Origin of the sequence: Rivibacter subsaxonicus, assembly GCF_004217215.1 — a bacterium.
GTDB classification, from domain to species: Bacteria; Pseudomonadota; Gammaproteobacteria; order Burkholderiales; family Burkholderiaceae_C; genus Rivibacter; species Rivibacter subsaxonicus.
The window spans coordinates 169,101-282,788 of record NZ_SHKP01000006.1 but is presented as its reverse complement, the minus strand read 5'-3'; the positions used below and the strand labels follow the sequence as shown (position 1 = coordinate 282,788).

General features: G+C 69.2%; 95 protein-coding genes, 1 tRNA gene and 1 other RNA gene (2 of these 97 running past the window's edge). 61 read left to right on the top strand and 36 right to left on the bottom strand.

The window, feature by feature from the left end:
- On the bottom strand, window positions 1-313 hold the 5' portion of the coding sequence (locus EV670_RS11220) for a hypothetical protein (RefSeq protein WP_130432064.1). 38 nt of this gene lie to the left of the window's left edge; 313 of the gene's 351 nt are visible here — the first part of the coding sequence; the start codon lies at window positions 311-313; its stop codon lies off the left edge, out of view.
- A gap of 269 nt (window positions 314-582) precedes the next feature.
- On the opposite strand from EV670_RS11220, the gene EV670_RS11215 reads away from it, so the two are divergent.
- The 6 genes from EV670_RS11215 to EV670_RS11190 all read left to right on the top strand — a co-directional run bounded on the left by EV670_RS11215 (window position 583) and on the right by EV670_RS11190 (window position 5,974).
- Complete coding sequence (locus EV670_RS11215) at window positions 583-1,221, top strand: LysE family transporter (protein ID WP_130432062.1); 639 nt, start codon at window positions 583-585, stop codon at window positions 1,219-1,221.
- Between the two features lie 314 nt (window positions 1,222-1,535).
- Window positions 1,536-2,291, top strand: coding sequence for a hypothetical protein (locus tag EV670_RS11210; RefSeq protein ID WP_130432060.1), 756 nt, complete (start codon window positions 1,536-1,538; stop codon window positions 2,289-2,291).
- Between the two features lie 207 nt (window positions 2,292-2,498).
- Window positions 2,499-3,074 carry a GbsR/MarR family transcriptional regulator gene (locus tag EV670_RS11205; RefSeq protein ID WP_207225055.1) on the top strand — a complete coding sequence of 192 codons (576 nt, stop codon included), beginning with the start codon at window positions 2,499-2,501 and terminating at the stop codon, window positions 3,072-3,074.
- 24 nt (window positions 3,075-3,098) lie between these two features.
- Window positions 3,099-4,490 (top strand): cytochrome ubiquinol oxidase subunit I, encoded by a 1,392-nt coding sequence (locus tag EV670_RS11200; protein WP_130432058.1) that lies wholly within the window; start codon window positions 3,099-3,101, stop codon window positions 4,488-4,490.
- The gene (locus EV670_RS11195) at window positions 4,487-5,500 is read left to right on the top strand and encodes a cytochrome d ubiquinol oxidase subunit II (RefSeq protein ID WP_130432056.1); all 1,014 of its coding nucleotides are present in this window, start codon (window positions 4,487-4,489) and stop codon (window positions 5,498-5,500) included. The genes EV670_RS11200 and EV670_RS11195 overlap by 4 nt, the downstream gene beginning before the upstream one ends.
- A 198-nt stretch (window positions 5,501-5,698) precedes the next feature.
- The gene (locus tag EV670_RS11190) at window positions 5,699-5,974 is read left to right on the top strand and encodes a hypothetical protein (RefSeq protein WP_423213578.1); all 276 of its coding nucleotides are present in this window, start codon (window positions 5,699-5,701) and stop codon (window positions 5,972-5,974) included.
- Between the two features lie 123 nt (window positions 5,975-6,097).
- On the opposite strand, the gene EV670_RS11185 is transcribed toward EV670_RS11190, so the two are convergent.
- The 3 genes from EV670_RS11185 to EV670_RS11175 are packed head-to-tail and all read right to left on the bottom strand — an operon-like array spanning window position 6,098 to window position 9,227.
- Window positions 6,098-7,123, bottom strand: coding sequence for a Cj0069 family protein (locus EV670_RS11185; protein WP_130432054.1), 1,026 nt, complete (start codon window positions 7,121-7,123; stop codon window positions 6,098-6,100).
- 54 nt (window positions 7,124-7,177) lie between these two features.
- Window positions 7,178-8,131: a LysR family transcriptional regulator gene (locus EV670_RS11180; protein WP_130432052.1), complete on the bottom strand. Its 954-nt coding sequence runs from the start codon at window positions 8,129-8,131 to the stop codon at window positions 7,178-7,180.
- 22 nt (window positions 8,132-8,153) lie between these two features.
- Window positions 8,154-9,227: a class I SAM-dependent methyltransferase gene (locus tag EV670_RS11175; RefSeq protein ID WP_130432050.1), complete on the bottom strand. Its 1,074-nt coding sequence runs from the start codon at window positions 9,225-9,227 to the stop codon at window positions 8,154-8,156.
- 116 nt (window positions 9,228-9,343) lie between these two features.
- On the opposite strand from EV670_RS11175, the gene EV670_RS11170 reads away from it, so the two are divergent.
- Both EV670_RS11170 and EV670_RS11165 read left to right on the top strand, forming a co-directional pair.
- The gene (locus EV670_RS11170) at window positions 9,344-10,378 is read left to right on the top strand and encodes a GlxA family transcriptional regulator (RefSeq protein ID WP_130432048.1); all 1,035 of its coding nucleotides are present in this window, start codon (window positions 9,344-9,346) and stop codon (window positions 10,376-10,378) included.
- Window positions 10,379-10,428: 50 nt separating this feature from the next.
- Window positions 10,429-11,952, top strand: coding sequence for an NAD(P)-binding protein (locus tag EV670_RS11165; RefSeq protein WP_130432046.1), 1,524 nt, complete (start codon window positions 10,429-10,431; stop codon window positions 11,950-11,952).
- Between the two features lie 238 nt (window positions 11,953-12,190).
- On the opposite strand, the gene EV670_RS11160 is transcribed toward EV670_RS11165, so the two are convergent.
- The gene (locus tag EV670_RS11160) at window positions 12,191-14,095 is read right to left on the bottom strand and encodes a propionate--CoA ligase (RefSeq protein ID WP_130432044.1); all 1,905 of its coding nucleotides are present in this window, start codon (window positions 14,093-14,095) and stop codon (window positions 12,191-12,193) included.
- A 121-nt stretch (window positions 14,096-14,216) separates the two neighbouring features.
- Here EV670_RS11160 and EV670_RS11155 point away from each other — a divergent pair, with 121 nt between their 5' ends.
- On the top strand, window positions 14,217-14,399 hold the full coding sequence (locus EV670_RS11155) for a hypothetical protein (protein ID WP_130432042.1): 183 nt from the start codon (window positions 14,217-14,219) through the stop codon (window positions 14,397-14,399).
- On the opposite strand, the gene acuI is transcribed toward EV670_RS11155, so the two are convergent.
- Entirely contained in the window at window positions 14,396-15,379 is a 984-nt protein-coding gene (acuI, locus tag EV670_RS11150) for an acrylyl-CoA reductase (NADPH) (protein WP_130432040.1), read from the bottom strand. The two genes, EV670_RS11155 and acuI, sit on opposite strands and share 4 nt — an antisense overlap.
- 143 nt (window positions 15,380-15,522) lie before the next feature.
- Here acuI and EV670_RS11145 point away from each other — a divergent pair, with 143 nt between their 5' ends.
- From EV670_RS11145 to EV670_RS11115, 7 genes are all read left to right on the top strand, one after another.
- Window positions 15,523-16,284, top strand: a complete 762-nt coding sequence (locus tag EV670_RS11145) for a C40 family peptidase (protein ID WP_130432038.1) — start codon at window positions 15,523-15,525, stop codon at window positions 16,282-16,284.
- Window positions 16,285-16,374: 90 nt separating this feature from the next.
- On the top strand, window positions 16,375-17,499 hold the full coding sequence (gene moaA / locus EV670_RS11140; RefSeq protein WP_130432036.1) for a GTP 3',8-cyclase MoaA: 1,125 nt from the start codon (window positions 16,375-16,377) through the stop codon (window positions 17,497-17,499).
- A 6-nt stretch (window positions 17,500-17,505) separates the two neighbouring features.
- Entirely contained in the window at window positions 17,506-17,817 is a 312-nt protein-coding gene (locus tag EV670_RS11135; RefSeq protein ID WP_130432034.1) for a hypothetical protein, read from the top strand.
- A 16-nt stretch (window positions 17,818-17,833) separates the two neighbouring features.
- A complete protein-coding gene (gene mobA / locus EV670_RS11130; protein WP_130432032.1) occupies window positions 17,834-18,445 on the top strand; it encodes a molybdenum cofactor guanylyltransferase MobA in 612 nt (203 codons plus the stop codon).
- Window positions 18,446-18,470: 25 nt separating this feature from the next.
- On the top strand, window positions 18,471-19,040 hold the full coding sequence (locus tag EV670_RS11125) for a GNAT family N-acetyltransferase (protein WP_165393300.1): 570 nt from the start codon (window positions 18,471-18,473) through the stop codon (window positions 19,038-19,040).
- 5 nt (window positions 19,041-19,045) lie between these two features.
- On the top strand, window positions 19,046-20,344 hold the full coding sequence (gene moeA, locus EV670_RS11120) for a molybdopterin molybdotransferase MoeA (RefSeq protein ID WP_130432028.1): 1,299 nt from the start codon (window positions 19,046-19,048) through the stop codon (window positions 20,342-20,344).
- 28 nt (window positions 20,345-20,372) lie between these two features.
- Window positions 20,373-21,833, top strand: coding sequence for a dihydrolipoyl dehydrogenase (locus EV670_RS11115; protein ID WP_130432026.1), 1,461 nt, complete (start codon window positions 20,373-20,375; stop codon window positions 21,831-21,833).
- 13 nt (window positions 21,834-21,846) lie between these two features.
- Here the strand turns inward: EV670_RS11115 and EV670_RS11110 are convergent, their stop codons facing one another.
- The gene (locus EV670_RS11110; protein ID WP_130432024.1) at window positions 21,847-23,250 is read right to left on the bottom strand and encodes a DASS family sodium-coupled anion symporter; all 1,404 of its coding nucleotides are present in this window, start codon (window positions 23,248-23,250) and stop codon (window positions 21,847-21,849) included.
- The gene (locus EV670_RS11105; RefSeq protein WP_130432022.1) at window positions 23,247-23,705 is read right to left on the bottom strand and encodes a hypothetical protein; all 459 of its coding nucleotides are present in this window, start codon (window positions 23,703-23,705) and stop codon (window positions 23,247-23,249) included. The genes EV670_RS11110 and EV670_RS11105 overlap by 4 nt, the downstream gene beginning before the upstream one ends.
- A gap of 310 nt (window positions 23,706-24,015) precedes the next feature.
- On the opposite strand from EV670_RS11105, the gene EV670_RS11100 reads away from it, so the two are divergent.
- Both EV670_RS11100 and EV670_RS11095 read left to right on the top strand, forming a co-directional pair.
- The gene (locus tag EV670_RS11100; protein ID WP_130432020.1) at window positions 24,016-24,486 is read left to right on the top strand and encodes a GNAT family N-acetyltransferase; all 471 of its coding nucleotides are present in this window, start codon (window positions 24,016-24,018) and stop codon (window positions 24,484-24,486) included.
- A gap of 449 nt (window positions 24,487-24,935) precedes the next feature.
- The gene (locus tag EV670_RS11095) at window positions 24,936-25,592 is read left to right on the top strand and encodes a PEP-CTERM sorting domain-containing protein (RefSeq protein ID WP_130432018.1); all 657 of its coding nucleotides are present in this window, start codon (window positions 24,936-24,938) and stop codon (window positions 25,590-25,592) included.
- 114 nt (window positions 25,593-25,706) lie between these two features.
- On the opposite strand, the gene EV670_RS11090 is transcribed toward EV670_RS11095, so the two are convergent.
- The 4 genes from EV670_RS11090 to EV670_RS11075 all read right to left on the bottom strand — a co-directional run bounded on the left by EV670_RS11090 (window position 25,707) and on the right by EV670_RS11075 (window position 31,438).
- Window positions 25,707-28,784: an efflux RND transporter permease subunit gene (locus tag EV670_RS11090; RefSeq protein WP_130432016.1), complete on the bottom strand. Its 3,078-nt coding sequence runs from the start codon at window positions 28,782-28,784 to the stop codon at window positions 25,707-25,709.
- 19 nt (window positions 28,785-28,803) lie between these two features.
- Entirely contained in the window at window positions 28,804-29,958 is a 1,155-nt protein-coding gene (locus EV670_RS11085; protein ID WP_130432014.1) for an efflux RND transporter periplasmic adaptor subunit, read from the bottom strand.
- 122 nt (window positions 29,959-30,080) lie between these two features.
- On the bottom strand, window positions 30,081-30,539 hold the full coding sequence (rnhA, locus tag EV670_RS11080; protein WP_130432012.1) for a ribonuclease HI: 459 nt from the start codon (window positions 30,537-30,539) through the stop codon (window positions 30,081-30,083).
- Entirely contained in the window at window positions 30,536-31,438 is a 903-nt protein-coding gene (locus EV670_RS11075) for a class I SAM-dependent methyltransferase (protein WP_130432010.1), read from the bottom strand. Before EV670_RS11075 ends, rnhA begins: the two co-directional genes overlap by 4 nt.
- Between EV670_RS11075 and gloB the strand changes: the two genes are divergently transcribed.
- The 5 genes from gloB (at window position 31,437) to aspT (ending at window position 40,385) form a co-directional block, all read left to right on the top strand.
- On the top strand, window positions 31,437-32,219 hold the full coding sequence (gene gloB, locus EV670_RS11070) for a hydroxyacylglutathione hydrolase (RefSeq protein ID WP_130432008.1): 783 nt from the start codon (window positions 31,437-31,439) through the stop codon (window positions 32,217-32,219). The genes EV670_RS11075 and gloB overlap by 2 nt on opposite strands.
- A complete protein-coding gene (locus EV670_RS11065; RefSeq protein WP_130432006.1) occupies window positions 32,216-33,832 on the top strand; it encodes a transglycosylase SLT domain-containing protein in 1,617 nt (538 codons plus the stop codon). Before gloB ends, EV670_RS11065 begins: the two co-directional genes overlap by 4 nt.
- Before the next feature lie 284 nt (window positions 33,833-34,116).
- A complete protein-coding gene (locus tag EV670_RS11060; RefSeq protein WP_130432004.1) occupies window positions 34,117-36,876 on the top strand; it encodes an aminotransferase class I/II-fold pyridoxal phosphate-dependent enzyme in 2,760 nt (919 codons plus the stop codon).
- Between the two features lie 72 nt (window positions 36,877-36,948).
- Window positions 36,949-38,649 (top strand): aspartate:alanine exchanger family transporter, encoded by a 1,701-nt coding sequence (locus EV670_RS11055; RefSeq protein WP_130432002.1) that lies wholly within the window; start codon window positions 36,949-36,951, stop codon window positions 38,647-38,649.
- Window positions 38,650-38,693: 44 nt separating this feature from the next.
- Complete coding sequence (aspT, locus tag EV670_RS11050; RefSeq protein WP_130432000.1) at window positions 38,694-40,385, top strand: aspartate-alanine antiporter; 1,692 nt, start codon at window positions 38,694-38,696, stop codon at window positions 40,383-40,385.
- A 3-nt stretch (window positions 40,386-40,388) separates the two neighbouring features.
- Here aspT and EV670_RS11045 read toward each other — a convergent pair whose 3' ends face one another.
- The 4 genes from EV670_RS11045 to dnaX are packed head-to-tail and all read right to left on the bottom strand — an operon-like array spanning window position 40,389 to window position 43,644.
- On the bottom strand, window positions 40,389-40,787 hold the full coding sequence (locus tag EV670_RS11045) for an MAPEG family protein (RefSeq protein WP_130431998.1): 399 nt from the start codon (window positions 40,785-40,787) through the stop codon (window positions 40,389-40,391).
- 34 nt (window positions 40,788-40,821) lie between these two features.
- Entirely contained in the window at window positions 40,822-41,412 is a 591-nt protein-coding gene (recR, locus tag EV670_RS11040; protein ID WP_130431996.1) for a recombination mediator RecR, read from the bottom strand.
- Between the two features lie 13 nt (window positions 41,413-41,425).
- Complete coding sequence (locus tag EV670_RS11035) at window positions 41,426-41,749, bottom strand: YbaB/EbfC family nucleoid-associated protein (RefSeq protein WP_130431994.1); 324 nt, start codon at window positions 41,747-41,749, stop codon at window positions 41,426-41,428.
- Window positions 41,750-41,781: 32 nt separating this feature from the next.
- A complete protein-coding gene (gene dnaX, locus EV670_RS11030) occupies window positions 41,782-43,644 on the bottom strand; it encodes a DNA polymerase III subunit gamma/tau (RefSeq protein WP_130431992.1) in 1,863 nt (620 codons plus the stop codon).
- A gap of 66 nt (window positions 43,645-43,710) precedes the next feature.
- Here dnaX and EV670_RS11025 point away from each other — a divergent pair, with 66 nt between their 5' ends.
- The 3 genes from EV670_RS11025 (at window position 43,711) to EV670_RS11015 (ending at window position 45,989) form a co-directional block, all read left to right on the top strand.
- Window positions 43,711-44,835 carry an AIR synthase related protein gene (locus EV670_RS11025; RefSeq protein WP_130431990.1) on the top strand — a complete coding sequence of 375 codons (1,125 nt, stop codon included), beginning with the start codon at window positions 43,711-43,713 and terminating at the stop codon, window positions 44,833-44,835.
- A gap of 115 nt (window positions 44,836-44,950) precedes the next feature.
- Window positions 44,951-45,048: signal recognition particle sRNA small type (ffs, locus tag EV670_RS11020), an RNA gene on the top strand.
- 44 nt (window positions 45,049-45,092) lie between these two features.
- Window positions 45,093-45,989 (top strand): NAD(P)-dependent oxidoreductase, encoded by an 897-nt coding sequence (locus EV670_RS11015; RefSeq protein ID WP_130431988.1) that lies wholly within the window; start codon window positions 45,093-45,095, stop codon window positions 45,987-45,989.
- 4 nt (window positions 45,990-45,993) lie between these two features.
- On the opposite strand, the gene EV670_RS11010 is transcribed toward EV670_RS11015, so the two are convergent.
- On the bottom strand, window positions 45,994-47,664 hold the full coding sequence (locus tag EV670_RS11010; protein WP_130431986.1) for a mechanosensitive ion channel family protein: 1,671 nt from the start codon (window positions 47,662-47,664) through the stop codon (window positions 45,994-45,996).
- A gap of 116 nt (window positions 47,665-47,780) precedes the next feature.
- On the opposite strand from EV670_RS11010, the gene EV670_RS11005 reads away from it, so the two are divergent.
- A tRNA-Ala gene (locus tag EV670_RS11005) sits at window positions 47,781-47,856 on the top strand.
- 185 nt (window positions 47,857-48,041) lie between these two features.
- On the opposite strand, the gene EV670_RS11000 is transcribed toward EV670_RS11005, so the two are convergent.
- Window positions 48,042-49,364 carry a TniQ family protein gene (locus EV670_RS11000; RefSeq protein WP_278044423.1) on the bottom strand — a complete coding sequence of 441 codons (1,323 nt, stop codon included), beginning with the start codon at window positions 49,362-49,364 and terminating at the stop codon, window positions 48,042-48,044.
- Between the two features lie 407 nt (window positions 49,365-49,771).
- On the opposite strand from EV670_RS11000, the gene EV670_RS10995 reads away from it, so the two are divergent.
- On the top strand, window positions 49,772-50,332 hold the full coding sequence (locus tag EV670_RS10995; protein ID WP_130431982.1) for a YSC84-related protein: 561 nt from the start codon (window positions 49,772-49,774) through the stop codon (window positions 50,330-50,332).
- A gap of 587 nt (window positions 50,333-50,919) precedes the next feature.
- Here the strand turns inward: EV670_RS10995 and EV670_RS10990 are convergent.
- From EV670_RS10990 to ligD, 3 genes are all read right to left on the bottom strand, one after another.
- A complete protein-coding gene (locus EV670_RS10990; RefSeq protein ID WP_242616926.1) occupies window positions 50,920-51,759 on the bottom strand; it encodes a tetratricopeptide repeat protein in 840 nt (279 codons plus the stop codon).
- Window positions 51,756-52,676 carry a non-homologous end joining protein Ku gene (ku, locus tag EV670_RS10985; RefSeq protein WP_130431980.1) on the bottom strand — a complete coding sequence of 307 codons (921 nt, stop codon included), beginning with the start codon at window positions 52,674-52,676 and terminating at the stop codon, window positions 51,756-51,758. The genes EV670_RS10990 and ku overlap by 4 nt, the downstream gene beginning before the upstream one ends.
- A 101-nt stretch (window positions 52,677-52,777) precedes the next feature.
- On the bottom strand, window positions 52,778-55,330 hold the full coding sequence (gene ligD, locus EV670_RS10980) for a DNA ligase D (RefSeq protein ID WP_130431978.1): 2,553 nt from the start codon (window positions 55,328-55,330) through the stop codon (window positions 52,778-52,780).
- A 381-nt stretch (window positions 55,331-55,711) separates the two neighbouring features.
- On the opposite strand from ligD, the gene EV670_RS10975 reads away from it, so the two are divergent.
- Window positions 55,712-56,185, top strand: coding sequence for a GNAT family N-acetyltransferase (locus EV670_RS10975; RefSeq protein ID WP_130431976.1), 474 nt, complete (start codon window positions 55,712-55,714; stop codon window positions 56,183-56,185).
- A 419-nt stretch (window positions 56,186-56,604) separates the two neighbouring features.
- Here the strand turns inward: EV670_RS10975 and EV670_RS10965 are convergent, their stop codons facing one another.
- Window positions 56,605-57,510, bottom strand: coding sequence for a LysR family transcriptional regulator (locus EV670_RS10965; RefSeq protein ID WP_130431974.1), 906 nt, complete (start codon window positions 57,508-57,510; stop codon window positions 56,605-56,607).
- Window positions 57,511-57,636: 126 nt separating this feature from the next.
- Here EV670_RS10965 and EV670_RS10960 point away from each other — a divergent pair, with 126 nt between their 5' ends.
- Entirely contained in the window at window positions 57,637-57,852 is a 216-nt protein-coding gene (locus EV670_RS10960) for a hypothetical protein (RefSeq protein ID WP_130431972.1), read from the top strand.
- A gap of 248 nt (window positions 57,853-58,100) precedes the next feature.
- Here EV670_RS10960 and EV670_RS10955 read toward each other — a convergent pair whose 3' ends face one another.
- From EV670_RS10955 to EV670_RS10930, 6 genes are read right to left on the bottom strand one after another with little or no spacing between them, the layout of a single operon-like run.
- Window positions 58,101-60,014: an acyl-CoA synthetase gene (locus EV670_RS10955; RefSeq protein WP_130431970.1), complete on the bottom strand. Its 1,914-nt coding sequence runs from the start codon at window positions 60,012-60,014 to the stop codon at window positions 58,101-58,103.
- 24 nt (window positions 60,015-60,038) lie between these two features.
- The gene (locus EV670_RS10950; protein WP_165393299.1) at window positions 60,039-61,064 is read right to left on the bottom strand and encodes an alcohol dehydrogenase catalytic domain-containing protein; all 1,026 of its coding nucleotides are present in this window, start codon (window positions 61,062-61,064) and stop codon (window positions 60,039-60,041) included.
- Window positions 61,054-62,742, bottom strand: a complete 1,689-nt coding sequence (locus EV670_RS10945; RefSeq protein WP_130431966.1) for a bifunctional 3-(3-hydroxy-phenyl)propionate/3-hydroxycinnamic acid hydroxylase — start codon at window positions 62,740-62,742, stop codon at window positions 61,054-61,056. The genes EV670_RS10950 and EV670_RS10945 overlap by 11 nt, the downstream gene beginning before the upstream one ends.
- Window positions 62,739-63,695 carry a fumarylacetoacetate hydrolase family protein gene (locus EV670_RS10940; protein ID WP_130431964.1) on the bottom strand — a complete coding sequence of 319 codons (957 nt, stop codon included), beginning with the start codon at window positions 63,693-63,695 and terminating at the stop codon, window positions 62,739-62,741. The genes EV670_RS10945 and EV670_RS10940 overlap by 4 nt, the downstream gene beginning before the upstream one ends.
- A 21-nt stretch (window positions 63,696-63,716) precedes the next feature.
- Window positions 63,717-64,859 carry a VOC family protein gene (locus EV670_RS10935; RefSeq protein ID WP_130431962.1) on the bottom strand — a complete coding sequence of 381 codons (1,143 nt, stop codon included), beginning with the start codon at window positions 64,857-64,859 and terminating at the stop codon, window positions 63,717-63,719.
- A gap of 14 nt (window positions 64,860-64,873) precedes the next feature.
- Complete coding sequence (locus EV670_RS10930; protein WP_130431960.1) at window positions 64,874-66,124, bottom strand: OmpP1/FadL family transporter; 1,251 nt, start codon at window positions 66,122-66,124, stop codon at window positions 64,874-64,876.
- Here EV670_RS10930 and EV670_RS10925 point away from each other — a divergent pair.
- From EV670_RS10925 to EV670_RS10915, 3 genes are all read left to right on the top strand, one after another.
- The gene (locus EV670_RS10925) at window positions 66,116-66,892 is read left to right on the top strand and encodes a TetR/AcrR family transcriptional regulator (RefSeq protein ID WP_242616925.1); all 777 of its coding nucleotides are present in this window, start codon (window positions 66,116-66,118) and stop codon (window positions 66,890-66,892) included. The two genes, EV670_RS10930 and EV670_RS10925, sit on opposite strands and share 9 nt — an antisense overlap.
- A gap of 83 nt (window positions 66,893-66,975) precedes the next feature.
- The gene (locus EV670_RS10920) at window positions 66,976-69,873 is read left to right on the top strand and encodes an AAA family ATPase (RefSeq protein ID WP_130431958.1); all 2,898 of its coding nucleotides are present in this window, start codon (window positions 66,976-66,978) and stop codon (window positions 69,871-69,873) included.
- A 211-nt stretch (window positions 69,874-70,084) separates the two neighbouring features.
- Entirely contained in the window at window positions 70,085-70,297 is a 213-nt protein-coding gene (locus EV670_RS10915; protein ID WP_130431956.1) for a hypothetical protein, read from the top strand.
- Between the two features lie 25 nt (window positions 70,298-70,322).
- On the opposite strand, the gene EV670_RS10910 is transcribed toward EV670_RS10915, so the two are convergent.
- From EV670_RS10910 to EV670_RS10900, 3 genes are all read right to left on the bottom strand, one after another.
- The gene (locus tag EV670_RS10910) at window positions 70,323-70,862 is read right to left on the bottom strand and encodes a DUF4136 domain-containing protein (RefSeq protein WP_165393298.1); all 540 of its coding nucleotides are present in this window, start codon (window positions 70,860-70,862) and stop codon (window positions 70,323-70,325) included.
- A gap of 114 nt (window positions 70,863-70,976) precedes the next feature.
- Window positions 70,977-71,627 (bottom strand): 3-oxoacid CoA-transferase subunit B, encoded by a 651-nt coding sequence (locus EV670_RS10905; RefSeq protein ID WP_130431952.1) that lies wholly within the window; start codon window positions 71,625-71,627, stop codon window positions 70,977-70,979.
- A 4-nt stretch (window positions 71,628-71,631) separates the two neighbouring features.
- Window positions 71,632-72,279, bottom strand: coding sequence for a CoA transferase subunit A (locus EV670_RS10900; protein WP_130431950.1), 648 nt, complete (start codon window positions 72,277-72,279; stop codon window positions 71,632-71,634).
- Between the two features lie 178 nt (window positions 72,280-72,457).
- Between EV670_RS10900 and EV670_RS10895 the strand changes: the two genes are divergently transcribed.
- The 6 genes from EV670_RS10895 to EV670_RS10870 all read left to right on the top strand — a co-directional run bounded on the left by EV670_RS10895 (window position 72,458) and on the right by EV670_RS10870 (window position 79,191).
- Window positions 72,458-74,821: a DUF3141 domain-containing protein gene (locus tag EV670_RS10895; RefSeq protein ID WP_130431948.1), complete on the top strand. Its 2,364-nt coding sequence runs from the start codon at window positions 72,458-72,460 to the stop codon at window positions 74,819-74,821.
- A 12-nt stretch (window positions 74,822-74,833) separates the two neighbouring features.
- Entirely contained in the window at window positions 74,834-75,613 is a 780-nt protein-coding gene (gene fabI / locus EV670_RS10890) for an enoyl-ACP reductase FabI (RefSeq protein ID WP_130431946.1), read from the top strand.
- A gap of 22 nt (window positions 75,614-75,635) precedes the next feature.
- Window positions 75,636-77,090: a bifunctional enoyl-CoA hydratase/phosphate acetyltransferase gene (locus EV670_RS10885; protein ID WP_130431944.1), complete on the top strand. Its 1,455-nt coding sequence runs from the start codon at window positions 75,636-75,638 to the stop codon at window positions 77,088-77,090.
- Window positions 77,087-78,271 (top strand): acetate/propionate family kinase, encoded by a 1,185-nt coding sequence (locus EV670_RS10880; protein ID WP_130431942.1) that lies wholly within the window; start codon window positions 77,087-77,089, stop codon window positions 78,269-78,271. Before EV670_RS10885 ends, EV670_RS10880 begins: the two co-directional genes overlap by 4 nt.
- Before the next feature lie 27 nt (window positions 78,272-78,298).
- Window positions 78,299-78,634, top strand: coding sequence for a hypothetical protein (locus tag EV670_RS10875; protein ID WP_130431940.1), 336 nt, complete (start codon window positions 78,299-78,301; stop codon window positions 78,632-78,634).
- Between the two features lie 173 nt (window positions 78,635-78,807).
- Window positions 78,808-79,191, top strand: a complete 384-nt coding sequence (locus EV670_RS10870; RefSeq protein WP_130431938.1) for a hypothetical protein — start codon at window positions 78,808-78,810, stop codon at window positions 79,189-79,191.
- Between the two features lie 249 nt (window positions 79,192-79,440).
- On the opposite strand, the gene EV670_RS10865 is transcribed toward EV670_RS10870, so the two are convergent.
- Complete coding sequence (locus tag EV670_RS10865; RefSeq protein ID WP_130431936.1) at window positions 79,441-80,478, bottom strand: AI-2E family transporter; 1,038 nt, start codon at window positions 80,476-80,478, stop codon at window positions 79,441-79,443.
- A gap of 222 nt (window positions 80,479-80,700) precedes the next feature.
- On the opposite strand from EV670_RS10865, the gene EV670_RS10860 reads away from it, so the two are divergent.
- The 8 genes from EV670_RS10860 to EV670_RS10825 all read left to right on the top strand — a co-directional run bounded on the left by EV670_RS10860 (window position 80,701) and on the right by EV670_RS10825 (window position 90,862).
- The gene (locus tag EV670_RS10860) at window positions 80,701-80,916 is read left to right on the top strand and encodes a hypothetical protein (protein WP_130431934.1); all 216 of its coding nucleotides are present in this window, start codon (window positions 80,701-80,703) and stop codon (window positions 80,914-80,916) included.
- 9 nt (window positions 80,917-80,925) lie between these two features.
- Complete coding sequence (locus EV670_RS10855; RefSeq protein WP_242616924.1) at window positions 80,926-82,545, top strand: efflux transporter outer membrane subunit; 1,620 nt, start codon at window positions 80,926-80,928, stop codon at window positions 82,543-82,545.
- Between the two features lie 28 nt (window positions 82,546-82,573).
- Window positions 82,574-83,698: an efflux RND transporter periplasmic adaptor subunit gene (locus tag EV670_RS10850; protein WP_130431932.1), complete on the top strand. Its 1,125-nt coding sequence runs from the start codon at window positions 82,574-82,576 to the stop codon at window positions 83,696-83,698.
- Window positions 83,695-86,793 carry an efflux RND transporter permease subunit gene (locus EV670_RS10845; protein WP_130431930.1) on the top strand — a complete coding sequence of 1,033 codons (3,099 nt, stop codon included), beginning with the start codon at window positions 83,695-83,697 and terminating at the stop codon, window positions 86,791-86,793. Before EV670_RS10850 ends, EV670_RS10845 begins: the two co-directional genes overlap by 4 nt.
- Window positions 86,794-86,798: 5 nt before the next feature.
- On the top strand, window positions 86,799-88,283 hold the full coding sequence (locus EV670_RS10840) for a patatin-like phospholipase family protein (protein WP_242616923.1): 1,485 nt from the start codon (window positions 86,799-86,801) through the stop codon (window positions 88,281-88,283).
- Window positions 88,280-88,945, top strand: coding sequence for a TetR/AcrR family transcriptional regulator (locus EV670_RS10835; RefSeq protein WP_130431928.1), 666 nt, complete (start codon window positions 88,280-88,282; stop codon window positions 88,943-88,945). Before EV670_RS10840 ends, EV670_RS10835 begins: the two co-directional genes overlap by 4 nt.
- A gap of 9 nt (window positions 88,946-88,954) precedes the next feature.
- Window positions 88,955-89,689: an MgtC/SapB family protein gene (locus EV670_RS10830; protein WP_130431926.1), complete on the top strand. Its 735-nt coding sequence runs from the start codon at window positions 88,955-88,957 to the stop codon at window positions 89,687-89,689.
- A gap of 105 nt (window positions 89,690-89,794) precedes the next feature.
- A complete protein-coding gene (locus EV670_RS10825) occupies window positions 89,795-90,862 on the top strand; it encodes a lipid A deacylase LpxR family protein (protein ID WP_130431924.1) in 1,068 nt (355 codons plus the stop codon).
- Window positions 90,863-91,174: 312 nt separating this feature from the next.
- Here the strand turns inward: EV670_RS10825 and EV670_RS10820 are convergent, their stop codons facing one another.
- Window positions 91,175-92,194, bottom strand: a complete 1,020-nt coding sequence (locus EV670_RS10820; protein WP_130431922.1) for a GlxA family transcriptional regulator — start codon at window positions 92,192-92,194, stop codon at window positions 91,175-91,177.
- A gap of 162 nt (window positions 92,195-92,356) precedes the next feature.
- On the opposite strand from EV670_RS10820, the gene EV670_RS10815 reads away from it, so the two are divergent.
- Window positions 92,357-92,950, top strand: coding sequence for an OsmC family protein (locus tag EV670_RS10815; protein ID WP_207225053.1), 594 nt, complete (start codon window positions 92,357-92,359; stop codon window positions 92,948-92,950).
- 421 nt (window positions 92,951-93,371) lie between these two features.
- Window positions 93,372-94,190 carry a YihY family inner membrane protein gene (locus tag EV670_RS10810; protein WP_130431920.1) on the top strand — a complete coding sequence of 273 codons (819 nt, stop codon included), beginning with the start codon at window positions 93,372-93,374 and terminating at the stop codon, window positions 94,188-94,190.
- 23 nt (window positions 94,191-94,213) lie between these two features.
- On the opposite strand, the gene EV670_RS10805 is transcribed toward EV670_RS10810, so the two are convergent.
- Entirely contained in the window at window positions 94,214-95,728 is a 1,515-nt protein-coding gene (locus EV670_RS10805; RefSeq protein ID WP_130431918.1) for a serine/threonine protein kinase, read from the bottom strand.
- A 125-nt stretch (window positions 95,729-95,853) separates the two neighbouring features.
- Window positions 95,854-96,882, bottom strand: a complete 1,029-nt coding sequence (gene gntR / locus EV670_RS10800; RefSeq protein WP_130431916.1) for an HTH-type transcriptional regulator GntR — start codon at window positions 96,880-96,882, stop codon at window positions 95,854-95,856.
- 172 nt (window positions 96,883-97,054) lie between these two features.
- Between gntR and EV670_RS10795 the strand changes: the two genes are divergently transcribed.
- The 5 genes from EV670_RS10795 to EV670_RS10775 all read left to right on the top strand — a co-directional run bounded on the left by EV670_RS10795 (window position 97,055) and on the right by EV670_RS10775 (window position 101,006).
- A complete protein-coding gene (locus EV670_RS10795; protein WP_242616922.1) occupies window positions 97,055-97,555 on the top strand; it encodes a gluconokinase in 501 nt (166 codons plus the stop codon).
- Entirely contained in the window at window positions 97,552-98,058 is a 507-nt protein-coding gene (locus tag EV670_RS10790) for a TRAP transporter small permease subunit (RefSeq protein WP_130431914.1), read from the top strand. Before EV670_RS10795 ends, EV670_RS10790 begins: the two co-directional genes overlap by 4 nt.
- Before the next feature lie 5 nt (window positions 98,059-98,063).
- Window positions 98,064-99,356, top strand: a complete 1,293-nt coding sequence (locus EV670_RS10785) for a TRAP transporter large permease (protein ID WP_130431912.1) — start codon at window positions 98,064-98,066, stop codon at window positions 99,354-99,356.
- Window positions 99,357-99,389: 33 nt separating this feature from the next.
- A complete protein-coding gene (locus EV670_RS10780) occupies window positions 99,390-100,412 on the top strand; it encodes a TRAP transporter substrate-binding protein (RefSeq protein WP_130431910.1) in 1,023 nt (340 codons plus the stop codon).
- Window positions 100,413-100,583: 171 nt separating this feature from the next.
- On the top strand, window positions 100,584-101,006 hold the full coding sequence (locus EV670_RS10775) for a response regulator (protein WP_130431908.1): 423 nt from the start codon (window positions 100,584-100,586) through the stop codon (window positions 101,004-101,006).
- Between the two features lie 13 nt (window positions 101,007-101,019).
- Here EV670_RS10775 and EV670_RS10770 read toward each other — a convergent pair whose 3' ends face one another.
- On the bottom strand, window positions 101,020-101,652 hold the full coding sequence (locus tag EV670_RS10770) for a response regulator (RefSeq protein WP_130431906.1): 633 nt from the start codon (window positions 101,650-101,652) through the stop codon (window positions 101,020-101,022).
- Window positions 101,653-101,681: 29 nt separating this feature from the next.
- Here EV670_RS10770 and EV670_RS10765 point away from each other — a divergent pair, with 29 nt between their 5' ends.
- From EV670_RS10765 to EV670_RS10735, 7 genes are all read left to right on the top strand, one after another.
- Window positions 101,682-103,031 (top strand): CHASE3 domain-containing protein, encoded by a 1,350-nt coding sequence (locus EV670_RS10765; protein ID WP_130431904.1) that lies wholly within the window; start codon window positions 101,682-101,684, stop codon window positions 103,029-103,031.
- A 172-nt stretch (window positions 103,032-103,203) separates the two neighbouring features.
- Complete coding sequence (locus tag EV670_RS10760) at window positions 103,204-103,368, top strand: DUF1328 domain-containing protein (RefSeq protein WP_130431902.1); 165 nt, start codon at window positions 103,204-103,206, stop codon at window positions 103,366-103,368.
- Between the two features lie 38 nt (window positions 103,369-103,406).
- Window positions 103,407-103,775, top strand: a complete 369-nt coding sequence (locus EV670_RS10755) for a hypothetical protein (protein ID WP_130431900.1) — start codon at window positions 103,407-103,409, stop codon at window positions 103,773-103,775.
- Window positions 103,776-103,925: 150 nt separating this feature from the next.
- The gene (locus EV670_RS10750; protein ID WP_130431898.1) at window positions 103,926-104,129 is read left to right on the top strand and encodes a hypothetical protein; all 204 of its coding nucleotides are present in this window, start codon (window positions 103,926-103,928) and stop codon (window positions 104,127-104,129) included.
- Window positions 104,130-104,132: 3 nt separating this feature from the next.
- A complete protein-coding gene (locus EV670_RS18845; protein WP_242616921.1) occupies window positions 104,133-112,796 on the top strand; it encodes a glycoside hydrolase family 94 protein in 8,664 nt (2,887 codons plus the stop codon).
- Window positions 112,797-112,913: 117 nt separating this feature from the next.
- The gene (locus EV670_RS10740; protein ID WP_130431896.1) at window positions 112,914-113,483 is read left to right on the top strand and encodes a ferritin-like domain-containing protein; all 570 of its coding nucleotides are present in this window, start codon (window positions 112,914-112,916) and stop codon (window positions 113,481-113,483) included.
- A gap of 62 nt (window positions 113,484-113,545) precedes the next feature.
- Window positions 113,546-113,688, top strand: partial view of a BON domain-containing protein gene (locus EV670_RS10735; protein WP_130431894.1) — the beginning only. The gene runs 172 nt beyond the window's last position; 143 of the gene's 315 nt are visible here — the first part of the coding sequence; the start codon lies at window positions 113,546-113,548; its stop codon lies off the right edge, out of view.

Genomic DNA, 113,688 nt, shown 5'->3' with positions numbered 1-113,688 from the left:
GCCTCCACACCACCCATGGCTCGCGATCGCGATAGCCTTGCAGTTCGAGCGTTCCGTCATGCTCGCTCCACACCTCTACCAGATTGAGCGGCGGCAACGACGACCCAACGTCAAGCGGGACCTCGCCGCCTCCGGCAACGTGCAGAACCGCGGACTCTGCCGTCACCCCGAGGAGTTCCAGCGTTAGGCTCGCAGTCGGTCGAGCTTCAACGGTAGCGCTGGAAACGTAGATTGAGACTTGTGAAGCCGACCTCTCGACCTGCACGATCCGTGCATTCTCAAGATCGACTTCGCCGGCCGCGGACAGGATCATGTTGGGTCAAACGTCAAGTGGGCGACATTGGCCGGTATGGCAGTCTCAGCCCGATCCGCTGGCGGGTATCGGTTCGGCCACGTCCGACACCCCGGGTTCATCCACGCCTCCAAGGTCACCTGCAGCGGATCAGACTGACTAAGTCGCTCGGTATGCCGCCCGACTCTTGCCGCATGCTATCCGCCACCCAGCGCCTCTCCCGCTCCCTGTCGGCGGCCGACAACGCCGCCGCTACCATCGGCGCTTCGCTGTACCCGCCCCGCCGCACCATGGAACTCTCGACCTGGCTCACCTTCTTCCTCGCCTCCTGGGCGATCAGCATCTCGCCCGGCGCCGGCGCGGTGGCGGCGATGAGCGCGGGGCTCAACCATGGTTTCTCGCGCGGGCTCTACACGACCTTCGGCCTGATCCTCGGCATCTGGACGCAGGTGCTGCTGGTCGGCGCCGGCCTCGGCGCGCTGATCGCCACCTCGTCCACCGCCTTCGCGCTGGTCAAGTGGCTGGGCGTGGCCTACCTGGTCTGGCTCGGCATCAAGCAGTGGCGTGCGCCGGCCACGCCGCTGGTGGCCGCCGACGACGATGCCGCCGCCGCGCTCGGCGCGCCGAGCGCGCGCTCGCTGGTGCTGCGAGGCTGGGGCGTCAACGCGGTGAACCCGAAGGGCACGGTGTTCCTGCTGGCGGTGGTGCCGCAGTTCCTCGACCTCGGCCGCGCGCTCGCGCCGCAGTACCTGGTGATCGCCGCCACGCTCGGCTTCACCGACCTGGTGGTGATGAGCTGCTACACGGCGCTGGCCGCGCGGGTGCTGCGCGCGCTGCGCGAGCCGCACCACATCCGCCTGCTGAACCGCATCTTCGGGAGCCTGTTCGTGCTGGCCGGCACGCTCCTGGCCACGGTGCGCCGCGCCTAGGGCCTGTTCGCACTGCGCAGACCCGGGTCGCCCTCCGCCATTGCCCCTGCGCGGCAGTCGATCGCTCGAAGCGTCGGCATCTCGGGCCGCTGTTCTGGGGCCCTCGGTTCATGGTCGGCGTCGGCGCGGCAGGGACGGCGCCGCACTGCCGCGACCGCCGCCATCGGGCCCCTAGCCGGCATGAGCTTCTCGGGCCCCCCATCCACTATTCTCTGTTCACCGTGGGTATGCCCGGACCCACAAGAGCGAGGTCTCGAAGTCGGGACAACGCGCACGGGCTTGGAACATCGAAATCCAACCAGAGGAGAACGAAGATGAGAACGAAAGCAAGCTTGCTGCGAGCAGTCGTGATGGCCTTCGGTCTAGGGCTGCTCGCCACGGGGGGATTGCTCGCGCAGACGCAAACGGCAGTCGATGTGCGCGACTTCGAAGTGCTCGCGGTCGATGGCAACAGGGTGATCTTCCGCGACCAGAAGGGGACTCACGACCTGACGGTGCCGGACGCCTTTCGCTTCAAGGTCGATGGCCGGCAGATGTCCGCAAAGGAACTGAAGCCGGGAATGAAGGGCCAGGCGACCGTTACGACCACCACGACCACGATCACGCCCGTCACCGTCTCCGAGGTTCGCGAGGCCACGGTGGTGAGCACGACCTCGCATTCCGTGACAGTCCGGGGAACCGACGGTGTGCGGCGCCGCTTTGCCCAAAGCGAACTCGACAAGCGCGGTATCGAGATGATCAAGGATGGGCGCGTCATCGGTATTAGCAAACTGGAGCCCGGCGACGTGGTCACTGCTACGTTCATCTCGAACGAGCCGCCAACCGTCGTGACCGAGACCGAGGTCGACATGAAGCTCGCCCAAGCCAAGGTGGAGCCCGCTGCGGACAAGAGTCCTTCGGCGGCCCCTGTTGCGGCGGCTCCTGCGTCGGTGGCGCCGGCACAGGCCACTCCCGAGGCACCGAGTACCTCGGCCCCGCCACAACAGTCGACATCCTGGCTGCTGTGGGTCGCGGTATTGATCGCACTCGCGGCTCTCGTTGCGTACTTCGTCAGACGCAAGAAGGGCTGAGCGCTCGACCTCTCGGCGCGCTGTTGGCGCTGGCTGGCACGCTGCTAGCCAGCGTGCGCCGCGCCCAGGGCCTGTTCGCACTACGCAGACCCGGTTCTGCGGAGCAGGCCCACCGCCATTGCCCCTGCACGGCAGTCGATCTCTAGCACCACGGCATCGCGAGTTTTCAGGAATTACTGAAAATACAGGCCTCCACTCGGAAGCCTCATGTCTCTGCCACCCCTGGTCCAGCACTTCGTCTCGCACTTTGGCGAGATGGGCAGCCGCTGGGGCATCAACCGCACGGTCGGCCAGATCTACGCGCTGATCTTCGTCTCGCCGCGGCCGATCAACGCCGACGAGATCGCCGAGTCGCTGGCCTTCTCGCGCTCCAACGTGAGCATGGGGCTCAAGGAGCTGCAGGCCTGGCGCCTGGTGCGGCTCAAGCACCTGGCCGGCGACCGGCGCGAGTACTTCGAGGCGCCGGCCGACGTGTGGGAGATCTTTCGCACCCTGGCCGAGGAGCGCCGCCGGCGCGAGATCGAGCCCACGCTGAGCATGCTGCGCGAGGCGCTGCTGGCCAGCCCCGGCAACGACGACGAGCGCCACGCGCAGGAGCGCATGCGCGCGATGCACGAGTTCATCGAGCTCAGCAGCACCTGGTTCGACGACGTCCAGCGCCTGGACGCCAAGACGCTGGCGCGCCTGATGAAGATGGGCGCCAAGGTGCAGAAGGTGCTCGAGCTCGGCAGCCGGCTCAAGCCGGCGGGCGCCGGCCCGCGGTCCGCCAGCACCTCCCGCTGATTCTCAACATCGAGGTCCCGCCGCATGGATGTCAGCGCCGCCGCCACCGAAACCGCGCTGATGCTCGCGCGCGTGCAGTTCGCCGCCAACATCAGCTTCCACATCCTGTTCCCCACCATCACGATCGCACTGGCCTGGGTGCTGCTGTTCATGCGCTGGCGCTGGCTGCGCACCCAGCAATCGGCCTGGCTCGACGCCTACCGCTTCTGGACCAAGGTCTTCGCGCTCAGCTTCGCAATGGGCGTGGTCTCGGGCATCACGATGAGCTTCCAGTTCGGCACCAACTGGCCGGGCTACATGGAGCGCGTGGGCAACATCGCCGGCCCGCTGCTCGGCTACGAGGTGATGACGGCCTTCTTCCTCGAGGCCACCTTCCTCGGCGTGATGCTCTTCGGCCATGGCCGGGTCTCGGAGCGGGTGCACCTGCTGGCGACCTTCCTGGTCGCCTTCGGCACCACGATGAGCGCGTTCTGGATCCTCGCGCTCAACTCCTGGATGCAGACGCCGGCCGGCCATGAAGTCGTGGGCGGCCAGTTCCATGTGCAGAGCTGGGCCGCGGTGATCTTCAACCCATCGTTCCCCTACCGCTTCGCGCACATGCTGCTGGCCTCGTTCCTGACGGTGGCCTTTCTGCTGGCCGGGCTCTCGGCCTGGCAACTGCTGCGCAACTGCGCCAACGGCGCCACCCACAAGACGCTGCGCCTGGGGCTGACATTCGGCGCGCTGCTGATCCCGGTGCAGATCTTCGTCGGCGACCTGCACGGCCTCAACACGCTCGAGCACCAGCCGCAGAAGATCGCCGCGATGGAGGGCCTGTGGCACACCGAGCGCGGGGCGCCGCTGCTGCTGTTTGCCTGGCCCGACGAGGCGGCGCGCGCGAACCGCTTCGAGATCGGCGTGCCCAACGGCGCCGCCCTGATCCTGACCCACCGCGCCGACGGCGAGCTCAAGGGCCTCGACGACTTCAAGGGCGCACACCCGCCGGTGGCGCCGGTGTTCTGGGCCTTCCGCGTCATGGTCGGCGTCGGCCTGCTGATGCTGGCGGCGAGCTGGGCCGGCCTGTGGCTGCTGCGCCGTCGCGGCTGGAACGGCGCGGCGCTGCCGCGGCTGGTGCTCTGGGGCCTGGCCGCGATGACCTTCTCCGGCTGGCTCGCCACGCTGGCCGGCTGGTACGTCACCGAGATCGGGCGCCAGCCCTTCATCGTCTTCGGCCTGGTGCGCACTGCCGAGGTGGCCTCCACCGTGCCAGGCCAGATGATCGCGCTCTCGCTGGCGCTCTACCTCACGCTCTACGCCGCGCTGATCGTGGCCTACGTCGCGGTGCTGCGCTACATGGCGGAGCACGCGAAGGAAGCCGCGAAGCCGTCGGTCGAGGTATCGCCGCGAAGCTTGCCCAACGCGGAGGCCACGTCATGAACACGCTCGACACCGTGCTACCCGTGGTCTTTCTCGCCGTGATGGGCCTGGCGATGCTGGCCTACGTGGTGCTCGACGGCTACGACCTCGGCGTCGGCATGCTGCTGCCGCGCGCCAGCACCGAAGAGAAGAACACCATGGTCGCGTCGATCGGGCCGTTCTGGGACGCCAACGAGACCTGGCTGGTGCTCGGCGTGGGCATCCTGCTGATCGCCTTTCCGGTCGCGCACGGCCGCATCCTCGGTGCGCTCTACCTACCGGCGACGCTGATGCTGATCGGCCTGATCCTGCGCGGCGTGGCCTTCGACTTCCGCGTCAAGGCGCGCGACGAACACCAGCCGCTGTGGAACCGCATCTTCTTTGCCGGCTCGATGCTGGCCGCGCTCGCGCAGGGCTACATGCTGGGCCGCTACATCACCGGCTTCGCGCCCGGCTGGGGCTTTGCCGCCTTTGCCGTCGCGATCGCGCTGACGCTGCCGGCGGCCTACGTGCTGATGGGCGCGGCCTGGCTGATCCTCAAGACCGAAGGCGCGCTGCAACTCAAGGCCATCGCCTGGGCGCGGCAGGCCTGGTGGCCGATGGTCGGCGGCATCGCGCTGATCTCGCTGGCAACGCCCTTTGCCAGCCCGACGGTGTTTGCGCGCTGGTTCACGATGCCGGAGCTGATCGCGCTGCTGCCGATCCCGGTCATCAGCGCTGCGTTGCTGCTGTGGCTGCGCTGGCTGCTGGTCCAGCCCGATCACCGGCGCACCGGCCTCACCGGCCGCTTCTGCTGGGCACCGCTGGCGATCGTGGTGGCGGTGTTCGTGCTGGCCTTCATCGGCCTGGCCTACAGCCTCTATCCCTACGTGATCATCGACCAGCTCACCGTGTGGGATGCCGCCAGCTCGACCGCCTCGCTGATCGTGATCGGCATCGGCGCCGCCATCAGCGTGCCGGCGATCGTGGTCTACACGATCTTTTCGTACCGGGTGTTCGGCGGCAAGGTGCGCGAGCTGAAGTACGCCTGAGTCCTGATGGCGCGCAAGGGCCGGGGCCACTCGCGGCGGTGAACGGTGTGCCGATGCCGGACCTGAGCACGGCGGCACTGGTGGCGATCGTGCAGCACGTAGTGAGCGACAGAGGGACGCCTACCTGGCCAGAGGGTTGAAGGTCGGGGGTAGTAGTAGTATTTCTGGGCCGGTGATCTCCACCGCGGAAAGAGGAGCATGCAAATGAGTGCTTCGAGAAACGGATCTTGGGGTCGGGCCGTCGGCCTGCTGGCCGCGACCGCTTTTTTTGCCCTGTCGGGCGCTGCTCTGGCAACCGAGCAGTCGAAGCAGCGTCAGCAGGGCAGGGACGCGAATCAGGAGGCCAAGAAGGACGCGCGCTCGACCAAGGTCGACTGCCGGCAGGAGAACCAGAAGAGCAACCCCGAGTGCCGCCAGGACAAGCGCGAGACCAAGCAAGACGGTCGACAGGAAAAGCGGGACATCAAGTACTGAGCTCCGGTCGCGGGCGCCAATGGTCCGCACTGCAGCCATCCATCGAGGACGGCCCGCACTTCGGAGCGGGAGCGCAGACGCTACGTCGGTCTCCGAGCCTGGCCGGCGATAGCGGATGCGCGTCTAGCTTGCCGCCAGTACCGACTTGATCGCCTTCACGATCTCGGCGTTCGCAGTTTCGGGGTACGGGGCGACGCTGCTGACGTTGATCTCGCAGAGCACGTAGCGCCCCTGCGCCGGATCCGAGGACTCCCCGAGCAGGAAGTCTGCGTCCCACAGCACGGGCAGGCGATCGCTCGCGATGCCGAGTCGGCCCGCCAGCATGTCCACCCATTCGCCCTCCAGCAGACGCCGCAGCGGCTGAAATCGTCCATCTTCCGGGCCGCTGTAGAGCCGTGGACCGGGCTGGGGAGCGGGCTCGCCCGGTGCGGCGGGATACAGCGCGTTGACTGCCTGGTGGCCGAAGCCGGCCACGCGATCCCGAACCAGATAGGCCCGCACCATGCCCTCCGGCAGTCGGCGCTGCCAGGCCTGATCCACCATGTGACCGCCGGCTGCGAAGTACGGCGCGAGTCGTTCCAGCACCAGGGACAAGGGACCGTGCTCTTCGGTGGATCCGCGCTGCGCATGTTGGAGTGCAAAGGAGTCGGCGCCCTCCTGCGCGATGCGCCAGACGCCGATGCCGCTGTGGCCTCGATGCTGCTTGAGGACGCGTGGCCCTTGTGCCAATCGCCGCGGCAGATCGACGATGAGCTGGTCGATCGAATCCACGCGGTGCGTGTCGCAGCCGAACGGCAGGTCCCTCGTCGCGACGAGCACGTCCTTCGTGCCCATCCGGATGATCGTCTGCGGGTGCGCGCTGACGAAGACTCCAGCCGAGGCGACGCGCTGCAGCATGGCGTCCAGCATGCGTCGGCTGCGGCCGCCTTCGACCGGGTTGTGCCAGACCAGCACGCCGCGCAGTCGCAGCAGCTGCGCTTCGACTTCGTCGCAGAAGTCGTCGTGGTACACGGCCGGCTCGACCTGCACGCCGGCAAGCGCAAAGGCGTCGAACAGCGCAGCGAAGCGACTCGCCGCCGGATCCGAGCGATCGCGGGCCGTCCGGTCACCCGGATAGAGGATGGCGAACACGGGGACCGGCGAGCCCATGCCGAGCTTCTACATCGTCCGGATCTCCATCGCGCGGCGTCGGGCTGGCCCCGTTCAGGCAGCGAGCCGCAGCCGCGATTGCATCGGCGCCGAGTGCGGGAGCCAGGGGTCGTGATCGGCGCCCGGGAACTCGGCGCGCAGAAAGTCCAGCATGGCACGCACGACCGCGGGAACCTGCCGGCGGCTCGGCAGGCACGCATGCACGGCCACGTCGAACAGGCGCCAGTCTCCGATCACGCGCTCGAGCCGACCCTGCTCGAGGTCGGCCTGCACCGCAAAGGTCGGCAGCGCCGCGATACCCATGCCGGCCAGCGCGCCCGAGTGGCAGAGCTCGGCGTTGGACGTGCTGAGCAGCGGATGGGCGAGCGCGATCTCGGCGGTCGTACCGGCGGAATCCGTCATCACGAGGCTGCGCGGAGTGCGCGTCGATGCCGCGACCAGCAGCGCGTGGTCCGCGAGCTCATGCGGGTGCTGCGGTCGGCCGCGCTGCCGCAGGTAGCCGGGCGCCGCACACAACAGCACCTGCGAAAGCGCCAGACGATAGGCAACGAAGTCGCCATCGAGCTGGTCGGCGCGCACGACGACGCTGATGTCATGCGACTCGTGAACGCTGTCCACCGGGCCGTCGGCGGTGAGGTCGATGGCCATCCCCGGATGCAGCTTGTGCAGGCGCGCCAGCCGCGGCATCAGTTGCCGGGTGGTGAAGAGCGGCGGCGCGATGAGGCGCACGCGGCCGCGCAGATCGCGCTGGCCTTGCGACGCCACGGCGGCGGCCTCGTCGACGTCGCGCAGGATGCCCTGCGCCCGTCGCAGGTACTGCTGGCCGATCGGCGTCAGCGCCACGCGCCGCGTGGTGCGGGTCAGCAGCCGGGCGCCGAGCTGGTCTTCCAGGTCGGCCACCAGGCGCGTGACGACCGATGGCGCGAGGTCGAGCGCACGCGCCGCCGCGGCAAAGCCGCCTCGCCCGGCAACCTCGGCGAAGGTGCGCATCGCGCGCAATTGGTCCATCGTGCAGCCCTCGTGGATGGCGTCAGCGCCGGATCTCGAAGATCAGGTTGAACGGCGTCTCCGCCGCGCGCCGAAAGTGCGCGAAGCCGGCCTTGCGGAACACGTCGGCCAGGCGCTTGGGCCCGGCCTGCGCACCCAGCACGAGCTTGCCGCCCTCGGCGATCGCATGCGCACAGCAGATCAGCGACGAGCCGCTGTAGTACAGCTGGCCGACCGCCGAGTGGTTGTCCTCGACGCGGTCGTGCGCGAACGGCTCCACCAGCAGCACCGTGCCGCCCGGCGCCAGCGTCGCGGCGGCGTGCTCGGCAGCGGCCACCGGATCGCCCAGGTCGTGCAGCGTGTCGAAGAAGCAGATCAGGCCGTAGCGCTGGTCCGGGTAGTCGGTGGCGCGCGCCGTCGCGAACGAGGCGCGCTCGGCCAGCCCGGCGGCGGCCGCGTGCCTGCGGGCTTCCTCGACCGACGCGGCATGGGTGTCGAAGCCGTGGAAGCGCGAGTTCGGGAAGGCCTCGGCCATCAGCAGCGTGGCGTGGCCGTGCCCGCAGCCGATGTCGGCCACGCAGATGCCCGACTCGAGCTGCGCGACCACGCCGTCCAATGCCGGCAGCCACTGCGGCACCAGGCTCGCGCGGTAGCCGTTGCGGTAGAACGCGGCCACGCCGCAGGCCATGCGCTCATCGTGCTCGCCCCAGGCCACGCCGCGACCGGTGCGAAACGCCTCGAGCGCCTTCGGTTCGTCGAACCACATCGCGGCCGGCACGTTCCAGGCATGCGGGATGAACACGGGGCTGTCCTCGTCGGCCAGCACCAGCGCGTGTTCGGGCGAGAGCTCGTAGGTGTCGCTGACAGCGTGGAAGCCGAGGTAGCCACCGGCGGCCTGCGCGTTGAGCCATTCGCGCACATAGCGTTCGGCGCAGCCGGCGCGCCGGGCGAGTTCCTTCGCGCTGAGCGGGCCGACGGCGGCCAGCGCCTTGTACAGGCCGAGCTTGTGGCCGAGGCTGACCATCACGCCGGTGTAGCCGGCGGTGACGTCGCCGATGGAGCGCATCGCGAAGGCCTCGACCTTGGCCATGTCGAGGGCGGTGGTGGGGTGGTCCATGGGATTTCCTGCGGGTGAGGTTGAACAGGCGCCCATCGTCGCGAGGCGGCACCATTCACGGCAGAGCGGAAATCGCCCAAGATCGGTCCGTTTGTGCCAACGCCCAGGACATCGCGATGCCCCGAGCTTCGAACCCGCCTGCCCCGTCCGCCGCCCGCCACGTCTCGCTGGTCGCGTTGCCCGATGCCGGCTTCGCCACGCTGGCCGGCATCTATGACGTGTTCAACGCCTCTGCGCTGATGGGGCTGCCGCAGACGCCGGCGCAGGCGCCGTTCCAGGTCGAGATCGTCGGCGAGGCGGTCGGGGCGCTGGACATTGCCAGCGGCGTGCCGGTGCTCGTGCAACGCTCGATCGACGACATCAGCGCCACCGACATCGTGATCGTGCCTTCGCTGCTGGTGCGCGGCACGGGCTGGGAGGCCGGCCGCTATCCGCGGCTGGTGGCCTGGCTCAAGCGCATGCACGAGCGCGGCGCGGTGCTCTGTTCGGCCTGCTCGGGCATCTTCCTGCTCGCCGAGACGGGGCTGTTCGACGGCAAGGACGCGACGGTGCACTTTGCCTACGCAAGCCAGTTCTCGGCCGCGCACCCCCTGGTGCCGATCCACCCCGAGCGGGTGCTGGTGATCTCGGGCCAGCGCGAGGATCTCGTGAGCTCGGGGGCGTCGACCACCTGGCACGACATGGTGCTGTACCTGATTGCGCGCTACGCCGGCGCCACCGACGCGCAGGCGCTGGCCCGACTGTTTGCGCTGCAGTGGCACCAGGACGGCCTGGCGCCGTACATCACCTTCGAGGGGCGGAGCGACCATGGCGACGCCGAAATCGAGGCCGCGCAGCGCTGGCTCGCCACGCACTTCTCGGTGGCCAGCCCGGTGGACGAGATGATCCAGCGGTCCAAGCTGGCCGAGCGCACCTTCAAGCGCCGCTTCACCGCGGCCACTGGCCTGGCGCCGATCGCCTACGTGCAGCGGCTGCGCATTGAGGACGCCAAGCGCCGGCTGGAGCGCACCGATGCGCCGGTGGATGAGATCGGCTGGCGCGTGGGCTACGAAGACGGGGCCTTCTTCCGCCGCCTGTTCAAGCGCACCACCGGCATGGCGCCGGGCGCGTACCGCAAGCGCTTTCGCATCCCGGAGTTCGCGCGGCCATAGCGCGGTGCGGGCCGCGGAGGCGCCGGGGAAAGGCACGGTTTGGAAGTTCAATGCTCGCGCGGACTCGACATCGCACCCTGGTACAGCGCCACACGCCAAGCCACCGGAAACCGGGTCCAATGCGGCGCAGCCGTGGCGCTATCCTGCGCCTTGGCGCACCCAGGGCAGCGGCAATGAGCGACCTGACTGAGACGGACTACCTCGTGGTGGGGGCCGGCGCGGCCGGCATGGCCTTCACCGATGCATTGCTCACACACTCGGATGCCACCGTCACGATCGTCGACCGGCGTCACGCGCCCGGCGGACACTGGATCGACGCCTACCCCTTCGTTCGTCTGCACCAGCCCTCGGCCTTCTACGGCGTGGACTCGGTGCCGCTGGGGCAGGACGCGATCGACCGGTCCGGTCTGAACGCCGGGTTCTACGAACTCGCCACGGCCGACGAACTGCGCGCCTACTTCGCCCGGGTGATGCAGCAGCACTTCCTGGCCAGCGGGCGCGTGCGCTACTTTCCCGGCAGCGACTACGGCCGGGACCCGACCGGCCGGCACCACTTCACCCCTGCCCTCACCGGTGTCACCCGCGAAGTGCGCGTACGGCGCAAGCTGGTGGACACCACCTATCTCGAAGGCTCCATTCCGGCCACCAGCGCACCCCCGTTCGCCGTGGCCGATGGCGTACGGTGCATCGCCGCCGGCGAGCTCACGCGCATCGGCGACCGGCCCGAGCGATTCGTCATCGTCGGGGCGGGCAAGACCGCACTGGACACCTGCGTGTGGCTGCTGGCCCAGGGCGTGCCGGCGCCGGCCATCAGGTGGATCAAGCCCCGCGAAGGCTGGTGGTTGAACCGCCGCTACCACCAGCCGCACACCTACCTGCCCGACTTCTACGCCGGCGTCGGCTTGCAGTTGCAGGCCATGGCCGAGGCCGCTTCGGTCGAGGATGTTCTTCTCCGACTGGAGTCGGACGGGTTCCTGCTGCGGGTCGACACCGCAGTGATGCCCACGATGTGCCACGGCGCGATCATCAGCGAGGCCGAACTGGGCCTGCTGCGCAAGATCGAAGACGTGGTGCGGATGGGCCGCGTGCGGCGCATCGAACGCGACCGTATCGTCCTTGACGGCGGGACGGTGCCCACGGACGCACACACGCTGCACGTGCACTGCGCCGCGCAGGGCTTGGCGCGCCCCGCGCTGCGGCCGATCTTCGAGGCGGATCGGGTCACCGTGCAGCCCTGCCTCTGGGGCTTCGCCTGCTACCAGTTCGCGCTGCTGGGCGTCGTCGAGGCCACCATCGAGCGCGACGACGACAAGAACCGCCTGTGCCCGCCGATCGCCTACTGGGACCAGCCGGCCGACTACCTGTCGGCCTATCTGGCGGCCATGGCCGGCGAGCAGGCGCGCGCCGCGTTTCCGGCGCTGGCGACCTGGGCCAGGGACACGCGGCTCAACCCGCTGAGCGGCATCGGGCAGCAGCGCGACCACCCCACGGTGGTCGAGACGCGCGAGCGCATCAAGCGATTCGGCGGGGCGGCCGCAGGCAAGCTCGTGAAGTTGCTCGCGGCAACTGCCTGAGGCAAGAGACGGCACTTCGTGTCGAGGTGGCTAGCCAAGTCTTTGGTCGCTGCCTTGCCAGCGCGCGGTCGGCAGCGTGCTGTGCTGCGCCGCGCTGCTCAATCGCGACGCCGCTTGTCGGTCGATCCTTTGACCGCGATCGGGCAACTCGTTCGCTGGCGGGAACCTCCGCGACGAGTTGCAAGCAGCCTGCGCCACCTGCGAGTCCGCGCGACCGACCGCAAGGCGCATCGACGCTTCAGCGCGTCGCCACCAGATCCCGCACCTGCTGCAGCGCCGACGGATCCTCGATCGTCGTCAGGTCGCCCGGATCGCGGCCCTCGCACACGGCCTGGATCGCGCGCCGCAGCAGCTTGCCCGAGCGGGTCTTGGGCAGCAGCGTCACGAAGCGCACCCGCGCCGGGCGCGCCACCGCGCCGAGCGTCTCGTCGACGCGCTTCATGATCTCGCCCTCGAGCTTCAACGCGCCGGCGGCGTCGGCCGCGAGCGAGGAATCCTTGAGCACCACGAAAGCCATCGCGACCTGGCCCTTGAGTTCGTCGGCGACGCCGACCACAGCGACCTCGGCGACCGCGGCATGGCCGGAGACGGCCTCCTCGATCTCGCGCGTGCCCAGCCGGTGGCCGGCGACGTTGATCACGTCGTCGGTGCGGCCGAGGATGAAGTAGTAGCCGTCGGCGTCGCGGATGCCCCAGTCGAAGGTGCTGTAGACGCTCTTGCCCGGCACCGTCTTCCAGTAGGTGTTGACGTAGCGCGCGTCGTCGCCCCAGACGGTCTGCATGAAGCCGGGCGGCGTCGGCCCGGCAACCACCAGCACGCCCTTGCGATTGGGCTCGGTCAGCTCCTCGCCGCTGGCGTCGTCGATCAGCCTGACGTCGAAGCCGGGCATCGGCAGGCCGGGGCTGCCGAACTTCGGTGTCTTCGGCGCCACGCCGTCGATGCCGTTGGCCAGCGTCAGGATCGGCCAGCCGGATTCGGTCTGCCAGTAGTTGTCGATGATCGGGCGGCCGATACCGTCGGCAATCCACTGCGCGGTCGGCTCGTCGAGCGGCTCGCCGGCGAGGTAGAGGCCGCGCAGCGAGCTCAGGTCGTGCTGCTTGAGCAGCGCCGGGTCATGCTTCTTGAGCACGCGCACCGCGGTCGGCGAGCTGAACATCGCCGTGACCTTGTACTTCTCGACCAGACGCCACCAGATCGCGGCATCGGGCCGGATCGGCAGGCCTTCGTAGAGGATCGTCGTCATGCCGTGGATCAGCGGCCCATAGACGATGTAGCAATGGCCGACGACCCAGCCGATGTCGCTGGTGCAGAAGTAGGTCTCGCCCGGCTCGCAGCGGAAGATGCTCCTCATGCTCGCGGCCAGCGCCACGCAGTAGCCGCCGGTGTCGCGCTGCACGCCCTTCGGTCTACCGGTGGTCCCACTGGTGTAGATCGTGTAGCTCGGCGTCGTCGATTCGAGCCAGGTCACAGGCACCTCGGCATCGAGGTGCTGTTCGCGCAGCGGCGCGTAGTCCACGTCGCGCCCCGGCACGCGCTCCATGGCGCTGAGGCCGCGATCGACCAGCAGCACGCGCTCGGGCTTGTGCTGCGCGAAATCGATGGCCGCGTCGAGCAGCGGCTTGTAGGCCACCACCTTGCCGCCGCGCGATCCGGCGTCGGCGCTGACCACGAGCTTCGGCCGCGCGTCGTCGATGCGGTTGGCCAGGCTCTGGCTGGCGAAGCCGCCGAACACCACCGAGTGGATCGCGCCGATGCGCGCGCAGGCCAGCATCGCGAACACCGCCTGCGGAATCATCGGCATGTAGATCAGCACGCGGTCGCCCGGCTGCACGCCGAGCGCGAGCAGGATGGCCGCCATGCGCTGCACCTCGGCATGCAGGTCGCGGTAGCTGTAGGTGACTTCGCGATCGACCTCGGTCGAGACCCAGACCAGCGCGTTCTGCCCGCCGCGCGTGGCGAGGTGGCGGTCGACCGCGTTGTGGCAGAGGTTGGTGGTGCCGCCGACGAACCACTTCGCGAACGGCGGGTTCGAGTGATCGAGTACCTGCTCGAAGGGACGCTGCCAGTCCACGAGCGCGGCCTGCTCGCGCCAGTGGGCCTCGGGCTCGGCAATCGAGCGGCGGTGGTAGGCCTCGTAGTCCATCGTGCTGTCTCCTCGTTATGCCTGCGGCGGCCATTGAAACCGCGAGCGCTGACGATGCACTGACGCCGGGCGCCCGGCAAGGCGGTGTTTTCCGCCTGCCGGCGCCTACACGGCATTGGGGATGCTGGTCCGCCCGCCAAGGCGCCACCTTGCAGCCCCGATCACACAGGGGCACGACGGCCCGGCCCAGCCCTACGGCACCCAGTTCGAGCTCGGGCACCACGACGAGGGCGTCCACCTCACGGCGCCGGTCGACGACGACGTGGCGCGGCAGGAGGCCTACCCCTTTGGCCTGGCCGCCTAGTCGGCGACACGGACCACGATCCGTCCCCGCACCTGGCCGTCCATCAGCCGCCGCGCGGCGTCGAGCGCGCCAGCTAGCGTCACCTCGCTCACCATGCTCTCCAGCAGCGCCGGGTCCAGGTCGCGCGCGAGCCGGGCCCAGGCTTGCTCGCGCAGCACGCGCGGCGCCATCACGCTGTCGACGCCGAGCAGCGCCACGTTGCGCAGGATGAAGGGCATCACCGTGCCCGGCAGGTCGGCGCCCTGGGCCAGCCCGCAGGCCGCGACCGCGCCGCCGTAGCGGGTCTGCGCGAGCGCGTTGACCAAGGTCTGGCTGCCGACCGCGTCGACCACCGCGGCCCAGCGCTCCTTCTGCAGCGGCTTGCCGGGGCTGCCCAACTCGGCACGGTCGATCACGCCGTTTGCGCCCAGTCGGCGCAGATAGTCGGCCTCGGCCGCCTTGCCGGTAGCGGCCACGACCTTGTGGCCGAGCCTGGCGAGCAAGGCCACGGCCACCGAGCCGACGCCACCGGTGGCACCGGTCACGAGCACCTCGCCGTCGCCGGCCACGAGGCCGTGGCGCTCCAGGGCCATCACGCACAGCATCGCGGTGTAGCCGGCGGTGCCGATGGCCATCGCCTGGCGCGGCGTGAAAGCGGCCGGCAGCCTGACCAGCCAGTCGCCGTCGAGGCGCGCGCGTTCGGCGAGGCAACCCCAATGCGTCTCGCCGACGCCGAAGCCGTTGTGGATGAAGGCGTCGCCCGGCTGCCAGCCAGGGTGGCTGCTCTCGCGCACGCGGCCGGCGCCGTCGATGCCCGGCACCATCGGCCACTGGCGCACCACCGGCGCCTTGTTGGTAAGCGCGAGGCCGTCCTTGTAGTTCAGCGTCGAGTACGCCGGCGCCACTAGCACCGCGGCCGGCGGCAGACGCGCCTCTTCGATCATCTGGACGCCGGCGCGGAAGCCGGCCTCGTCCTTCTCCAGCAGCAGGGCTCGGAACATCGTGCCTCTCCTCGGTGAGCTTGGGTGCGCAAGCGCGCGGCCCCAAGTGTGCCGAGACCTGAACGTAAGTGCTTGTTAGATCAGCGGATTTCCGGGCTTTCTGGGTTGACGCCCCGGCGCCGGCGCCGCTACGCTGCGCGTCGATGTCCGGCCACGCCCCTCGCCCCACCCTGCCCCGCGCCCTGCTGCGCGCGGCCGCGGCGTGCGCGCTGGCGCTGTCGTTCGGTGTTCACGCTGCGCCGGACGAGTTGCCCGGCGCGCATGCCCCGGCAACGGCGGCCAGTGCCACGGCCGGCGCCGACCCGGTGCTGAGGCTGCTGCACGAGCGCGGCTTCCTCGACGGCGAAGCGGTCGATCGCACGAGCACCGCCTCGGGCCTGGCCGCCGAGGCCTCGGACTGGGCCACCGGCCTGATCGGCTCGGCCATGAACTTCCTCGGTGTGCGCTATCGCCGCGGCGGCCAGAGTGTCGAGCAGGGTTTCGACTGCAGCGGCTTCACGCGCCATGTCTTCGAGGCCAGCGTCGGCCTGATGCTGCCGCGCCGCTCCAAGGAGCAGGCCAGCACGCCGGGCTGGCTCAAGGTCGAGCGGGCCGAACTCAAGCCGGGTGACCTGGTGTTCTTCAACACCTTGCGCAGCACCTTCTCGCACGTCGGCATCTACGTCGGCGACGGCAAGTTCATCCACGCGCCGCGCACCGGCGGCAAGGTGCGCGTCGAGGACATGCGGGTGGCCTACTGGAGCAAGCGCTTCAACGGTGCGCGACGCGCGCCCGAGGGCGGCCCCGCGTCCACCGTTGCCGGCACCAGCGCCAGCGCGGTCGAGATGGCGCCTGCCGCGCCGGGCCCGGCCGTGCGCGGCGCGGGCGCGCGACTCCTTCCCACCAGCGCGCCGGTACGCAACTAGAGCCTGCGCGAGCCGGGCGCGAGCCCTCCGGTAGCGTGGACAGGCCCTAACCGGGTCACCCCCGGTCGCGGCCGAGGGCACAATGCCCGGATGGCCGAGCGCAGCATCCCCCTCGTCGACTTGCGCGCGCGCGCATTGCCGATGCGCGTGCCGCCGCAGGCCCTGCCCGCCAACGGCCTGCTGGCCGACCGCCGCGGCCGTCCGCTGCACGACCTGCGGATCTCGGTCACCGACCGCTGCAACTTTCGCTGCAGCTACTGCATGCCGAAGGAAGTCTTCGACAAGCACCACGAGTTCCTGCCGCACGGCGAACTGCTGAGCTTCGAGGAGATCACGCGCACCGCGCGGCTGTTCGTGGCGCAGGGCGTGCGCAAGCTGCGCCTCACCGGCGGCGAGCCGCTGCTGCGCAAGAACCTCGAGGTCCTGGTCGGGATGCTGGCCGCGCTGCGCACGGCCGACGGCGAGCCGCTCGACATCACGCTCACGACCAACGCCTCGCTGCTGGCGCGCAAGGCCGCGGCACTGCAGGCGGCCGGCCTGCGGCGCGTGACGGTCAGCCTCGACGCGCTCGACGACGCGGTGTTCAAGCGCATGAACGACGTCGACTTTCCGGTCGCCGAGGTGCTGCGCGGCATCGACGCGGCGCTGGCCGCGGGCCTGGCGCCGCTCAAGGTCAACATGGTCGTGAAGCGCGGCACCAACGACCACCAGGTGCTGCCGATGGCGCGCCATTTCCGTGAGCACTACGACGGCCAAGTCGCGCTGCGCTTCATCGAGTACATGGATGTCGGCGCCACCAACGGCTGGCGCATGGACGAGGTGCTGCCCTCGCAGGAGTTGCGCGCGCTGATCGAGCGCGAGTTGCCGCTGGTGCCGCTGGCCGCCAGCGCCCCCGGCGAGACCGCGCAGCGCTTCGGCTACCGCGACGGGCGCGGCGAGATCGGTTTCATCTCCAGCGTCACCCAGGCCTTCTGCGGCGACTGCAACCGCGCCCGGCTGTCGACCGAGGGCCGGCTCTACCTGTGCCTGTTCGCCTCGCACGGCCACGACCTGCGCGCGCTGCTGCGCGGGGGCGCCAGCGACGCCGAGATCGAGGCCGCGATCGGCGCCGTCTGGAGCGGACGCGACGACCGCTACTCCGAGCTGCGCGGCAGCGGGCAAGCGGCGCCGGCGGCCTCGGGGCGCCGCGTCGAGATGAGCTACATCGGAGGATGAGCGCCCATGTCGCCCCGCCCCTGGTGGCTGCCACCGCCGCTGTCGATCGCGCCGCAGGTGCGGCGACGGATCGGCTGGGCCGGCGTGGCCTCGCTGCTGTTGCCTTGGCTGGCCGGTGCCTGGTTCAAGCTCGGCATGCAGCCCGGCCTGCACCCCGACCCGGAGCGCGCGGCGCTGATGGTCGACATCCTCGTCATCGCCACCATCGTTTTCCTGCTGACGATGGTGTTCACGGTTGCGATCGGCTGCTGGGTGGTGGCCGTGATGAAGGGGCCACGCTACAGCTCCGATCCTTTCCCCGATCCCGAGATCCGTTGACCACGAGCTTGCATCGATGATCGAGCCTTCCAGCATCACCGGCCTGATCCTGGCCGGCGGCCGCGGCAGCCGCATGGGCGGTGTCGACAAGGGCCTGCAGCCCTACCACGGCCTGCCGCTGGCGCTGCACACGCAGCTGCGCCTGGCGCCGCAGGTCGGGTCCATCATGCTCAACGCCAACCGCAACCTCGGCGCCTACGAAAGCTTCGGCGTGCCTGTGTGGCCCGACCCGCCCGGACTCTCCGACTTTGCCGGGCCGCTGGCCGGATTCCTGGCCGGCATCGAGCGCTGCGAGACGCCCTGGCTGATGACGGTGCCCTGCGACACGCCGGACTTCCCGCTCGACCTGGTCGCTCGCCTGGCCGCGGCAGCCGAGCGCGAAGACGCCGAGATCGCGATGCCGCGCAGCCCGTCCGAGGACGGCTCGCTGCAGGCCCAGCCGGTGTTCTGCCTGCTGCGTTGCGATCTGCTCGAGAGCCTGGTCCGCTTCACGCACGAGGGCGGCCGCAAGATCGACCGCTGGACCGCGCAGCACCGGGTGGCGCTGGTCGACTTCGACGACGCGGCGGCCTTTGCCAACGCCAACACCGCCGACGAGTTGCGCCGCCTCGAGGCGCAGCAGGGCTGATGCAGCGATGAAGGCGGGTGACAGCATGGTTGCATTCGAGGCCCCGGTCGGCTACCGCGTCAGGCGCCTGGCGCCGGCCGACCTCGGCGCCTACAAGGCGCTGCGCGACGAGGCGCTGCGCCTGCATCCCGACGCCTTCACCTCGGACCACGAGACCGAGGTCCGGCGCGGCCCGGAGAGCTACCTCGGCCGGCTCGGCAGCAGCGACCCGCTCGGCGGCACCTTCCTGCTCGGTGCCTACGACGCCGAGGATCGACTGGTCGCCGCGGTCGGGCTCGAGCGCGAGATGCGCGCCAAGGTGCGCCACATCAGCTGGCTCATCGGCCTGATGGTGCGGCCCGAGCATGGCGGCCGCGGGCTGGCTCAGGCGCTGGTGCAGGCCTGCATCGCATCGGCGCGTTCGGCGCCGGGGCTGGAGCTGATCACGCTGTCGGTGACGGCCTCGAACGAGGTGGCCAGCCAGCGCGCGCTGCGCGTCTACGAGCGCGCCGGCTTCGAGCGCTACGGCCTGCTGCCGCGCGCGATCCGCCTCGTCGACGGCAGCGGCCGCGTCGAGTACCGCGACAAGGCGCAGATGATGCTGAGGCTGCGTTGACGGCGATGGACCAAGCCACGCTTCCCTCGCTCGACAGCGTCGCCTCCTGCATCGGCGGCTACGACCCGAACGCGCTGCCGGTGACGGCGGCGCAGGACTTCGTTGCGCGCTATGTGACGCGGGTTGGCGAGGTCGAAGCGGTCGGCCTGCGCGAAGCGCTCGGCCGTGTGCTGGCGCAGGACCTGGTTTCGCCGATCAATGTGCCGGCCCAGGACAACTCGGCCATGGATGGCTACGCACTGGCCAGCAGCGATCTGGCGCCCGACGCGCCGACGACGCTGCGCGTGGTGGGCGGCAGCGCCTTCGCTGGCGGCGCGCCGCCCGCCGCGCCCGGCCGCGGCGAATGCGTGCGCATCATGACCGGCGCGGTGATGCCGGCCGGCTGCGACACGGTGCTGCCGCAGGAGTTCTGTCGCGTCGACGGCGAGTACATCAGCTTTGCAGCCGGCATCCTCAAGCCGGGCGACAACCGTCGCCTGGCCGGCGAAGACCTGGCCCGTGGCGAGGCCGCGCTGCAAGCCGGCCGCGTGCTGCGCCCGGCCGACATCGGCATCGCGGCCTCGCTCGGGCAGGCCACGCTGCCGCTGTTCCGCAAGCTGCGCGTGGCCTTCTTCTCGACCGGCGACGAGTTGCGCTCGGTCGGCCAGCCGCTCGATCCGGGCTGCGTCTACGACAGCAACCGCTACACGCTGCACGCGATGCTGACGCGGCTCGGCGTCGAGGTGCTCGACCTCGGCGTGGTGCGCGACGACCCGGTGGCGCTGGAGGCGGCCTTCCTCGACGCCGCGTCGCGCGCCGACGCGATCATCACCTCGGGTGGCGTCAGCGTCGGCGAGGCCGACCACACCAAGCAGGTCATGGCGCGGCTGGGCGAGGTCGCGTTCTGGACCATCGCGATGCGACCCGGGCGGCCGATGGCCTTTGGCTCGATCCGCAACGGCGCTGCGCGCGCGGTGCTGTTCGGCCTGCCGGGCAACCCGGTCGCGGTGATGGTGACCTTCTACGCCTTCGTGCGCGCGGCGCTGCTGCAGATGGCGGGTGCGACGCCGGCGCCGCTGCCGCTGCTGCGCGCGCGCGCCGCGGCGCCGATCCGCAAGAAGCCGGGCCGCACCGAGTACCAGCGCGGCATCGTCGAGCGCGACGCCGACGGCGGCGACTGGCGCGTGCGCCTCACCGGCGGCCAGGGCTCGGGCATCCTGCGCTCGATGTCGCAGGCCAATGGCCTGGTGCTGCTGCATCACGCGCAGGGCGCGGTCGCGGCCGGCGACTGGCTCGACGTGGTGCCCTTCGATTCACTGATCTGAGGCCTCTGCGGGCCAGGGGAGTCGCTCCATGGCCGAACGCGAAGTCGACATCGCCATCCTCGGCGCCGGCTCGGCCGGGCTGAGCGCCTTCAGGGCCGCGAGCCGGCACACCGACAGCGTCGCGTTGATCGACCCCGGCCCGCTCGGCACCACCTGCGCCCGCGTGGGCTGCATGCCGAGCAAGCTGCTGATCGCCGCCGCCGAGGCCGCGCATGCGGTGCACGAAGCGCCGCTGTTCGGCGTGCATCCAGGCCCGCTGCGCATCGACGGTCGCGAAGTGATGGCGCGAGTACGCAGCGAGCGCGACCGCTTCGTCGGCTTCGTGCTCGACGACATCGCCGCGATCGAGGCGCGGCACCGCATCGAGGGTCGTGCCCGCTTCACCGGGCCGCAGCGCTTGCGGGTCGATCTCAACGATGGCGGCACGCTCGATCTGCACGCGCGGCGCGTCGTGATCGCGACCGGCTCGCATCCGGCACTGCCGGCCGAATGGCGCGCGGCGCTCGGCGAGCGCCTGATCGTCAACGACGATGTCTTCGACTGGCAGGACCTGCCGGCCTCGATCGCCGTGGTCGGCGCCGGCACCATCGGCCTCGAACTGGCACAGGCGCTGCACCGGCTCGGCGTGCGGGTGCGCCTGCTGGGTCGCGGCACCAAGGTCGGTCCGCTCAGCGACCCCGAACTGCAGGCGCTGGGCGCGACGGTGTTCGAGGCCGCGTTGCCGCTGCAGCGCGAGGCGGCGGTCACGAGCGTCGAGCGCGAAGGCGGCGGCGTTCGCGTGCGCTGGCACACGCCGCAAGGCGAGCATGAAGAGAGCTTCGATCTGCTGCTGGCCGCCACCGGGCGCACGCCCAATATCGAAGCGCTGGCCCCGGCGGCCGCGGGCCTGACGCTCGACGAGCACGGCGTGCCGGCCTTCGATCCGCACACGCTGCAGATCGGCCGCGGCCCGGTCTTCATCGCCGGCGACGTCAACGTCGATCGGCCGCTGCTGCACGAGGCCGCCGACGAAGGACTGATCGCCGGCGACAGCGCCGGCCGCTCGCTCACCGCCGGCCTCGACGCGTTGCCGCCGCAGCCGCGCCGCACGCCGCTGGCGATCGTCTTCAGCGACCCGCAGATCGCGCTGGCCGGCCTGAGCCATCGCCAGCTCTGCGCGGCCGGCACACGGTTCGGCACCGGCCGCGTCAGCTTTGCCAACCAGGGCCGCAGCCGCGTGATCGCGCGCAACGTGGGTGCACTGCATGTCTACGGCGAGCTGGGCACGCGACGCCTGCTCGGCGCCGAACTGCTCGGCCCGGCCGCCGAACACCTGGCACACCTGCTGGCCTGGAGCATCCAGCGCGGCGAGACGGTCGACGCCGCACTGGCCCAGCCTTTCTACCACCCGGTCATCGAAGAGGGGCTGCGCACCGCGCTGCGCGAACTGCGCAAGGCGCTCGATGCGCGGGCGACGCAGCCCTGCGAGGGCTGCGAGCCGGGCGAGTAGGCGCCGGCCGGCCTCAGCCGGTCACGAAGAGGATCCAGGGCGTCCCGATCAGCAGGTACACCGCCATGAACGCGAGTGTCGTGAACAGCCCCAGCTTGTAGAGCTCGCGCTGCGTCAGGTAGCCGCTGGCAACGAAGATGATGTTCTGGCTGCCGGCCTGCGGCGTGATCACCGAGAAGTAGCAAGTCGCCAGAAGCAGGCCGTAAGCCATCAGCGGCGCAGGGACGCCGCCGCGCATGCCCACGTCGAGAAAGACACCGAGCAGCGCCAGCGCCTGCGAGGACTGGCTGACGAACAGGTAGTGGATCGCCACGTAGAGCGCGATCAGCGTCACGTAGGTGGCGGGCCAGGACAGCCCGCCGAGTTGCGAGGCCAGGCGCTCGCCGACGTAGGCCATGAATCCGAGTTCGTTCAACTGCCCGCTCAACGCAAACAGGACCGCGAGCCAGAGGAAGGTGGCCAGCGTGTCGCCCTGCTTGGAGATGTCGTCGAGGGTCAGCACGCCCACCACCAGCAGTGCAGCAAGGCCCATGAAGGCGATGCTGGTGACATTCAGGTTGAGTCTTTCGGCAAAGACCCAGCAGCCAACCATCACGGCGAAGATCACGGCCGTGAAGCGCTCGTCGCGCGACATCGGGCCCATCGCGGCCATCTCGGCGCGGGCCGCCGCCGGCGCCTCGGGCGTGGCGGCGACACCGGGTGGGTAGAGCTTCGCGACGAGCAGCGGCAGCATCGCGATCGCGATCAACGACGGCACCGAGGACGCCAGGAACCAGCTGCCGAAACCGATCTCCAGGCCGACCTCCTGCACGATCTGCACGCCGATCGGGTTGGTCGACGAGGCCGTCAACCACAGGGCGGACGACACGGCGAGGCTCGCCATCGCACAGAACATCAGGTAGCCGCCGAGCCGGCGTCCTTCGGGGTCCTCGGGGTCGGAGCCTGCGCCCTTGGCGACCGAGAGCACGATCGGAAACAGCACGCCGCCGCGCGCGGTATTGCTCGGAAAGGCCGGCGCGATGGCGGCGTCGGTCAACACGATGCTGTAGGCCAGGCCGAGCGACGAACCACCGAAGCGGCTCACCATGAACAGGCTGATTCGCCGACCCAGGCCCGACTTGACGACGGCCTGCGCGACGATGAACGCCACGACCACCAGCAGCACGCTCGCGTTCGCAAAGCCCGAGAAGGCCTTCGCCGGCGTGATCGTGCCGGTGAGGACCACGGTCCCGACGGCGAACATCGCCGCCGTGAGCAGCGGGAAGGCCCCCAGCAGCACCGAGGCGATGGCCGCGACGAACACGGCGAAGAGGTGCCATGCCTGCGCCGTGAGCCCGGCCGGCACCGGCGAGAACCAGATCCCGATCGCGATGACGAAGGGGATCGCGCGCTTCAGGTGGTAGCCGAGGTTCTTCATTGGGGCGTGCCTCCCGGGCCCGGATTCGTGCCCGGCTTCACTCGACCCCTCAACCCGACGGCACGGCCCTGGATCGAGCCGTCCTCGGCTTCGAGCACGTACTGCCAGGCGAATTCGTAGCTGCCCGAGGCACCGGCATAGCGCCCCGTTCCGCCGAGGATCGAGCCCGTGATCCGGTTCTGCGCCACGGTGCCCTCGCCCTGCAGTTCGCTGAAGACCTGATGTCCGGCCTCGTCGGTCCAGACACTTCGGCCGACAAGGCCGGTGGCGCTGTCGGTCAGTGCGATCAGCTCCACCCGGAAGCCCACACCGGGGCGCCCCGGCCCAGCCAGCAGCATCGTTCCGCCAAGGTGGATGACCGAGCCACGGCGATCCGCTCCGAGCGGGATCGACTGACGGGTGCCGGCGGCGTTCCAGCTTCCCTCGAACTCCCGCCACTCGGTGGAGGGCGACACGGTCGCCGCCGGCCCTGTCGCGGGGCCGCAGGCCGCCGCCGACATCGCCAGCGCGACCGCCGCGAGTCGCCCCGACAAGCGGCCTGCGGTGCTTGCCGGCGTGACGGTGCGCGCCCCCGCACCCGACCGCCCGGCGACGGTACAGGCCCGTTCAAAGTGCCATCTCGCGCCCATCTGCTGCCTCCGTCTCCAGGTCCGACCATAGCAAGGTGCGCTCGGCAACGGCAGCAGCGCATTTGTGGGGGTCGCGGCGGCGCGCCCCGCATCGGCGGCTCGGCCCCAGGGCCGGGCGACGAATATCCTTCGAGCCATGGAAGTCACCCTGCGCGAGATCACCGCGGACACCGTCGACGCCGTCATCGCCCTGGCCGTCGGGCCGGACCAGCAAGGGTTCGTCGCGTCGAACGCCGTGTCGCTGGCCCAGGCGCTGTTCAGCGAGGAAGCGTGGTACCGCGCGATCCATGCCGACGAAGAGCTGGTCGGCTTCGTGATGCTCGACGACGAGACGTTGCGCAAGTCGCCACCGGCCGAGCCGGACATCGGCCTGTGGCGCCTGATGATCGATGCCCGCCACCAGCGCCGGGGCATCGGCAGGGAGGTGATCCGGCTGATCGTCCGGCATGTCGCGAGCAAGCCTGGGGTTCGCACGCTCTACACCTCGTACGTGCCCGGGCCTGGCGGCCCGGAGCCGTTCTACCTGTCCCTCGGGTTCGTGCCGACCGGCGAGATCGACGAGGGAGAGGTGGTGGTCGAGTACCCGCGAAGCAGCATCAGCGCCTGAATCACGCCGCCTGCTCGTGTCCCTCGTGCAGCGCGGGCGTCCCGATCGGCCCCGGTGCGGCCTTGCGCGCCAGCCGCCCGTAGACGGTCGGCACGAAGAAGATCGTCGGCAGCGTGCCCGGCGTGGCCAGGCCCTGCTGGCGCAGTTGGTGGGCGAACTCGACGACCAGGATCCCAGCTTGGTGATCAGGCCGATCTGCGAGTACACGTTGAGGGTGCCGCCGCTGAGCTTGAGCGCGAGCAACGCAAGGCGCTCGATGCGCGGGCGACGCAGCCTTGCGAGGGCTGCGAGCCTGGCGGGTAGCAGCCCGGGCCTGCGTCCCACCCCGCACTGGCGAGCGCCCGTTGCCCCCCAATCCGAAAAGCAACGGCGCTCGCCCGGCCTGGCGTCATCGACTAGGGTTGAGCAGTGCGGACGCACGTCCGTCAACGATGGGCAAGGAGCGATCCATGCGGTACATCAAGGCATTGCTGGGTGGGGCCGCGCTGGCCGCGATGCTGCCGACCCAGGCGGCCATCGTCGTGCTCGATTTCGAGGGCGTCGGCGACCTAGCCTCCCTCGACGATTTCTACAACGGCGGCACCGACAGCGCTGGCAATTCGGGCACCAACTTCGGCGTCATCTTCACCGACACCTCGATCGGCTACGTCGATGCCGACGCGGGCGGCAGTGGTGACCAGGCCAACGAGCCCACGCCCAACACCGTGCTGACTTTCGAGTTCAGCAGCAACGACATCATGAACGTGCCCGCCGGCTTTGACACTGGCGTCTCGTTCTTCTACTCGGCCACCGAAGCGGTCTTCATCGGCGTGTACGACGGATTGAATGCCACCGGCAACCTGCTGGCGACGATCCCGCTGGTCAAGCAATTCAACATCGGCTGCGTCGGCGACCCCACTGGCGACACCTGCAACTGGTCCCCCGCTGGAGCCGCCTTTGCCGGCGTGGCCAAGTCGGTCGACTTCAGTGGTGCGGGCCTCTACGTCCGCTTCGACAACGTCACGCTTGGCAGCGCCCGGCCGGTGCCCGAGCCGAGCAGCTACCTGCTGATGGCGCTGGGGCTCACGGCTGTCGGGCTGGTCTCGCGGCGCCGCATGAGGCGCTGAGCCGCAACTTCAGGCGGCGACACGCCGCGGCCGGGCGCCCGTAGCCGCCCGGATCTGTCGGCGGATACCCGGCCGCGGTGGCTTCGATGGAACCTGCACCAGCCGCCGCAGCCCTCACACCGCCTGCTCGCTCGGCTTCTCCGCCGAGGGGGTCTCGATCGGCCCCGGCGTCGAGCGGCGCGCCAGCAGCGTGTAGACCGTGGGCACGACGAAGATCGTCAGCAGCGTGCCGAGCGACATGCCGCCGACGATGACCCAGCCGATCTGCTGGCGGCTTTCGGCGCCGGCGCCCTCGGCCAGCGCCAGCGGCACCGCGCCGAGCACCATCGCGCCGGTGGTCATCAGGATCGGGCGCAGGCGCAGCGTCGCCGCCTCGGCCACCGCATCGACCGTGGCCATGCCCTGCTGGCGCAGTTGGTTGGCGAACTCGACGATCAGGATGCCGTGCTTGCTGATCAAGCCGACCAGCGTGATCAGCCCGATCTGCGAATAGACGTTGAGGGTGCCGCCCGAGAGCTGCAGCGCCAGCAGCGCGCCGACCATCGACAGCGGTACCGACAGCAGGATCACCAGCGGGTCGACGAAGCTCTCGAACTGCGCCGCCAGCACCAGGAAGATGAAGGCCAGCGCCAGCACGAAGACCAGCGCCAGCGAACCGCTGCTGGCGCGGAACTCGCGCGAGACGCCGTTGAGCTCGTAGGAGTAGCCGGCCGGCAGCACCTTGGCCGCGGTCGCCTCCATGAACGGCAGCGCCTCGCCGAGCGAGAAGCCGGGCGCCAGGCTGGAGGTGAGGCTCACCGAACGGCGCTGGTTGAAGTGGTTGAGTTCGCGCGGCGCCACGCTGGTCTCGAGCTTGACGAGCGAGGCCAGCGGCAGGATCTGGTCGCCGCGGCCGCGCACGAACAGGCGCTCGATGTCGTCGGGCGCGGTGCGGCCGCTGGGCTCGGTCTGAACGATCACGTCGTACTGCTCGGCATCGCGCTGGTAGCGCGTGACCTGGCGACCGCCGAGCATGGTCTCGATGGTGCGCGCGACGGAGTCGACCGCGACACCGGCATCGGCCACCCGCTCGCGGTCGACGCTGATGAAGATCTCCGGCTTGTTCAGGCGCAGGTCGCTGTCGGGCTGCACCAGCCCCGGGTTCTTGGCCATCTCGGCCAGGAAGGCCTGGCTCACCTGGGCCAGGTTGGCATAGCTGTCGGAGGTGGTGATCACGAAGTTCACCGGCCGCTCGCGAAAGCCCTGGCCGAGCGAGGGCGGCGTGACCGGGAAGGCCTGCACCCCGGGCAGGTTCATGAACGAGGGCAGCAGCTTGCCGGCGAGTTGCTGCGTGCTGCGCGTGCGCTCGTCCCAGTCGACGGTGCGCAGCACCGAGAAGCCCTGCGCCACGGTCGGCTGGCCGGAGACCGCGAACACGCGGTCAAACTCGGGCTCGGCGCGCGCGATGCGGTCGATCTCGTCGAGGTAGCGCTGGGTGAAGGCGAGCGTCGAGCCGTCGGGCGCGCTGACGCTGGTGAAGATCACGCCGCGGTCCTCCATCGGCGCCAGTTCGCTCTTGAGGTGGGTGAACAACCACCAGGCCGCGGTGGCGGCGACCGCCATCACGACCACCACGATCCAGCGCCGCGTCAGCGTCCAGCGCAGCACGCCCGCGTAGCCCTCGGTGAGCGCGACCAGCACGCGTTCCATGCCGCGGTCGAAGCGGCCCGGGTTCGGGTTGTGGCGCAGCAGCTTGCTGCACATCATCGGCGTCAGCGTCAGCGCGACGAAGCCCGAGACCACCACCGCGCCGGCCAGCGTCAGCGCGAACTCGGTGAACAGGCGGCCGGTGCGCCCCGGCGTGAAGGCCAGCGGCGCATAGACCGCGGCCAGCGTCAGCGTCATCGCGACCACCGCGAAGGCGATCTCGCGCGCGCCCTTGAGGGCGGCCTGGAAGGGCTCCATGCCCTCCTCGATGTGGCGATAGATGTTCTCGAGCACGACGATCGAGTCGTCGACCACGAGGCCGATCGCCAGCACCAGCGCCAGCAGCGTCAGCGTGTTGATCGTGAAGCCGGCCAGCGACATCAGGGCGAAGGCGCCGATCAGGCTGACCGGAATGGTGACCAGCGGAATGATCGAGGCACGCAGCGTGCGCAGGAAGACGAACACCACCAGCGCCACCAGCACCACGGCCTCGAGGATGGTCTCGAAGACCGACTTCACCGACTCCTTGATGAAGACCGAGAGGTCGTTGGCAATCTGGACCTTGAGCCCCGCCGGCAGGTCGCGCTCGATCTGCGGCATCACCGCACGCACGCCGGCCGAAACCTCGAGCGGGTTGGCGGTGGCGTTGCGGATCACGCCCATCGAGACCGCCGGCACGCCGTTCAGGCGCACGCCGGAGCGCTCGCTGGCCGCGGCCTCCTCGATGCGCGCGACATCGCGCAGCCGCACCGTGTAGCCACCCACCTGGCGCAGTGCGATGTCGGCGAACTGGTCGACGCGCTGCAGGTCGGTACGCGCGGTCACGGTGAACTCGCGCTGCTGGCTCTCGATGCGGCCGGCCGGCACCTGCAGGTTCTGCGCGCGCAGCGCGTTCTCGACATCCTGCACCGTCAGCCGGTGCGCGGTCAGGCGGTCGGGGTCGAGCCAGATCCGCATTGCGAAGCGGCGGTCGCCGTTGATCTGCACGTCGGCCACGCCGGGCACGGTCTGCAGCCGCGGCTTGACGATGCGGTTGAGCACGTCGGTGATGTCGAGCGGGCTCAGCGTCTCGCCCGAGAAGGCGATCCAGATGGTCGGCGTGGCGTCGGCCTCGACCTTGGCGATGACCGGTTCGTCGACCGTGTCGGGCAGGCGCCCGCGCACCCGCGAGGCGCGGTCGCGCACGTCGGCGGCGGCGTTGTCCGGGTCCTTCGTGAGCTTGAAGCGCACGGTGATCTGGCTCTGCTCGGCGCGCGAGATCGAGGTCAGGATGTCGACCCCCTCGATGCCGGCGATCGAGTCCTCGAGGATCTTGGTGACCTGCGACTCGATCACCTCCGACGAGGCGCCGGTGAGCCGGGTCGAGACGGTGACCACCGGCTCGTCGATGCGCGGGTACTCGCGCACCGACAGCTGGTTGAACGCGACCATGCCGACCAGCAGCAGCAGCAGCGACAGCACGGTCGCGAAGACCGGGCGACGAATGGAGACTTCGGCGAGTTGCATGTCGGGACCTTGCCTCGCCTCAGCCGGCGCTGACGCCGCGGGCCAGCTTGGTGCCCGGCCCCGAGGCCGGCGCCGAGGCCGCGCGCGGTGGCGCGGCGCCGACCTCGACCACCTTGACCGGCATGCCGTCGGCGCGCATCAGGCGCGACTGGCCGGCCGTGACCACGGTATCGCCGGCCTGCAGGCCCTGCGTGACCTCGACCGCGCCCTCGCGGCGCAGCCCGGTCGCCACTTCGACCCGCTGCGTCGACGCGCCCTTGTCGCCCTTGACCACCTTGACCACGTACTGCTTGCTGCCCTGCGGCACGATAGCCTCTTCCGGCACCAGCACCGCGTTGCGCTGCTCGAGCACCAGGCGCACCCGCGCGAACATGCCGGGCTTGAGCTGGTTCTGCGGCTTCGGCAGCAGCGCCCGCACCGCCAGCGAGCGGCCGTCGTTGTCGACCAGCGACTCGAGCGCGGTCACCTGCGCCTCGAGCCGGCTGCCGGGCAGTGCGTCGACCGTCACCGTCACCGGCTGCCCCGGCGCCAGGCGCGCGATGTAGCGCTCGGGCAGGCGGAAGTCCACGTAGAGCGCGGAGATGTCCTCGAGCGTCACGATGTCGGCGCTTTCCTTCACCACGTCGCCGACGTTGACCTTGCGGATACCGGCGGTGCCGTCGAACGGCGCCTCGATGCGCATGCGCGCCAGCTGCGCCTGGGCCAGCGCGACCTGGGCCTCGGCCACGTCGAGGTTGGCCTGGGCCTGGTCGACCACGCTGCGGGTGACGAAGTTCTGGGCCACCAGCTCCTCGTTGCGCTTGAGCGTGGTGCGCGAGATCGCCGCCTGCGCCTTGGCCTGCTCGAGCTGGGCGCGCTGCAGGCTGTCGTCGAGCTGCATCAGCACCTGGCCGCGGCGCACCCGCGCCCCGTCGGCAAAGCCCAGCCGGACCACCCGGCCACCCACCTCGGGGCGCAGCACCACGCCCTGGCGCGAGCGCAGGGTGCCGACCGCGGTGGCCTCGTCGGCCATCGTGCCGCGCTCGGCGCGCGCCACCTCGACCGCGGTCGGGCCGCCGGCGGGCGCGGCGGCCGGCGTCGCGGCCGGGCGGTGCTGCCACCACCACGCGAGCGCCGACAGCGCGATCAGGCCGACGACGGCCACCAGCAGGTGAAGCTTGCGATTCTGGTTCATGTCCCTGGATGCTGATTTCTTCGGAGCAGGTGCTGCGCCCCCGATGTTCGCCGTTTTCGCGTCAGCGTGCCGTCAGGCACCCGGCAAGACCCGCAATCGGGCCGAATTTTCCCGCTTCTTCATTAGGCGGTCGCGGCCAGCGCGACCCCGCGATTGGCCAGCGCGTCGGCGCGTTCGTTGCCCGGGTCGCCGGCATGGCCCTTGACCCAGCGCCAGTCGACCTTGTGCCGGGCCGCGGCCTGCTCCAGCTTCTGCCACAGCTCGATGTTCTTGACCGGCTTGCCGTCGGCGGTGCGCCAGCCGCGCGCCTTCCAGCCGCTCATCCATTCGGTGATGCCCTTGCGCACGTACTGGCTGTCGGTGTAGAGCACCACGTCGCAGGGGCGCTTGAGCGAGCCCAGCGCCTCGATCACCGCGGTCAGCTCCATGCGGTTGTTGGTGGTGCCCGGCTCCCCGCCGCAGAGTTCCTTCTCGTGGCCCTCGCTCTGCAGCCAGGCGCCCCAGCCGCCCGGACCCGGGTTGCCCTTGCAGGCGCCGTCGGTGTAGATGGTCACGCGCTGGCGCGCGATGGTGTCGCTCATCGTGTCTCTTCCGTGATCCTGTTGAGGTCGTTGCCCTGCTGGGCATGGTGGCGGTGGGTCGCCACGGCCGGCGCCGAGCGGGGCGCCGGCGCGCGCTTCCAGGCCGGGCTGATCAGGCGCATGCCGCGCACCCGCTTGACCGCCACCACCGCGTAGACGGCGCCGAACACCGGCCACCAGCGGTCGCCGGCCGGCTCGATCCAGCGCCAGCGGTCGAGCCACTTCTGCGAGCGCAGCGCCGGCCGGTAGCAACCGAAGCCGCCGCTCTCGACCTCGAAGCTGAGCAGGCGCAGCCAGTCGCGCAGCCGGCGATGGGCGATGAACTCCCCGGCCGAAGGCAGGAACAGCGCGCGCTCGCCGCGCGCCAGCGCCAGCCGCAGCGTCCAGCGGCCGAGCCACTGGCGCAGGCCCCACAGGCTGTTCGGGTTGAAGCCGACGATCACGACCCGGCCGTCGGGCACCAGCACGCGTTCGACCTCGCGCAGCGTCGCATGCGGATCGAGCGAGAGCTCGAGCGTGTGCGGCAGCACGACCAGATCGAGGCTCTGGCTGGCAAAGGGCAGCGCCGCGAAGTCGCACTGCACCGCACTGACGCGCGGCGGCAGCGGCGAAGGCTCCTCCGACGCGTCCGGCACGGTGGGATCGGCATCGGCATCGGCATCGGCGTCGGCCGCTGGCGGCGCTTCGCCCGTCGCCCCGGCCGCGCGCACCAGCCAGCGATGCGGCATGCGGTTGGACCGCAGCCCGTCGATCGCCGGCAGGCCGAGCTGGATCGCGTGGAAGCCGAACATGTCGCCGACCATGGCGTCGATGCGCTCCTGCTCCCAGGCCAGCAGATAGCGGCCCGGCGGCGTCTGCAGCCAGAGGGGCAAACCTATAATCGGCGCGTCTTGCGTCATGAACCTGGTCGCTGTTCCCGCCTTCACTGACAACTACATCTGGATACTTCACGACGGCCAAGCGGCCCTCGTCGTCGATCCGGGGGAAGCGGCGCCGGTGCAGCGCGCTCTGGACGAGCGCTCGTTGAAGCTGCGAGCGATTGTAGTGACGCACCATCACGGCGATCACGTCGGCGGCATCGAGGAATTGCTGCCCCGGCTTCGGCGTGACGGCGGCGGCCCGATCTTCGGCCCCGCCGGCGAATCGATCCCGCACCGCACGCACGCACTGCGCGGGGGCGACGGAGTCGATCTGCTTGGGACTCGCTTCGAGGTCATCGACGTGCCGGGCCATACCGCCGGACACATCGCCTACTTCGGCCAGCCGACCGGCCAGGCACCGTTGCTGCTGTGCGGCGACACGCTGTTCGGCGGCGGCTGCGGCCGGCTCTTCGAGGGCACGCCGGCCCAGATGCATGCCTCGCTCGATGCACTGGCCGCGCTGCCGTCGGCGACACGCGTCTGCTGTGCGCACGAATACACGCTTTCCAACCTGAGATTCGCGCTCGCCGCCGACCCCGACAACGCCGAACTGCTCGATCGCATCCATCATTGCGAGGCGCTGCGCGCCGCCGGCCAGCCGACGCTGCCGTCGACGCTGGCGCAGGAACTGCACACCAATCCGTTCCTGCGCTGTCGCGAGCCCGCGGTCGTCGCCAGTGCGCGCCGGCATGGCGCGGCGAGCGACTCGGCCGTGGATGTCTTCGCCGCGCTGCGGGCATGGAAGAACAACTTCAAATGATCAAGCAAGCCATCGCGCCGACACGAATCACCCTCCTGCCACTGCTCGCCGCCCTCGTGCTGGCCGGCTGCGCCACCGCGCCGGGCAACGAGCCCGCGCCGGACACCACCGCGGCGGTCGCCGCCGTCGCACCGGCGGCCGACAGCGCTCCGGCCGCCGATGCAACCACCTCCACCGGCGCGGGCACAGCCGTCGCCGAAGCCCTCGATGCCGCCGAGGCCCGGCAGGCGGTCGGCACGCCGATCGACCCGCTCGATCCCGAGCTCAAGGTCGACCTCGACGACGCCACCGCCCAGCGCGACCTCTGGCTGCGCGTGCGCAAGGGCTTCGCGATGCCCGATCTCGACACCGCGCTGGTGCGCAAGCAGGAGCAGTGGTACGCGAGCCGGCCCGACTACGTGCAGCGCATGACCGAGCGCTCGGGGCGCTACCTGTTCCACATCGTGGCCGAGGTCGAGAAGCGCGGCATGCCGACCGAGCTCGCGCTGCTGCCCTTCATCGAGAGCGCGTTCAACCCGCAGGCCATGTCGCACGCCAAGGCCTCGGGCATGTGGCAGTTCATGCCGGCCACCGGGCGCGACTACGAGTTGCGCCAGAACGTGTTCCGCGACGACCGGCGCGACATCCTCGCCTCGACCCGTGCCGCGCTCGACTACCTGCAGCGGCTGTACGGCATGTTCGGCGACTGGCAGCTCGCGCTGGCGGCCTACAACTGGGGTGAGGGCAGCGTCGCGCGTGCGATCGCCAGGAACGAGAAGGCCGGCAAGCCCACCGACTACCTCAGCCTGCGCATGCCGGCCGAGACCGCCAACTACGTGCCCAAGCTGCAGGCGGTGAAGAACATCGTCGCGCGTCCGGCCGACTTCGGCCTCGCGCTGCAGCCGATCGAGAACCACCCGTACTTCCTGTCGGTGCCGATCCAGCGCGACATCGACGCCGCGCTGGTGGCGCAGCTCGCCGGCATGCCGCTGGCCGAGTTCCAGGCGCTCAACCCCTCGCTCAACAAGCCGGTCATCCTGGCGGCCGGCACGCCGCAGCTGCTGCTGCCCTACGAGAACGCGCAGCAGTTCGTGCGCACGCTGCCGGAGCACCGCGGTCCGCTGGCCAGCTGGACCGCCTGGGTGGTGCCGTCGACGATGAAGCCGGCCGAGGCGGCCAAGCGCGTCGGCATGGGCGAGGCGCAGCTGCGCGAGGTCAACCGCATCCCGCCCAAGATGCTGGTCAAGGGCGGCTCGACGCTGCTGGTGCCGCGCAGCGCGCAGCGCGACGCCGACGTCTCCGACCACCTGGCCGACAACGCCAGCCTGGCGCTGGCGCCCGAGCGCCTGCCGGGCCGGCGCGTGGTCGTCAAGGCCAAGCCCAAGGACAGCGTTGCCAGCGTCGCCCGCCGCTACGGCGTGAGCGCGGGCGCGGTGGCGCAATGGAACTCGGTGAGCGCCGGCAGCGCCTTCCAGACCGGCCAGCAGGTGGTGCTGTATCTGCCGAAGGCCACGAGCACCGGCAAGGCGAAGACACGCTCGGCGAAGGCCGCGTCCGGCACGCGCAAGGCCGCTGCGACCAGCGGCGGACGCAAGGTCGCGCAGACCGGCGAGGCCACGTCGAAGGCGCGCTGACGCCAGGCGCTGCCGCGGCGTCGGGGCCGCCGCGACGCGGATCCCGCAGCGCACGCCGGCGGCGTCTTCGCTGCTCGCTCCCTAGTTCGATGGTCCGGACACCGCCCTTGATGTATGTCATCGGGAAGCCGTTGACCGCCACGCAGTGCGCGTATACAACCGCGGCAACGACGCATCTGCGGTGGTTCATGCAGACGCGCCGAATTGCGGGCAATTCGGCGACTACCTGAGTACGTCTCCGAAGCATGTCGTGGTTTCCTCCGGACAACGCTACAGGAGAGAAGATGAACGCATCGTCGAAGTCGGCCGAGCCGATCCAAACCCTTCTGCAGTACTACGCAGGCTCGGAGGCGCGGGTCGACGAGTGGCGCACGCTGACCCGGCTGGCGCGGTCGCTCGAGGCCAGCGGTGGTGGCGGCGACCTGGTCGAGGCACAGCGCGTGCTGCGTGAGCTGCAGCCGATCGAGGAACTGCATGCCTACCCCGGCCCGGCGCTGCTCGCGCATGTCAACGACCGCCTGCACCGCGGCGAGTGGGCCGCCTTCCAGCGCCTGACGAACCGCATCAGCGGCGCGCTGCTGACCAACAGCTACCGCGAGGACGTCAGCGCCTGGGCCCTCGACGACGAGGCCGAATCGGCGCTGCCCGACTTCGCGCCGCCGGCGCAGGGTCACGGCCAGTCGCGTCGCCCCTACTTTGAAGTGCTGCACGTCGCCGCGATCGACAAGAGCCAATGGGGCAGGTTGCGTGCCACCTTCAACCGGCTGCGGCGCGCCGAGGACGAGTTCGTCTACGAGGTGGTGGTGGTCGGCAGCTTCGAGGACGCGGTGCTGGCCGCCATCTTCAACCACAACCTGCAGGCGGTACTGATCGGCGACGGCTTCCCCTTCACGCTGGGGAACGACATCCCGGTGCTGCAGAAGCTCCTCGCGAACCACGTCCCGGCCGAGGCCCGACAGGGCGACTCCGGCTCGGCCCTGGCCACGGTGCTCAAGCGTCTGCGTCCCGAACTCGACATATTCCTGACCACCGACCGCGATCCCGCCAGCGTGGCCGGCTCGGATGCGGCCGCCGCCGTGCGACGCGTGTTCTACGGGCCCGAGGAGCCGATGGAGATGCACCTGTCGATCCTGGACGGGATTCAGGATCGCTATCGCACCCCCTACTTCGACAACCTCAAGCACTACGCGGCGCGGCCGGTCGGCACCTTCCACGCGCTGCCCATCGCGCGCGGCAAGTCGGTGTTCAAGTCGAACTGGATTCGCGACATGGGCGAGTTCTACGGCACCAACCTGTTCCTGGCCGAGTCCTCGGCCACGACCGGTGGCCTCGACAGCCTGCTCGACCCGACCGGCAACATCAAGGATGCCCAGGACCTTGCCGCACGCGCCCTCGGCGGCGACCGCAGCTTCTTCGTGACCAATGGCACCTCGACCGCCAACAAGATCGTGCACCAGGCGATCTGCGTGCCGGGCGACATCGTGCTGATCGACCGCGACTGCCACAAGTCGCACCACTACGGCGCCGTGATGTGCGGCGCGCAACCGCTCTACATCGACGCCTTCCCGATCAAGAAGTACTCGATGTACGGCAGCCTCGGCATCCGTCCCATCAAGGAGGCGCTGCTGACGCTCAAGGCCGAGGGCCGGCTGGACAAGGCCAAGATGCTGGTGCTGACCAACTGCACCTTCGACGGCCATGTCGCCAACGTCGAGCGAACCATGCTCGAGGTGCTGGCGATCAAGCCCGACATGGTCTTCCTGTGGGACGAGGCCTGGTTCGGCTTCGCCCGCTTCTCGCCCTTCCTGCGCCGGCGCACCGCAATGGGCGCCGTGAGCGCGCTGCGCCGTCTGCTGCCGAGCGCGGCCTACCGTGAGCAGTACGCCAAGTTCAAGGCCGAGGTCGGCGAGATCGACCCGGCCAACAAGAAGCTGCTCGACACCCGGCTCTGGCCCGATCCGGACGCCGTGAAGCTGCGCGTCTACGAGACCGACTCGGTCCACAAGTCGATGTCGGCGCTGCGCCAGGGATCGATCGTGGTGGTCGCTGACCAGGAGTGGAAGAAGGTCGAAGGACCGTTCAAGGAAGCCTTCTACGCCCACACCTCGACCAGCCCCAACCTGCAGATCATTGCCTCGCTCGACGTCGCGCGGCGCCAGATGGAGCTCGAGGGCTACGAACTGGTCGGCAAGGCGACCCAGCTCTCGGTCGAGATCCGGCGCGAGATCAACCGCCATCCACTGATCTCCAAGTACTTCCACTGCGCCACGCCGGCCGAGATGATCCCGGCCGAGTACCGCGCCAGCGGCCTCGAGGACTTCGTCGCTCCCGGTCAGTCCCTGGCCGACGTCGTCCACGCACTCGACACCGACGAGTTCTTCCTCGACCCGAGCCGCATCACGCTGCTGTGCGGCAACGCCGGCTTCGATGGCACCCAGTTCAAGTCGATCCTGGCCAACGAGCACGACATCCAGATCAACAAGACCTCGCGCAACAGCGTGCTCGTGCAGATCAACATCAACAACACCCGCAGCGACATGGCGCACCTGATCAAGGCGCTGGCCGACATCTCGCGCGGCATCGATCGTCGCCTCGCCGATGGGGGCGAGAGCGCGGTCAAGGCGCACGAGGCGCGGGTGCGCGACCTGGTCGAGGACGTGCCCGATCTGCCCAACTTCAGCCATTTCCACGCCGCCTTCCGCGACAACCCGAAGAGCAAGAGCTGCGAGGGCCACATGCGCGAGGCCTACTACCTGGCCTTCGACGATGCCAACTGCGAGTACCTCGCGCTCAACGACCCCAAGGTCGACGAGCGACTCAAGAAGGGGCCCGAGCTGGTCTCGGCCAAGTTCGTCATCCCCTATCCGCCGGGCTTCCCGATCATGGTGCCGGGGCAGGTGATCTCGCAGGAGATCATCACCTTCATGCGCAAGCTCGACGTCAAGGAGATCCACGGCTTCAACGCCGCGCGCGGCCTGCAGTTGCTGCGTCCCGACGTGCTCGAGGCCCATTCCGGTAGCGGCAGCAAGGGCAAGCGTCGCTGAAGTACCCGGTCTGATCTGAACGGGACGCTGCCACCGGTCACCACTCACACAACGTTCGAAGGGAGTCCACACATGCACGCCTTCCTGAGCTGGCTCGCCGCCAACCCCTACGTGCTGTTGTTCTTCGTCATCGGCGCAGCGGTGCTGCTGGGCAAGGTCACCATCAAGGGCTACGGCCTGGGCATGGTGGCCTCGGCGATCATCGTTGGCGCCGGCCTCTCGGCGGTGGCCGCGACGATGGGCATCACGATGAAGCTCGACAACTTCACGAAGTCGCTCTTCTACTACCTGTTCATGTACGGCGTGGGCCTGCGGGTAGGGCCCTCCTTCTTCAACAGCCTCAAGTCGGACGGCCTGAAGTTCACGATCCTGGCGGTGATCTGCTCGGTGATGGGCCTGCTGATGGCGGTCGGTTTCGCGAAGTGGTTCGACCTGCCGGGCGGCGCTGCCGCGGGCGTGCTGGCCGGATCGATGACCATGTCGGCGGCGATCGGCTCGGCCGAGGAGGCGGTGCGCCAGGGCGCCTTCCCGCTGGCGGCGGGTCAGACCTTCGAGGACATCAGCGGCATGATCGCGCTGAGCTACGGCCTGACCTACATCTGGGGCACGGTCGGCATCATCCTGATCGTGAAGTACCTGCCCAGGATGTGGGGCATCGACGCCAAGGCCGCCGCCCGCGAGTACGAGAAGGAAAACGGCGTGCTCAATGTCGACGAGTCCGGCCTCAGTGGCTACCGGCCGGGTGGCGTGCGGGCCTACCGACTCGAGAATCCCAAGGTCGCCGGGCTCACGGTCAAGCGCTTCTACGACGAGCACATCGGCCTGAAGGTGGTCAACGTCGTGCGCGACGGCGAGGCGATCGGCGCCGCCGACGACATCGTCTTCAAGCTCGGCGATGTCATCGCCCTCGGCGGCAAGCTCGAGGCGCTGACTTCCGACATGGGGCTGGTCGGGCCGGAGGTGCCCGACAGCAAGGCGCTCAACGTGCCGCTCGACCAGGCCGAGATCCTGGTCACCAACAAGGAGTTCGCCGGCCGCAAGCTCAAGGACTTCGCCCACGAGTCCTTTGCCGGCCAGATCAACCTGCAGCGCATCGAGCGCGGCGGGGTGCCGATCCCGATCGGTCTGGAGACCGAGGTCCGGCGCTTCGACCTGCTGTTCGTCACCGGCCTCAAGAGCGCGGTCAACCGGGTCGGCGAATTGGCCGGCAAGATCGGCCGCGCCAGTACCGGCACCGACCTGCTGACGCTTGCCGCCGGCATGATCCTCGGCTTCCTGATCGGCGCGATCTCGGTGCCGCTGGCCGGTGCGAACGTCGGCCTGGGCAACGCCGGCGGCCTGCTGGTCTCGGGCATCCTGGTCTCGTCGGTGGTTTCACGCACCCGCTTCTTCGGCCATACGCCGAATGCGGCGCGCAACATCCTCGAGGACCTCGGCCTGATCGTCTTCATCGCGATCGTCGGCATCAATGCCGGGGCCGGCCTGATCTCGCAACTCTCCGCCGCACTGACCGTGAAGATCGTCGTGGCCGGCTTCTTCGTCTGCACGATCCCGCCGATCGTCTGCTGGCTGATCGGTCTCTACCTGATGAAGATCCATCCGGTGGTGCTGATGGGCGGCGTGGCCGGAGCGCGCTCGCACTCGGGCCCGGCGCGCGAGGCGGCGGTCGAGGTCGCCAGTTCGGTGCCTTGGGTCGGCTTCCCGGTCGGCTATGCGGTCTCTGGTGTGCTGCTCACGGTGTTCGGCTATGTCGCGATGATCATGTCCAAGTAGCTGAGCGTCGATCCGCAACCCTCCTTCCACGGAGGCCGCCGAACATGGACTGGTTGACGCCGTACTTCACCAAGAACCCCGAACTCGCGGTCTTCCTGGCGATCGGCATCGGCTACTGGATCGGCAAGTTCAAGATCAAGGGGGTGGGCTTCGGGCCGGTCACCGGCTCGCTGATGGCGGGGCTGCTGATCGGCTACTTCTTCAAGGTGCCGGTCTCCGACACCGCCAAGCAGTTCCTGTTCCTGCTGTTCATGTTCGGCATCGGCTACTCGGCCGGCCCCGGCTTCATCCGCGGCATCCAGGATGGCGGCTGGCGCTGGGTCGCGGTAGGCGTGGTGATCCCGGTCACCGGCGTGCTGACCGCCTACGCAGTCGCGCGCCTGCTCAACCTCGAACTCGGCTACGCGGCCGGCATGATGTCGGGCGGTCTGACCGAGTCCCCGGTGATCGGCACCGCCAGCGAAGCGATCCGCGCACTGCCGATCCCGCCCGAGGAGCAGGAGCGGCTGATCCACCAGATCCCGATCGCCGACGCGCTGACCTACATCTTCGGCACCTTCGGTGTGATCTTCTTCTGCTCCTACATCGGGCCGTGGATCCTGCGCCTCGACCTCAAGGCCGAGGCGCTCAAGGTCGAGGCCCAGATGGGGTTCGAGCGCAAGCAGGCCGGCGTCAGCTCGGCCTGGCGCATGCACGAGTTGCGCGCCTACAGGCTCGACGCCGACCAGCCGATGATCGGCCGCACGGTCGCCCAGGCCGAGGCTGCGGTGGCACCGGACCGGTTGTTCATCGAGCGGCTGCGGCGCGGCGAGCAGATCATCGAGGCCACGCCCGACATCGTGCTGCAGGTCGGCGACGTGCTGGCGGTGATCGGCTCCAACGAGGCCCTGTTGCGGGTGGTCGATGCCCACGCCGCCGAGGTGTTCGACCGCGAACTGCTCGACATCGGCTCGGCAACCTTCGACATCGAGGTCACCAGCAAGGACATTGCGGGCAAGACGATCGCCGAGCTGCGCGATCAGGCAATCGCGGTGCGCGGCATCTTCCTCAAGGCGATCCGGCGTGGCGCCGAGCAGATCCCGATCGCCCCGGGCACCGTGATCATGCGCGGCGACCTGATCACGATCCACGGCCTCGAGCCCGGCGTGAAGCGGGTCGCGGCGCTGGTCGGCGACGTGGCGCGGCCGACCGTCAACACCGACTTCGTGATGCTCGGCCTGGCGATCTTTGCCGGCGCGCTGGCCGGCGTGGCGATCACCTTCCCGGTCGGCGGCCTGCACATCGCACTCGGCAGCAGCGTTGCGGTGCTGCTGATGGGTCTGGCGATCGGCTGGCGCAACGGCAACCGACCTCTGTTCGGCTACATCCCGCCCGGCGCTGTGGAATTCATGAAGTCGATCGGCCTGGCGGCCTTCGTCTCGATGATCGGTCTCAAGGCCGGCCCGGTGTTCGTCGAGGCACTCAAGGAGATCGGCGTGACCGTCTTCCTTGGCGGCATCGTCGTCACGCTGGTGCCGCAGCTGGTCGGCCTTCTGGTCGGGCGCTACGTGCTTGGCCTGAACCCGCTGTTGCTGCTGGGTGCGCTGGCCGGCGCCCAGACCATGACCGCCGGCCTGGCCGCCGTGCAGGACCGCTCGGAGAGCCCGGTGGCGGTGATCGGCTATTCGAGCACGGTGGCCCTCGGCCACATCCTCATCACGATCGGCGGCACGGCGCTGATCTGGATGCTCTTCTAGGGGCTACTTCAGCGCAGCGAACAGGATCGCGACGTTGACCGCGAGCGCCGCGGTCCAGACCACCGAGCGCGCGTTCGCGGCATCGGCCAGGTAGAGGCCGACGAAGCAGATCCGCAGCACGAGCCACGCCACCATCAGCAGCCCGAGCCGTTGCAGGTCGGCGCCTGCCGCCACCGCGATCGCCACCGCGCCCATGAAGAAGGGCAGCGCCTCGAAGCTGTTGGCCTGGGCAGCATTGGCGCGCGCCTGCCAACCGGTCTGCTGCGCCAGCCAGGCGCGCGGATTGTTGTTGTCGAAGCCGCCGTCGCGCCGCCGCTTGCCAACGCCGCGCGACTTGGCAATGCCGGCACAGACGATCGGCATCAACGCGGCAATCAGCACGCACCAAAGTACCAGGGTCATTCAGCGTCTCCCGTTGTTGTTGTACGGCAGGCCTTCAGCGCCGGTCGACCAGCGCATGGGCGATGGTGCCGAGGTCCACGTATTCGAGTTCGCTGCCGACCGGCACTCCGCGCGCCAGCCGCGTGACGTTGATGCCGCGCGCCTTGAGTGTCTGCGCGATGGCCTGCGCGGTGGCTTCGCCCTCGGCGGTGAAGCCGGTGGCGACGATCACCTCCTCGACCTCGCCATCGGTGGCCCGCTCGAAGAGCTGGGCCAGACCGATATCGCGCACGCCGATGCCGTCGAGCGGGCTCAGCCGCCCCATCAGCACGAAGTACAGGCCCTGGAAGCCGCCGCTGCGCTCGATCGCGGCCTGGTCGGCCGGCGTCTCGACCACACAGAGCTGGCGGCGGTCACGCTGGGGATCGAGGCAGGTCGAGCAGACCTCGGCCTCGGTGAAGGTGTGGCAGCGCGCGCAGTGGCGCACGTTGGCGACCGCGCCCTCGAGCGAGCGCGCCAGCACCTGCGCACCGACGCGGTCGTGCTGAAGCAGGTGCATCGCGATGCGCTGCGCCGACTTGACGCCGATGCCGGGCAGGCGCTTGAGCGAGTCGACCAGCTGGTCGAGAGCGGAGGGAGCGGCCACTCGAGAACGAAGATCAGAACGGAAGCTTCATGCCTGGCGGCAGGCCGGCGGTGAGCTTGCTCATCTTCGCTTCGCTGGTCTCGGCGGCGCGGCGCACGGCATCGTTGAAGGCGGCGGCAACCAGGTCCTCGAGCATGTCCTTGTCGTCGGCCAGCAGGCTCGGGTCGATGGTGATGCGCTTGACGTCGTGCTTGCAGGTCATGACGACCTTCACCAGCCCGGCTCCCGATTGGCCCTCGACCTCGACGAAGGCCAGTTCGTCCTGCGCCTTCTTGAGGTTGTCCTGCATGGCCTGGGCCTGCTTCATCAGGCCGGCGAGTTGTCCCTTGTTGAACATGGTGAGTCCTTGCAAATCAGTGTGTGTGGAAATCAGCGCGGCTGGATCGAGCCCGGCACGATGCGCGCGCTGCGGAACTGCTGCATCACGCGCAGCACGAAGGGGTCGCCCTGGATCGTGGCCTCGGCCTCGCGCTGGCGCCGGGCACGCGCGGCGGCGTCGCGCTTCTGCGGCGTGTCGCTCACGGCGCCGGCCTCGAACTCGAGCCTGAACTCGCGCCCGAGCAGCGCGGCCAGCGCGGCCTGCAGCTTCTTCGGATGCTCGCCCTGGCGCAGCGTCTCGCGCTCGACGCGCAGGCCGATCACGCCGGCCGCCTCGTCGAAGGCGGTGCACTGCGCCTGCCAGCCGAGCTCGCGCGTCAGGCCGACCACCGACTGCACTTCGACGAGCTGCAGCAGCAGGGCCGTCCAGCGGGCACAGAGCGGGTCGTCGAACTCCTGCGCCGCGACGGCGAGCACAGGCTCGGTCGGTGCGGCTTGCCGGACTTCTTCGGGCTCGCTCGGCAGCACCACGAGTCCGGGCTCCGGCAGCGCCGGCTCCTCGGCCATCGACATCGGCGGCGCGGGCGGCTCGTCGTCCCAGGGCGCAATGCCGACCGGCTGCACGCGCGGGGCGGGCGCCGATGCGCTCCCGCGCGGCGCCACGACGTTGGTGCGCGGCGCCACTGCGCGCACCGGCGCCGCCGTTGCCGTGGGTGGCGCGGGCGCCTTGAGCAAGGCCGGCGCGGCGGCAACGGTAGCCGCCGGTTGCACGCGCGGCGCACGGGTACCTTCGCCACCAACGCCGCGCGTGCCGCCGCGTGGCCTGAAGGCCAGCGCGCGCAGCAGCACCATCGTCAGCCCGCTGTGCTCGTCGGGCGCCAGCGGCAGCTCGGCGCGGCCGTGGATCGCCAGGCTGTAGAGCAGCTGGGTCTCGTCGGCCGGCAGCCGGGCGGCCAGTTCGGCCACCAGCGGTGTGTCGGGATCGTCGGCATCGAGCGCCGCCGGCAGCGCCTGCGCCAGCGCCATCTGCTGCGCCAGCGTCGCGAGGTCTTCGAGCGCGCCTTCGGCCGAGAGCCCGGCGGCGCGCAGCGCGTCGACCTGCGCCACCAGTGCGGCGCCGTCGCCGGCCGCCAGGGCCTCGACGATCGCGTGCACGTGCGAGCGGTCGACCGCACCGAGCATCTCGCGCACGCCGGCGTCGAGCAGCGTGCCGGCACCGAAGGCGATCGCCTGGTCAGTCAGCGAGAGCGCATCGCGCATCGAGCCGCGCGCGGCGCGCGCCAGCAGGCGCAGCGCGCCCGGCTCGGCCGCGATGCCCTCCTCGTGCAGCACGTGGGCCAGGTGCTCGCGCACCGTCTCGGGCGCCATCGGCCGCAGGTTGAACTGCAGGCAGCGACTCAGCACCGTGACCGGCACCTTCTGCGGATCGGTGGTGGCGAGCACGAATTTCAGGTATTCGGGCGGCTCCTCCAGCGTCTTCAACATCGCGTTGAACGCGGTGTTGGTCAGCATGTGGACCTCGTCGATCATGTAGACCTTGTAGCGGCCCACTACCGGCTTGTAGACCGACTGGTCGAGCAGTTGCGAGATCTCGTCGACGCCGCGGTTGGAGGCGGCGTCGAGCTCCACGTAGTCGACGTGGCGGCCGGCATCGATGTCGCGGCAGGCCTCGCAGACACCGCAGGGCGTGGCGGTCACGCCGCCGCTGCCGTCGGGGCCGGTGCAGTTGAGGCTCTTGGCGAGGATGCGCGAGACCGTGGTCTTGCCGACACCACGGGTGCCGGTGAACAGGTAGGCATGGTGCAGCCGGTTGCTGGCGAGGGCGTTGGACAACGCCTGCACCACGTGCCCCTGGCCGACCATCTGCGCGAAATTCTTCGGCCGGTACTTGCGGGCCAGGACCAGGGAACTCATGGCTTGGATTATCTACGGCCGGCCGGTCCGGGATAATCCGGGGCTGAGCTTCGAGACCGCCGTGCCATGACCACCCCCGCCAACACCCCGCTGAGCTACGAACAGGCCGGCGTCAACTACGAACTGATCGACCCGCTCAAGATCGCCGCCCAGCGCGCGGCGGCCAGCACCGCGACGCAACTCGCGCAGCACGGCTTCAGCGAAGTGCCGGCCTCGCGCGGAGAGTCGGCCTACGTGGTCGACGTAGGTCCCTTCTACCTGGCCAGCATCGTCGAATGCCTGGGCTCCAAGGCCATGGTCGCCGACGAGATGGCGCTGCTCACCGGCAAGAGCTGGTACGACGGCATCGCGCAGGACACGATCGCGATGGCGGTCAACGACCTCATCACCGTCGGCGCCACGCCGCTGGTGGTGCAGGCCTACTGGGCCGCCGGCGGCAGCGAGTGGTTCCAGGACGCCGACCGCGCCCAGGCGCTGGTGGCCGGCTGGAAGAAGGCTTGCGAGGTCTGTGGCGTCGCCTGGGGCGGCGGCGAGACGCCGGCGCTGGCCGGCATCGTCGAGGCCGGGCGCATCGACCTGGCGGCCTCGTGCACCGGCATCATCAACCCGAAGTCGCGGCTGTCGGTGGGCGACAAGCTCGACGCCGGCGATGCGATCGTGCTGCTCGCCTCGAGCGGCATCCACGCCAACGGCCTCTCGCTGGCGCGCAAGCTGGCCGAACGGCTGCCGCAGGGCTACCTGACGCCGATCGAACCTGGCCTCACGGACCTCACATTTGGCGCCGCGCTGTTGGCGCCCACCGTGCTCTACAGCCCGGTGACCGAGGCGCTGGCCAAGGCCGGCATCCAGCCGCACTACAGCGCCAACATCACCGGCCACGGCTGGCGCAAGCTGCTGCGCCACCCGAAGGAATTGACCTACCGCATCCACACCGTGCCGCCGGTGACGCCGGTTCTGCGCTTCATGGCCGAGCAGGCCGGCCACGACGCGCGCGAGGCCTACTCCACGCTCAACATGGGCGCCGGCTTCGCGCTGCATGTGGCAGCAGCAGATGCCGAGCGCACGGTGCAGATCGCCAAGGCCTGCGGCATCGACGCCTGGGTGGCCGGCCGCGTTGAGGCAGGCCCGAAGCGCGTGATCATCGAGCCGATCGGCGTGAGCTTCGGCGACGACGACCTGCAGCTGCGCTGAGTCCCGCGGCTCCAAGCCCGACAGCTCGGGCTTGGACGGGACGAAGGACGCGAGCTCTGCGAGCGGCATGAGGCCGAAGCGAGCGCAGCGAAGCCGGCCCGGTAGAATCGAAGCTGACGGGCCTCCCAGCATGGGGGCGCGGCCAAACGGGTCAGGTCGGGAACGAAGCAGCCCTAACCGTTAGCACTCAGTGCCTGGGTAAGGCTCGTCAACCCTATTTGCTCGCCGCCGCCGTGCCGCGCCTATGCTTGGCGCCCATGAGCGAAGCCAGCCCCACTTCACCGCCCCGCATCACCCTCCTCGGCATCGGCCTGATGGGCCTGCCGATGGCACGCCGGCTGCTCGCGGCCGCAATGCCGCTGACGGCCTGGAACCGCACGCCGTCCAAGGCTCTGCCACTGCAGACCGAGGGCGCGCACATCGCCGCCAGCGCCGCCGAGGCGGTCGCCGAGGCCGACATCGTGATCACGATGCTCGAACACGGTGGCATCGTGCGCGAGGTGCTCACCGATGGTGGCGTGCTCGCCGCGCTGCGACCCGGTGCGCTGTTCATCGACATGAGCTCGATCCAGCCGGCGCAGGCGCGCGAGCACGCGGCCTGGCTCGCCGAGCGCGGCGTGGCGGCGCTCGATGCGCCGGTCTCCGGCGGCACGCTCGGCGCCGAGGCCGGCACGCTGGCGATCATGGTCGGCGGAACCGAGGCCGACCTCGCGCGCGCGGCAACGGTCTTCGCCGCGCTCGGCCGCGCCACCCACGTCGGCCCGACCGGCGCCGGCCAGCTCGCCAAGCTGGCCAACCAGATGATCGTCGGCATCACGATCGGCGCCGTGGCCGAGGCGCTGCTGCTGGCGCAGGCCGGCGGTGCCGATCCGGCCAAGGTGCGGGCCGCGCTCTCCGGCGGCTTTGCCGACAGCCGCATCCTGCAGGTGCACGGCCAGCGCATGGTCGAGCGCGACTTCGCCAAGCGCGGCGCGGTCACGGTGCAGCTCAAGGACCTGCGCAACGCGCTGGCCACCGCCGGCGAACTGCAGACCACGCTGCCGGTGACGGCGCTGCTCGAGCAGCTCTACGCCAGCGCCGCCGAGCATGGGCTCGGCGACCTGGACCACGCGGGGCTGTGGCTTGAACTGGCGCGGCGCAACGGCCTGAGCTGAGTCCTCAGCCCGGCGCCCCGGGCTTCTTCAGCGGCGGATCCCAGGCCTCGGGCGGCACCACCACCGCCTGCTCCGGCTGCGCCAGGAAGTGCGGCGACATGATCTGCACGCCCTGCGCGTTGAAGGCGTCCTGGATGCGCGCATGCAGCGTCGACAGGATCTGCAGCCGCTCGATCGGCCGGTCGATGTAGGCGCGCAACTCGTAGGCGACGTAGAAGTCGTTCAACGCGCGCTGCAGGATGAAGGGCTTGGGCGATTCGCGCAGCCCGGGCGTCTCGGCCGCCGCCCGCAGCAGCATCTGGTGCACCAGCCGCCACGGCGCGTCGTAGCCGATCGTCACCGTGGTGCTGACCTGGCTGCCCTGCCCCGGCTGGCGCGAGAAGTTGCGCACCGAGTTGCCAACCAGCACCGCGTTGGGCACCGTGATGATCTCGCCGGTGGCGGCCGCCAGCTTGGTCGCCAGCGCGCCGACTTCGACCACCGCGCCCTCGACGCTGCTGCCCTCGGAGCCCACCACCACGTACTCGCCGACCTTGAGCGCGCGCGAGTAGACCAGCACCAGCCCGCTCATCGCCTGCTGCACGACGCCGCTGGAGCCGAGCGTGATGACGGCACCCAGAAAGACCGATACGCCCTTGAACACATTGGTATCGGAGCCCGGCAGGTAGGGGAAGGCCGCCACCAGCGCCAGCGCCCAGATCAGCACCACCGCCAACTGGCGCGAGGCACCGGCCGTGTCCGGGTGCAGGCCGGGCATGCTGAGCCGGCCTTGCTCGATGCCGCGGAACACGGCATTCGAGACCTCGGCCACGCCCTGCGCCACGAGCGCGATCACCGCCACCACGATCAGGCCCGGCACCGCATCGATGAGGCCCGAGATCACCTGCTGCGCGGCGTCGCCGACCAGGCCGACCAGGCGCTCCGACAGCGGCCGGCTGGCCGGAAAGGCGTCGAGCACCACCTCGAGCCAGGCAAACAGCAACGCCGCGCTGACGAACAGCGCCAGCACCTGCGACAGTCGCAAGAGTAGCCCCGAGCCGTATCGTCCGAAGTTGGACAGCACGCGCCCGCGCAGCATCCGCGAGAAGTTGGCGCCGAGCCAGTTGGTCAGCGCCCAGGTGGCCCACAGCGCGGCCGCCAGCACCACGGTTGCCAGCAGCGCGACCGCCACGCCTTTGAGCAGCACCGGCCAACGGCGCTGCTCGCGGTGGGCCTCGATGGCCTCGCCAAGCGCTCGCCGCGCCGCCTCTGCGGTGGCCTCGAGCGTGCGGCCGCCGCCGGGCTCGACATCGCCGTCGATCACGACGAACACCACCACCTCGCCGATCCGCAAGGCCATGCCTTGTCGACCGTCGGCACTCAGCGGCACCGCCTCGACCGGCGCCGCGATACCGCGGTCGATCACTTCCTTGACCCGGGCCTGGGCCCGGCTGGCGCGACTCGCCGGGTCGGACCCGGCAAAGGGCACGCGAAACTGCACGACCGGGCGCTGGGCAATCATCAGCGTGGCGCCTTGCACGTCGGCAGCGGCGGCCTCCGCCGCACTCGCACCCGTTGCGGGCGTGTCGGCCGCCCGGACCAGGCCGAGCTGCGCCACGAGCAGAAGGCCCAGCAACAGGCGCATCAGCAGTTGGCCCGCACCGGTACGCCCCAACAGTCCCCAGCCGTTCGCCATGCTCGCTCCCGAACCCGACCCTAGATGCACGCACTGTAGCGAGCCGCCCGCCGTGCTCGTTTGCACGCCATCCCGGGTCGGACGACGCCGGTGCCTGCGCTACAATTGCATCCGTCGGGGGGGTAGCTCAGCTGGGAGAGCGCCGCGTTCGCAATGCGGAGGTCGGGAGTTCGATCCTCCTCCTCTCCACCAAGACAAATGAAGGGCCTGACGGGAGTCAGTGTGCCGGCGGGCATATCGTGGCCAAACGGCCAGGAAATGCTTGCAGATCAGACCCATTGACCCGTGAGGAAACTCACGATTGCAAATGGCAAAAGGGCCGCTCTCAGAGCGGCCCTTTTTCTTTGGCGGAGCCTGCGCTGGCGCAGGCGCCTGGGTCAGGCGGCCCAGTCTTTGAGCACCTCGGTGACGACGCGCTGCTGGTCCGCGTAGGACAAGCTCGGCGCCTCGTTGGCCGCCGCGGCGCGCAGATCGCGAACGGTCGTGCATTCGCCCACCGACTCGACCCGTGCCAGGTGCGTCATCACCCCCTGCGCCGCTTCGTCCAGCACAGCCTCCCTCGCTTCGCTTTGCTCCATGCGCCTGGCATCGCTGTGCGCTCGCGCCAGTTCCGGTTCGTAGTAGTAGACATCCCGGGGGTTCATGCCCAGCAGTCGGGCCATCTCTCGAATCGACAGGTCAGGCCGCGTCTCGAACAACTGGCGCAGATCGGCACGCTTCTCGTCCGGGCGCGGTTCGGCGCGGACATAGGACTTCAGTCCGGCGCTCCCGGAGGTGAGCGACAGCGGCAAGGAATCGGTGCATCCGCGCACGAGATCGCCCAGCGGCACGCGTAGCTTCAGCGCCAGTTCGACCAGCCGCCGCAGTTCCGGCACCACCTCGCCACTCAGCCAGCCGTGCACCGTCGACTTGCCGAGTCCGATCCAGCGCGCCAACTCGACCATCGAGCCGCCGAAGTAGCGATCCTTGGCCACGTTCAAGGTGCAATGGACACGCAGGCTTTCCTCAGGGCCGAGCGGCCGTGCGATCAGCGTGCCGATCTGCTCGGCCACGCAGACCGCGTGGTTGCTGGCTTGCGGAATCTCGCGAGGTGACGCCTGCGGCTGGCGTGGGTCGACCGTGCCGAGCCAGCCACCGCAGCTGGCGCAAACGCCCGGCGCATGCATCGCGAAGCGCTTGGCGGGCCTGCCCGATGGTGTGCGGCCGGCTCCGCAGTGCGGGCAGACCGACTCGAGTTCGGTCCCATGGTGCGGGCAGGCTTGCACCAGGCCAACGCTCCACAGCAGGTGCATGTGCGCGCCGCCCGAGCGATGGCCATCCTCCAGGCAGTGCGGACACCATTGGCGCACGACCGCATCGCTGCCACGCCGTGTCAGCAGAGACCCCCAAGTGCCGAGCGTGGCGACGGCCAAGCCACTGACACCGGTCAGTTGCTCGAGCAGCGGCACCCAGCAGGCAAGCACCGAGGCTTCGTCGCTGAAGCGGGTGTCCAGGAACTGGCCGATCCATTGCCCGGCGTCGCGTTCGGCCTGCCCGCTCAGCGGTGCGAGCAACTTGATGAAGTCGTTGGGCCGATAGCCATGGGCGTGGGCGAGCCGCAGCACGTAACTCGCGAGCGACTCGGTCCGGCTGCTTCCGGCACCGAGAAGTGGCAGGTGAGCCAGCGTGAAGCCGGCGCGGCTGGCGATCTGGTTCTGCATGTTCACAGCCCCTTGATCGCGAGTTCGCCGGCCAGTGCCTCCTTGCGCACATCGGCGGCGTAGGCGGCAGAGGGCAGCTCGCGAGGCAGGTGCGGTGCTGGCGTTGATGCGCGCCTGAGTGGAAATGAGCATGATGGCGCGGGCGTCGGGCGGCCGGGAAGCTGCCAGTCGTCGGCGACGGCTCCTGGCCGGCAGTGTGAGTTCCTGGGCTTCACCGATAGCTGACGTTGGCAGCCCATGCCCACGCATCGAAAGTCACGTTCCGAGCGCGGCCTCGTACTCACACTGCCGGCCAATAGCAGTCTTCCGTGAGTGGGAATCGATCAGTCGTCGCATCGCAGAGATAGCCTCTCTGTGCTACTCGTGCGGGAGTAGCATTCCTCCCCCTACCCCTTCTGGAGAATTCGATGCGGTTTAGCAAGTTGCTCATCACTGGCATCGCGCTTGTCTCGATGCTGGGCGCCGGCGCCTATGCACAGGACAAGGCCGCCCAGCAGGCCGAGGTGAAGGCCAAGGCCATGCAGGCGCTGCAGGACTTCTACAAGGCCGACCCCAAGCTCAAGACTGCCGTGGAAGCGGCACCCGGCTATGCCGTGTTCACAACGTACGGCCTCAGCCTCGGCCTCGGCGGGGCCGGGGGCAAGGGCATCGCACACAACAGCAAGACGAAGAGCGACGTCTACATGAGCATCGCGCAGGCGAGTGCCGGCCTGCAGGTTGGCGCCTCCGACACGCGCTACCTTTACGTGTTCAGCGATGCGAAGGCGCTGACCGACTTCATCGACAAGGGCTGGGATGCCTCCGCCGGCGCCGCCGCCGGTGCCGGTACCGGCGCCAGCGCCGCCAACGTCAAGGCGGGTGCCGGGGAGTTCACGGGAGGCAAGCAGTACGCGCTGACGAAAGCGGGCCTACAGGCAGGCGTCGCCGTGGCAGGCACGAAAGCCTGGAAGGACAAGGACCTGAACTAACCGGCGCTCGAGCAGGAAGGCGGTACGTGGGCGAGGGGGACCACGGCCGCCCCATAGCGCTCAGTGCGCCGGGTCGCCGTTCGGACCCCGCGCAAATCGCTCGATGCGGCGCACGAAGTCGACCCTCCATCGACACCTGGCGCCAGTTGTACCGTCGACTCGCGCACCTCGACTGCCGGCCCGGCTCCCCGCGCTCGCGAGCCCGATGGAATGCCGTACGAATGCGCGCATGCACTGTCGTTCGACGAATCACCGTAGAGACCCCAAAGGGTCGCGCTCAAGCCGGGTAGGTGATGTTTAACGGCCGCTTTGCTGCGAGCATTTCGCGGCATCGGACTTCAGGAACGGGTCGAGAACGCATGTCCATCGCCGAGAGAAGCGGACGATCCGCGATCGAAGAATCGATGCCGATCGAGCGCAGGGCCGCCAACGACCGGTCACGGATGTAGACCGGCCGCTTACTCCTCGAGGCCATCGGTGACCGCTTTTGTCGACAGGCGTCACTCGCCGAGCCGGGCTGACCGTCGCAGATCAGTCTTAAGCCGTCACTCGGTCGGCTCGGCGCGCCTTGACCAACGGTCAGAACCCTATGGCTGCAGCCGGCGATAGGCGCTGAAGTGCCTCAGCGCGCCCTGCACCTGCCCCAGCATCTCGTGGAGCCTGGCTGCGTTGTAGTGAGCGTCTGCGAGATCCGGGGCCAGCTCCAGGGTTCGCTCGTAGCTCGTCAAGGCCTCGCGTTCCCGGTGCTGATCCTCTAAGGCGATCGCGCGGTTGAAATGCAGCAGCGCGTTGTCCGGGCAATGTCGGATAGCTTGGTCGTACAGCGCCACGGCCTCGTCGCATCGACCATCCTCGCAGAGGATGGCACCCAGGTTCAGGTAGGCATCTCCATGGTTCGAGTTGTCGGCCAGTGCCTGTCGATACGCCTGCTCCGCCCCACTGAAATCTCCGCTCGTCTCCAGTTGTTCGCCGCGGGCGAACCAGTCCGACTCTTCAACCTTGATCGCCTCGGCGGATGCCGCTGTAGGCTGAAGGAAGGTCACCGTTCCGGCGCTGGATGAGACCCCGAAGTCGAACAGCAGCTGCCCGGTCTCGACTTCCCGATGCGTCGTCCCCTCTCTAACGACCACATCGTTGCCGATCGCCGTGATGCGAAGGCCACTCAGCGGCAACTCGACGGGAAGCTTGTCTTTCAGTATCTGCAGCGCGCGCAGCACGCGGCGGCGGGGAATGCGAGCGGTACGCAAGTCGTGCGCGGTACGAAGCAACACGACGTCCTGGAACGAGAAGCGGTATTCGTTGCGCGCACCGCGAACCGGCGTCACGAAGCCCGCACCGATGATGCTGGAAATGACGCTGCGCCCCAGGCCGAGCATTTGCTCGATCTGACGCAGCGTGTAAGGCGCTTCAGTTGCCTGTGAAGTCACTTGCGTGCTCGGGACCGAGCGGGCGCAGCGACGGCCTCCTCGGCAACCTTGGCCGCCCGCTTGACGCTCTTGCGATCCTTCAAGGCCCCGGCAGGAATGGCTGCGTCCTCGGGCGTGGCAGTCGTTGCAGCCGCCTTGCCGCTGCGCTGGCCGAGGCTTGCCCGCAGCGCTTCCATCAGGTCGATTACCTGCGCGCCAGTCGTTTCCTCGTTGCGCTCGGAAGCAACCACATGCTTGCCCGCGATCTTGTCGTCGATCGCCGCCAGAACTCGCTTCTTCTCTTCGTCCTTGAACTCAGCAGGATCGTAGGCATCCTTGGAGATCTGGTCGATGAGTTGCAGGGCCAGTGTCAGTTCCGCGGACGACACGTCGACGTGCTCGATGTCGAGATCCTTCAACGACCTGACTTCTTCTGCGTACAACAGTTGCTGCAGCACCAACCCGTCCTCGGCGACGCGAACCTGCACGACGTACTGCTTGCCCTTCCAGGTCCATCGAGCCAGTGCGCAACGACTGCTGCTGCGCATCGCAGCCGTCAGCAGCGCATAAGGCTTGCCTCCGCGCTTGTCGGGCGCCATCAGGTACGCCTTGTCGTAATAGACGGGATCAACGGATTTTTCTGGGACGAACGCCACGATCTCAATCACGTGGCTGGCGGTCTCATCCAACGCCTTGAGTTCGTCGGCCGTGAAGACGACGAACCGATCCTTCTCGAACTCGTAGCCCTTCACCATCTCGGCGCGTTCGACGACCTTGCCGTCCTTCTCGGACACGTACTGCTGCTTGAGACGGGCGCCGTCCTTGGAGAGCATGTTGAACCTGACGGTCGCCGAGGACTCGGTGGCGGAGTACAGCTTCACCGGAATCGAGACCAAGCCGAAGCTCAGCGTGAGGGAGGCGATGGAGCGTGCAGCCATGAAATGCTCTCCTGGCGTAGGACGAAACCTCAGCATACGGCTTCTCCCTGTCGCAGAAAAGGATTGGAAGCTCCCGCGTGCCTGGCGCGCCGGCAGGCACGTCACTCGGGCGGATCGAACTCCAGGATCTTCATCGCCCTGCGCAGTGTCTGCCGCGTCTTCCAGTAGTCCACCCACGGGTCCGAGGTGTGGAACGACAGATGCTCTCGCGCCGTCGCAATCGTCCATTGCGAGCCGCCTTTGAGCGAGTCGAGCATCTCCCATGGCACCGGCATGGAAACCCCGAGGCCGGGGCGCGCGCGGGCCGAGTAGGCCGCCGCGGTCGTGGCCCCGAAACCGTTGCGGAGGTAGTCGACAAAGATCTTGCCGACCCGGTTCTTCGGCCCGCTCTTCGCCACGAACCGGTCGGGGAGCACGTTGGCCAGGTGTTGCACGATGGCCTGCGAGAGTCCCTTGACGGCGGGCCATCCATGACGGGGCGCCAGTGGCACGACGACGTGCAGTCCCTTGCCGCCGCTGGTCTTGAGCCAGGCGTCGAGTCCGAGATCCTTCAGGAAGGACCGGGTTAGCGATGCGGCCTCCAAGACCCGAAGCCAGGCCACACCGTCCCCGGGGTCCAGATCGAAGACCATGCGATCGGGTTTGTCGAGGTTCTTGACCAGCGCGTTCCAGGTGTGGAACTCGATGACGTTCATCTGAGCGGCGCCGGCGAGCCCCTTTGCCGTGTGAACCTCGAGCAGCGGATCATGCTCCGGCCAAAGGGACGGGGCGAGTTCCTTCACATCGGGGATGTGAAGCTTGTCCGCGTGCTTCTGGAAAAAGAGTTCGCCGGCGATGCCGGTCGGCCCGCGCACGAGCGAGCATGGACGGCCCTTCAGGTGCGGAATCATCCAGTCGGCCACGCTCTCGTAGTAGCGAACCAGGTCGAGCTTGGTCAGTCCGGTGCTCGCGTCGATGACGCGCTCGGGGTTGGAGACCCTGGTCGCGTTCGCGGCGGCCGCCGAGCGCAGCGGCATTGCACCTTGCGGCGTGGTGGCGTCCTCGCGAACCACATCCTTCGAGGGCTTGTCGGCCCGAAGCCCCTCGAAGACGGCATGGCGAATCTGGCCCTCCGGCGTCCAGCCGGCAAAGCTCGCCTCGACCACCAGCTTCGGTCTGACCCAGCGTACGCTGCCCGCGGGGCGCCTTGTCCATTGGCCCTGCCTGGCGGCTCCGTCTCCGGCAAACGGCGACGTGGTTGTCTCGAGCGCTGCCACGCGACCCTTCAGGGCGATGGCCGTCGCGGCGTCCCACCCGGTGCCCACGCCACCGACCGAGACAAGCTGGCCCTGCCCGTCATGGACGCCGAGCATCAGGCTGCCGATCTCCGACGCCGCGGGGTCGTTGCCGCGATCGGTAAACCCGCCCACGACGAACTCCTGTCGTTGTCGGCACTTGAGCTTGAGCCAGGTCTGTGTCCGCTGCGACAGGTAGGGTGCATCGGTACGCTTGGCAATCACCCCCTCCAGCTTGAGATTGGACGCGGACTGCAGGATGCTCGCCGGATCGGCGTCGAAGTCGACGCTGAAGCGGATCCGTTCAAGGGTCTTGGATTCGAGCAGCGCCCGCAAAAGCTGTCGCCGTTCCTGTAGTGGGGTCTGACGCAGGTCGAAGCCTTGGAGGTACGGAACGTCGAACAGGAAGTAGACGATGCGGTCGGCGTCGCGCTGATCGAGGGCCTTCTGCAATGCGTTGAAATCGGGGAGGCCATCGGCCGCCAAGACGACAAGCTCGCCGTCGAGCCAGGCCGAGCCGAGGTCCAGGCCGGCCAGCTCGGTGGCAAGGCCGGGCATCTTCGAAGTCCAGTCATGCCCGCCGCGCGTGATCAGTCGTGGCACGCCGTTCTCGATTCGGGACATCAGGCGGTAGCCGTCGAACTTGATCTCGAAGATCCAGTCGCCGTCCAGCGGAAGAGCCGTGCTGAGCGTTGCGAGCTGTGGACCGATCCTGGCCGGCACCGGGGCCTTGATGGCGCCGGGCAGCATCGACGGGTCGGTGACGCCCGACCGTGGAGATTCGCCGGCGTGCTGCCTGCGCACGGGTCTCGACGCCGGTCCGAGCGGTCTGGCAACGACGCTGTCTGGAAGCGCCTTGACGACGTCGTACGCCTCCTTGGGCCGCTCATAGTCATCGTGCTTCTTGAACAGGATCCAGGCGATCTGCCGGTCGCCTGGCTTGGCGATGCGCACGAGTTCCCACAGCCCGGCCATCTTCTGGCCATGGAGCTTGAAGAGGAGTTTGCCCTCGACCAATCCAGCGTGCGGGTCGCTGACGGGCTCCCATGTACCTCGGTCCCAGATGATCACCGAGCCAGCGCCGTACTGTTTGGCCGGGATGGTCCCTTCGAAGCTGTTGTAGGAGATCGGGTGATCCTCGACCTGAATCGCCATGCGCTTCTCGCGGGGGTCATAGCTCGGTCCCCTTGGCACGGCCCACGACAGCATGACGCCGCCCAGTTCCAGTCGAAAGTCGTAGTGCAACCGTGTCGCGGCGTGCTTCTGGATCACGAAGGCCAAATTCGAATCGGAGGGCGCGATCTCGCCACGCGGCTCAGGCGTCTCGCCGAAGTTGCGCTTGGTGCGGTACCGATCGAGAGGATCCTTGCTTGCCGGCATCGCTTCACCTTGATCGCGCTTGGCCACTCCTGACCGATCTGGGCCGCTGCCGATTCGGTGGACCCCGACCTAAGCTTCTCGAGCCTGTTCGAACTCTACCGGGCTGACGTACCCAAGCGTCGAGTGCCGGCGCGTCGGGTTGTAGAAGCGCTCGGTGTGGTCGAACACGCCTGACCGGGCCTGCCGGCTTGCCTGTGGCAACCAGGCTGTGCACAGCGAGGACGTTCTTGGCGATGTCGATGCCGACCTACAGAATGCTCATGGACTGCCCCTCTTGAGCACGTTGATGAGAGATTGCACTTCCCATCGTGGCGCTTCGTTGCCGACCGCCGCTTCACCGCGGCAGGCTCGGGGAAGTCCCGTTCATTCGTTAGGCATCAAGTGACTGCCGACCCGCCGGTGCACCTCGCTTCGGCCAGTGATGCTGCCGACGTTGCCGAGATGTCACGCGAACTCATCGAGCATGGCCTGCCCTGGTCGTGGCGTCCTAGCCGAGTGGCACGCGCCATCGCTTCACCAGAGACGAACGTCGCTGTCGTGAGAACGCAAGGCCGGCTCGTCGCCTTCGGAATCATGGAGTACTTGGAAGAGGATGCTCACTTGGTCCTGTTTGCGGTCCACCCGTCGAGTCAGCGCCGCGGTGTTGGCAGTGCGGTCCTGCGGTGGCTTGAAGAGTCAGCGCGTGCCGCAGGCACCGCGCGCGTTCGACTGGAAGCAAGGTGGGACAACGTCGCCGCGAGGAGCTTCTACAACGAGCACGGATACCGTGAACTGGTCATCAAGTCGCGCATGTACAGCGGTGTCTCGGACGGCGTTCGAATGGAGAAGTGGCTTCGCATCGCTCCGGAGCGGTGATGCCAATGCCCCTCGCGCAAGCGGACTTCCGCCACTGGCTGTCGGCCGGCCGCGGCCCGCCAAGCTCGATCGTTAGGCGGCAGGGAGATCGCACCGATCACATCGTCCAAAGAGATTCAGCCATGGCTATACGTCCCCCCTTCATCCGCTCCGCGAGCAGTTGAGGCCTGGATAGACGGAACCTTGCATCGAATGGTTGCCGGCGGTTTGGCTGCCTTTCCCGCCGACACCGGCATCTCTCACTGCTTCATCAACGAGGTGGATCCGACAAGCTGGTGATGTCCGGCGCGCAGCGTGCAAGGGTCGTGGGTTCGATGACCGCTGCGCTCAAGCACGGTGGCGTGTTTCCAGCACGCATGGACGACGGGCTCGGATCCTGCAGCAATCGACCGGGCCGGTCGGTCGACTCCTTCTTGTGGTCACGCGGCTTGGAATCGCCCGAACCACTCCGCCCAGTAGTCGAGGCAGGCCTTGATCTTCGGCAGCCGCTGGCGCGTGCCGGCGGTGACCGCGTAGATGGGAACCGGCTGCATATCGACGAACGCCGACAGCACCGGCACCAGTCGTCCCTGATGGACCAACGGCTCGGCCGCAACGGTCGCGAGCCGGCCGATGCCCAGACCCTGCAACACCATGCTGGCCGCGAGTCCCGTGTCGTTACAGCGCCAGTAGCCCTCGGCCGCCAGACTGACCGGCCGGCCCTCGACGATGAAGGACCAATGATTCAGATGCGTCGCTGCGCTGTTGGTCACGAGCCGGTGCCGACGCAGCTCGTCCGGATGCGCTGGTGTTCCGGAACGCGCCAGGTATTCGGGAGCGGCGTACAGGGCTCGACCCAGCCTGCCGATCTGCCGCGCCACCACGGTTTCCGGCAGCGCCACGGAGGTACGGATGGCGATGTCGATGCCGTCGCGCGCCATGTCGGCGAGCCGGTCGCTGACCTCGAGCTCCACGCGCAGTTGAGGATGCCGCTCGTTGAGCCCGGCCAGGCTTGGCAGCAACTGGTACTGAGCCATCACCGTGCTGGCGGCGACGCGCACAAGCCCGCTCGCCTCGCGTGTCTTGGTCGAGAACTCGCCCTCCAGTTCATCCAGCGTGCCGCCGATGCGGTGGCAATAGTCCAGAAAGGTCTGGCCTTCGACGGTGAGAGCCAAGCCATGCGTGGAGCGATGGATCAACCGCGCGCCGCAGGCCGCCTCGATGCGCGCAAGCGCCCGGGACACCTGGCTCACGGGCACTTCGCGTTCGCGCGCGACGGCGGACAGCGTCCCCAACGCCGCCACGCGCGCGAACAACTTTAGGTCGTCGAAGGCGAGTTCATTCATGGCGCAAATGGTAGGGGGCGCCAGCGCCGCTGGCCTTGCGCCCGGCGCAACACGAATTTGCTTGGCGCGCCGTTTCCGGCTCGAACGGCGGTACCTAGAGTGACCTCATCGACTAGAGGACTGCTCATGAACACCGAACGCTTTCACGACAGGCTGTCGCCGCTCGAACAAGCCGCCCTGATGGACGCCGCGAAGGCACGTGCCGTCGAACTGCGGCGCGAGGCGATCGATGACTTCTGGCGCGCCGCGGCGCGAGGTCTGCGTTCGGCATGGCATGCGGTTCGAAGCGATGTGGCCGCCGTCCATGGGCCGCGCCCGGTGGCACGCCGAGCATCTCGCTGAGCATCGGCTTGGCCGGGTGCTTGGCGCACATCTGCGCCCCGTCGTACCGGCGCAGTGCAGTTGCTGCTTCCAGGCAGATCCCCCTCAGGTAGGACGCCTTCTGGAGGATCGAACTCCCAGCCGCCTTGCAGATCAGACCCATTGACCCGTGAGGAAACTCACGATTGCAAATGGAAAAATGGCCGCTCTCAGAGCGGCCCTTTCTCTTTGCTGCGTCCGCCTGCCGTCGCGACGTGTCAACTGCCCAGCTACGCGTGGTTGGCCGAGGGACTCCTCCATGTCACCTCGAATCGGAACGGGAACCGGCCCAGGACTTCGCGGGCGACAGCGGCGGTCGCGCTGCCTGCCACCGCGACCTCGACCCGAATCCCCAAACGCGGGTCGTTGACGACCTCGAGCCGGGAAGCCGGGGCACCTGCATCGTGCAGCGCAGTGCGCAGCGCATCCGCGATCTCGCGCAGCCTGAGCTCCGGCTTGAAGATCTTGCCGACGCCGGTCAGCGGCATGGCTGCCACCAGCTTGATCGCCTTCGGCATCGCCGCGCGTTCGGTGATCTGTTCTCGGGCGAAGGACAGCAGCTCATCTTCTGTCACGCGCGCGCCGGGCTTGAGCTGAACATAGGCAACCGGCAGCTCGCCCGCGTGCACGTCGGGGCGGCCGACCGCGGCGGCGATTTGCACGTCCGGGTGCCGATGCAAGGGCTCTTCGATGCTCGCGGGGTCGATGTTGTGGCCACCCCGGATGATGAGTTCCTTCTTGCGGCCGGTCAGGTAGAAGCAGCCGTCCGCGTCCTGTCGTCCAAGGTCGCCGGTGTTCAGCCAACGACGACCGTCGTTCAGCTCCAGCCACAACCCCTTGTCCTGGTCGGGGTCGCGATAGCCGGCAAACACATTGGGGCCGCTGATCACGAGCACACCCGGCTCGCCGACCGTGCAGTCGCGAACGTAGGCCCCGACGTCGTCCAGCACGACAGCCTTCATGGCCTGCAAAGGCAGGCGCAGGCCGATCGACCCGGTGCGCCGCTCGCCCAATGGAGGGTTGCATGTGCTGACGCAGGTCCCCTCGGTCAGCCCGTATCCCTCGAGGATCTTCAGCCCCGTCGAATCCTGGAAGGCGCGCATCAGTTCCACCGGCATCGGCGCCGCCCCACAGAGCCCGTACTCCAGCGAACCGAGGTCGCGGCCTTGGGTCGGCTGCTGCATCAGCGCCGCATAGACCGTCGGCACACCGCTGAAGAAGTTGATGCGGTGGTGTTCGACCAGCTGCCAGAAGTGCTTGATGACACCGTCGCCGCGATAGCCCGACGGTGTGCCGAGAATCACATGGGCGCCGCGTGAGAACGGCAGCAAACCGGTGACCAGCACACCATTGACGTGGAACAGCGGCAGACCACAGAAAAGGGTCTTCCCCGCCGAGATGCCATCGCCGAGGAACTGGCCGACGCTCCACGCGTTGGCGATCTCGTTCGCATGCGTGCGCATCGCAATCTTGGGCGCACCGGTGGTGCCACCGGTGCAGAAATAGGACGACCGGTCGCCAGGGCGGATCACACGACCGCCGGTCAGTCGGTCCACGGGCTGGCGCGCCAGGCCCTGCGCGAAGTCGTGCACCTCGAACTGCCCTGCGCCCACACCAGCCTCCGGGCTCCCGGCAGCCTGGGCTTGGCCGGCCAGGTCGACCAGCACAACGTGCCGCAGACTGCTCACTCGGCCCAGCAGCGGTCGCAGCCTCGACCACAGGTCCATGCCGGGAACCGGCGCGAGCGTGATGAGCACCTTCGCTTGCCCAGCGTCGAGCAACTCGGCGATGGCCGTGGGTTCCAGCATGGGGTTGATGGCAAAGGCGATGCCAGCTGCCTGGCCGCCCCAGATCGCGAGGTGCGTCTGCGGGAGATTGGGCAGCACGAAGGCGACGACCTCCTCGCTGGCTACACCCAACTCGTGCAGGAAGTTGGCCGTGGCCGTAATGCGAGAGAACAGCGCCTCGTAGTTCCAGACTTCTGGCCGCGCATGATCTTCGACGCGCAAGAAGAATGACAAGGCCGGCGCATCGGGGTGGGCGCGCGCTGCGGCGCCGATCATCTCGTAGGTGCTGTTGGGCAGCAGACCGTCGTGCTCACTTTCGACGGCAAGCACGTCTGCGATCGAGGCGATTCCACTCATGTCTTCACGTTCCCGAAAGGGGCCTCACGGCAGCAGGACCGCTCGGCCGGGTTTGCCCGCCGACACATGGTCGAACGCGGCGATGGCGTTGTCGAAGGGCACAGCGACGCCGACCAGCAGCGAGAGCCTTCGGGCTCGAACGCCTTCGGCGAGCGCCTCGAGGGCCTCTCGATCGGGCTTGAAGATGGTCCAGGCATAGCGGGCCTGCGGTGCGCGCGAAGCGACGATGGCGCGGATCCGGCTCCGGTCGCGACGGCTGGCCCACGCCCCGCCCAGCCATCCCAGCCGGTCGAAGTTGGTGAGCAAGGGGTGCACCGTGGTCGCCTGGCCCATCGCTCGCGGGCCGAGGCGCGATGCCAGGAGGGCATCGTCGTCCCAGTTCGCGAAGTTCAGCACCACGTCGAAGTCCGCGGGCAGCGAAGGGATGCAGGTCGGGCCGTGCTCGACGGCCACTTCGGCTCCGAGCTCCAGGCCGGCTCGGCGCTGACCCTTGCCGCAGATCGCGGTGATGCGGCTGCCCCAGGGGAGGAGCACCTGCATGGCCAGGCGGCCCAGGCCACCGTTGGCGCCGTTGATCAACACGCGGGCGCCGCGCGCGTTGCCAGGGCTGATCCCGGTCGAGCGCAGCGCGAGCCACATCGTCGTGAACGAATAGGGCAACGCCGCCAAGGCGGTCGGATCGGCGTGGTCCGGCGCGGGCAGCAGGAAGTCCTGCGGCACGACGACGTGCGACGCATGCGCGCCACCGGCGCGGCCCGTGCCCAGCAGGCCGTACACGCGCTGCCCAAGCGCAAAGCGATTCACACCGGCCCCGAAGGATTCAACGACACCGGCAACGTCGTTGCCGAGCACGAGCGGGAAGCGCGCCGCGCCCTTGAGCCCCAGCAGGCGACGGCCATAGCCGGTCGCGCGCTTGGCATCGATCGGATTGACCGAGGTGGCTTGCACGCGCACCAGCACCTCACCGGTGCCGGGACGGGGCAGATCGACGCTGCGCGTGGCCAGGCGCGGCGGCGCGGCGGCCTCGGTGAACACCAGTTCATGCCGCACGCTTGGCTCCCTGCATGTGGTGGGCCGGCGTCGGCAATGTCGCCACGCGCGCCGATGCAGACGCTGGTGCGGGCGGCGCGACGAACTCGAGCGCTCGACGCAGCATCGCCTCGACCTTGGACACAGGCCCCTCGGCCAGCACGCAACGGTCGGGCCGGACGATCGCGACCCAGCCGAGTGGCACCCGGCGTGGCAGCAGAGCCTCATCGAGTGCCTCCAGCCGCCGCGCCGGCGGGGCGAGGTGTTGGGCCTGCGATCGCTGGCACCACTGCCACACCAGTCCACCTGCAGCCTGCCAGCGCTGCAGCAACTCGGCAGGCAGGCTGGCCGACGGATCCACGCCGAAACCGATCAGCCCCCATTGCGGGCCTAGCGCGTCGTCGCTGAGCACCGGCCCGCCGCCGGTGGCCGGCCGGACCCAGCCTTGCGGCAGCATGGCCCCGCCGCGCAGCCGCTCGCTGCCGCGTACGCGCCAGAACAGGCCTTCGTCGAAGCTGTTCTGTGGCTTGACCTTCAGGTCCTCGAACAGCGCGCGGCCGGACGGCAGCAGGCGCAGCAGGCTCATCAACCCATGCACGCCGAACGCGACGCCGCGGTTCTGCGGCATCACGAGGGCACCGAGCATGAGCGCCAGACGGATGATCTTCCTGGCGTGCGGCCTTCGCTCGGTGTCGTAGCTGTCGAGCACATGCTCGCCGGCCTGGCCGCGCACGACCCAGGCGAGCTTCCAGGCCAGATTGGCCGCATCGCGCAGGCCCGCGACCAGGCCCTGGCCCGCGAAAGGCGGCGTGATGTGCGCCGCGTCGCCGGCAAGGAAGCAGCGACCCTTGGAGAACTGCTTCGCCTCGCGCGCATGGAAGCGGTAGACCGCCGTGCGTTCGATGCGGATGTGCCGGGTGTCGCACCACGGCGCGAGCAGTTGGCGTACCGACTCCGGCCGTTCCATCTCCTTAGGCTTCTCGCCGGGGCGCAGCATGAACTCCCAGCGCTGCCGCCCGCCGGGTGCCACCATGCGCGGCGTCGGACGCCTCGGGTCGCAGATGAACTCGACATGGTCGATCGGGACCGGCACGTCGAGCGCGTCGACGATCAGCCAATCCTGCTGGAAGCTTCGGCCTTCGAAGTCCAGACCCAGCGTGCGCCGTACCAGTGAATTCGCACCGTCGGTGCCGACGAGGTAGCGCGCGCGCACCTGGGTCTCTTGGCCGGCAGCGTCCTTCAGGCGAGCCTGAACGGATTGGCCATCGTCGACGAATCCCTCCAGATCGACTCCGAGTCGCACTTCGACACCGGGGTATTGCGCGAGCCTGGCGCGCAGCAGGCGCTCGAGCTCGGGCTGGTAGAAGGTGACGAGCGCGGGATGGCCGTCGATGATGCCGGCGCTGTTGATGCGGGCGAAGCGGCCGAACAGCGGGGAGCGGTACTGCACCTGAGGAATGGCGACGGTCTCGAATTCGCCATCGCGCACGCCGGCCAGCTGGAGGATCCGCAGCGCCTCGTTGTCGAGCGCGATAGCGCGCGGCTTCTCGAAGATGGCGGTCGCCTTGTCGATGGCCAGTACGCGCACGCCATAGCGGCCGAGCAGGTTGGCCAGCGCGGCGCCGACCGGGCCGAGGCCGACCAGCAGTATGTCGGTATCGAACTGCGGCACCGTGGCGTGGGAGGTTGATGCGTTCATGGTGCGGTGATGGAGGTCGACTGTTCGCCGAGGTCGATGGCCCCGTCATCGGTGCGGATCGACGCGCTGATGCGGTCGCCCGGGCGCAGGTATGCCGGGTTCGAGCGCCCCTTGCGGATGAACATCCGCCACTTCGCGGCATCGCTCATCAGGTGCTTGAGGATGAACATCGCCAGCTTGCCGGGCGCGCGGGCGGCGCAGCCAGCGGGTGTGCCGGTGGCGATCAGGTCGCCAGGATGCAGGTCCTGCAGTGCCGCGAGTTCGGTGAGGGTGGCAGCCGGGCCGTGGATCATGTCGGCGCAGTAGGCGTCCTGCCGCGTCTGGCCATTGACCGCCAGGCGCATGTGCAGCTCGGGCCAGCGCGCCCATTCCTGCGCGGTCAGCAGCACCAGCGCGGGCCCGACGGGGCCGAAGCCGCGATAGCTCTTGCCCTTGTAGAACTGGCCCTGCGGCAGTTGCACGTCACGCGCCGACAGGTCGTTGACGATCGTCACTCCCGCCAGCCACTGCGGCAGGTCGTCGCCGCCGACCTGCGTGCCGGCCGGCACGGGCCTGCGCAATACCAGGCCAAGCTCGATCTCGTAGTCGAGCAGTTGCACATGCGCGGGCCGGGCCACCGGTGCGTCCGCCGCCGTGATGCAGGAAGGCGCCTTGGTGAAGATCGTGTTGAATGGGAAGTCTTCGACGCGCAGGCCCGACTCGCCAATGTGGCTGCGGTAGTTGACGCCCTGACAGATGAACTGCTGGTGCTGGGTCACCGGCGAAAGCAGCGCCACGCGCTCGAACGGCACGACGGCCTGGGCAGGTTCGACGGACCAGAGCAGATCCCAATGGCCGGACAGCAACTCGCCGGTGCTGGCTGCGTCGACATCCAGGGGGGCGATGTGGCTTCCGAACTGAACGCCCCATCGGGGCGTGCCGCCTTCGGCGTAGCGAATGATCGTGCGTGACATGTTTTGCTTCTCGGGTGTGAGTCAGAGCCAGGGCCGCGCCGGCGCATCGAGTGCCGCGCTCAGGAGCTTCAGGCGCTGCGGAGTGATTGCCTTGCGGCGAACGAGCTTGAGCACGTGCAGCAGCGTGCGCAGGCTCTTCCTGGGCTTCATCGAGGCCGGCGCGTCGTCGCCCCAGGCCCAGATGCCGCCAAATTCGAGCGGCGAGTAGGCGGTCTCGACATCGGCGGTGAAGACGTCGCCGTCGGTGTAGTGCTCGTATTCGAAGCCGTCGGGGTCGAGCCAGTAGTCGAAGAGCTGGCTGCCGAGCAGGTGGCGACCGATGCCCCACATGTGCCGGTGGCCCTGGGCGCGCAGCACCTGCTGGCCTTGTCCCAGCGCATCCAGGTCCAGCACCTCGTAGGCGCTGTGCTCGACCTTCTCCTCGATGCCGCCGACGATCACGAGCGTGTGGTGGTCGGCCGGCTGACGGCCCAGATCGAGGCGGCAGAACGCAAGGCTTGGACTGCCGTCGGCGAGGTACTGCACGTCGGTCGGGATCAGCCCGAGCACGCGCAGGTACCAGTCGGCCATGCGCGCGAAGTCCACCGTCTGCAGGACCATGTGGCCGAGCCGCACGATGCGCGCCGGCTCGATGGGCGTGCGCACCGTGCGATTCACGCGGCGCGTGTCTTGTGCCGTGTTCGTGCTCGGCGTGACGGTCTCGCGCAGCGGCAGCGGCTCGACGCGCCGCTGGTCCTGCAGCAGCCAGACACTGCGGCCGCTGGGGTCGAACAGCTCCACGCCGCGGCCGCCCGCAGGCAGACGTTCGGGCGCCAGCCAGCGCGCCCCCATCTGCTCCACATAGCGCTGCAGCTCGGTGTCGGCCGACATCATGAACGCGGGGCCGACGAATCGATCCTGGCGCCCGAACTCCGCGATTGCGATGCAGGGAGCCGTCCCCGCACCCCGGGCCACGAGGCGCTGGGGCGTGGCGCTGACGATGTGAAAGCCGAAGTCGCGCCAGAAGCCTTCGGTGGGCGCCAGCCGGCGCTTCTCCCAGCGCAGGAAGGCCAGCTCGACGGCGCGCCCGAGGGCGGGCGGCCGGTGCAGTGGCTGGACCTCTGCGGGCAGCCGGCTTTCCGGTGTCGACTCGGGCTGCCGAAGCACTGCGGTGGCGCCTTTCACGGGTCGGACTCCTCTCAGAACTTGTAGTGGTAGCCGAGCAGGAGCATCTGGACCTTGCTCGTCAGGGAGGTGCCAGCGCTGGCGCCGGTACCGGTCAGCGTGGTGCGCGGATTCAGCTCGTAGCCGAGGTTCAGCTCCGAGCGCGGATCGACACGCCAGCTCAGACCCGCGGTGTAGGCCTGCTCGTGGATCGAGGGCACGAGCAGGTTCTGCACGGTTCGAGACGAGTCGATCTGGCTGCGGTTGTGGCTGTAGCCGGCACGTAGAGTCCAACGCTCGTCGAGCAGCCACGACGCGCCGAAGCGCAGCACAGGCTGGTTCTTCCACGCGAAGCCGTTCGGGTCCTGCATCGCCTTGATCTCGCCCCACAGGATGCGCAGCCAGTCGGCGGCCAAGGTGAGCCGCTCGGTGGGCTGCCAGGCGACGCCGACGCCGTACTGAGCCGGCACGTCGAGGCGTCCGTCGCTGTAGGCCAGCAGATCCTGCTCATAGCCGTCGAGCCCACTCATGCGGACGCGGGACTTCAGGTTGGCACCGAAGGACCATTCGGCTGTCGGCTTCCACAGCACGCCGGCGCGAAGGCCGACGCCGGCCGCCGACTGCCGGCCGTGACTTGGCAGCGGCAACAGGCCGCCGGGCACCGGAGCCGGGACGATCACGCCGTCGGCCTCGAACTGCTGGTACGCCAGCGTGAGCCCCACGCCCAGTGCCAGCTCGGGCGTGGGCTTCCAGGCCATCGTGGGAATGAACTCGGCCACGCGAAGCGTCGTCTTCGCCGTTCCTGCTCCTGGCACCGGCAGCGCGGGCTGACCGTAGTCGGAGCCCGCGCCGGCGCCAGCAATGCTGATCCCGACGGTGAACCCGTTGTCCAGCTGCCAGACCAAGCCGCCTTCGGGAGCAAGTTCGGTCTGGCTGTTCTCGAGATGGTTTCCGGGCAGCACATAGTCCGCGGACGACTGCCCGCGAAACACCTGCAGCCCGAAGGTCGTGGATGACGGCACGAAGGCCATGCCCGCGGGGTTGTTCGCCGCGGCCACGGCGTCGAGCGGCAGCGCGATCGAGGCGCCACCCATCGACGCGTTCTTGGTCCCATTGCCACCGGGCAGCGCGCCGTTGACCGCAAGCGCGCCGCCGTGGAAGGCGACGCCGGAGAGGGCCAGGACAACGTGAGGGAGTCGGAGACAGCCGCGCATGGTGTGGTCTTTCGAGCAAGAAGCCGTGGCTTCGATTGACTTCATGATGACATCTTTGTCATCATGACACAATCGTCGTTTTCACCTACCCAGTGCGCTGGGCACAATCGAGCAATGCAAACCCAAGATCACCGCCAGCGAGTCGCAGCCGAGCGCCGCGAACGCATGCGCTCCCGCCTGCTCGCGAGTGCGATGAGGCTGGTCGCTCAGAAGGGCCCGGCGGCAACATCGATCGACGATGTGATCTCGGCCGCCGAGGTGTCGCGCGGTACGTTCTACAAGTACTTTCCGTCGCCGGACGCGCTGGTCCGCGAGCTCGCCATCGCGATCGCCAACGAACTGATCGAGATGGCCGAGCCCGTGGTGCAGAGCTACGACGATCCGGCCGAACGGGTTTCGAGTGGCATGCGCCTGGTGTCCCGCCTGGCCATCGACCACCCGCTGGCCGCCACCTTCCTGGTGCGCCTCGGGTGGCCCGACGCGCGCGGCCCGAACATGCTGCTCGACTTCGTGAAGCGCGACCTGAGCGAGGGCATCCGCCAGGGGCGCTTTGCCCGCATGCCGATTGCCTTGGCGCTGAACGTCGTGACCGGAGCGGTGCTCGGCGCCACGCATTGCATGCTCGAGCCGGAATGTGAGAGCGACTTCGCCGAGCAGAGTGCCGCCGCCGCGCTGCGCGGGCTGGGTCTGGACGCGAAGAGCGCCGAGCGCATCGCCTATAGCCCTTTGAAGCCGGTCGAGATCCTGGCGCATGGTTTGCTGATCGAGACCTCGGAGGTCGCGGCAAAGGCCGTCGCGAAGACGGCTCGCAATGGGGTACGGCGCGGAACGCTCGGCTGAGGCCGATGGCGCGGTCACGGAGGCAAGACGCCCATCCGACGCCCAGCGATAATCTGTTCAGGCCTTAACGCACGGCGCAACGCGTGGCACGCTCCCAGTCCACCCCGAATCCTGTTCGGGTCCGCTTCGACGAGTTCGACCTCGATGAGGCGAATGCCTGCCTGCTGTGCAACGGCAAGGCCGTCGCGCTCGCGCCCACGCCCTTCAACCTCCTGTGTGAACTGGCGCGCCAGCCGGGCACGCTGCTCACGAAGGACGCACTGCTCGACGCGGTGTGGGGCCACCAGTTCGTCTCCGAATCGGTGCTCAAGACCGCCATCAGTGACCTGCGCACAGTGCTCGTTGACAACCCTCGCGAGCCGCGGTTCATCGAAACCGTGTCGCGGCGCGGCTACCGCTTCATTGCGGTGCCGGCCTCTGCGCCCGCGGCACCGCCCGTCGCCACCACGGTGGCGGCGGCAGGCCCGCAGCCATCGCCGTCGTTCATCGGCCGCGCGGACGCCATCGCCCGGTTGCAGCAGGCGTGGGACCAGGCCTGCAGCGGCAAGCGCGCGGTGGTCTGGGTCGCCGGCGAGCCGGGCATCGGCAAGACCACGCTGATCGAGCACTTCGTCGCCAGTCTCGGGGGTATCGCCTGCGCACGCGGTCAGTGCGTTGAGCACTACGGCCCGGGCGAGCCGTACCTGCCAGTGCTGGAAGCGCTGGCCGAGCTGTGTCGCGGGGACCGCACACTGCCGGCGCTGCTGCGCAGCGTGGCACCGACCTGGCTGTTGCAGCTGCCCTGGCTGAGCACGGCGGAGGAACGCGACGTGCTGCGGCGCGAGCTAACCGGCGTGGGCCCCGACCGCATGCTGCGCGAGATGGGCGAGCTGCTCGACCGCTATACCGAGCAGCGTCCGCTGCTACTTGTGACCGAAGATCTGCACTGGAGCGACCGGGCGACGCTCCAGCTGATCGACTATGTCGCGCGGCGGCGCCCCCCCGCGCGCCTGATGTGGCTGTCGAGCTTTCGGCTGGCCGAGGTGATCGCGCTGGACCATCCACTCACCCCGCTGCGGCACGAGCTGCGCCTGCAGCGCTTGTGCCAGGAGGTGGTGCTCGACCCGTTCTCGGAGATCGAGGTCGCCGATTGCGTCGCGCAACATTCGGCCACGCTCGCGCGCGACGAGGCATTCGTGCGTGCGCTGCACGAGCGCACAGACGGCGTGCCGCTGTTCGTCTCGTCGGTCATCACGGAGGTGATGGAACGCGCGGCGGACGAGGCGACAGCAGAGGGACGGCTTGCGGCCATGGCCGTGCCGGAAAACCTGGCGGCCATCATCGACCACTACATCGCCAGGCTGGACAACGAGTCGCGCGCCCTGCTGGCGGCGGCGGCCGTCTGCGGGGTCGAGTTCCGCGTCGACACGGTGGCGCTGGCGCTGGAGCGCGAGGTCGCATCGGTGGCCGATGCCTGCGAGATGCTGGTGCGCGAGCAAGTGTGGCTCAGCTCGCCGCGTGCTGGCGAGGGTAACGAGGCACGCGAGCCGCCCTACGGGTTCCGGCACGCGCTGTTCCGTCAGGTGCTGTACGACCGCACCGCGCCCTCGGCCCGCGCTCACCTGCACCGCAAGGTCGGCGCGGCCCTGGAACGGGAGCGCTCGGCCGGCGTGCCGGTGACCGCAGCGGTGTTGGCGATGCACTTCGACCGCGCGCGGCAGCCGATAACCGCACTGCGCTATTACGCAGATGCGGCTGAAGCGGCGCTGCTGCACTTCAGCCCGGCCTCGGCCCTCGGCCTCACCGAGCGCGCCTCGGCGCTCCTCCAGCAGGCGCCGGAGGGGGAAGAGCGCGACGCGCTCGAGATCGCGATCGCTACGTTTCATGGCGTGTCGGCCTTCCAATCGCTCGGTGTCGGCATCGAAGCGAGGGACGCATTCGAGCGCGCGTACGTGCTGCTGCAACGCAGGCCTGGGCACGCGATGCGCGGGCGGCTGCTGCACGGCTTCGGCTACGTGCTGAGCCTGCGTGGCGAGTATGCGCAGGCGCTGGCGGTAGCACAGCACGCCGAGGCGCGCTCGTCGGGATCGAACGATCCGGCGCTGATGCTGGCGGCGTGCATCGTGAACGGCGAGGTGCACCAGCTGCAGGGCCGGCCGCAGGCGGCGCTCGCATGGATCGAGCGCGGGCTCATCACCGCCGAGCCGCTCGACCTCGCGGCCGGGGAGATTTTCGTCGCCGATCCGCAGGTGACGTTGCTCGGGATGTTGGTCATCGAGCTCGTGCACCGCGGCCTGATCGAGCAAGCGCGGGCGCATTTGCAGCGCTCGCACGAGCGCGCGCGCGCGCTGCGGCAGCCGATGACGCAGTTGGTGGCTACCTGGCATGAGGCGCTGTTCGAGGTGCGCCTGGGCAACGCCGAGCGGGTCGCGGCCCTGGCCGAGGAGATGCAGGCGCTGGTCGACGAGTTCTCCCTTGCGCAGGGCCGGATGGCGTGCCGCTGGTACCGCGGCTGGGCGCAGGCCTGGAACGGAGCACCGCTCGAGGGCTACGGTCAGATCCACGAGGCTTGCGAAGAGAACGCCCGGCTCGGCATGCGCTCCGGCACCAGCGAGGTGTTGGGCTATGCAGCGCAGGCCCTGCTGCTGGCCGGCGATTCCGATGCGGCGCAAGTCCAGCTCCAGGAAGCGCGGCAGGCCGCGGACGAACTGGCCGAGCGCGTGTACCTGCCGCAGCTGTGGCTGTTGGAGGCGGCGATCGCCCGTGCGCAGGGCCGGGCAGACGCCGGGGCCGCCTCGGTGCGGCGCGCGATCGACGAGGCAAGGGCGCAGCAAGCGCCCTGGCTCGAACTGCTCGCGCTGGTGGACCTTTGCGAGCACCACGACGCGGCGGACGCCGAGCGCAGCGCCCTCGCCCATCTCGTCGGCCGACTGCCCGAAGCGGGCGACACGACGCCGGTGCGGCGCGCGCGGTCCATCCTGCAACCCGCGAAACCAGCCTGAGGCCTGGCGAGGCGATGGCTCGGCCGCGGGGGTATGCGTGCCCGCGGCCGCGCGACGTTGCAGGTGTGCCTGAGCTTCGGCTCCGATCGACGTGCGGTTGCGCGCGATCCGGCTGACCAAAAGGCTACGGAACGGCGACCGGATCACGACCACTGTCGCCGTCCCGCGACCTACGCTTGTCTTACCCGATGCATGGAACGACGAGCCGACCATGAAAGACCACGACAAAGCACCTCCCGCCTTCGTGCTGCGCTTTGACCCGCTGTTCGGCGTCGGCCGTGCACTCAGCTTCCCATGCGATGCCGCCGGCAGGGTCGATCTGGACGATCTTCCAGAGCGAGCACGCTGCAACTACTTCTATGCCCGCGCCGCGATCGGACGGCAATTCGTCATGCCGGCCGTTCAGCCCGGCGCGGTCGAATGACCGCGGACGCGGACTCAGTGCGAAGTCACTGGTGAGCCTTCGGCGCCGGCGCCGCGGCAGTCGAGCTGGCCTTGACGGGGAAGGTGTCGAAGATCGCCGCGACAGCCTTCTCGGCGGCGGTGCCCGCGTCGCGCAGCATGGCCGGGGTCACCCGGCCTTCGGCCACACCGTGCCAGATCACCTGCCGCCGACGCGGATCGATCAGATCGATGGCCATGCGGCCCAGGCGGTAGTCCTCGGTCCCGACCCTCTCCCCACCGGGAACGTTTCCGGGCGTTGCGCGCTGGCCCGGCTGATCTTCCACAACCGCTGCGATGTTCACCAACAGGTCCGGAGCCCGCTCATCGAAGGCGTAGCCGCGGCGCTCCATCTGGCTGCGTGCGGCGGCGAGAAAGCGCCGATCGATCAGAGATGGATTGCCATTCGCCCGGACGAAGGCGAAGGTGCGGTAAGAATGGAAGTCGACATCCGGATCCGCGACGCGGGAGATGGAGGGCTTGGATGCGCAGCCTGCCAGCGCGAGGGCGGCCAGGCCGAGCAGAAACGATCGGCGAAAGGTCATCATGGTTGTTCTCCTTGGGGTTGGATGGGCGTGAAGGTGGCTGTACCGCGGTGCGGTACAGGGTGTGGGAACGGGGGCAGCGGGTGGTCTTGTCGCTGCGAGCGCCATCGGCGTCTATCAGATCGGCATCGTGCCCACGGTCTCGGGCACGTGGAGCTCGGCTTCGGTCGCCGCGAGGACCTGCTCGACCGTCACGCCGGGCGCCGTCTCCAGCAAGGTGGCGCGGCCGCCGGCGAAGCCGATCACCGCCAGCTCCGTGACGACGAGATCGACCGGGCGCACCGAGGTGAGCGGCAGGCTGCACGTGCGCACGAGCTTCGACTGACCCTTCGCGGTGTGCTGCATCGCAACCACGACGCGCCTGGCGCCGGCGACCAGATCCATCGCGCCGCCCATGCCCGGCACCATCTTGCCGGGGATCATCCAGTTGGCGAGCAGCCCGTGTTCGTCGACCTGCAGGCCGCCGAGCACGGTCATGTCGAGGTGCCCGCCGCGAATCAGGCCGAAGGACATCGCGCTGTCGAAAGCGCAGGCACCGGGCAGGGCCGAGACCGGCCGCCCCGCCGCATCGGTGAGTCGTGCCTGGGCCAAGCCCTCCTGCGGGACAGGGCCGGTACCGATCAGTCCGTTCTCCGATTGGAAGTAGATGTGCATGCCGGCCGGCACGTGGTTGGCGACCAGCGTCGGGATGCCGATGCCGAGGTTGACCAGCATGCCCGGCCGCAGCTCTTGGGCGATGCGCTTTGCAATGAGGGTCTGGGCGTCCATGGCGTCACTTGCTCGCGATCAGATAGTCGACGACCGGCGCGGGCGTCATCACATGGTCGGGTGCGATGACGCCGACCGGGACGATGTTCTCGGCCTCGACGATCACCGTGTCGGCCGCCATCGCGATGACCGGATTGAAGTTGCGCGCGGTCAGGGCGTATTGCAGGTTGCCGATGTAGTCGGCGAGGAAGGACTGCACCAGCGCGAAGTCGGCGCGAAGCGCGGTCTCGAGGAGGAACGGCCTGCCGTCGACCTGGATGCGCTGCTTGCCCTCTTCGACGACAGTGCCGACGCCGGTGGGCGTGAGAACGCCGCCCAGTCCGAAGCCTGCGGCCCGGATGCGCTCGATCAGCGTGCCCTGCGGCACCAGCTCGACCTCCATCTCGCCGGCCAGCATCTTCTTCTGCGTTTCGGGGTTGAGCCCGATGTGGCTGGCAATGGTCTTGCGGACCAGTCCGGCGCTCACCAGCTTGCCGATGCCGACGCCCGGCAGCGCGTTGTCGTTGGCGATCACGGTGAGGTCGCGCTTGCGCTGGCGCACCAGCTCGTCGATCACGCGTTCGGGCGTTCCCACGCCCATGAACCCGCCAATCATCAGGCGGGCGCCGTCGGGGATCAGCGCCACCGCGTCGTGCAAGGAAATGGTCTTCATGCTGTGGCTCGACCTGCCGGTAACGGCCTTCGAGCGTGATTCGATACGGCGCTCAGCTTAGGCGGCACGCACCTCCGAGTCGTCAGCGAAAGGTCGTTGTTGTCTCGGCGTCGGTCGCGACCGAAGCGCGACCTTTCGCTGACGACTCGCCCGCGGCCGGCCGATAACGTGCCTGTCCATGAACACCACTACCGCTGTGAATCCCGCGCCCGCACTCTCCGGGCCGACGGCAGGCCAGGACGTCTCGACCAAGGTCGCGCAGCTGCTGCAGGCGCGCACGACGACGGCCTTGACGCAGATCAACGAACGCATCCGCGAGGCTTGGCAACAGCAGGCCGCCGGCGCGCCACCGCAGCCCGTCGCGCCGTGGGAGCTGTGGGCCAGCGGCACGCAGTACGCGGTCGACTTCGTCCAGCGTTCGCTGATCTTCTGCGACACGCTGCGCCAGCGCGGCAACATCTTCATCGAGCACGAGCAACAGGGCTTGCCGCCGGTGCTGCACTTCGAGCACGAGATGGTGATGGACGGCCGCACCTTCCAGCAGCCGGTGAACTACGCGCTGCTGCGCATCGTGCCGCCCGAGGGCCTGGCGATCGATGACCGACGCCGGCCCTACGTGATCATCGATCCGCGCGGCGGCCACGGCCCCGGCATCGGCGGCTTCAAGGACGACTCGCAGGTGGGCGTCGCGCTGCGTGCGGGCCACCCGGTGTACTTCGTCATGTTCTTCCGGGATCCCGTACCGGGCCAGACGCTGCTCGATGTCTGCAACGCCGAGCGGGCGTTCGTGAGACACGTGCGCGAGTTGCATCCCGACGCGCCGAAGCCGGCCATCGTCGGCAACTGCCAGGCCGGCTGGGCGGCCATGATGCTGGCCGCCGCCAGCCCCGAGGACACCGGCCCGGTGGTCGTCGTTGGCGCGCCGATGTCGTACTGGGGCGGCGCGTGGCGCGAGGGCGCGGGCGACAACCCGATGCGCTACGCCGGCGGGCTGCTCGGCGGCACCTGGCTGGCATCGCTGACCTCGGACCTCGGCGCAGGCACCTTCGATGGCGCCTGGCTGGTGCAGAACTTCGAGAACCTGAACCCGGCCAACACCTTCTGGGACAAGTACTACCACGTGTTCGCGAACGCCGACACCGAGCCGGCGCGCTTCCTCGAGTTCGAACGCTGGTGGGGCGGCTACTACCTGCTCGACCGCAACGAGATCGAGTGGATCACGCAGAACCTGTTCGTCGGCAACCGGCTGTGGGCCGGCACCGAGCGCTCGGGCGAAGGCGGTGCCTTCGACCTGCGCGACGTGAAGGTGCCGATCGTGCTGTTCGCCTCGCTGGGTGACAACATCACGCCGCCGCAGCAGGCCTTCAACTGGGTCGCCGACGTCTACCGCAGCACGGAAGAGATCAAGCTGCGCGGGCAGGTGATCGTCGGCCTGATGCACGAGGACATCGGCCACCTCGGCATCTTCGTCTCCGGCAAGGTGGCGAAGAAGGAGCACGCGCAGATCGTCTCGGTGCTGCAGTCGATCGAGGCCCTGCCGCCCGGGCTCTACGGCATGCGCATCGAGGAGAGCCATGACGACGCCGGGACGCCGAGTTACGAGGTCAGCTTCGTCGAGCTGCGGCTCGAGGACATCGCCGCGCGGCTCAACCGCTTCGAGCGCGACGACGAGCGGCCCTTCGAGGCGCTGAACGCGGTCTCCGAGTTCAACCAGCGCGCCTACGAGCTGTTCGGCCGGCCGCTGGTGAAGACGCTCGCGAGCGAAGAGGGCGCGCTGCTGCAACGCATCTTCCATCCGCTGCGCTGGCAGCGCTGGGCGGTCTCCGATCTCAATCCGTCCATGTGGTGGCTCGGCCCCGCGGCGCAGCTGACGAAGGCGCAGCGCCAGGCGGTGGCCGCCGACCATCCAGCGCGCCGCGCCGAGGCTACCGCGTCGGCGCTGGTGAGCACCTCGCTCGACGGCTGGCGTGCGATGCGCGATGCGGTGGCCGAAGCGAGTTTCTTCCAGCTCTACGGCAATCTCTATGAGCACTGCGTCGAGCGCGAACCCGCGGGCGCCCCGAACGCGGCGGCGGCGGTGGAATCCGGTCTGGTCCAGGACGCGCTGTCCCGCATCGACCAGGGCGGCTACGCGGAGGCACTGGCCCGCGTCGCCGTGCTGATGGCGCACGACGACGAGCAACTGCCGCTGGCGCGGGTGCAACTCGCGCGTGATCTGCTCGAGGACTACCGCGAGCTGCTGCCCGAGCTGCCGCCGGTCGAGGTGCGCCGCATCGGCGGCGCGCAGGAAGTGATCGTCCGGCATCGGCCCGACCAGGCCGTCGAGACCTTGCCAGCGTTGCTGAGCGCGCCGCAGGACCGCAAACGCCTGCTCACGCTGATCGAGCGCGTGCTCGTCGACAAGCGGGTGCAGAGCATCCGGCCGACCGCGGCGCAGAAGGCGATGCTCGAGCGCATCCGCGCGGTGCTCGCGCCGGCCGCGCCGCAGGAGGCGCGTACGCGCCGCGCGACGCCGGCACGCAAAGCTGCCACCACCAGATAACAGGAGCAACTCATGGACACCCAATCGGAAACACTGCTCGCCGGCCGCAAGGGCCTGATCGTCGGCATCGCCAACCAGCACAGCATCGCCTACGGCTGCGCGCGCATCCTGCGCCGCTGCGGCGCCGAGCTCGCCGTGACCTGGCTCAACGACAAGGCGCGCCCGCACGTGGAGCCGCTCGCCCGCGAGCTGGGAGCGCCGATCGCAATGGCGCTCGACGTCGAGCAGCCAGGCGCCATGGAGGCCGTGTTCGACGAGGTGCGCGAGCGCTGGGGACGGCTCGACTTCGTGTTGCACTCGATCGCGTTCGCGCCCGCCGCCGACCTGCATGGCCGAGTCACCGACACCTCGCGTGAGGGCTTCGCCCGCGCGATGGACGTCTCGTGCCATTCGTTCACGCGCATGGCCCGCCTGGCCGAACCGCTGATGGCGGGTGGCGGCACGCTGCTGACCATGAGCTTCCACGGCGCCGCCGAGGTGGTGCCGCACTACGGCGTGATGGGGCCGGTGAAGGCCGCGCTCGAGTCTTCGGTGCGCTACCTCGCCTCCGAGCTTGGCCCGAGCGGCATCCGCGTGCACGCGGTCTCGCCCGGCCCGATCCGCACCCGCGCCGCATCCGGCATCGCCTCCTTCGACGAGCTGATCGACGACGCCCGTCGCCGCGCCCCGCTCGCGCGCGAGGTCGAGATCGACGACGTCGGCTCGCTGTGCGCGTTCCTCGTCAGCGACGCCGCGCGCGCGATCACCGGCGACGTGCACTACGTCGATGGCGGCTTCCACATCATCGCCTAAGGCCCTGTGCCCTTCATCCATCATGTCCAGATCCCTGAACCCCGAGGACTTCGAAGTCCTGCGCAACCGCACCTTCGACGAGATCGCCATCGGCGATCACGCAAGCATCGAGCGCACGCTCAGCGCGGCCGACATCCAGCTCTTCGCAGCGATGTCCGGCGACGTCAACCCGACCCACTTCGACGCCGAGTTCGCCGCGTCCACGCCGTTTGGCGGCGTCGTCGCGCACGGCATGTGGGCTGCGTCGCTGATCTCCGCGGTGCTCGGCACGCGGCTGCCCGGGCCAGGAGCCGCCTACGTCAGCCAGACGCTGGAGTTCCTCGCGCCGGTGCACGTCGGCGACACGCTCACCATCACCGTCACCGTGACGCGTCGCGAAGCGAAGGAGCGGCAGGTCGTGCTCGACTGCCACTGCGTGAACGGCAACGGCGAGACCGTGTTGACGGGCCAGGCCACCGTGGTCGCGCCCGCGCAGCACATCGAGCGAGCGCGCAGCGCGCTGCCGCACGTGCGCATCGAGCTGTCGCAGGGCGACGACCTCGTGCGCCTGCTGCAGGACGTGCGACCGCTGGGCCGCTTGAGGGTGGCCGTCGTCCATCCGTGCGACGCGCTCAGCTTGTCGTCTGCGCTGGACGCGCGCGCTGCCGGCCTGATCGAGCCCGTGCTCGTGGGCCCGCGCGAGCGGCTGCTCGAGGTCGCCGCGCAGAGCGGGCTGGACCTTGACGGTGTCGAGATCGCGAACGCGCCGCACAGTCATGCCGCGGCGGCGCGCGCCGTCGAGCTGGCGCTGGCCGGAACGGTCGAGGCGCTGATGAAGGGCAGCCTGCACACCGACGAGCTGATGGGCGCGGTTGTCGCGAGCCGTCTGCGCACCAGCCGGCGCATGAGCCATTGCTTCGTGATGCAGACGCCGTTCTACCCGCGGCCCTTCATCATCACCGACGCCGCGATCAACATCGCGCCCACCCTGCCGGAGAAGGCCGACATCGTGCGCAATGCGATCGAGCTCGCGCACGCGTTTGGCATTGCGCAGCCGCGCGTCGCCGTGCTCGCAGCGGTGGAGACCGTCAACCCGCAGATGCCGGCCACGCTGGATGCGGCCGCGCTGTGCAAGATGGCCGATCGCGGCCAGATCCCGGGCGCCATCATCGACGGGCCGCTCGCGTTCGACAACGCGGTGTCGGCCGCGGCGGCGCGCACCAAGGGCATCGTCTCCGAGGTCGCGGGCGCGGCCGACATCCTGCTCGTGCCCGACCTGGAGAGCGGCAACATGCTCGCCAAGCAGCTCGCCTACCTGGGCGGAGCGGCCAGCGCCGGCATCGTGCTCGGCGCACGGGTGCCCATCGTGCTGACCAGCCGCGCCGACACGCGCGAGTCGCGCATCGCATCTTGCGCGGTCGCGCTGGTCGCGGCCCGTGGCGGCGCCTCCCGTGGTGGTGCCGCTGCCGCGCAGCCGGCGACGGAGGTGGCAGCGTGAGCGAACCGATCCTCGTCCTGAACTGCGGCTCGTCAAGCATCAAGTTCGCGCTGTTCGATCCCGGTCTCGATCCGCTGCCGCGCGTGCCGATGTGGTCGGGTCGGCTCGAAGGCATCGGCAGCTCCAGCGCGCGCCTTGTCGCAGGCGGCGCACCGCCAGTTGCGGTCGCGCTCGATGCGCAGCAACCCTATGCCTCGGCGCTGCAGCGCGTGCGCTCCTGCGTCGAGCAGCGGACGCGCGGCCTTCCGCCCGCGGCGGTGGCGCACCGTGTGGTGCACGGCGGCAGCAAGTACGACGCGCCGCTGCGCATCGACGCCGCGGTGCTCGCCGACTTGCGCGAGTACGTCGCGCTGGCGCCGCTGCATCAGCCCTATGCGCTGCAGGCGATCGAAGTGCTGCAAGCCGAACTGCCCGGTGTGCCGCAGGTCGCCTGCTTCGACACGGCCTTCCACCGCACGCTGCCGCAGGTGGAACAGATGCTGCCCCTGCCGCATGCGCTGTGGGAACGCGGCATCCGGCGCTACGGCTTCCATGGGCTGTCGTATGAATACATGGCCATCGCACTCGCCGAGCGGCACGGCGATGCCGCGCGCGGCCGCACGATCGTCGCCCACCTCGGCAGCGGCGCCAGCCTGTGCGCGATGCATGGCCTGCGCAGCGTCGCCACGACGATGGGCTTCTCGGCCGTGGACGGCCTCATGATGGGAACGCGCTGCGGATCGCTCGACCCGGGCGTGCTGCTGCACCTGATGGAGGTCGAAGGCTACGACGCCCGACGGCTCTCGCAGCTGCTGTACCACGAGTCCGGCCTGCTCGGCGTCTCCGGCCTGTCGTCGAGCCCGCAGCCGCTGCTCGCGGCCGAGGCCACCGATGCGCGCGCGCGTGCCGCGCTCGAGCTGTACGTGCGCCGCGTCGTGCGCGAGATCGGTGGCCTGGCGGCCGCGCTCGGCGGACTGGACATGCTGGCCTTCACCGCCGGCATCGGCGAGCACAGCGCGCCACTGCGCGAGCGCATCTGCGGCGCGCTCGGGTGGTTGGGCCTGCAGGTCGACGACGCCGCGAACCGCGCCGACGCCGCGACGATCTCGAAACCGGGCAGCCGTGTGCGAGTCGTCGTCGAGCCGACCAACGAGGAGTGGGTCATGGCCTCGCACGCACTGAACCTCGTCCATCCCGCGTGAGACGCATCGCCGCCGAAGGAACCAAGCATGGATGACCGCAATGACGCCTACCGCATCGGGTGGTGGGAGAACAACCTCGAAGCGCTGGACCGCGAGCTGGCTCGGATGGCCATGCTGTGCCGCGTAAGGATCCTCGAACCCGGCGTGATCGACCGTCTGATCCAGGGTGACGACTCGGTGTGCGCTGCCGACAACCCGATCGCCTTTCGCAAGTTGCATGACCTGCTCCTGATGCACTTTGCCGTGCGCCAGAAGTCGGCCGACGCGCTCGGACAGCAGCAGACGGCGGCGATCGAACGCCACGTCGTCGAGCGGCTGAAGAAGTCCTTTCCCGAGCTCGCGACGGACTGGCCGCGTGCCTGAAGCGCCGCCCACGTTGCAAGCGCCAGATAGGGAGCAATTTGCAAGCGGGGAGTCGCTACTCGCCCGGCTGATCTGTCACGTGGTGCAGGTGCAGCCTGGCGATCGAATGAGGCGCACGTCTGACCAGACGGGCACGTGCCCGACATTGCCGAAGTAACGCACCCAAGGACATCATGAAGAAGATTCTGATCGCGACCTTCTCGCTGATTGCCGCACTGGCCCAGGCCGATGAGCCCGAACTGGTGTTCTATCCGGCCGTGGGTCAGACGAACCAACAGCAAGACAAGGACCGCTCCGAGTGCGACGCATGGTCGCGCAAGGAGTCGGGCTACGAATGGTCGCAACCACTGGTCACGTTGCCGAATGCGCCTCCGTTGCGCGCCGCCCCGACGACAGCGCTCGCTTCCCGCGCGCCGGGGCCGACGGCGCTGCCCCAGTTGCCGTCGCTGCCGCCGGCACCGCCGGTGCCGCTCCTCACCGGGCGTGAACAGCAACGCGTGACCTACGAACGTGCACGCGCCGCCTGCATGGAAGGCCGCGGCTACATCGTCAGGTAGGCGGGCGACAAAGCCGTTGTGCCGCTGGCCACCGCATGCTGGGTGCGGCATGGCAGCGCGATCGCGTCCTGGTTCTACTGAGCGACGAGTCGCTTGTCCGCGGTCAGTAAGCACGCGGACCAGGCGGCGAAGCACGATGCCGCCTTTGGCGCGCCGCAGCTGGTCGCGTGCACCCACCGATACCGCCAGATCGCCCATCCTTGCGCGGTGGCATGTAGCGAAGGGGCGCAGCTCGCAGCATCACCTTCATCAACAGCTCTCGCGCAGCTGCTGCGCCAGGATCTCCTGCGCCAGAGTGAGCGCGACCGGCCCGATCACCAGCCCGGCCAGGCCCAACACGCTGAAGCCGCCGATGCAGCCCATCAACACCCATACAAAGGGCAGCTGCATCCCGCCGCGCGCCACGATGGGCCGCACCAGCTTGTCGCCGCACAGCAGGACCGCGGAGCCCAGCAGCAGCGACCAGAGCGCCGCCGTGTGCGTACCCTGGAGAACCAGCTGCAACGCGACCGCGACCACCGCCCCATAGCCCAGGAAGGGCACGGCGGACAACGCGCCGATGATCGCGGCCCAGACCAGCGGGCGAGGCACTCCGATGATCGCGAACGCCAGCGCGGTCACAAGACCATTGAACAAAGCCACGACGATCATGCTGTTCACCGAGGCGCGAACTGCGCGCGTGGCGACGACCAGGTAGTGCTCGGCCCGGTCGCCGACCGTTTCGCGCAGCCAGCGCGTCAGCGCTTGCGCGAGCGATGAACCTTCCTGGTAAAGAAAGGCCAGCAGCAGGATCGCGAACGCGACGATGAGCGCATGCCGTGCGGTCGCCTGTCCAAGCGAGTGTGCCCAGCCGAGGATCGCGGAGGGCTCGGCCTGGTGAGTCATCTGAAGCAGCGCGCCCGGGCGGGCGAGCAGGCTTTGCCAGCGAGCGGCCAGCGAGGAGCCCACGACCGGCGCGTTCGCGAGCCATTCGGGCGCGACTAGCCCCCGGCCGTCGGCGGTTGCGAGGCCCAGCAGCAGCGCGTGGGCCTCGCTCATCAGCGCCCAGCCGGCGAACACCAGCGGCGCCAGTACGAACACGGTGATCGCGCCCGTGAAGATCGCGGCGCCCGCGCCCTTGCCAACGCCGCGCGGCAGGCGGGTTCGGAAAGCGGCGTACAGCGGCCAGCTCGCGATCGCGATCACGCCGGCCGCCAGCAGCGCTTCGATGAAGCCATGCACGATCCAGAAGGAGAGGACGGCGATCGCCGCGGCGAGCAGCCGTCCCGATGTGGGTCTGAGGTTCATGGGGCGGGGCGCCGATGCGGGCCGCACTGTGGTGATGGAGGCCGATGCTAGGGACGCACGGCGCCGGAGTCGTCAGCGACAGGTCGCCATTGGGTCGTGCTTCGTCGTGTTTCGTCGTGCTTGCGGGCGAGCGCGGTTGCGACCGAACGCCGACTTTTCGCTGACGACTCGACCGGGAGGGCGGCCTACTCTGACGCCGAATCTGTTCGATCCCTGCCTGCCATGAAGCTCAACCCTGAATCCAAGTACCCGACCCGCCGTACCTACGTCCTCAAGTTGCGCGGCGACGCCACGGCCGAAGCGCTCGCCGGCCGCGTCGAAAACCTCGTCACCGGGAACCAGCAGGAGTTTGCATCCGCCTCCGAGTTGCTGACCTCCATTACCAGCGACCTCGAGTGCGACGCAGCCTCGCGTACGGAAGACGACACCGCTGCCTGAGCTCCACGCATGGCGACCGAACTCCGACCCAACGCTGACGACTTCGTGCACAGCGAGCCCTACGCTGACACCCCATCGAATCCAGACAAGTCCACTCCGATGTCACCTCCATCCACAACCGCGCTGCCGCACATGGCCGGGCAGAACACCGTGCAACGCGTCGGTCGGCCGGCCGGGCTCGTCGCCTTGGCGGCGCTGACCGCGGCGATCGCTCTGGTGTTCAGCGGCTGCGCCACGCCGATCTCCCGCACGACAGTCGATGTGCCGGCGCAGTTCGCCGCGAATGCGGCCGCCGAGGTGGAGCCCGAGGCTGCCTGGTGGGCAAGCTTCCACGACCCGGTGCTGGCCGACCTGGTGCACCGCGCAGCACTCGGCAACCGCGACGTCAGGATCGCCGCCGAGCGCCTGCACGCCGCGCGTGCCGGCGTGACGGTCAGCCGTTCCTTCCTGATGCCCAGTGTGAGCGCCGTCGGCTCGGCCGGCGACCGCAGCAGCGGCTACGGGAACGCCGTGAAGCAACTCGTGCCGGACACCAAGACTGCCAGCGCCGGCCTCGACGTTTCATGGGAGGTCGATCTCAGCGGCCGCCTGCGCGCCGGGGCGGCCGCCGCCGCCGCCGACGCGCTCGCCGCGGAACACGGTGTGCGCGGCGTGCGCCTGCTGGTGATGACCGATGTCGCCAGCAACTACTTCACGCTGGTCGGTGCGCAGCGCCAGCTCGATACGCTGCGCGCCATCTCCGCCGCCCATGACGAGACCCTGCGCCTGGTGAAGGCGCGCCAGCGCGCGGGCCTGGCGACCTCGTTCGACGTGGAGCGTGCGCAGACCGAGGCCGAATCGGCGCGCGCACAGATCCCGCCGCTGGAGACGATCGCGGCGGTCTCGCGGCACCGCATCGCCGTGCTGATCGGTGACCAGGCCTTCAATGCCGGGCGCATCGAGACCTGGCGCGGCGACGTGGTCGTACCCGAGGCCCAGCCGGGACAGCCTGCCACGCTGCTGCAGCGTCGGCCCGACGTGCTCGCCCTGATGGCACAGCTGGATGCGGCCAATGCGCGCCGCCAGCAGGCTGCGGCCGAATGGTTCCCGCGGCTGTTCCTGGACGCGTCGTTCGGCCGCCAGAACGTTGAGCTCAACAGCATCGGTCTTGGCGCCGCGCGGTACACCAACGTGGCGGCCCTGCTCGCGATGCCGATCTTCAATGCCGGGCGCACGCGCGCCCTCAACGATGCCGCCGAGAGCGGCCAGCGTGAGGCGGTGCTGCGCGCCGAGGACGGCATGGTGCGCGCGCTGGAGGACGTCGAGAACGCGCTGGTGGCGCTCTCCTCCGAGCGGCAGCGCTCGCAATCGCTGCAGGCCGCCGCGGGCTCCGCCGAAGCGGCGCTGGGCCGCGCGCAATCGCTCTACAACCGCGGACAGATCGACCTGCTGCCGCTGCTCGATGCGCAGCGCTCGCGCCTGGCGGTCAGTCTCAGCGCCAACGACAGCAGCACCCGGCTGCTGCTCGACAGCGTGCAGCTCTACAAGGCGCTGGGCGGGGGCTGGCAGGTCTTCGAGCCCGACGCAGATACCGCGAAGGGCAGCGCCATGCCTCCCGCGGCCGCCAGCACCGCCCGCCCGCTCTCCTGAACACCTTTTGCTATCACGAGGAACTGTCTTGAAGCACTCTTTTTCAGTGGTCGGCGCTCTGGCCGCAACCGCGATGCTCTCCGCGTGCAGCCCGGACACGCCGCCCGTGCAGGCGCCCCGGCCGGTGCGCACCGTTGAACTCCGCTATGACCAGGCCCGCGAAGTCAACCGCTACGTGGGCACGGTGCAGTCGCGCCATGAAGTGGACCAGGCCTTCCGCGTCGGCGGCAAGGTCGTCCAGCGCAAGGTCGACGTCGGCCAGTTCGTGAATGAAGGCGACGTGCTGGCCGTGCTGGACGACGCCGACTACCGGCTCGCCGAGGACGCGGCGCGGCAGCAGCATGCCGCCGCAGTCACCCAGGCGCGCCAGGCCGACTCCGACCGGCTGCGCCTGGGCGACCTGAAGAGCGACGGCTCGGTCAGCGTGGCCGACGACGAGCGCGCCACCTCCGGCGCGCAAACGGCAGCCGCGGCCGCCGAGGCCGAGGCGCGCAAGCTCGAGCTCGCGCGCAACCGCCTCAAGTACACCGTGCTGCGCGCCTCGCGCAGCGGTGTGGTCACCGCCGTCCGCCTCGAGGTGGGACAGGTGGTCCCCGAAGGGTTGCCGGTCGTCTCGATCGCAAACCCCGGCGAGCCCGAGATCGTGGTCGACGTGCCGGAGGACCAGGTGGCGGCCTTCAAGACCGCGCGCTTCAAGGCATCGCTGGCCAGCACGCCAAACGAACGCTTCGATGTTGCGCTGCGCGAACTGTCACCGCAGGCTGCCGCCCAGACGCGCACCTACCGCGCGCGGCTGAAGCTGGTGACCTCCCGTGCGCTTCCTCTGGGTGCCACCGCAACGCTGGTAGCCGATCGGGTGATGCCAGGCACGTCGGCGGCAGTTGTCCCCGCCGCGGCCATCACGCAAAGCGATGGCCAGCCGGCGCTGTGGGTGGTGAAGCCCGCCGGCAAGGAGCCGGTGGGCACCGTCGAGCTGGTACGCGTTTCGGTGCACGGCTACCGCAACGACCAGGTGCTGGTCTCCGGCCTGCCGGCCGGCGAACAGGTCGTCACCGCCGGAGTGCAGAAGATGGCGCCTGGCCTGAAGGTCGCGCTGCCCGAGCCCGCGGCGGCGCTCGCTGAAGCCAACACGACGCAGCAGGCCGCCCGATGAGCAACTTCAACCTGACCGAGTGGGCGCTGCGCAACCGCGCCATCGTCCTGTTCATGCTGCTCATCGTCGCGGTGGCCGGTGCCTTCAGCTTCACCAAGTTGGGCCAGCTCGAGGACCCGAACTTCTCGGTGCCGTCGATGACCGCCGGCGTCTTCTGGCCGGGCGCGACCGCGCAGCAGGTGCAGGACGAGGTGCTCAACCGCATGGAGAAGAAGCTCGAGCAGATCGACAACTTCGAGAAAGTGGTCACCTTTGCCCGCCAGGGCTACGGCGGCATGACGCTTACCGTGAAAGGCGGCACCAGCAAGGAACAGCAGCGCGAGGCCTGGTACCAGGCGCGCAAGAAGCTGTACGACCTGAGCCTCGAACTGCCCGAAGGCGTGATCGGCCCGATCGTCAACGACGAGTACGGGGACGTCTACGGAATGATGTACGCAGTCAAGGGTGACGGCGTCGGCCTGGCCGAGCTCGCCGATGCAGCCGAGGACATCAAGCGCAGCATGCTCAAGGTGCCGATGGTCAAGAAGGTGGACCTGATCGGCAAGCAGGCCGAGCGCATCTATCTGGAGTTCTCGCACGAGCGGCTGGCCACGCTGGGCATCACCCCGCTGGCGATCGTCGAGGCGATCAAGAGCCACAACGCCGTGCTGCCTGCCGGCCAGATCGATACGCGCGGCGACCGCGTGATGGTGCGCGTCAGCGGCCAGTTCGGCGACGAGGACGACATCCGCAATGTGCCGATCACGGCCGGCGGGCGCACCATCAAGCTTGGCGACATCGTCAGCATCAAGCGCGGCTACGAGGATCCGCCCACCTACACCGTGCGCCACAACGGCCAGCAGGTGCTGATGCTCGGCATCTCGATGACCAACGATGGCAACGTCGTGGAACTCGGCAAGGCCATGGCCAAGGCGGTGGACAAGATCCAGTCCGAGTTGCCGCATGGCGTCGAGCTGGAGCGCGTGGCCGACCAGCCCACCACGGTGAACGAGGCGATCCACGACTTCGTGAAGGCGCTGGTCGAGGCGCTGGTCATCGTGATCGTGGTCAGCCTGGTGAGCCTGGGCTGGCGCGCCGGCCTGGTGGTCGCCACCTCGGTGCCGCTGGTGCTGGGCGCGGTCGCCATGCTGATGCTGGCGATGGGCTGGAACCTGGAGCGCATCTCGCTGGGCTCGCTGATCATCGCGCTCGGTCTGCTGGTGGACGACGCCATCATCGCCATCGAGATGATGCTGGCGAAGATGGAGGCGGGCTGGGACCGCTCCAAGGCGGCCGCCTTCTCGTACGAGTCGACCGCGATGCCGCGCCTGACCGGGGCACTGATCACGGCCGCCGGCTTCCTGCCGATCGGCCTGTCCAAGTCGACCACGGGCGAGTACGCGGGGGGCATCTTCTGGATCGTCGGCGCCGCGGTGATCTTCTCGTGGCTCTGCTCGGGCCTGTTCACGCCGTATCTGGCAGTCAAGCTGCTGCCCAAGGACTTCGGCCAGCATCACCATGGCGGCAACCAGTACGACACCAAGTTCTACCGCAAGCTGCGCGGCCTCATCGACGCTGCCATCGAACGCCGCTGGATCGTCATCGGCGCCACCTTCGGTGCGCTGGCGCTGGCAGTGGCCGGCATGAAGCTGGTGCCGCAGCAGTTCTTCCCGAACAGCTCGCGTCCTGAACTGGTGATCGATATGCGCGTCAAGGAGGGTTCCTCTTTCGCCGCGACGAGCGAACAGGTCAAGCGCATGGAGGCGGTCCTGGCCAAGGACGAGGACGTCAAGTTCTTCACCGCCTACACCGGTGCCGGAGCGCCGCGCTTCTACCTCTCGCTCAACCCCGAGCTGCCGAACCCCGGCTATGCCCAGTTCGTCGTGATGACCAAGGACCTGGAGGCGCGCGAACGCGTGCGCAGCCGGCTGGTGGCCGCGGCCGACCAGGAGTTCCCGCAGGCCTGGCTGCGCGTGACGCGCCTGGAACTGGGGCCGCCGGTCGGCTACCCGGTGCAGTTCCGCGTCGTCGGCCCCGACACCCAGACGGTGCGCAAGATCGCCCGCGACGTGGAGCAGATCGTTGCCGCAAGCCCGAAGGTGCGCGACACGCAGCTCGACTGGAACGACCCGGTGCGTGCGCTCAAGGTGGAGCTGGACCATGACAAGGCGCGCGCGCTGGGCCTTTCGCCGTCCGAGGTGTCGCTGGTGACGCAGACCGTGATGAACGGTGCAACCCTGTCGCAACTGCGCGAGGGCGAGGACCTGATCGACATCGTGGCCCGTGCGGTGCCCGATGAGCGCCTGAACCTCGACACGCTCAAGGACATCAACCTCTACACCCGCCAGGGCACTGTCGTGCCGCTTTCGCAGGTGGCGAGCGTCCGCCACGAGTTGGAGGAGCCGGTGCTGTGGCGCCGCAACCGCGACATGGCGATCACCGTGCGTGCCGACGTGATGGACGGCGAGCAAGGCGTGTCGGTGACGCAGGAGATCCGGCCGATGCTCAAGGACATCGAAGCGAAGCTGCCCTCGGGCTACCGCATCGACGTCGGCGGCGCGGTGGAAGAGAGCGCCAAGGCCAACAAGGCGCTGCTGGCGGTGGCCCCGCTGATGCTGGTCGCCATCCTGACGCTGCTGATGCTGCAACTGAAGGACTTCTCGCGCATGTGGATGGTGGTGCTGACCGCGCCGCTGGGATTGATCGGTGTGGTGCCCGCGCTGCTGGTGTTCCAGGCGCCGCTGGGTTTCGTGGCGATCCTCGGCATCATCGCCTTGGGCGGCATGATCATGCGCAACGCAGTGATCCTGATCGACCAGGTGCGCATCGAGATCGAGCAGGGCCGGGATGTGTGGAACGCCGTGCTGGATGCAGCGGTGTACCGCGCCCGCCCGGTGGTGCTGACCGCGCTTGCCACGGTGCTGGCGATGGTCCCGCTGACCCGCAGCGTGTTCTGGGGCCCGATGGCGATCGCCATCATGGGCGGCCTGACCGTCGCGACCCTGCTCACGATCTTCTTCGTGCCGGCGCTTTACGCGGCCTGGTTCAAGGTCCGACGCCATCAGCCGGCCGGCGGCACCGATCCGGCTCCGGCCGGTGCGGTGCTCGTCTCCTGACGGCCGTGGCGCAGTTCGCCTTCACGATGACTCGGTCGCAATCGACGATGCTGTCGCAACGAGTGCGCGCGCTGCTCCTGTGCGCGGCGGCCCTGCTGCTGGGCGCCTGCTCTAGCGTGCGGCCCTGGATCAACCAGCCGATCGCGGCGGCGTCGCCCGTCCCTTCCTCCACTCCGATGATGGTTCCTGTCCTCGACGCCCGGGAGCCGGCGTCCCCGATCGTCGCCGCGGTCACCCTGTCAGGCGGTGGTGCGCGCGCCGCCGCCTTCGGCCTCGGCGTGCTCGAGGAACTGAAGGCCACTCAGTTCGAACTGGAAGGTCGGCCAACGACGCTGCTCGACGAGGTTGGGCTGGTCAGCGGCGTCTCGGGCGGCAGCATCCTCGCGACCTACTACGCGGCCTTCGGTGACGAGGTCTTCGCGCGCTTCGAGCGCGACTTCCTGCTCGTGAACTTCCAGTCGAGCCTGATCCGGGACGTTCTTCTGACACCGCACACCGCCTACCAGCTCTCTTCGCCCTGGTACGGCCGCAGCAACACCCTGGCGCGACAGCTCGACACCGTCTTTCGCGGCAAGACCTTCGGCGATCTGCGGGCTCAGCATTCGCGGCGGCGCCTGCTCGTCACCGCCACCGACCTGAGCACCGGTGCGCCGTTCGAGTTCACGCACGAGCAGTTCGCGCTGATCTGCTCCGACCTCGACAGCGTGCCCTTGTCCTTTGCGGTCGCCGCTTCGTCCTCGGTGCCACTGCTGTTGAGTCCGATGACGGTCAAGAACTATGCCGGCAGCTGCCCAGCGCCCGCTGCGTTGAACGCAGAGCAGCAGGCCGATCCGAACCTGTCGGCCCGTCTGTTGCAGCTCATCGCCGGCGCCTATGGGAACGCGGAGGAACGGCCGTACATCCATCTCGTCGATGGCGGTGTTGTCGACAACCTCGGCGTGCGCAGCCTTCTGGACCGCGCCGTCGCCGCCGGCTCGCTGAGCGCTACCTTCGGCGGGCGACCGCCGGGCTCGGTACACAAGATCGTGCTCATCAGCGTGAACTCCGAGCGCGATACGACCGACCGCATCGACCAGAGCGATCGTGTGCCGAGCACTTCGCAGGTGATGGACTCGCTGGTGTTCGGCGCCGGCTCCCGAGTGACGACCGAGACCACCGCCATGATGAACGACGTCGCACAGCGCCTGTCCGCGGAACTGCAGGCCGCCCGCAAGCTGCCCGGCAGTCCGTTTGCCGCCGATGCCGAGATCCACGTCATCAACGTCAGCCTGCGCGACCTCCAGGACGCTTCGTTGCGCCACGCCGTCCTGCGCGTGCCGACGGCCCTGACGATCTCGCCGGGACAGGTCCGCGAACTCAGGACCGCCGGTCGCATGGCACTGCGCGGATCGGCCGCCTTTCAGCGGCTGCGGGGCAGCCTGAACGAGAGCGCAGTGCTCACAGCACAGGAGACCACCTCCGAGTCTGCGGCACCACGGAGTGAGCCTTGACGACCGGCTCAAGCCCATGCGGTAGCTCCGGCGCCCGTCGCAGGCGCAAGCATGCGCGCGCCGGCGAACTCCGCGACGCGGCACTCTCGCTGTTTGCCGAGAAGGGGTTTGACGCCACGCGGACCGAAGAGATTGCCGCCCGAGCGGGCATCGCCAAGGGCACGCTGTACTTGTACTTTCCAAGCAAGGAGAAGTTGCTCCAGGCAGCCATTGCCTCACCCGCGCTGGAAGCACTTGCCAAGCTTCGACCGATGGCAGGGCGTGCTGGCAGCAGCACCGATGTACTGCGCCGGATGCTGCTCGATATCTGGACGCATCTCCGCAACGAGACCGTCGGACGCGCCCTGAAATTGGCGATCGCCGAGGCCCCGCGGTTCCCTGAGATCATGGATTCCTGTCGCTGCGGCGTGGTCAAGCCCCTGCATGCATCGATCGCCGAAGTGGTCCGTCAGGGCATGGACCGTGGCGAGCTTCGAAGGATGGATGCGGATGTCGTCGCTCATTCGCTGCTCCTGCCCATGCTCATGTCGTGCATGCACTGGCACCTGATCGATCCGGACGCTTCGGCAGACCGATGCCTGAGTGAAGCCTTCATTCCGCAGCACGTCGAGCTTGTGCTCCAAGGGCTTGCGCCAGCACACGGCGCAAGCGTGCATCCGTAGCGGGAAGTCATGCTGGGAGACCTGCAGCACTACTGGAGCGGCGCGTTTCTCGCGGCCAACGCCTTGATCGGGCTGAACCTGGTCGGTGCACTCCTGCTCGGCATGCTGATCGGCTACGAGCGTTCATACAACGGCCGCGCTGCCGGCATGCGCCTGTACGGACTCGTCTGCATGGCCTCGGCCGCGCTCACGGTGTTCGTCGGGCAAGTCGCCTTCTGGTACGGCGGCACCGCCGGTCACCTCTCACCTGATCCGACTCGGGTGGTGCAGGGGGTGGTCACCGGCATCGGCTTTCTCGGTGCCGGCGTCATCATGAAGGACGGACTGAGCATCAGCGGCCTCACGACGGCTGCGTCGATCTGGGCCGCGTCGGCCGTCGGCATTTTGCTGGGGGTGGGCTTCTACCCCGCTGCGCTGCTGATGGCGATGCTGTGCATGCTGTCGATGTCGGCAATGCATCGGCTCGAAGCGCAACTGCCCAGCCGCGCAACCTTGGAGGTGTGCGTGAAGTTCGGGGCCGTCGGGCCACCCACCTTCGATGAACTCGCCGAAAAGGCCGAGGCCCACGGCTACCTGGTGCTGCGCAACAGCCTGCGCATCACCTTCAGCAACAGCATGCCGGAGTGGCGCTTCTGCGTCGTGGCGCGGGACCGCGCTCGCGCCACCTCGCCGGTGCTGCTGGCACAGGAAATGGCCGCCTCTGAGGGCGTAGCGAGTTTCAGCATCATGCCCGTGCGCAACTGAGGGGCTCCGCTCGCCACGAAATGGCGACGCAACGGAGACCTTTCGCCGACGACTTCCGGCCGGCCCGTCGCTACTCTGAAGACTCCGCTTCGAGAGCCAGAGACCATGCAATCCGACCCTTCGCTTCTGCCGCACCGCGCCTTGTCCCGTCGCATGAAGACGGCCATCCTGTCGGCATCGGCTGTGCTGCTGTCACTCGGTGCCATCGACTGCGCCGCGCAGCCGACCGCGTCTCCCCGTGGCGCCTGGACGCTGACGCTGGAGAACGATGTGTTGACCGGCTCGGACAACAACTACACCAATGGCATTGGCGTGTCGTGGGTGTCCCCGGACATCGCCAGCTACGACAAGGGCAGCCTTGTCCGCCGCTGGGGCGAGTTCTTGTCTTTCCTTCCGTTTGTCGGCAACGATGGCTACCGCAGCTATGCGGCCTGGACCGTTGCCCAGGAGATGCACACGCCGGACGACATCAAGCTCGCGAACCCACCCCTCGACGACCAGCCCTATGCGGGCGTGCTGTATGTCGACAGCACGATCTATTCGAAAGGCGAGCGCGCGACGCATGCCTGGCAGTTGCGCGTCGGCGTCGTCGGTCCGGCATCGGGCGCTGAACAAGTGCAGAAGGGCTTCCACAAGGCGATCGGCGCGGACAGGCCGATGGGATGGGATACGCAGATGCCGAATGAGCCGGTCGTGAATCTGGACTACTCGGGTGCATACCTGCTGGCACAAGGAGACTGGGGCAAGTCGCTCTCGTGGCGCATCGTTCCCGTGGCCAACGCGGGGCTGGGCACCTACTTCACCGGCGTCGGAGCCGGCATCTACGCGGAAGTCGGCAGGAACCTCGTGGATGCTCTCGGCGGTACCGCCCTGCGCCAAGGCTTCAACGTAGCGTCGACGGTGGGAGTCGGTCCCGTGGAGAACTGGTCGATCTCGCTTTCCGGGGGCTTGGCGGGCTACGGCGTTGTTCACTACCTGCCGCTCGATGGCACGGTGTTCAGGGAGAGCCGCTCAGTCGACTCCAAGCCCTTCGTGGGCATGGCGACGATCGGCCTCACCGCACGCCGTCGCAATCTGGTCTTCTTCCTCGGCAGGACGAGCGTCACGAGGGCCTTTGCTGGCGAGCGCAAGCCTGCCGACTTCGGTACCCTGAGCTTGTCGTTGCACTACTGAACCAGTCCGTCGCGATCCCGCGGTTCGCTGACCTCTCCGATGGCGACCGAACAGCGACCGATCCCTGGCCACGACCCCAAGCCTGGCGGCCAAGGAAGGCCGGTAGAAACCAGCAGCCTGTCAGCGTCAACACGCCGCACCTTTGCTCGCACGGAAGTGCTCTGTGGAACTTGCTTGCGGCCCAAGGTCGGCTTAGGTAGCAGTCGACATTCCTCAGCTTATCGCCGAGCGACTGCACCCAGCCTGGAGCTGCCACTCAGCGACCAGCCGTCATCGCCGTGAATGAGTTCTTCCATGAGTCGGATCGATCGTTCATGAATCCGGCATGCGAAACAGACGCCGATACTGGCCTGGGGTCAGGCCTGTCAGGCGCTTGAACAGTCGTCGAAACGACGAGACGTCGGCGTAGCCGCATTCGGCCACGATCTCATCGAGCGGCGTGCCGCCGGTCTCCAGCAGGTGCTTGGCCTGTTCGATCCGGACACTCTGCAGATACTCAAGCAGCGAGCATCCCGTCGCAGCCTTGAAGCGACGCTCCAATGTGCGTTGCGGGATGCCTGCGACTTTGGCCACCTGCCCCACCGCGTCTGCATCCAGCCAGTGCTCGCCAAGCCAGCGCTCGCAGCGGCGCACCACGGCGTCGCCATGTGGCTTCTCGGTGACCAGCGGCGAGTACGGCAGCTGTCCTTCGGCGTGCCACTTCATCAAGTACACCTTGGCGATGCGCAGCGCCTCACCCGGGCTGGCGTGGCGGCCGATGATGTGCAGTGCCAGGTCGTGCCACGAGGTCGTGCCGCCAGCCGTCACGATGCGCCCGTCCGCACGAGCAAATGCCAGGTTGGGCGCCGGATCGAAGCGCACCTTGGGGTAGTGCACCCTGAACAGGTCGGCATAGCCCCAGTGCGATGTGGCCGGGCACCCGTCCAGCAGGCCCGTCTCCGCGAGGAACAGCGCGCCCGAGCAGGCAGAGTACAGGTAGGCGCCGTCGCGATAGCGCCGCCGCAGCCACTCGATCACCTCAACATGGCGTCCCGACATCGACTCGTCGGGGCCGAGCCACAGCTCGGGAACGATGACGATGGGCGCTGCGGGGTCGTCCACGATGGCATGGTCCGGCGCAACCGGGATGCCATTGCCGCACCGAAACGGCGTGGCCTGGTGCGACACGATCCGCACGCGGAAGCACCGTTCGGATTCGCGCGCACGCGTGAGCGTGCTCCAGAGGTTGCCGGCGGCCGACAGCACGTCGACCATGCCGTACAGCGCCGAACCTGCCGTCTCCGGCACAGCGACGACGAGGATGTCGACGGCTTCGTTATGGCTGGCAGCCATGGCTCCCGACTCAATCTGTGGCGCAAGCGGCCTCTTTGTGGCCGGTGTCCATCTTCTGGCGTCGTCCCCCGATTCCTATCGTAGAGCCCGAGTCGCGTTCCCTGCGCATTGCCTGGACCGGCTCGATCCATCCACTCACTTCACTTTCACAGGAATCGAATCATGAGCCAAACCCTCTCGATGGACGCCACCCACGGTGTCCGCCCCAGCCATGTCGTCAACGGCGTCAACGTCGACACGCTCATGGCGACCGTCAATGCCATCCAGGCCGATGCCGGCCTGGGTGCCTGCCGCTTTCGCGCCAGCAACACGTGGCTGTCAGGCAATCACAACCGCAGTACCGTGGCCGGCTTCTACGGCGCCCGGCAGGAGATCGCCCACCGGCAGACGTTCAAGATGGACGCGGACGAGCCCGCAATCCTGGCCGGCGACGACAACGGTGCCAACCCGGTGGAGCACCTGCTTCACGCGCTGGCGTCGTGCCTGACGACGAGCATGGTCGCCCATGCGGCTGTCCGGGGGATCCGCATCGAGGCGCTGGAGTCCCGCCTGGAAGACGAGATCGATCTGCGCGGCTTCCTCGGCTTGGCTGATGACGTGCCCAAGGGCTACACGGCGATCCGCGCCGCGTTCCGCGTCAAGGCGCATCCCAAGGACCTGCCCCGCATCCGCGAACTGACTGCGTTCTCGCCGGTGTTCAACACGCTGGCTCAGGGCACGCGGGTGGACGTCGAGGTCGAACCGATGGGCGACTGATGCCACGCGGAGGCCGGGCACGCGCACAAGGCGAGCCCGGCGTCCCGTTGGGTGAGCACTGTTCGCAATGGGCCGAGAGCCACGGGCTGGCGCCGAAGACCCGGCAATGTGCAATGGTGGGTTCAGTTGGCGGCCACGGACTGAGGTTCCCGAAGCGAAGCACCACAGCCGAGCTTCGAGAGTGGTCGCTGCGGGCACCTCGAGCAGGCCAACGAGCCGAACGCAGAAGACTCAGATTCGCTGCATCTCCGTCGTTCGTTGAAGAACAACAATGGGTCGTGATTTCCAGCTCGGGACCAGCGGAACGCCACGCGCCCCAGTGGTCCGAAGCCAACACGCTTCGCACCCTGCGCATCGGCATCGACAATCTGCTCTCCCCGTCCCTGGCGATGACTGCCCGCCCCCACGTCTTGCGCGCCACATGTTCGAACTGACCCGCCTCACGCTCCACCGCGCCAGGCAGGAGCGCCTGCCCCAGGTGGCCGGCAGCCTGAGCTTCGCGACCCTGCTGTCGATCGTGCCGTTCCTCGCGGTGAGCTTCGCGCTGTTCACCCGTTTTCCGGTCTTCGGCCGCTTCGAGACCGCGCTCGAGGAGCATCTGCTGAAGGGCCTGCTTCCGGCGGAGATCGCGCGCACGGTCCTGCGCTACCTGCAGCAGTTCGCCGCCAACGCGGGCCATCTGGGCCTGGTGGGTTCGCTGTTGCTGCTGGCAGCCGCGGTGGCGCTGCTGATGACGATCGAGAACGCGCTCAACCAGATCTGGGCCGTGAAGAAGGCTCGCCCCTTCCACCGGCGAGTGGGGCTGTACCTGCTGATGCTCGCCGTCGGGCCACCCGCCCTCGCGCTGAGCCTGTGGGCCACCTCCTATGTGCTGGTGGCGTCGATGGGTTGGGTCGGGCCCCTGCCACCCTCGGCGAGCTTCGTCCTGAACCTGGGTCCGGTGGCGCTGAGCTGGGTCGGGCTTTACTGCCTCTTCCGCTACGTGCCGAACACCAGGGTGCGGCGGCGCGACGCGATCGTCGGCGGCCTGCTCGCCAGCGTCGCGCTCGAGCTTGGCAAGCGCGGCTTCGCGGCCTACCTGCTCAAGATCCCGACCTACAAGGCCGTGTACGGCGCCTTCGCGGTGTTCCCGCTGTTCCTGCTGTGGCTGTACTTCTCGTGGCTGGTGACGCTGACGGCGGCGCTGATCGCGGCCAACCTGGCGCGCGCCAGCGCCACCCGGCCGGCCGCGCGGCGCTGAGACGCCCGCCCGGGCGCTCTCGCTCAGTACCTCTGCTCGCTTCGGTCGGCCTGCTGGCGCAGCCTCTCGACGCACTCGGGGTCGCGCGCGAACTCCGGCTTGCGGCACTGCCGGTCGAGGCAGAACTGCATCGAGAAGAAGTTGCGCTCGCCGCAGGCGGCGCGGGCGGTGGGCCGGGTGCGCCGCACCGCGGACGGCCTCGCGGCGGCACGGTCGTTCGTTGCCACGGCGGCCACCGCGCTCGACGCTGCGGGCTCGGACGCCGCCGGGCTTGGCTGCGTCACGCTCGCCAGCACGGGTAAGGGCGCGGGCGTGGCCGCCGGCGGCCGTGCCGCCATCAGTCCGTAGACGACCAGCCCGGCCACGACGACCGATGCCAGCCCTGGCACCAACCAGCGCCGCATGCGGGTCCGCCTGCTCCGGCGCGACGTGGACCGGTACGCCCCGGGCGCGCCATCGGTGTCGCCAGCCGGCGCGAGCGTGGCCCAGGCCGTGGTCACGGCATGCACGGCGCCACCCTGCCGCCGCAGCGCGGTGGTGGGTGCGAAGGATCCGCGCCTGAGCTCGAGCGCGGCACGCGGCGCGGCCGGCAGGCTGGCCGCGGCCAAGGGCGCCGGCAACGCGGCGCCGCGCAGGCGGGCCCGGAACGCCGCCGCGTCCTGCGGCCGGCCTTCGGGCAGCACGCTCAGCGCGGCGTCGATGGCGCCGAGAAAGGCCTCGCTGTAGTGCGAGCCGTCGGCAGCGACCAGTTCGGCGCGCAGCGCCAGCAAGGACGGCAGTTCGTCGCGCAGCACGCGCAGCGTTGCCGGCAGCGGCGCGCGGCCGATCAGGCAGAAGTGCAGCACCGCGCCCAGGCTGTAGATGTCGCTCCACGGCCCCTGGCGCAGCGCGCCGGCGTCGGCGTACTGCTCGATCGCCGCAAAGTTGGGCTTGAGGATCGCGGTCAGCGACTGAGTGTGGTCGCCGATCACATGCCGCGCGGCGCCGAAGTCGAGCAGCATCGGCGAGCCGCCATCGGCCTGCAGCATGATGTTGTCGGGCGCCACGTCGCGGTGGTAGACCTGCTCGCGGTGCAGCGCCTCGAGCGCCCCGAGCACCGCGTCGGCCAGCGCGAGCAGCCAGGCTTCGTTGGGCGGCGAAGCCATCTCCGCGCGTGCCGCGCCGAGCGTCTGGCCCTCGCAGAAGCGCATCGCCATGTAGGCGGTGCCGTTGTCTTCCCAGAAGCGATAGACCTTGACCAGCGCCGGATGGTCGAAGCGCGCCAGCAGCCGCGCCTCGTTGATGAAGGAACGCAGGCCGATGCCGAAGGTCTTTGCATGCGCCTGCGAGCGCACCGCGATCTGCATGCCGCGCCGCCGCGCCGCCAGCGTCGATGGCATGTACTCCTTGAGCGCGACCCGGCGCTCGAGGGCATGGTCGAAGGCGAGATAGACGATGCCGAAACCCCCGACGCCGATCACGCGCTCGATCTGGAACTCGCCCAGGCGGGTGCCGGGCGCGAGCGCATCGGGGTCGACGTCGACGTGGAGATCGGTCATCGCGGCGGGCACAAGGCACGGAGCCAACGCCGCATTTAACGCCGCGCTGCGGCCGGCCGCGATGCCTCGGCGGCGGCCCCGGCGCAAAGCGTGTCGAAACTCACGCCCGGCCGTGGCGGCGTCGTTCAGGCGCTGCCGCGCACCACCAGCTCGAAGCCCAGGTCCAGCGCCGGCTGCGCCACCGGCTGGCCGTGCATCAGGTCCAGCAGCATCGATGCCGCCTGCGTGCCGATCTGCCAGCGCGGGGTGCGGATCGTGGTCAGCGGCGGCAGCATCAGCTCGCTGCCGGAGAGGTCGTTGAAGCCGACGATCGCCACCCGCTGCGGCACCGGCACCTGCAGTCGCAGGGCCGCGAGCAGGCCGCCCTGGGCCAGGTCGTCGTTGCAGAAGAACATGGCGTCGACATCGGGTTGGCGTCGCAGCAGTTCCTCGAACAGCCTGCCGCCGAGTGCCATCGAGGTCGGCGAGGGATCGAGCACCTCGAGCCGCGAGTCGTAGCAGCCGGCTTCGCGCAGCGCCTGCTCATAGCCCTGGCGCCGCTGCATCACGCGCGGGTCGAGCTGGCCGGCGATGTAGGCGATGCGGCGGCAACCGCGCTGCAGCAGGTGCGTGGTCAGCGCATGCGCGGCCGCTTGCTGCGACAGCCCCACGCTGTAGACGCCGGGCTGGCGCACCGTCTCCATCAGGTGCACGCAGGGCACGCCGCTGTCGGCAATCATCCGGCGCGCGGCGTCGCTGCGGTCGACACCGGTCACCAGCAAGCCGGCCGGGCGATGCGCGAGGTAGCTCAGCAGCAGTTCCTCCTCTTCCTCTGGCCGGTAGTGGGTGACGCCGATCAGCGTCTGGTAGCCGGCCGGCGTCAGCTTGCGCTGCACCGCGTCGAGCAGTTCGACGAACAGCGCGTTGGTGAGCAAGGGGATCAGCACCGCCACATGCGAGCTGCGCGCCGAGGCCAGCGCCCGCGCCGCCGGGTCGGGCACGTAGCGCAACTGCTTGGCCGCGGCCTGAACCCGCGCCACCAGTTCGGCATCGACCGCGCGCGTGCCACGCAGGGCGCGCGAGGCCGTGTTGACGCTGACTTCGGCCAGTCGTGCCACATCGGCCAGGGTCGATCGGCCGGTGGCGCGGCCGCGCCGCTTGGGAGGTTCCGTCATGTACTGGAAAACCCTTGTCGTCGTTTCTGATTCGAGCACCTAGGATAGCGCTATCCAAGCCCGAATGACAAGCCGCTTCTTCGGCAAAGCCACTTCGGATTGCTCTCGTGCAAGCCAGGACGCAGGTCGGGTACCTGCGTTTTTTAGACTCCAACCGGATAGCGCTATCCAGATGTCCTCGATTGTCGTGATGGGTGTGGCCGGTTGCGGCAAGTCCAGCCTCGCGAGCGCCGTCGCCGCCGTGCTGGGCTGGCCGCTGATCGAGGGCGACGAGTTCCACGCTGCGGCCAACGTCGCCAAGATGCGCGCCGGCACGCCGCTGACCGATGCCGACCGCGCCGGCTGGCTCGACACCCTGGGCACGGAGCTGCAGCGACATCCCGCCGGCGCGTTGCTGACCTGCTCGGCGCTGAAGCGCTCGTACCGGGAGCGGCTGCGCGCGGCGCTGCCCGGCCTGCGCTTCGTGCACCTCGAACTGAGCCGGGCCGAGGCGCGCCGGCGCGTCGCGCAGCGGGCGGGTGGCCACTACTTCAAGGCCGAGCTGGTGGACAGCCAGTTCGAGATTCTGGAGAGTCCGCACGGCGAAGCCGGCGTGCTGACGATCGACGCCACGCTGCCGCGCGAGGCACTGGTCGACCAGGTCATCGCATGGAACCAGGAGACAAGAGCATGAACACGAGCGATGCAGTGCCGACGACGCGCCTGGTGTGGGCCGTCGAGAACCTGATGGCGCTGTGCTTGGCGGTGATGGCGCTGGCGGTCTTCGTCAACGTCGTGCTGCGCTACGGCTTCGGCACCGGCGTGGCCGCCAGCGAGGAAGTCTCGCGCCTGCTGTTCGTCTGGATGGTGTTCATCGGCGCCAGCGTGGCCTACGCGCGCAACGAGCACATGGTCTTCACCGGCCTGCTGGTGGCCCTGCGTCGCAGGCGCGAGCTGCTGGCCGGCCTCACGGTGCTGATCCGCCTGCTCGAGATCGCCGCCTGCGTCGCGCTGGCCTGGGGCGCCTGGCAGCAGGTGCTCGTCGGCCTCGGCAGCCACTCGGTGGTGCTCGGCTACTCCACGGCCTTGCTGCCGCTGCCGGCCTTCCTGTGCGCGGTGGCGATCGGTGCGATGGCGCTCTGGCGCCTCCTGCGCCACGAGCCGCTGGACCTCGGCCACGGCGCCGACGTGGAGTGAACGCGATGAGCGCCGAAGCCCTCGCCTTCCTCGTCTTCGCGTTCGGCATGCTGGCCCTGATGGGCATCGGCATGAACATGGCGCTCGCGCTGGTGCTGACCGGCGCCGGCATGTCCTGGGTGCTCGGCTTCTGGGACACGCAGTTGCTGGCCCAGAACCTCGTGGCCGGCGTCGACAGCTTTCCGCTGCTCGCGGTGCCCTTCTTCATCCTCGCCGGCGAGCTGATGAACTCGGGCGGCATCAGCCAGCGCATCATCACGATGGCGCAGGCCTGGGTCGGCCACATCCGCGGCGGCCTCGGCTTCGTCGCCATCGGCGCGGCGGTACTGATGGCCAGCATGAGCGGCTCGGCGCTGGCCGATACCGCGGCGCTGGCGACGATCCTGCTGCCGATGATGCGCCAGCACGGCTATCCGATGAACACCTCGGCCGGGCTGATCGCCTCGGGCGGGATCATCGCGCCGATCATTCCGCCGTCGATGCCCTTCATCATCTACGGCGTCACCACCAACACCTCGATCTCGGCGCTGTTCATCTCGGGCATCGTGCCCGGGCTGCTGATGGGCGCCGGGCTGGTCGTGGCCTGGAAGTGGGTGCTGCGCCGCATCGACATCCCCAGCGGCGTGCCGCTGCCGATGGCCGATCGTCTGCGCGCCACCGCGCGCGCCTTCTGGGCGCTGCTGATGCCGGTGATCATCATCGGCGGCATGAAGACCGGCGTCTTCACGCCGACCGAGGCGGCGGTCGTGGCCGCGTTCTACGCGCTGGTGATCGCGCTGTTCGTGCACCGCGAGATGAAGCTCTCGGCGATCCGCGGCGTGCTGGTGCGCGCCGCCAGGACCACCTCGATCGTGATGTTCCTGTGCGCCGGCGCCGCGGTGGCGAGCTACATGATCACGCTGGCCGACCTGCCCGGCGTGCTGACCGGCTGGCTCGGCCCGCTGGTGGAGCACCCGCGCCTGCTGATGGCCGCGATGATGATCGTGCTGGTCCTGATCGGCACCGCGCTCGACCTGACGCCGACGATCCTGATCTTCGCGCCGGTGATGCTGCCGATCGCGGTCAGGGCCGGCATCGACCCGATCTACTTCGGCCTGATGTTCGTGCTCAACGGCGCGATCGGCCTGATCACACCGCCGGTGGGTACGGTGCTCAACGTCGTCGCCAGCGTCGGCCGCCTGTCGCTGCACGACGTGGTCAAGGGCGTCAACCCCTTCCTGTTCACCTACACGCTGCTGCTCGCGCTGTTCGTGCTGTTCCCGCAGATCGTGACCGCGCCGGTGGCGTGGCTGCGCTGATCCACCTCCCCAAAACAAGCTGAGGACATGACCATGCAAACCGTACTCCGCCGCACCGCCCTCGCCACCGTCGCCGCGCTCGCGCTCGGCGCCGCTGCCGGCGCCTGGGCCCAGGACATCAAGCCGCGCCTGATCCGCTTCGGCTACGGCCTCAACGAGCAGAGCAACCAGGGCCGCGCCGCCAAGGTCTTCGCCGACGCGGTCGAGAAGGGCTCGGGCGGCAAGATGAAGGTGCGCGCCATCGGCGCCGCCGCGCTCGGCCCCGACACCCAGATGCAGCAGGCGCTGATCGGCGGCGCGCAGGAAATGATGGTCGGCTCGACCGCGACGCTGGTCGGCATCACCAAGGAGATGGCGCTGTGGGACACGCCCTTCCTGTTCAACAACGTCAAGGAGGCCGACGCCGTGCTCGACGGCCCGATCGGCCAGAAGGTGATGGACAAGCTCGCCGAGAAGGGCCTGGTCGGCCTGGTCTACTGGGAGAACGGCTTTCGCAACCTCACCAACAACAAGCGCGCCGTCGCCAAGGTCGAGGACATGGAGGGCATCAAGCTGCGCGTGATGCAGAACGAGGTCTTCCTCAACACCTTCAAGACGCTCGGCGCCAACGCGATCCCGCTGCCCTTCTCCGAGCTGTTCAGCGCCCTCGAGACCAAGACCGTCGATGGCCAGGAGAACCCCTTCAACACCATCCTGTCGAGCAAGTTCTACGAGGTGCAGAAGTACCTCAGCGTCACCAACCACGTCTACAGCCCGTGGATCGTGACGGTCAGCAAGAAGTGGTGGGACGGCCTCAGCAAGGAAGAGCAGAAGGTGCTGCTCGACGCTGCCAGGGCCTCGCGCGAGTTCGAGCGCAAGGACACCCGCGACGAAGCCGCCAAGGCGCTGGCCGACCTCAAGGGCCGCGGCATGCAGGTCAACGAACTCTCGCCGGCCGAGGCCGCGCGCATGCGCGCCAAGCTCGGCGCGATCAACACCGGCATCGCCGCCAACATCGGCCAGCCGCTGTGGGACGAGACGCAGGCCGAACTGGCCCGGCTGCGCGGCGGCAAGTAGCGTCGAGCGCCCGCAGCCGGGGCGGACCGCTGCTCGCCACGCGGCTGTAGGAGGCGTCCTACAGCCGCACGTGGCACTTGCTGCTACCGTTGTTACCACTTGCCGGGCATGCTGGGGCTTCCACTCCGGCAATCGTCAATTCACACCTCCCGCGTCATCGTCGAGCCGCCGATGGTCAAGCTGCGCACCTACATCGTCGAGGACAGTCCGGTGATCCGCGAGAACCTCGTCGCGGCGCTGGAGGAGATGGTTCCACTCCAGGTGGTCGGCTTTGCCGAGGACGAAGCCAGCGCGGTGCAGTGGCTGCGCGAGCCGGCCAACGACTGCCAGCTCGGCATCATCGACATCTTCCTGAGGCGCGGATCCGGCCTGGGCGTGTTGCAGGCGATGCGCGACTCGGGCAAGGCGCTGCGGCTCGTGGTGCTGAGCAACTTCGCCACCCCGGACATCCGACGCCGATGCCTGGAGTTGGGGGCCGACAAGGTCTTCGACAAGTCCAACGAGATCGACTCGCTGATCCGCTACTGCGAACGCCTGGCCGCCGGCGGTGATCCGGGCGACACCGGCGCGGCACCGCTCGATGCGCCGGCCTGAACCCGTCGGGCGGCTACTGGATCAGGCCGTTCTTCAGCGCGTAGTAGGTCAGGTCGCTGTTGGACTGCAGGTTCATCTTCTCCATGACACGCGTGCGGTAGGTGCTCACCGTCTTCACGCTCAGCGACATGCCCTCGGCCATGTGACCGATCGTCTCGCCCCTGGCCAGGCGGAGGAAGACCTGCAACTCGCGCTCCGAAAGCTGCTCGTGAGGCAGCTTCTGCGCCGTCGGGTCGAGGCCGGCAGCCAGCAGCTCGGCCACCGCGGTCGAGATGTACTTGCGGCCCCGATGCACCGTGTGGATCGCCTTGACGATCTCCTCCGGGTCGCATTCCTTGTTGAGGTAGCCGCTGGCGCCCTGCTTGAGCAGCGTGGTGGCGTAGTGGGCCTCGGGAAAGCCGGACAGGATCAACACCGGCAGGTCCGGCGCGCGCGCCTTGATCGCGGCCAGCGCGTCGACGCCGCCGTGCTCGGGCATCGACAGGTCCATCAGCAGCACGTCGATGTCGCCCTGGCGCACCAGCTCGAGCGCCTCGCGCCCGTTGGCCGCCTCGCCGGTGACGCGCAGCCCGACCTGTTCCGAGAAATACTGGCGCAGGCCGGCCCGTACGATGGCGTGGTCGTCGACGATGGCGATGCGGATCATGGGCCGCAGTTTATGACCAAGGCGTTCCGATGAACCTGGCAAGCCACGTGCGGCGCAGTCCCTTCGTCTTTCCGATCGCGGTGGCAGTCGCGCTGGCGATGCTGATCCTCAGCGAGAGCTCGTACTGGCGCTCGCGCGGCGAGATGGAGGAACTGGTCGAGCTGATCTCGGCCCGGCCGAAGGTGCAGCGCATGCTGCTGAGCATCACCGATGCCGAAACCGGCCAGCGCGGCTACCTGCTGACCGGACGAACGGAGTACCTCGAGCCCTTTCGCAACGCGGCCGAGAGCCTGCCCGAGACGCTGGAGTGGCTGCGCGCGCACTACGCGCGGCGCCCGGAGTTGCGGCCGGCGATGGCAAAGCTGGAGGAGCTGGTCGCCGACAAGATGTCCGAGGTCTCCGACACGGTCCGGCTCTACGACGAGGGTCGCCACGAAGCCTGGCGTGCCGTCCTGCAGACCAACATCGGCCAGGAGCGCATGGACGCGATCCGCGCGCAGGTCGAGCAGTTGCTGGCCGACGAGGCCAAGGCCGGGGAGCTGGCGCGCCGGCAGGTGCATGATTCGCTGCTGATCAGCCGCCTCGGCATCGCCACGCTGACCGCGCTCAGCCTGCTCGCGCTCTTTCTCTACCTGCGCCAGACGCGGGCCCTCGAGGCAACGCGGCGCGAGCAGCAGCAGGCGGTGCAGGCCGAGCGCGACCAGCTCGAGGTCGAGGTGCAGCGCCGCACCGCCGAGCTGACCGAGCTCTCGCGCCACCTGCTGAGCGCGCGCGAGGACGAACGCAGCCGCCTGGCGCGCGAGTTGCACGACGAGCTCGGCGCGCTGCTGACCACCGCCAAGCTCGACAGCGCACGCATCCGCACGCGCGTGGCCGCGCTCTCGCCCGAGGCGGCCGAGCGACTGGACCATCTCAACGACACGCTCAACAGGGGCATCGCGCTGAAGCGCCGGATCATCGAGGACCTGCGCCCCTCGTCGCTGAGCAACCTCGGGCTCGTCGCGGCGCTCGAGATCCTGCTGCGCGAGTTCGAGCAGAGCGCGGAGATCGAGGTCCACGCCGAGCTGCGGCCGGTGCCACTGCGGCCCGACAGCGAGCTCACCGTCTACCGGCTCGTACAGGAGGCGTTGACCAACGTCTCCAAGTACGCCCGCGCGCGCAGCGTGCGCGTCTCGCTGGCCGTGCAGGACGGCATGGCCGAGGTGGCGGTGGCCGACGACGGCGTGGGCTTCGACACACGCCAGCAGAAGAGCTCGGCCCATGGCCTGCTCGGCATGCGCTACCGGGTCGAGGCCGCCGGCGGCCTGCTCAAGCTGCAGTCCGCCCCCGGCCGTGGCACCCGCGTCGGCGCGACCCTGCCTCTGGCCCCGGCGCCCTAAGTCCCGGCGCCAGCGGTGGCGCCTGTAGGCCTTGTCCTACAGCGCGCAGTCACTGCCACCGACGTCATGAACCGACGCGCGCCGATGGGCCGTGCGCCGGCGCGTTCCTAAGCTTGTTCCATCGCGACAGCGCAAGGCGCCGCGACCCGACCCACAACCAGGAGCACTTGCCATGCTGCACTACGCCGTCGTCTTCTTCGTCATCGCACTGATTGCCGCCCTGTTCGGCTTTGGCGGCATCGCCGCCAGCGCGGCGGGCATTGCCCAGGTGCTGTTCTTCGTCTTCATCGTGCTTGCGGTCGGCAGCTTCATCGTCGGCCTGATCAAGCGCAACTGAGTTGCCTCGCGCATCGATCACTCAACCAGGAGCACACCATGAGCATGACTCCCACCAACCTGGCCGACCAGGCCACCGAAGGCGCCGAGAGGGCCATCCGCTCCACGCAGCGCGTGGCCAACGACACGCTCGGCCAACTGGCCGATGGCGTCGACTCGGCACGCGCCAGGGCCACGCCGACCATCAATCGCGTGGCCGACGAGGCCGAGCACCTGGCCAGGCGCAGCATCGAGGTGTTGCGCAACGGCTCCGAGCAGTTGCGCGACAAGGCGCTGCGCACATCGGACAACACGATCGCCTACATCAGGGAAGAACCCTTGAAGTCCGTAATGGTCGCTGCGGCGGGTGGCGCCCTTCTGATGGCGCTGGCCACGCTGCTCAGCCGGTCGCGCGGCAGCCGCCACTGAAGCCGGCGAGCGGGTCGCCCGGTCGCGACCCTCTCGCGGCTTTCCCTTGAGCGGCTAGGACATGTCCTACACCGCGCGTCGGTGTCGGCCTACAGACGCGACCAGCCGCCGCCCTCAAGCTACCGGATCGCACCATCTACTGGAGTTGTCATGAAGCCGCTTGAAGTACCCGCAGCGGCGTTGCTCGAGTTGAGCCTGCTGAGGGACCACCTGCTGTGTTGCGCCCAGGCGCGCAGCCCGCTGCATCGCCTGCGGTGCGTGGCCGAATCGATCGACGACTTCATGGCGCCGCGCTTCGTGACCACGCTGGCTCTGACGATGGTGGTTCTGGCGGTCACAACGCTGGCGGGCTGAGCCATGGCGCGCAGCGCCCTGCATCGGCTGATGCCGGGCGCGCCGCCGGCGGTGCTTGCGCTGCTCGACCCGGGCCGCGGCGCGATCGAGCCGCCGATCCGGGCCGAGATCTTCGGCCCGCAGCGCTTTCAGCAGCACGGCCGCAGCCTCGGCGCGACCCACGAGGCGCGCATCGACCGGCGCCGCTCGACCGCGTTCTTTCCGCGCCTGCGCGACAACATCGCCGTGCTGCGCGAGGCACACCACTACATCGGCCAGCAGGAGCGCACCGGCCAGCACGTGAGCCCGGCCGGCGAGTGGCTGCTCGACAACTTCCACATCGTCGGCGCCCAGCTCAAGGAGATCGTCGATGGCCTGCCGCGGCGCTACTTCCAGGGTCTGCCGGTGCTGGCCGGCGTCCATCTGGCCGGCCTGCCACGCATCTACGGCGTGGCCTGGGCCTTCGTCGCCCATACCGACAGCGCCTTCGACGAAGCGCTGCTGATCGACTTCCTCGACGCCTACCAGGAAAGGCGCGAGCTCAACCTCGGCGAGCTGTGGGCGCTGCCAACCACGCTGCGGGTGGTGCTGATCGAGAACCTGCGTCGGCTGGCCGAGCGGGTCGCCGCGTCCAAGGCGGCGCGCGAGCTGGCCAACCGGTGGTGCGACCAGCTGGCCGACGGCACCGCGGCCGACCCGCAGCCCCTGTCCGAGGCGCTCGAGGCGCGCGACGCCGCTCGCGCCTTTGCGCTGCAGGTTGCGCAGCGCCTGCATCACCCGAGCGCGGCCTCGTTCGCGCCGGCCGACGGCGCCGCCCGCCGCTGGCTCGCTACTGCCCTGCCCGACCCGGCGGGCTCGCATGGGCAGCAGCAGGCCGAGCAAACCGCCAACAACCTCAGCGTCAGCAACGCAATCACCGCGCTGCGCCTGCTCGGTGACACCGACTGGCGCGCGCTGATCGAACGCACCGGCGCGTTGATGCAGCTGATGCAGCAGTCGCCGGCCTATCGTGCCGAACGCGACGACACCCAGGACACCACGCTGCACGCGATCGAGCGCCTGGCACGGCGCAGCGGGGCGAGCGAACTGGCAGTGGCACGCGCGCTGCTGGTGCAGATGGAGGCGCCCACCACCGGCTCGGATGCCGACGATCCCACGCACTCGCCACGCTACTGGCTCAGTGGCCCCGGCCAGCCGATGCTCAGGCACGCGCTCGGTGCGCGCGCCCCGCTGGTGGCCGCGTGGGGCGCGTGGCGACGGCGCCTCACGCTGCCGGCCTACCTGGGCACGCTGCTCATCGGCAGCCTGCTGCTGACCGGCTGGGTGCTGATTCGCCACGGCTTCGGCGCGGCCACCTGGCCCCTCACCGCGCTGCTCGTGCTGCTGATTGCCGGTCCAGCGTCGGAGGCGGTGATCGCGCTCGTCAACCGGCTCATCAGCGAGTCGGCGCAACCACGGCGCCTGCCACGGCTGGCGCTCGAAGACGGCATCCTGCCCGAGCACCGGGTGCTGGTGGTAGTGCCGACGCTGCTGACCAGCGCGGCCGGCGCGCAGACGCTGGTCAGCCAGCTCGAACGCCATCATCTTGCCAACCCCGAAGATCACGCGCAGTTCGCGCTGCTCGGCGACTACGCCGATGCCGACACGGTGCAGACGCCCGCGGATGCCGAGTTGCTCGCAGCCGCCGCCAGGGCACTGCGCGAACTCAACCTGCGCTATCCGGTGGCCGAGGGCGCATCGCCGCGCTTTCTGCTCCTGCACCGCGAGCGCCAGTTCAGCGAAACCGAACAGCGATGGATCGGCTGGGAGCGCAAGCGCGGCAAGCTCGAACAGTTGATCGACATGCTGGCCGACGCACAGGCGGCATCGCCGTTCATCGATCTCGGCGAACTCTCACGCCCGGCGCCCGCCACGCCCTATGTCGTGACGCTCGACAGCGACACCAAGCTGCCGCCCGGCAGCCTGCGCGAACTGGTCGGCGTGGCCGCACACCCGCTCAACCAGCCGCGCATCGACGCAACGCGTCGGCGCGTCAGCGCCGGCTACGGCATCCTGCAGCCGCGCGTGCTCACGCCGCTGCCGCCGGCCGGCCAGGGCACCCCCTTCCACTGGCTGTTTGCCGGCCAGTGCGGTGTCGATCCGTACAGCGCCGCCAGCTCCGAGATCTACCAGGACCTGTTCGCCGAGGGCACCTTCACCGGCAAGGGCCTGCTTCACGTGCAGGCGCTGCGCGCGGTGCTGTCCGGCCGTCTGCCCGAGGACGCGGTACTCAGCCACGACCTGCTCGAAGGCTCGATGGCGCGCTGCGGCGGGGTCAGCGACATCGCGCTGATCGAGGACGCGCCGATGCACCCCGACGTGGCCGCCTCGCGAGTGCACCGCTGGACCCGCGGCGACTGGCAACTGCTGCCGCTGCTGGCGCGCGCCGGGCACTACGGCATCGGCGCCATCAATCGCTGGAAGATGATCGACAACCTGCGCCGCTCGCTGGTGGCACCGACCTCGCTGGCGCTGCTGGCGCTCAGCCTGGCCGGCTGGGGCCTGAGTCCGATGGCGGCGCTGCTGCTGATCGGAGCGGCCTTTGGCGCCGGACCGTTGCTCGGCGCGGTGGCCGGCCTGGCGCCGAGCCGCGACGACATCGCGCTGCGCCACTTTGCCGAGCAGGCCTTGACCGAGCTGGTGCGCGCCCTCGGCAGCACGCTGTGGCAGCTCGCGATGCTGCTGCAGAACGCGCTGCTCGCCGCCGACGCAGTGCTGCGCGCCGGCTGGCGCATGGCGGTCAGCCGGCGCCACCTGCTGCAATGGACCACCGCCGACGCCGCCCATGCCAGCGCCGGCCGCACGCTGGGCGCCATCGCGCGCCAGCATCTGCGCGAGCCGCTGGTCGCGGCGGCGCTGCTGGTCGCGCTGTTCGCCGCCGGCACGCCGACGCCGCTGCTCGCCACCGCGCTGTGCGTTCTCTGGGCCGGCGCGCCGCTGCTGACCTGGTGGGCCAGCCGGCCGCGCCGGTCGGCGCGCCAGCCGACGCTCACGGCCACCGATCGCGACTACCTGCTCGACGTGGCACGCGACACCTGGCGCTTCTTCGAGCACGGCGTCGGCGCCGCCGACCACGACCTGCCGCCCGACAACGTGCAGACCCTGCCGCGCACGATGGTGGCGCACCGCACCTCGCCCACCAACATCGGGCTCTACCTCGTCGCGCTGGCATGCGCGCGGCGCTTCGGCTGGATCGGCAGCGCCGAGTTGCTGGCGCGCGGCGAGCGCACGCTGGCGACCCTGGCTGCCCTGCCGCGCCATCGCGGCCACCTGCTCAACTGGGTCGACACCCAGACGCTGCAAGCGCTGCTGCCGGCCTACGTGTCGACCGTGGACAGCGGCAACCTGTGCGGCTGCCTGATCGCGCTGGCGCAGGCCTGCGAGGAACTCGGCGCCGCGCCCTTCGACGACGACGCGTCGGCCGCGGCACTGGCGGCGTCGCGTCGGCGCCTGGCGACACAAGGCGCCACGCTGGCGGCGCTGGCGGCGCCGGACGGCGCGATCCACGCGCTGCTCGCCCTGCCCGCGCCGCTGGGCGCGCTGCACGACGACCCGGCCGGCATCGAGACGCTACTGCGACGCGCCGGCACCGAACTGGAACCCATGCTGCCGGCCACGGCCGAGCCCGCGGCCGACGGCGCGCCGCCGCCGCTGCTCCACGCCGCGTGGCTGGTGCGAGATCACCTGGCCACGCTGCGCTCGGTGGCCGACGACCATGCGCTGCGCATCGCCGGGATCGATATCGCACCGCGCCTGCTGGCATTGGCCTCGGCCTGCCGCCGGCTCGCCGAAGAGGCCGAGTTCGGCTTTCTGTTCAACCGCCGGCGGCGCCTGTTCCACATCGGCTACCGCGTCGCCGAGCAGCAACTCGACACCAGCTTCTACGACCTGCTGGCCTCGGAGTCGCGGTTCGCCAGTCTGTGGGCGATCGCCCGCGCCGAGGTACCGGTGGCGCACTGGGCCGCACTCGGCCGGCCCTTCTTTGCCGAGGGCCGCGTGGCCGGACTGCGCTCATGGTCGGGCTCGATGTTCGAGTACCTGATGCCGACGCTGCTGCTCGATGAAGCACCCGGCAGCGTTCTGGCCAGCGCCGCCCGGGCCGCGCTGCGGGCGCAGATGGCATTTGCCCGCGCCCACGGCGTGCCCTGGGGCATCTCGGAGTCGGCCTACGCCGGCAGCGACCACACCCTGGCCTACCAGTACGCGCCGCAGGGCGTGCCCAAGCTCGCGCTGCGCCGCACGCCAGCCGACGAACTGGTGATCGCGCCCTACGCCACCGCGCTGGCCGCGCTGGTCGAACCCGGCACCGCCGTCGCCAACCTGCGCCGGCTCGAGGCGCTGCAGGCGCGCGGCGCGATGGGCTTCATCGAGGCACTCGACTACAGCCCCGAGCGCCAGGCCGGCAGCGCGGCGCCGACGCGGGTCTCGACCTTCATGGCTCACCACCAGGGCATGACGATCGCAGCACTCGCCAACGTGCTGCTCGAAGCCGCGCCGCGCCGCTGGGCCATGGCCGAACCGCGCCTGCAGGCGGTGGCCTCGCTGCTGCAGGAGCGGCTGCCGCGCGAGGTTTCGCTCACCTTCGAGCCCGCGCCCGCGCCGAGCAGCGCCGATCGTCGCCAGAGCGGTCCGACACTGCGGCGCGAGATCGTGCCCGGCACCTCGGCGCTGCAGCCAACCCACCTGCTCAGCAACGGCCGCTACAGCGTGGCGCTGCGCGCCAACGGCGCCGGCTGGAGCCGCTTCGGCAACGCCTTCGTCTCGCGCTGGCGCGACGATGCGCTGCGCGACGCGCATGGAAGCTTCCTCTACCTGCGCCGCGGCGCCGCCCGGGAAACGCCGGGCCGCCCCAAGTTTCCTGACTCCCCCTCGGGGGGGCGGACGGCGCAGGACGGCGGCCTCGGGGGCGCCAGCGAAGCGCCGTTCTCGCTCAGCCAGCATCCGGCGGCCGACCCGGGCGCGCACTACGAGGCCTCGTTCCACCACGACCGGGTGTGCCTCGACGCGCAGTGGCCCGACCTGCACACGCGCTGCACCGTCTGGGTCAGCCCCGAGGACGATATCGAGCTGCGCCAGATCGAGCTCAGCAACCTTGGCGGGCAGCCGATCGAGCTCGAACTGCTGTCGGCGTTCGAGGTCTCGCTGGCCGAAGCGCGTGCCGACGAGGCCCACCCGGCATTCGCCAAGCTCTTCGTGCGCGCCGACTGGAACGCCGCCGATCGGGCGCTCTACTTCGAACGCCGGCCGCGCCTGAGCACCGAGCCCGGCCTGCACGCGGTGCACTTCGTGGCGCAGACCGACGAGCAGGTTGTCGGCGTGCGCGCCGAGGCCGACCGCGAGCACTGGCTCGGTCGCCAGCGCGACGGCGCGCAACCGCTGGCGCGCTTTGTCGACCTGGCGACCCCGGCCGATGGCGACTCCGTCGAACTGCGCACCGGGCTCGATCCGGTGGCAGCGCTGTCGCTGAGCATTCGCCTGCCGGCCCACGGCAGCGCGCGCCTGAGCATCGCCACCGCCGCCGCACCCGAGCGCGCCACGCTAGAGGCGCTGGTCGACAAGTACCGCCAGCCGTCGATCATCGAGCGCTCGTCGCTGATGTCGGCCACGCTGGCCGGCATCCGGCTGCGCGACATGCGCACCAGCAGCACCCAGCTCGCGGCGATCCAGACCCTGTCGACGACGCTCGCGCTGCTGCCGACGCGCGCCATCGCGGCCACCGATGCGAGCAACGTCGACCGCCGCGCGCTGTGGCGCTTCGGCATCTCCGCCGACCGGCCGCTGCTGCTGGTCGACATCGCCTCGCCCGAGGGCATGGGCCTGGTGCGCACGCTGGTGCAAGCGCTCAAGCTGTGGACCTGGGGCGGCCTGCCCTGCGACCTGGTGGTGGTGGACGGCGAACCGGCCTCGTACCTGATGCTGCTGCAGCGTGAGCTGGCCGCGCTCGGCGACCGCTTCCGCGCCGAAACCGATGCCGCGTTGCCGGCAGCTCGCGCCTGCGCCCTGCATGTGCTGCGGGTGGCCGACATCTCTGCGGCCGAACTGGCCAGCCTGCATGCCCTGGCGCGCGTGCACATCAATGCCGACGGGCGGCCACTGTCTCAGCATGTGGAGGAACTCGTCGATCTGCACAACGACGCGCTCGACGAACGACGCACGACTGCGGTCACGGCGCTGGCGGCACCGTTGCCGGCGCTGGCATCGCGACCGGTGCAGGGCGAGTTCAGCGCCGACGGCGCGCGCTTCGGCTTCGATGTCAGCGCCGCGCGCCGGCCGCCGCGACCCTGGATCAACGTGCTGGCGAACCCGGACTTCGGGGCCCAGATCTCGGAGTCGGGCGCCGGCTACACCTGGGCCGGCAACAGTCGCCTGCACCAGCTCACGCCATGGTCCAACGACCCGGTCGGCGACCCGGCCGGTGAATGGCTGCTGCTGCAGGACCTCGCCACGCGCGAGGTCTGGAACCTGGCACCAGGCGCCGGTGCGGGCAGCAGCGTCTACCGCGTCGAGCATGGCCAGGGCTCGACCCGCATCACGCACCGGCGTGCCGAGCTGGAACTGCAGCTGACCTGGTGCGTCGACGCGGCGCTCGCGCTCAAGCAGGTTCAAGTGGATCTCGTCAACCATGGCGCCCGGACCCGGCGGCTGCGCCTGGTCGGCCTCGCCGAGTGGACGATGGGCGCGGCCCGCGTGGACCGCCAGACGGTGCTCACCTCGCGCGTGCCCGGCACCACGCGCCTGCTCACCGCGACCCAGCGCGACGATCACGCTGGCTTCGGCGGCAGCACGGCGTTCGCGGCCTGGCGCCACGACGGCAGCGCGGAGGACAGTGGCGTCGAATGGACCTGCGACCGGCGCGAGTTCTTCGACGCTCGCGGCCGACTTGTGTTGCCCGATCATCTGGGCGAGCAGTCCGGCGCCGGTCTCGACCCCTGCGCCGCGCTGGCCCTGCCGCTGAGCCTGGCGCCGGGCGCACGCACCGGCCGCACCTGGCTGCTCGGCCACGGCGCCACGCCCGAGGCGGCACTGGCACTGGCGCGCGAGGCGCTGGCCATTGAGCCGGTGCGGCGCCTGCAGGCGGCCCACGCGCACTGGGACGCATTGCTCGGCACGCTGACCGTGGTCACTCCGGACCCGCTGTTCGACGCCCTGGTCAACCGCTGGCTGCTCTACCAGACGGTCGGCTGCCGGCTCTGGGCCCGCGCCGGCTTCTACCAGGCCGGTGGGGCCTTCGGCTTTCGCGATCAGTTGCAGGACGCGATGGCGCTGGCCGTGGTCGAGCCGGCGCTGCTGCGCCGGCAGTTGCTGCTGGCGGCCTCGCGCCAGTTCCCCGAGGGCGACGTGCAGCACTGGTGGCACGCGCCCACCGGCGTGGGCGTGCGCACCCATTTCTCCGACGACCTGCTGTGGCTGGCGCATGCCACGGTGCACTACCTCGACAGCAGCGGCGACACCGCGGTGCTCGACGAGGCACTGCCGTTTCTCGAAGGTGACCCGATCCCGCCCGGCGCCGAGGACGCCTACTTCGTGCCGCGCACCAGCGCACTCGACGCCACGCTGTACGAGCATTGCGCGCGCGCCATCGACCGCAGCCTCGCGGTCGGCGCGCATGGCCTGCCGCTGATGGGCAGCGGCGACTGGAACGACGGCATGAACCGGGTCGGCATCGAGGGACGTGGCGAATCGGTCTGGCTCGGCTGGTTCCTGTGCCGGCTGGTGGCCGAGTTCGCGCCGATTGCCCAGCAGCGCGGTGACGCAGCGCGCGCACGCCGCTGGCGCAGTGCCGCGCGCGGCTGGCGCGCGGCGCTGCTCGACACCGCCTGGGACGGCGAGTGGTTCATGCGCGCCTTCTTCGATGACGGCTCGCCGCTCGGCTCGCGCGACAACGCCGAATGCCGCATCGACCTGATCGCGCAGGCCTGGTCGGTGCTATCCGGCATGGCGCCGCGCGCGCAGCAGGAGACCGCGATGGCATCGGTCGAGCGGCTGCTGGTCGATCCGGTCGCCGGCCTGGTTCGGCTGCTGGACCCGCCACTGGCAAACGCACAGCCGAGTGCAGGCTACATCCAGGCCTACCCGCGCGGCGTGCGCGAGAACGGTGGCCAGTACTCGCATGGCGGCGTATGGGCGCTGATGGCGCATGCCGCGCTCGGCAATGCCGATGCCGCGTGGCGCATGTTCGAACGCCTGAGCCCGGCGCACCGGTCGGCCGATCTGCTGCAGGGCGCGGCCTATGGTCTCGAGCCCTACGTGATGGCCGGCGACATCTGCTCGCAGCCACCGTACGCGGGGCGCGGCGGTTGGAGCTGGTACACCGGCTCGGCGGCCTGGATGCACCGCGCCGCGATCGAGTCGATCGTCGGCCTGCAGTTGCGCGGGCAACGCGCGCGGCTGCGGCCGCAACTGCCTTCGCACTGGCCGCAGATCACGCTACGACTGCGGCGCGAGCAGGCCGTGCACGAGTTCATCGTCTGCGCCGCGGCCGAGACTGCACGCATCGAACAGGCGCTCGCAAGCGGCGCAACGCGGCTGCGTCCCGGCGTCTGGCTGGCGCTGGATGACCCGTTGATCCCGACGCGCCATCTGGTGGTCGTCGCCAAGCCCAACGTCGCGGCCGAGGCCAGCATCGAGACGGTGCCACTGCCAGTCTGAGCGCGGCGCCATGCGGCGCCGTCCTACACCGCAAGCCGGCCCGCTCCGATGCTCCGGGTACGAGCACGAACCTAGAGTCTCCTCACGGCACACCACAGTGCCACAAGGAGCCGACCGATGAACACCAAGACCCCCGGCAACGTGCGCGCGCTGACGCGCGAGGAAGCCGACAGCTTCGAGCTCGACCTCAAGAGCATCGAAGCGGCCAAGCGCAGCCTCGACAACGGTGCCGTGACACCAAGCTACGGTCCGTACCGCGACCGCATCGTCAAGCTGCTCAACGATTCATTGGCTACCGAGCTGATCTGCGTGCTGCGCTACAAGCGGCACCACTTCACCGCCCACGGTTTGGCCTCGCCCAAGATTGCCGAGGAGTTCATGGTCCATGCGCTGGAGGAAGCGGCGCATGCCGACGACCTTGCCAGGCGCATCGTGCAACTCGGGGGCGAACCTGATTTCTCGCCCGACTCCTTGAGCAAGCGCAGTCACGCCGACTACGACGAATCGTCGGACCTGAAGGCCATGGTTCGCGCCAACCTCAAGGCCGAGCGGGTCGCGGTCGAGACCTACCGCCAGATGATCGCCCTGATCGGCGACAAGGACCCGACCACGCGCAACCTGCTCGAGCACATCCTGCGCGAAGAGGAAGAGCACGCCGACGAACTGGCCGACTGGCTCGAGGAGTGAGCCCCCGGCTCGCGCAATCCGTTTCCCGTCCCTGCAACTCAGAACCCACAAGGAGATCCACCATGTTCCTGCGTACCACCCTCGCCGCCACGCTGGCCGCCACGGCCCTCATCGTCCTGCCCGGCTGCGCCGTCACGCGCGACCAGCAGACCGTCGGCGCCTACATCGATGACACCGCCATCACCACGGCCGTCAAGGCCAAGCT

What these genes read in the sequence shown, in the direction of transcription:
- EV670_RS11215 (WP_130432062.1), top strand. Translation starts at nt 583, where the DNA reads ATGGAACTCTCGACCTGGCTCACCTTCTTCCTCGCCTCCTGGGCGATC.
- EV670_RS11210 (WP_130432060.1), top strand. Translation starts at nt 1,536, where the DNA reads ATGAGAACGAAAGCAAGCTTGCTGCGAGCAGTCGTGATGGCCTTCGGT.
- EV670_RS11205 (WP_207225055.1), top strand. Translation starts at nt 2,499, where the DNA reads ATGTCTCTGCCACCCCTGGTCCAGCACTTCGTCTCGCACTTTGGCGAG.
- EV670_RS11200 (WP_130432058.1), top strand. Translation starts at nt 3,099, where the DNA reads ATGGATGTCAGCGCCGCCGCCACCGAAACCGCGCTGATGCTCGCGCGC.
- EV670_RS11195 (WP_130432056.1), top strand. Translation starts at nt 4,487, where the DNA reads ATGAACACGCTCGACACCGTGCTACCCGTGGTCTTTCTCGCCGTGATG.
- EV670_RS11190 (WP_423213578.1), top strand. Translation starts at nt 5,699, where the DNA reads ATGCAAATGAGTGCTTCGAGAAACGGATCTTGGGGTCGGGCCGTCGGC.
- EV670_RS11185 (WP_130432054.1), bottom strand. Translation starts at nt 7,123, where the DNA reads ATGGGCTCGCCGGTCCCCGTGTTCGCCATCCTCTATCCGGGTGACCGG.
- EV670_RS11180 (WP_130432052.1), bottom strand. Translation starts at nt 8,131, where the DNA reads ATGGACCAATTGCGCGCGATGCGCACCTTCGCCGAGGTTGCCGGGCGA.
- EV670_RS11175 (WP_130432050.1), bottom strand. Translation starts at nt 9,227, where the DNA reads ATGGACCACCCCACCACCGCCCTCGACATGGCCAAGGTCGAGGCCTTC.
- EV670_RS11170 (WP_130432048.1), top strand. Translation starts at nt 9,344, where the DNA reads ATGCCCCGAGCTTCGAACCCGCCTGCCCCGTCCGCCGCCCGCCACGTC.
- EV670_RS11165 (WP_130432046.1), top strand. Translation starts at nt 10,429, where the DNA reads ATGCTCGCGCGGACTCGACATCGCACCCTGGTACAGCGCCACACGCCA.
- EV670_RS11160 (WP_130432044.1), bottom strand. Translation starts at nt 14,095, where the DNA reads ATGGACTACGAGGCCTACCACCGCCGCTCGATTGCCGAGCCCGAGGCC.
- EV670_RS11155 (WP_130432042.1), top strand. Translation starts at nt 14,217, where the DNA reads ATGCTGGTCCGCCCGCCAAGGCGCCACCTTGCAGCCCCGATCACACAG.
- acuI (WP_130432040.1), bottom strand. Translation starts at nt 15,379, where the DNA reads ATGTTCCGAGCCCTGCTGCTGGAGAAGGACGAGGCCGGCTTCCGCGCC.
- EV670_RS11145 (WP_130432038.1), top strand. Translation starts at nt 15,523, where the DNA reads ATGTCCGGCCACGCCCCTCGCCCCACCCTGCCCCGCGCCCTGCTGCGC.
- moaA (WP_130432036.1), top strand. Translation starts at nt 16,375, where the DNA reads ATGGCCGAGCGCAGCATCCCCCTCGTCGACTTGCGCGCGCGCGCATTG.
- EV670_RS11135 (WP_130432034.1), top strand. Translation starts at nt 17,506, where the DNA reads ATGTCGCCCCGCCCCTGGTGGCTGCCACCGCCGCTGTCGATCGCGCCG.
- mobA (WP_130432032.1), top strand. Translation starts at nt 17,834, where the DNA reads ATGATCGAGCCTTCCAGCATCACCGGCCTGATCCTGGCCGGCGGCCGC.
- EV670_RS11125 (WP_165393300.1), top strand. Translation starts at nt 18,471, where the DNA reads ATGGTTGCATTCGAGGCCCCGGTCGGCTACCGCGTCAGGCGCCTGGCG.
- moeA (WP_130432028.1), top strand. Translation starts at nt 19,046, where the DNA reads ATGGACCAAGCCACGCTTCCCTCGCTCGACAGCGTCGCCTCCTGCATC.
- EV670_RS11115 (WP_130432026.1), top strand. Translation starts at nt 20,373, where the DNA reads ATGGCCGAACGCGAAGTCGACATCGCCATCCTCGGCGCCGGCTCGGCC.
- EV670_RS11110 (WP_130432024.1), bottom strand. Translation starts at nt 23,250, where the DNA reads ATGAAGAACCTCGGCTACCACCTGAAGCGCGCGATCCCCTTCGTCATC.
- EV670_RS11100 (WP_130432020.1), top strand. Translation starts at nt 24,016, where the DNA reads ATGGAAGTCACCCTGCGCGAGATCACCGCGGACACCGTCGACGCCGTC.
- EV670_RS11095 (WP_130432018.1), top strand. Translation starts at nt 24,936, where the DNA reads ATGCGGTACATCAAGGCATTGCTGGGTGGGGCCGCGCTGGCCGCGATG.
- EV670_RS11090 (WP_130432016.1), bottom strand. Translation starts at nt 28,784, where the DNA reads ATGCAACTCGCCGAAGTCTCCATTCGTCGCCCGGTCTTCGCGACCGTG.
- EV670_RS11085 (WP_130432014.1), bottom strand. Translation starts at nt 29,958, where the DNA reads ATGAACCAGAATCGCAAGCTTCACCTGCTGGTGGCCGTCGTCGGCCTG.
- rnhA (WP_130432012.1), bottom strand. Translation starts at nt 30,539, where the DNA reads ATGAGCGACACCATCGCGCGCCAGCGCGTGACCATCTACACCGACGGC.
- gloB (WP_130432008.1), top strand. Translation starts at nt 31,437, where the DNA reads ATGAACCTGGTCGCTGTTCCCGCCTTCACTGACAACTACATCTGGATA.
- EV670_RS11075 (WP_130432010.1), bottom strand. Translation starts at nt 31,438, where the DNA reads ATGACGCAAGACGCGCCGATTATAGGTTTGCCCCTCTGGCTGCAGACG.
- EV670_RS11065 (WP_130432006.1), top strand. Translation starts at nt 32,216, where the DNA reads ATGATCAAGCAAGCCATCGCGCCGACACGAATCACCCTCCTGCCACTG.
- EV670_RS11060 (WP_130432004.1), top strand. Translation starts at nt 34,117, where the DNA reads ATGAACGCATCGTCGAAGTCGGCCGAGCCGATCCAAACCCTTCTGCAG.
- EV670_RS11055 (WP_130432002.1), top strand. Translation starts at nt 36,949, where the DNA reads ATGCACGCCTTCCTGAGCTGGCTCGCCGCCAACCCCTACGTGCTGTTG.
- aspT (WP_130432000.1), top strand. Translation starts at nt 38,694, where the DNA reads ATGGACTGGTTGACGCCGTACTTCACCAAGAACCCCGAACTCGCGGTC.
- EV670_RS11045 (WP_130431998.1), bottom strand. Translation starts at nt 40,787, where the DNA reads ATGACCCTGGTACTTTGGTGCGTGCTGATTGCCGCGTTGATGCCGATC.
- EV670_RS11035 (WP_130431994.1), bottom strand. Translation starts at nt 41,749, where the DNA reads ATGTTCAACAAGGGACAACTCGCCGGCCTGATGAAGCAGGCCCAGGCC.
- dnaX (WP_130431992.1), bottom strand. Translation starts at nt 43,644, where the DNA reads ATGAGTTCCCTGGTCCTGGCCCGCAAGTACCGGCCGAAGAATTTCGCG.
- EV670_RS11025 (WP_130431990.1), top strand. Translation starts at nt 43,711, where the DNA reads ATGACCACCCCCGCCAACACCCCGCTGAGCTACGAACAGGCCGGCGTC.
- EV670_RS11015 (WP_130431988.1), top strand. Translation starts at nt 45,093, where the DNA reads ATGAGCGAAGCCAGCCCCACTTCACCGCCCCGCATCACCCTCCTCGGC.
- EV670_RS11010 (WP_130431986.1), bottom strand. Translation starts at nt 47,664, where the DNA reads ATGGCGAACGGCTGGGGACTGTTGGGGCGTACCGGTGCGGGCCAACTG.
- EV670_RS11000 (WP_278044423.1), bottom strand. Translation starts at nt 49,364, where the DNA reads ATGCAGAACCAGATCGCCAGCCGCGCCGGCTTCACGCTGGCTCACCTG.
- EV670_RS10995 (WP_130431982.1), top strand. Translation starts at nt 49,772, where the DNA reads ATGCGGTTTAGCAAGTTGCTCATCACTGGCATCGCGCTTGTCTCGATG.
- ku (WP_130431980.1), bottom strand. Translation starts at nt 52,676, where the DNA reads ATGGCTGCACGCTCCATCGCCTCCCTCACGCTGAGCTTCGGCTTGGTC.
- ligD (WP_130431978.1), bottom strand. Translation starts at nt 55,330, where the DNA reads ATGCCGGCAAGCAAGGATCCTCTCGATCGGTACCGCACCAAGCGCAAC.
- EV670_RS10965 (WP_130431974.1), bottom strand. Translation starts at nt 57,510, where the DNA reads ATGAATGAACTCGCCTTCGACGACCTAAAGTTGTTCGCGCGCGTGGCG.
- EV670_RS10960 (WP_130431972.1), top strand. Translation starts at nt 57,637, where the DNA reads ATGAACACCGAACGCTTTCACGACAGGCTGTCGCCGCTCGAACAAGCC.
- EV670_RS10955 (WP_130431970.1), bottom strand. Translation starts at nt 60,014, where the DNA reads ATGAGTGGAATCGCCTCGATCGCAGACGTGCTTGCCGTCGAAAGTGAG.
- EV670_RS10945 (WP_130431966.1), bottom strand. Translation starts at nt 62,742, where the DNA reads ATGAACGCATCAACCTCCCACGCCACGGTGCCGCAGTTCGATACCGAC.
- EV670_RS10940 (WP_130431964.1), bottom strand. Translation starts at nt 63,695, where the DNA reads ATGTCACGCACGATCATTCGCTACGCCGAAGGCGGCACGCCCCGATGG.
- EV670_RS10925 (WP_242616925.1), top strand. Translation starts at nt 66,116, where the DNA reads ATGACACAATCGTCGTTTTCACCTACCCAGTGCGCTGGGCACAATCGA.
- EV670_RS10915 (WP_130431956.1), top strand. Translation starts at nt 70,085, where the DNA reads ATGAAAGACCACGACAAAGCACCTCCCGCCTTCGTGCTGCGCTTTGAC.
- EV670_RS10910 (WP_165393298.1), bottom strand. Translation starts at nt 70,862, where the DNA reads ATGATGACCTTTCGCCGATCGTTTCTGCTCGGCCTGGCCGCCCTCGCG.
- EV670_RS10905 (WP_130431952.1), bottom strand. Translation starts at nt 71,627, where the DNA reads ATGGACGCCCAGACCCTCATTGCAAAGCGCATCGCCCAAGAGCTGCGG.
- EV670_RS10900 (WP_130431950.1), bottom strand. Translation starts at nt 72,279, where the DNA reads ATGAAGACCATTTCCTTGCACGACGCGGTGGCGCTGATCCCCGACGGC.
- EV670_RS10895 (WP_130431948.1), top strand. Translation starts at nt 72,458, where the DNA reads ATGAACACCACTACCGCTGTGAATCCCGCGCCCGCACTCTCCGGGCCG.
- fabI (WP_130431946.1), top strand. Translation starts at nt 74,834, where the DNA reads ATGGACACCCAATCGGAAACACTGCTCGCCGGCCGCAAGGGCCTGATC.
- EV670_RS10885 (WP_130431944.1), top strand. Translation starts at nt 75,636, where the DNA reads ATGTCCAGATCCCTGAACCCCGAGGACTTCGAAGTCCTGCGCAACCGC.
- EV670_RS10875 (WP_130431940.1), top strand. Translation starts at nt 78,299, where the DNA reads ATGGATGACCGCAATGACGCCTACCGCATCGGGTGGTGGGAGAACAAC.
- EV670_RS10870 (WP_130431938.1), top strand. Translation starts at nt 78,808, where the DNA reads ATGAAGAAGATTCTGATCGCGACCTTCTCGCTGATTGCCGCACTGGCC.
- EV670_RS10865 (WP_130431936.1), bottom strand. Translation starts at nt 80,478, where the DNA reads ATGAACCTCAGACCCACATCGGGACGGCTGCTCGCCGCGGCGATCGCC.
- EV670_RS10860 (WP_130431934.1), top strand. Translation starts at nt 80,701, where the DNA reads ATGAAGCTCAACCCTGAATCCAAGTACCCGACCCGCCGTACCTACGTC.
- EV670_RS10855 (WP_242616924.1), top strand. Translation starts at nt 80,926, where the DNA reads ATGGCGACCGAACTCCGACCCAACGCTGACGACTTCGTGCACAGCGAG.
- EV670_RS10845 (WP_130431930.1), top strand. Translation starts at nt 83,695, where the DNA reads ATGAGCAACTTCAACCTGACCGAGTGGGCGCTGCGCAACCGCGCCATC.
- EV670_RS10830 (WP_130431926.1), top strand. Translation starts at nt 88,955, where the DNA reads ATGCTGGGAGACCTGCAGCACTACTGGAGCGGCGCGTTTCTCGCGGCC.
- EV670_RS10825 (WP_130431924.1), top strand. Translation starts at nt 89,795, where the DNA reads ATGCAATCCGACCCTTCGCTTCTGCCGCACCGCGCCTTGTCCCGTCGC.
- EV670_RS10820 (WP_130431922.1), bottom strand. Translation starts at nt 92,194, where the DNA reads ATGGCTGCCAGCCATAACGAAGCCGTCGACATCCTCGTCGTCGCTGTG.
- EV670_RS10815 (WP_207225053.1), top strand. Translation starts at nt 92,357, where the DNA reads ATGAGCCAAACCCTCTCGATGGACGCCACCCACGGTGTCCGCCCCAGC.
- EV670_RS10810 (WP_130431920.1), top strand. Translation starts at nt 93,372, where the DNA reads ATGTTCGAACTGACCCGCCTCACGCTCCACCGCGCCAGGCAGGAGCGC.
- EV670_RS10805 (WP_130431918.1), bottom strand. Translation starts at nt 95,728, where the DNA reads ATGACCGATCTCCACGTCGACGTCGACCCCGATGCGCTCGCGCCCGGC.
- gntR (WP_130431916.1), bottom strand. Translation starts at nt 96,882, where the DNA reads ATGACGGAACCTCCCAAGCGGCGCGGCCGCGCCACCGGCCGATCGACC.
- EV670_RS10795 (WP_242616922.1), top strand. Translation starts at nt 97,055, where the DNA reads ATGTCCTCGATTGTCGTGATGGGTGTGGCCGGTTGCGGCAAGTCCAGC.
- EV670_RS10790 (WP_130431914.1), top strand. Translation starts at nt 97,552, where the DNA reads ATGAACACGAGCGATGCAGTGCCGACGACGCGCCTGGTGTGGGCCGTC.
- EV670_RS10785 (WP_130431912.1), top strand. Translation starts at nt 98,064, where the DNA reads ATGAGCGCCGAAGCCCTCGCCTTCCTCGTCTTCGCGTTCGGCATGCTG.
- EV670_RS10780 (WP_130431910.1), top strand. Translation starts at nt 99,390, where the DNA reads ATGCAAACCGTACTCCGCCGCACCGCCCTCGCCACCGTCGCCGCGCTC.
- EV670_RS10775 (WP_130431908.1), top strand. Translation starts at nt 100,584, where the DNA reads ATGGTCAAGCTGCGCACCTACATCGTCGAGGACAGTCCGGTGATCCGC.
- EV670_RS10770 (WP_130431906.1), bottom strand. Translation starts at nt 101,652, where the DNA reads ATGATCCGCATCGCCATCGTCGACGACCACGCCATCGTACGGGCCGGC.
- EV670_RS10765 (WP_130431904.1), top strand. Translation starts at nt 101,682, where the DNA reads ATGAACCTGGCAAGCCACGTGCGGCGCAGTCCCTTCGTCTTTCCGATC.
- EV670_RS10760 (WP_130431902.1), top strand. Translation starts at nt 103,204, where the DNA reads ATGCTGCACTACGCCGTCGTCTTCTTCGTCATCGCACTGATTGCCGCC.
- EV670_RS10755 (WP_130431900.1), top strand. Translation starts at nt 103,407, where the DNA reads ATGAGCATGACTCCCACCAACCTGGCCGACCAGGCCACCGAAGGCGCC.
- EV670_RS10750 (WP_130431898.1), top strand. Translation starts at nt 103,926, where the DNA reads ATGAAGCCGCTTGAAGTACCCGCAGCGGCGTTGCTCGAGTTGAGCCTG.
- EV670_RS18845 (WP_242616921.1), top strand. Translation starts at nt 104,133, where the DNA reads ATGGCGCGCAGCGCCCTGCATCGGCTGATGCCGGGCGCGCCGCCGGCG.
- EV670_RS10740 (WP_130431896.1), top strand. Translation starts at nt 112,914, where the DNA reads ATGAACACCAAGACCCCCGGCAACGTGCGCGCGCTGACGCGCGAGGAA.